Annotated in this window: 113 protein-coding genes, 1 tRNA gene, 1 other RNA gene and 3 pseudogenes (2 of these 118 only partly in view); 35 read left to right on the forward strand and 83 right to left on the reverse strand. The window is 59.6% G+C overall.

What is annotated here, in order from left to right; all coding sequences use genetic code 11:
* Positions 1 to 69, reverse strand: the beginning of a protein-coding gene (locus HBO12_RS00475) for a hypothetical protein (RefSeq protein WP_170041068.1). Its footprint begins 285 nt before the window's first position; 69 of the gene's 354 nt are visible here — the first part of the coding sequence; its start codon is at positions 67 to 69; its stop codon lies beyond the left edge, outside the window.
* Positions 70 to 163: 94 nt separating this feature from the next.
* The gene (locus HBO12_RS00480; RefSeq protein ID WP_170041069.1) at positions 164 to 1,693 is read right to left on the reverse strand and encodes a dermonecrotic toxin domain-containing protein; all 1,530 of its coding nucleotides are present in this window, start codon (positions 1,691 to 1,693) and stop codon (positions 164 to 166) included.
* 584 nt (positions 1,694 to 2,277) lie between these two features.
* Between HBO12_RS00480 and HBO12_RS00485 the strand changes: the two genes are divergently transcribed.
* Positions 2,278 to 7,137: an NAD-glutamate dehydrogenase gene (locus tag HBO12_RS00485; protein WP_170041071.1), complete on the forward strand. Its 4,860-nt coding sequence runs from the start codon at positions 2,278 to 2,280 to the stop codon at positions 7,135 to 7,137.
* Between the two features lie 1,848 nt (positions 7,138 to 8,985).
* Here the strand turns inward: HBO12_RS00485 and HBO12_RS00490 are convergent.
* From HBO12_RS00490 to HBO12_RS00500, 3 genes are all read right to left on the reverse strand, one after another.
* The gene (locus HBO12_RS00490; protein WP_170041073.1) at positions 8,986 to 9,663 is read right to left on the reverse strand and encodes a GntR family transcriptional regulator; all 678 of its coding nucleotides are present in this window, start codon (positions 9,661 to 9,663) and stop codon (positions 8,986 to 8,988) included.
* A gap of 15 nt (positions 9,664 to 9,678) precedes the next feature.
* Positions 9,679 to 10,380 (reverse strand): FCD domain-containing protein, encoded by a 702-nt coding sequence (locus HBO12_RS00495; protein WP_170041075.1) that lies wholly within the window; start codon positions 10,378 to 10,380, stop codon positions 9,679 to 9,681.
* Positions 10,381 to 10,532: 152 nt separating this feature from the next.
* Entirely contained in the window at positions 10,533 to 11,858 is a 1,326-nt protein-coding gene (locus HBO12_RS00500; protein ID WP_170041595.1) for a C4-dicarboxylate transporter DctA, read from the reverse strand.
* Positions 11,859 to 12,075: 217 nt separating this feature from the next.
* On the opposite strand from HBO12_RS00500, the gene HBO12_RS00505 reads away from it, so the two are divergent.
* Positions 12,076 to 12,705, forward strand: coding sequence for a DNA-3-methyladenine glycosylase I (locus HBO12_RS00505; protein WP_169955754.1), 630 nt, complete (start codon positions 12,076 to 12,078; stop codon positions 12,703 to 12,705).
* A gap of 29 nt (positions 12,706 to 12,734) precedes the next feature.
* Here HBO12_RS00505 and HBO12_RS00510 read toward each other — a convergent pair whose 3' ends face one another.
* From HBO12_RS00510 to HBO12_RS00545, 8 genes are all read right to left on the reverse strand, one after another.
* Positions 12,735 to 13,142 (reverse strand): cupin domain-containing protein, encoded by a 408-nt coding sequence (locus HBO12_RS00510; RefSeq protein ID WP_169955753.1) that lies wholly within the window; start codon positions 13,140 to 13,142, stop codon positions 12,735 to 12,737.
* Between the two features lie 84 nt (positions 13,143 to 13,226).
* Positions 13,227 to 14,660: a MocR-like pyridoxine biosynthesis transcription factor PdxR gene (gene pdxR / locus HBO12_RS00515; RefSeq protein WP_169955752.1), complete on the reverse strand. Its 1,434-nt coding sequence runs from the start codon at positions 14,658 to 14,660 to the stop codon at positions 13,227 to 13,229.
* A 72-nt stretch (positions 14,661 to 14,732) separates the two neighbouring features.
* Entirely contained in the window at positions 14,733 to 15,500 is a 768-nt protein-coding gene (locus HBO12_RS00520; RefSeq protein WP_170041077.1) for an SDR family oxidoreductase, read from the reverse strand.
* Between the two features lie 17 nt (positions 15,501 to 15,517).
* Complete coding sequence (locus HBO12_RS00525; protein WP_170041078.1) at positions 15,518 to 16,585, reverse strand: phosphotransferase family protein; 1,068 nt, start codon at positions 16,583 to 16,585, stop codon at positions 15,518 to 15,520.
* 129 nt (positions 16,586 to 16,714) lie between these two features.
* A complete protein-coding gene (locus tag HBO12_RS00530) occupies positions 16,715 to 17,668 on the reverse strand; it encodes a 2-hydroxyacid dehydrogenase (protein WP_170041079.1) in 954 nt (317 codons plus the stop codon).
* A gap of 156 nt (positions 17,669 to 17,824) precedes the next feature.
* Positions 17,825 to 18,244, reverse strand: coding sequence for a hypothetical protein (locus HBO12_RS00535; RefSeq protein ID WP_169955748.1), 420 nt, complete (start codon positions 18,242 to 18,244; stop codon positions 17,825 to 17,827).
* 54 nt (positions 18,245 to 18,298) lie between these two features.
* Positions 18,299 to 18,793, reverse strand: a complete 495-nt coding sequence (locus tag HBO12_RS00540) for a DUF4822 domain-containing protein (protein WP_169955747.1) — start codon at positions 18,791 to 18,793, stop codon at positions 18,299 to 18,301.
* Positions 18,794 to 19,226: 433 nt separating this feature from the next.
* Positions 19,227 to 19,421 carry a hypothetical protein gene (locus tag HBO12_RS00545; RefSeq protein ID WP_169955746.1) on the reverse strand — a complete coding sequence of 65 codons (195 nt, stop codon included), beginning with the start codon at positions 19,419 to 19,421 and terminating at the stop codon, positions 19,227 to 19,229.
* A 237-nt stretch (positions 19,422 to 19,658) separates the two neighbouring features.
* Here HBO12_RS00545 and HBO12_RS00550 point away from each other — a divergent pair, with 237 nt between their 5' ends.
* Positions 19,659 to 20,936 (forward strand): HAAAP family serine/threonine permease, encoded by a 1,278-nt coding sequence (locus HBO12_RS00550; protein ID WP_169955745.1) that lies wholly within the window; start codon positions 19,659 to 19,661, stop codon positions 20,934 to 20,936.
* A 42-nt stretch (positions 20,937 to 20,978) separates the two neighbouring features.
* On the opposite strand, the gene HBO12_RS00555 is transcribed toward HBO12_RS00550, so the two are convergent.
* The 5 genes from HBO12_RS00555 to acnB form a co-directional block, all read right to left on the reverse strand.
* On the reverse strand, positions 20,979 to 21,557 hold the full coding sequence (locus HBO12_RS00555; RefSeq protein ID WP_170041080.1) for an acyl-homoserine-lactone synthase: 579 nt from the start codon (positions 21,555 to 21,557) through the stop codon (positions 20,979 to 20,981).
* Between the two features lie 28 nt (positions 21,558 to 21,585).
* The gene (locus tag HBO12_RS00560) at positions 21,586 to 22,311 is read right to left on the reverse strand and encodes an autoinducer binding domain-containing protein (RefSeq protein WP_169955743.1); all 726 of its coding nucleotides are present in this window, start codon (positions 22,309 to 22,311) and stop codon (positions 21,586 to 21,588) included.
* A 118-nt stretch (positions 22,312 to 22,429) separates the two neighbouring features.
* Entirely contained in the window at positions 22,430 to 23,701 is a 1,272-nt protein-coding gene (locus HBO12_RS00565; RefSeq protein WP_170041596.1) for a glycosyltransferase, read from the reverse strand.
* Positions 23,702 to 23,726: 25 nt separating this feature from the next.
* Entirely contained in the window at positions 23,727 to 24,620 is an 894-nt protein-coding gene (locus HBO12_RS00570) for an alpha/beta fold hydrolase (RefSeq protein ID WP_170041081.1), read from the reverse strand.
* A gap of 315 nt (positions 24,621 to 24,935) precedes the next feature.
* The gene (gene acnB / locus HBO12_RS00575) at positions 24,936 to 27,545 is read right to left on the reverse strand and encodes a bifunctional aconitate hydratase 2/2-methylisocitrate dehydratase (protein ID WP_169955792.1); all 2,610 of its coding nucleotides are present in this window, start codon (positions 27,543 to 27,545) and stop codon (positions 24,936 to 24,938) included.
* 395 nt (positions 27,546 to 27,940) lie between these two features.
* On the opposite strand from acnB, the gene HBO12_RS00580 reads away from it, so the two are divergent.
* A complete protein-coding gene (locus tag HBO12_RS00580; RefSeq protein WP_170041082.1) occupies positions 27,941 to 28,411 on the forward strand; it encodes a DUF1289 domain-containing protein in 471 nt (156 codons plus the stop codon).
* Positions 28,412 to 29,201: 790 nt separating this feature from the next.
* Here HBO12_RS00580 and HBO12_RS00585 read toward each other — a convergent pair.
* On the reverse strand, positions 29,202 to 30,068 hold the full coding sequence (locus HBO12_RS00585; RefSeq protein WP_170041083.1) for a universal stress protein: 867 nt from the start codon (positions 30,066 to 30,068) through the stop codon (positions 29,202 to 29,204).
* 157 nt (positions 30,069 to 30,225) lie between these two features.
* Between HBO12_RS00585 and HBO12_RS00590 the strand changes: the two genes are divergently transcribed.
* The 3 genes from HBO12_RS00590 to HBO12_RS00600 all read left to right on the forward strand — a co-directional run bounded on the left by HBO12_RS00590 (position 30,226) and on the right by HBO12_RS00600 (position 32,982).
* On the forward strand, positions 30,226 to 30,828 hold the full coding sequence (locus tag HBO12_RS00590; RefSeq protein ID WP_170041084.1) for a MiaE family protein: 603 nt from the start codon (positions 30,226 to 30,228) through the stop codon (positions 30,826 to 30,828).
* Positions 30,829 to 30,989: 161 nt separating this feature from the next.
* On the forward strand, positions 30,990 to 31,697 hold the full coding sequence (locus HBO12_RS00595) for a winged helix-turn-helix domain-containing protein (protein WP_169957369.1): 708 nt from the start codon (positions 30,990 to 30,992) through the stop codon (positions 31,695 to 31,697).
* Between the two features lie 4 nt (positions 31,698 to 31,701).
* Complete coding sequence (locus HBO12_RS00600) at positions 31,702 to 32,982, forward strand: ATP-binding protein (protein ID WP_169957368.1); 1,281 nt, start codon at positions 31,702 to 31,704, stop codon at positions 32,980 to 32,982.
* A gap of 563 nt (positions 32,983 to 33,545) precedes the next feature.
* On the opposite strand, the gene HBO12_RS00605 is transcribed toward HBO12_RS00600, so the two are convergent.
* The gene (locus tag HBO12_RS00605; protein ID WP_170041085.1) at positions 33,546 to 34,337 is read right to left on the reverse strand and encodes a MipA/OmpV family protein; all 792 of its coding nucleotides are present in this window, start codon (positions 34,335 to 34,337) and stop codon (positions 33,546 to 33,548) included.
* A gap of 92 nt (positions 34,338 to 34,429) precedes the next feature.
* Complete coding sequence (locus HBO12_RS00610) at positions 34,430 to 35,317, reverse strand: LysR family transcriptional regulator (RefSeq protein ID WP_170041597.1); 888 nt, start codon at positions 35,315 to 35,317, stop codon at positions 34,430 to 34,432.
* Positions 35,318 to 35,448: 131 nt separating this feature from the next.
* Between HBO12_RS00610 and HBO12_RS00615 the strand changes: the two genes are divergently transcribed.
* The 14 genes from HBO12_RS00615 to HBO12_RS00680 all read left to right on the forward strand — a co-directional run bounded on the left by HBO12_RS00615 (position 35,449) and on the right by HBO12_RS00680 (position 51,966).
* The gene (locus tag HBO12_RS00615) at positions 35,449 to 36,267 is read left to right on the forward strand and encodes an HTD2 family dehydratase (protein WP_170041086.1); all 819 of its coding nucleotides are present in this window, start codon (positions 35,449 to 35,451) and stop codon (positions 36,265 to 36,267) included.
* Positions 36,268 to 36,295: 28 nt separating this feature from the next.
* Entirely contained in the window at positions 36,296 to 37,459 is a 1,164-nt protein-coding gene (locus HBO12_RS00620) for an acyl-CoA dehydrogenase family protein (protein WP_169957080.1), read from the forward strand.
* Positions 37,460 to 37,469: 10 nt separating this feature from the next.
* Complete coding sequence (locus tag HBO12_RS00625) at positions 37,470 to 38,819, forward strand: MmgE/PrpD family protein (protein WP_170041087.1); 1,350 nt, start codon at positions 37,470 to 37,472, stop codon at positions 38,817 to 38,819.
* Between the two features lie 9 nt (positions 38,820 to 38,828).
* Complete coding sequence (locus tag HBO12_RS00630; RefSeq protein WP_170041089.1) at positions 38,829 to 40,025, forward strand: CaiB/BaiF CoA transferase family protein; 1,197 nt, start codon at positions 38,829 to 38,831, stop codon at positions 40,023 to 40,025.
* A gap of 14 nt (positions 40,026 to 40,039) precedes the next feature.
* Positions 40,040 to 40,861: an HpcH/HpaI aldolase/citrate lyase family protein gene (locus tag HBO12_RS00635; protein ID WP_170041090.1), complete on the forward strand. Its 822-nt coding sequence runs from the start codon at positions 40,040 to 40,042 to the stop codon at positions 40,859 to 40,861.
* A gap of 123 nt (positions 40,862 to 40,984) precedes the next feature.
* The gene (locus HBO12_RS00640) at positions 40,985 to 41,968 is read left to right on the forward strand and encodes a TRAP transporter substrate-binding protein (protein WP_170041092.1); all 984 of its coding nucleotides are present in this window, start codon (positions 40,985 to 40,987) and stop codon (positions 41,966 to 41,968) included.
* A 145-nt stretch (positions 41,969 to 42,113) separates the two neighbouring features.
* Positions 42,114 to 42,746, forward strand: coding sequence for a TRAP transporter small permease (locus HBO12_RS00645; protein ID WP_169957076.1), 633 nt, complete (start codon positions 42,114 to 42,116; stop codon positions 42,744 to 42,746).
* Positions 42,746 to 44,026, forward strand: a complete 1,281-nt coding sequence (gene dctM / locus HBO12_RS00650) for a C4-dicarboxylate TRAP transporter large permease protein DctM (RefSeq protein ID WP_099169959.1) — start codon at positions 42,746 to 42,748, stop codon at positions 44,024 to 44,026. Before HBO12_RS00645 ends, dctM begins: the two co-directional genes overlap by 1 nt.
* Before the next feature lie 110 nt (positions 44,027 to 44,136).
* Positions 44,137 to 46,317, forward strand: coding sequence for a transcriptional regulator NosR (nosR, locus tag HBO12_RS00655; protein WP_170041094.1), 2,181 nt, complete (start codon positions 44,137 to 44,139; stop codon positions 46,315 to 46,317).
* A 38-nt stretch (positions 46,318 to 46,355) separates the two neighbouring features.
* Positions 46,356 to 48,278: a TAT-dependent nitrous-oxide reductase gene (gene nosZ, locus HBO12_RS00660; RefSeq protein WP_169957073.1), complete on the forward strand. Its 1,923-nt coding sequence runs from the start codon at positions 46,356 to 46,358 to the stop codon at positions 48,276 to 48,278.
* Between the two features lie 172 nt (positions 48,279 to 48,450).
* Positions 48,451 to 49,698 (forward strand): nitrous oxide reductase family maturation protein NosD, encoded by a 1,248-nt coding sequence (locus tag HBO12_RS00665; RefSeq protein ID WP_346343180.1) that lies wholly within the window; start codon positions 48,451 to 48,453, stop codon positions 49,696 to 49,698.
* Positions 49,698 to 50,609 (forward strand): ABC transporter ATP-binding protein, encoded by a 912-nt coding sequence (locus tag HBO12_RS00670; protein WP_169957087.1) that lies wholly within the window; start codon positions 49,698 to 49,700, stop codon positions 50,607 to 50,609. The genes HBO12_RS00665 and HBO12_RS00670 overlap by 1 nt, the downstream gene beginning before the upstream one ends.
* On the forward strand, positions 50,606 to 51,436 hold the full coding sequence (locus HBO12_RS00675) for an ABC transporter permease (RefSeq protein ID WP_170041097.1): 831 nt from the start codon (positions 50,606 to 50,608) through the stop codon (positions 51,434 to 51,436). Before HBO12_RS00670 ends, HBO12_RS00675 begins: the two co-directional genes overlap by 4 nt.
* 26 nt (positions 51,437 to 51,462) lie before the next feature.
* On the forward strand, positions 51,463 to 51,966 hold the full coding sequence (locus HBO12_RS00680) for a nitrous oxide reductase accessory protein NosL (protein ID WP_169957071.1): 504 nt from the start codon (positions 51,463 to 51,465) through the stop codon (positions 51,964 to 51,966).
* 274 nt (positions 51,967 to 52,240) lie between these two features.
* On the opposite strand, the gene HBO12_RS00685 is transcribed toward HBO12_RS00680, so the two are convergent.
* Positions 52,241 to 53,527, reverse strand: a complete 1,287-nt coding sequence (locus HBO12_RS00685) for an MFS transporter (protein ID WP_170041099.1) — start codon at positions 53,525 to 53,527, stop codon at positions 52,241 to 52,243.
* Between the two features lie 144 nt (positions 53,528 to 53,671).
* Here HBO12_RS00685 and ggt point away from each other — a divergent pair, with 144 nt between their 5' ends.
* The gene (ggt, locus tag HBO12_RS00690; protein ID WP_170041101.1) at positions 53,672 to 55,396 is read left to right on the forward strand and encodes a gamma-glutamyltransferase; all 1,725 of its coding nucleotides are present in this window, start codon (positions 53,672 to 53,674) and stop codon (positions 55,394 to 55,396) included.
* Between the two features lie 239 nt (positions 55,397 to 55,635).
* Positions 55,636 to 55,709 (forward strand) — tRNA-Cys (locus tag HBO12_RS00695).
* A gap of 220 nt (positions 55,710 to 55,929) precedes the next feature.
* On the opposite strand, the gene HBO12_RS00700 is transcribed toward HBO12_RS00695, so the two are convergent.
* The 21 genes from HBO12_RS00700 to HBO12_RS00800 form a co-directional block, all read right to left on the reverse strand.
* Entirely contained in the window at positions 55,930 to 56,529 is a 600-nt protein-coding gene (locus HBO12_RS00700; protein WP_178123657.1) for a pre-mRNA-splicing factor CWC21, read from the reverse strand.
* A gap of 1 nt (position 56,530) precedes the next feature.
* Positions 56,531 to 57,892, reverse strand: a complete 1,362-nt coding sequence (locus HBO12_RS00705) for a hypothetical protein (protein WP_170041102.1) — start codon at positions 57,890 to 57,892, stop codon at positions 56,531 to 56,533.
* Complete coding sequence (locus HBO12_RS00710; RefSeq protein ID WP_170041104.1) at positions 57,889 to 58,467, reverse strand: YmfQ family protein; 579 nt, start codon at positions 58,465 to 58,467, stop codon at positions 57,889 to 57,891. Before HBO12_RS00710 ends, HBO12_RS00705 begins: the two co-directional genes overlap by 4 nt.
* Positions 58,464 to 59,534 carry a baseplate J/gp47 family protein gene (locus HBO12_RS00715; protein ID WP_170041106.1) on the reverse strand — a complete coding sequence of 357 codons (1,071 nt, stop codon included), beginning with the start codon at positions 59,532 to 59,534 and terminating at the stop codon, positions 58,464 to 58,466. Before HBO12_RS00715 ends, HBO12_RS00710 begins: the two co-directional genes overlap by 4 nt.
* A gap of 1 nt (position 59,535) precedes the next feature.
* Positions 59,536 to 59,886 carry a phage GP46 family protein gene (locus HBO12_RS00720; RefSeq protein WP_078472673.1) on the reverse strand — a complete coding sequence of 117 codons (351 nt, stop codon included), beginning with the start codon at positions 59,884 to 59,886 and terminating at the stop codon, positions 59,536 to 59,538.
* Between the two features lie 56 nt (positions 59,887 to 59,942).
* The gene (locus HBO12_RS00725) at positions 59,943 to 60,485 is read right to left on the reverse strand and encodes a phage baseplate assembly protein domain-containing protein (protein WP_170041108.1); all 543 of its coding nucleotides are present in this window, start codon (positions 60,483 to 60,485) and stop codon (positions 59,943 to 59,945) included.
* Positions 60,485 to 61,624, reverse strand: coding sequence for a phage baseplate assembly protein (locus HBO12_RS00730; protein ID WP_346343177.1), 1,140 nt, complete (start codon positions 61,622 to 61,624; stop codon positions 60,485 to 60,487). The genes HBO12_RS00725 and HBO12_RS00730 overlap by 1 nt, the downstream gene beginning before the upstream one ends.
* Positions 61,608 to 62,978, reverse strand: coding sequence for a DNA circularization protein (locus HBO12_RS00735; protein ID WP_170041110.1), 1,371 nt, complete (start codon positions 62,976 to 62,978; stop codon positions 61,608 to 61,610). Before HBO12_RS00735 ends, HBO12_RS00730 begins: the two co-directional genes overlap by 17 nt.
* The gene (locus tag HBO12_RS00740; RefSeq protein ID WP_170041112.1) at positions 62,975 to 65,389 is read right to left on the reverse strand and encodes a phage tail tape measure protein; all 2,415 of its coding nucleotides are present in this window, start codon (positions 65,387 to 65,389) and stop codon (positions 62,975 to 62,977) included. Before HBO12_RS00740 ends, HBO12_RS00735 begins: the two co-directional genes overlap by 4 nt.
* A 177-nt stretch (positions 65,390 to 65,566) precedes the next feature.
* Positions 65,567 to 65,953 (reverse strand): hypothetical protein, encoded by a 387-nt coding sequence (locus HBO12_RS00745; RefSeq protein ID WP_099170538.1) that lies wholly within the window; start codon positions 65,951 to 65,953, stop codon positions 65,567 to 65,569.
* A 4-nt stretch (positions 65,954 to 65,957) separates the two neighbouring features.
* Entirely contained in the window at positions 65,958 to 66,329 is a 372-nt protein-coding gene (locus HBO12_RS00750; protein WP_170041113.1) for a phage tail protein, read from the reverse strand.
* A 13-nt stretch (positions 66,330 to 66,342) separates the two neighbouring features.
* The gene (locus tag HBO12_RS00755) at positions 66,343 to 67,443 is read right to left on the reverse strand and encodes a phage tail sheath C-terminal domain-containing protein (protein WP_170041115.1); all 1,101 of its coding nucleotides are present in this window, start codon (positions 67,441 to 67,443) and stop codon (positions 66,343 to 66,345) included.
* Positions 67,440 to 67,631 carry a hypothetical protein gene (locus HBO12_RS00760; protein WP_170041117.1) on the reverse strand — a complete coding sequence of 64 codons (192 nt, stop codon included), beginning with the start codon at positions 67,629 to 67,631 and terminating at the stop codon, positions 67,440 to 67,442. Before HBO12_RS00760 ends, HBO12_RS00755 begins: the two co-directional genes overlap by 4 nt.
* Positions 67,631 to 68,197, reverse strand: a complete 567-nt coding sequence (locus HBO12_RS00765) for a phage protein Gp37 (protein ID WP_170041119.1) — start codon at positions 68,195 to 68,197, stop codon at positions 67,631 to 67,633. The genes HBO12_RS00760 and HBO12_RS00765 overlap by 1 nt, the downstream gene beginning before the upstream one ends.
* The gene (locus HBO12_RS00770; RefSeq protein WP_170041120.1) at positions 68,197 to 68,688 is read right to left on the reverse strand and encodes a phage protein Gp36 family protein; all 492 of its coding nucleotides are present in this window, start codon (positions 68,686 to 68,688) and stop codon (positions 68,197 to 68,199) included. Before HBO12_RS00770 ends, HBO12_RS00765 begins: the two co-directional genes overlap by 1 nt.
* Positions 68,685 to 69,221 carry an HI1506-related protein gene (locus tag HBO12_RS00775; RefSeq protein ID WP_170041122.1) on the reverse strand — a complete coding sequence of 179 codons (537 nt, stop codon included), beginning with the start codon at positions 69,219 to 69,221 and terminating at the stop codon, positions 68,685 to 68,687. Before HBO12_RS00775 ends, HBO12_RS00770 begins: the two co-directional genes overlap by 4 nt.
* Positions 69,222 to 69,230: 9 nt before the next feature.
* On the reverse strand, positions 69,231 to 70,124 hold the full coding sequence (locus tag HBO12_RS00780) for a Mu-like prophage major head subunit gpT family protein (RefSeq protein WP_170041124.1): 894 nt from the start codon (positions 70,122 to 70,124) through the stop codon (positions 69,231 to 69,233).
* Positions 70,125 to 70,150: 26 nt separating this feature from the next.
* Positions 70,151 to 71,119, reverse strand: coding sequence for a phage protease (locus tag HBO12_RS00785; RefSeq protein WP_170041126.1), 969 nt, complete (start codon positions 71,117 to 71,119; stop codon positions 70,151 to 70,153).
* A gap of 37 nt (positions 71,120 to 71,156) precedes the next feature.
* Complete coding sequence (locus HBO12_RS00790) at positions 71,157 to 72,260, reverse strand: hypothetical protein (RefSeq protein ID WP_170041127.1); 1,104 nt, start codon at positions 72,258 to 72,260, stop codon at positions 71,157 to 71,159.
* 152 nt (positions 72,261 to 72,412) lie between these two features.
* Positions 72,413 to 72,883, reverse strand: a complete 471-nt coding sequence (locus HBO12_RS00795) for a phage virion morphogenesis protein (RefSeq protein ID WP_178123658.1) — start codon at positions 72,881 to 72,883, stop codon at positions 72,413 to 72,415.
* A gap of 114 nt (positions 72,884 to 72,997) precedes the next feature.
* Positions 72,998 to 74,266 carry a PBECR2 nuclease fold domain-containing protein gene (locus HBO12_RS00800; RefSeq protein ID WP_170041131.1) on the reverse strand — a complete coding sequence of 423 codons (1,269 nt, stop codon included), beginning with the start codon at positions 74,264 to 74,266 and terminating at the stop codon, positions 72,998 to 73,000.
* A gap of 57 nt (positions 74,267 to 74,323) precedes the next feature.
* Between HBO12_RS00800 and HBO12_RS00805 the strand changes: the two genes are divergently transcribed.
* A complete protein-coding gene (locus HBO12_RS00805; RefSeq protein ID WP_170041133.1) occupies positions 74,324 to 74,605 on the forward strand; it encodes a hypothetical protein in 282 nt (93 codons plus the stop codon).
* Here the strand turns inward: HBO12_RS00805 and HBO12_RS00810 are convergent, their stop codons facing one another.
* From HBO12_RS00810 to HBO12_RS00935, 26 genes are all read right to left on the reverse strand, one after another.
* Complete coding sequence (locus tag HBO12_RS00810; protein ID WP_170041134.1) at positions 74,606 to 76,162, reverse strand: DUF935 domain-containing protein; 1,557 nt, start codon at positions 76,160 to 76,162, stop codon at positions 74,606 to 74,608.
* Positions 76,162 to 77,715 (reverse strand): hypothetical protein, encoded by a 1,554-nt coding sequence (locus HBO12_RS00815; protein ID WP_170041136.1) that lies wholly within the window; start codon positions 77,713 to 77,715, stop codon positions 76,162 to 76,164. The genes HBO12_RS00810 and HBO12_RS00815 overlap by 1 nt, the downstream gene beginning before the upstream one ends.
* Positions 77,712 to 78,257 carry a DUF3486 family protein gene (locus HBO12_RS00820; protein WP_262376861.1) on the reverse strand — a complete coding sequence of 182 codons (546 nt, stop codon included), beginning with the start codon at positions 78,255 to 78,257 and terminating at the stop codon, positions 77,712 to 77,714. The genes HBO12_RS00815 and HBO12_RS00820 overlap by 4 nt, the downstream gene beginning before the upstream one ends.
* Positions 78,229 to 78,540: a hypothetical protein gene (locus HBO12_RS00825; RefSeq protein WP_092235904.1), complete on the reverse strand. Its 312-nt coding sequence runs from the start codon at positions 78,538 to 78,540 to the stop codon at positions 78,229 to 78,231. The genes HBO12_RS00820 and HBO12_RS00825 overlap by 29 nt, the downstream gene beginning before the upstream one ends.
* On the reverse strand, positions 78,537 to 78,848 hold the full coding sequence (locus HBO12_RS00830; protein ID WP_092235906.1) for a hypothetical protein: 312 nt from the start codon (positions 78,846 to 78,848) through the stop codon (positions 78,537 to 78,539). The genes HBO12_RS00825 and HBO12_RS00830 overlap by 4 nt, the downstream gene beginning before the upstream one ends.
* On the reverse strand, positions 78,848 to 79,066 hold the full coding sequence (locus HBO12_RS28650) for a TraR/DksA C4-type zinc finger protein (RefSeq protein ID WP_092235908.1): 219 nt from the start codon (positions 79,064 to 79,066) through the stop codon (positions 78,848 to 78,850). Before HBO12_RS28650 ends, HBO12_RS00830 begins: the two co-directional genes overlap by 1 nt.
* Positions 79,053 to 79,673: a DNA-packaging protein gene (locus tag HBO12_RS00840; protein WP_170041138.1), complete on the reverse strand. Its 621-nt coding sequence runs from the start codon at positions 79,671 to 79,673 to the stop codon at positions 79,053 to 79,055. Before HBO12_RS00840 ends, HBO12_RS28650 begins: the two co-directional genes overlap by 14 nt.
* Entirely contained in the window at positions 79,670 to 80,302 is a 633-nt protein-coding gene (locus tag HBO12_RS00845; protein WP_170041140.1) for a transglycosylase SLT domain-containing protein, read from the reverse strand. Before HBO12_RS00845 ends, HBO12_RS00840 begins: the two co-directional genes overlap by 4 nt.
* Positions 80,303 to 80,304: 2 nt before the next feature.
* On the reverse strand, positions 80,305 to 80,598 hold the full coding sequence (locus HBO12_RS00850; protein WP_338110268.1) for a putative holin: 294 nt from the start codon (positions 80,596 to 80,598) through the stop codon (positions 80,305 to 80,307).
* A complete protein-coding gene (locus HBO12_RS00855) occupies positions 80,595 to 80,930 on the reverse strand; it encodes a hypothetical protein (protein WP_170041142.1) in 336 nt (111 codons plus the stop codon). The genes HBO12_RS00850 and HBO12_RS00855 overlap by 4 nt, the downstream gene beginning before the upstream one ends.
* Before the next feature lie 109 nt (positions 80,931 to 81,039).
* Complete coding sequence (locus HBO12_RS00860; protein WP_170041144.1) at positions 81,040 to 81,582, reverse strand: hypothetical protein; 543 nt, start codon at positions 81,580 to 81,582, stop codon at positions 81,040 to 81,042.
* Positions 81,583 to 81,604: 22 nt separating this feature from the next.
* Positions 81,605 to 82,042, reverse strand: a complete 438-nt coding sequence (locus tag HBO12_RS00865; RefSeq protein ID WP_170041145.1) for a Mor transcription activator family protein — start codon at positions 82,040 to 82,042, stop codon at positions 81,605 to 81,607.
* Positions 82,039 to 82,455 (reverse strand): gp16 family protein, encoded by a 417-nt coding sequence (locus HBO12_RS00870; protein WP_170041147.1) that lies wholly within the window; start codon positions 82,453 to 82,455, stop codon positions 82,039 to 82,041. Before HBO12_RS00870 ends, HBO12_RS00865 begins: the two co-directional genes overlap by 4 nt.
* Complete coding sequence (locus tag HBO12_RS00875) at positions 82,452 to 82,730, reverse strand: hypothetical protein (protein ID WP_104911942.1); 279 nt, start codon at positions 82,728 to 82,730, stop codon at positions 82,452 to 82,454. The genes HBO12_RS00870 and HBO12_RS00875 overlap by 4 nt, the downstream gene beginning before the upstream one ends.
* Positions 82,731 to 82,801: hammerhead ribozyme type II (locus HBO12_RS00880), an RNA gene on the reverse strand.
* Positions 82,800 to 83,021 (reverse strand): hypothetical protein, encoded by a 222-nt coding sequence (locus HBO12_RS00885; protein WP_170041149.1) that lies wholly within the window; start codon positions 83,019 to 83,021, stop codon positions 82,800 to 82,802. The genes HBO12_RS00880 and HBO12_RS00885 overlap by 2 nt, the downstream gene beginning before the upstream one ends.
* 22 nt (positions 83,022 to 83,043) lie before the next feature.
* Positions 83,044 to 83,322, reverse strand: coding sequence for a host nuclease inhibitor protein (locus tag HBO12_RS00890; RefSeq protein ID WP_104911944.1), 279 nt, complete (start codon positions 83,320 to 83,322; stop codon positions 83,044 to 83,046).
* 13 nt (positions 83,323 to 83,335) lie between these two features.
* Entirely contained in the window at positions 83,336 to 83,611 is a 276-nt protein-coding gene (locus HBO12_RS00895) for a hypothetical protein (RefSeq protein WP_222932581.1), read from the reverse strand.
* 1 nt (position 83,612) lies between these two features.
* Positions 83,613 to 84,233: a DUF3164 family protein gene (locus HBO12_RS00900; protein WP_170041151.1), complete on the reverse strand. Its 621-nt coding sequence runs from the start codon at positions 84,231 to 84,233 to the stop codon at positions 83,613 to 83,615.
* Between the two features lie 11 nt (positions 84,234 to 84,244).
* Positions 84,245 to 84,568, reverse strand: a complete 324-nt coding sequence (locus HBO12_RS00905; protein WP_092235950.1) for a hypothetical protein — start codon at positions 84,566 to 84,568, stop codon at positions 84,245 to 84,247.
* Complete coding sequence (locus HBO12_RS00910; protein WP_170041153.1) at positions 84,552 to 84,929, reverse strand: hypothetical protein; 378 nt, start codon at positions 84,927 to 84,929, stop codon at positions 84,552 to 84,554. The genes HBO12_RS00905 and HBO12_RS00910 overlap by 17 nt, the downstream gene beginning before the upstream one ends.
* Positions 84,926 to 85,540: a hypothetical protein gene (locus HBO12_RS00915; protein ID WP_092235956.1), complete on the reverse strand. Its 615-nt coding sequence runs from the start codon at positions 85,538 to 85,540 to the stop codon at positions 84,926 to 84,928. The genes HBO12_RS00910 and HBO12_RS00915 overlap by 4 nt, the downstream gene beginning before the upstream one ends.
* Positions 85,540 to 86,262 (reverse strand): AAA family ATPase, encoded by a 723-nt coding sequence (locus HBO12_RS00920; RefSeq protein ID WP_092235959.1) that lies wholly within the window; start codon positions 86,260 to 86,262, stop codon positions 85,540 to 85,542. The genes HBO12_RS00915 and HBO12_RS00920 overlap by 1 nt, the downstream gene beginning before the upstream one ends.
* A 24-nt stretch (positions 86,263 to 86,286) precedes the next feature.
* A complete protein-coding gene (locus HBO12_RS00925; protein WP_346343178.1) occupies positions 86,287 to 88,338 on the reverse strand; it encodes a Mu transposase C-terminal domain-containing protein in 2,052 nt (683 codons plus the stop codon).
* Positions 88,331 to 88,771, reverse strand: a complete 441-nt coding sequence (locus HBO12_RS00930) for a hypothetical protein (RefSeq protein ID WP_092235964.1) — start codon at positions 88,769 to 88,771, stop codon at positions 88,331 to 88,333. The genes HBO12_RS00925 and HBO12_RS00930 overlap by 8 nt, the downstream gene beginning before the upstream one ends.
* Positions 88,772 to 88,773: 2 nt before the next feature.
* Positions 88,774 to 89,109: a helix-turn-helix domain-containing protein gene (locus HBO12_RS00935; protein ID WP_092235966.1), complete on the reverse strand. Its 336-nt coding sequence runs from the start codon at positions 89,107 to 89,109 to the stop codon at positions 88,774 to 88,776.
* Between the two features lie 159 nt (positions 89,110 to 89,268).
* On the opposite strand from HBO12_RS00935, the gene HBO12_RS00940 reads away from it, so the two are divergent.
* Positions 89,269 to 89,988: a LexA family transcriptional regulator gene (locus tag HBO12_RS00940; RefSeq protein WP_170041157.1), complete on the forward strand. Its 720-nt coding sequence runs from the start codon at positions 89,269 to 89,271 to the stop codon at positions 89,986 to 89,988.
* Positions 89,989 to 90,118: 130 nt separating this feature from the next.
* On the opposite strand, the gene HBO12_RS00945 is transcribed toward HBO12_RS00940, so the two are convergent.
* Together HBO12_RS00945 and HBO12_RS28270 are read right to left on the reverse strand one after the other, a co-directional pair.
* Entirely contained in the window at positions 90,119 to 90,415 is a 297-nt protein-coding gene (locus tag HBO12_RS00945; protein WP_170041159.1) for a phage protein Gp27 family protein, read from the reverse strand.
* Between the two features lie 321 nt (positions 90,416 to 90,736).
* Positions 90,737 to 90,829: pseudogene (locus tag HBO12_RS28270) on the reverse strand (VOC family protein); the annotation flags it as partial.
* A 311-nt stretch (positions 90,830 to 91,140) separates the two neighbouring features.
* On the opposite strand from HBO12_RS28270, the gene HBO12_RS00950 reads away from it, so the two are divergent.
* The 4 genes and pseudogenes from HBO12_RS00950 to HBO12_RS00960 all read left to right on the forward strand — a co-directional run bounded on the left by HBO12_RS00950 (position 91,141) and on the right by HBO12_RS00960 (position 94,623).
* Complete coding sequence (locus HBO12_RS00950) at positions 91,141 to 92,043, forward strand: hypothetical protein (protein ID WP_170041161.1); 903 nt, start codon at positions 91,141 to 91,143, stop codon at positions 92,041 to 92,043.
* A 91-nt stretch (positions 92,044 to 92,134) separates the two neighbouring features.
* Positions 92,135 to 92,854 (forward strand): annotated as a pseudogene (locus HBO12_RS28655) (PAS domain-containing protein); the annotation flags it as partial.
* 183 nt (positions 92,855 to 93,037) lie between these two features.
* A pseudogene (locus HBO12_RS28660) lies at positions 93,038 to 93,403 on the forward strand (methyl-accepting chemotaxis protein); the annotation flags it as partial.
* A 182-nt stretch (positions 93,404 to 93,585) separates the two neighbouring features.
* Complete coding sequence (locus tag HBO12_RS00960) at positions 93,586 to 94,623, forward strand: GGDEF domain-containing protein (RefSeq protein ID WP_169956604.1); 1,038 nt, start codon at positions 93,586 to 93,588, stop codon at positions 94,621 to 94,623.
* Between the two features lie 352 nt (positions 94,624 to 94,975).
* On the opposite strand, the gene HBO12_RS00965 is transcribed toward HBO12_RS00960, so the two are convergent.
* The 3 genes from HBO12_RS00965 to HBO12_RS00975 all read right to left on the reverse strand — a co-directional run bounded on the left by HBO12_RS00965 (position 94,976) and on the right by HBO12_RS00975 (position 97,176).
* On the reverse strand, positions 94,976 to 95,596 hold the full coding sequence (locus HBO12_RS00965; protein ID WP_170041165.1) for a LysE family translocator: 621 nt from the start codon (positions 95,594 to 95,596) through the stop codon (positions 94,976 to 94,978).
* A gap of 63 nt (positions 95,597 to 95,659) precedes the next feature.
* The gene (locus tag HBO12_RS00970; protein WP_170041166.1) at positions 95,660 to 96,160 is read right to left on the reverse strand and encodes an AAA family ATPase; all 501 of its coding nucleotides are present in this window, start codon (positions 96,158 to 96,160) and stop codon (positions 95,660 to 95,662) included.
* A gap of 98 nt (positions 96,161 to 96,258) precedes the next feature.
* Entirely contained in the window at positions 96,259 to 97,176 is a 918-nt protein-coding gene (locus HBO12_RS00975) for a LysR family transcriptional regulator (protein ID WP_170041601.1), read from the reverse strand.
* Between the two features lie 66 nt (positions 97,177 to 97,242).
* Between HBO12_RS00975 and HBO12_RS00980 the strand changes: the two genes are divergently transcribed.
* A complete protein-coding gene (locus tag HBO12_RS00980; RefSeq protein WP_169956596.1) occupies positions 97,243 to 97,848 on the forward strand; it encodes a LysE family translocator in 606 nt (201 codons plus the stop codon).
* Here the strand turns inward: HBO12_RS00980 and HBO12_RS00985 are convergent.
* Positions 97,841 to 99,367 (reverse strand): MFS transporter, encoded by a 1,527-nt coding sequence (locus tag HBO12_RS00985; RefSeq protein ID WP_170041167.1) that lies wholly within the window; start codon positions 99,365 to 99,367, stop codon positions 97,841 to 97,843. The genes HBO12_RS00980 and HBO12_RS00985 overlap by 8 nt on opposite strands.
* A gap of 150 nt (positions 99,368 to 99,517) precedes the next feature.
* Between HBO12_RS00985 and HBO12_RS00990 the strand changes: the two genes are divergently transcribed.
* A complete protein-coding gene (locus HBO12_RS00990; RefSeq protein WP_170041168.1) occupies positions 99,518 to 100,393 on the forward strand; it encodes a LysR family transcriptional regulator in 876 nt (291 codons plus the stop codon).
* A gap of 54 nt (positions 100,394 to 100,447) precedes the next feature.
* Here the strand turns inward: HBO12_RS00990 and dhaL are convergent, their stop codons facing one another.
* From dhaL to HBO12_RS01025, 7 genes are all read right to left on the reverse strand, one after another.
* Positions 100,448 to 101,095: a dihydroxyacetone kinase subunit DhaL gene (gene dhaL, locus HBO12_RS00995; protein ID WP_170041169.1), complete on the reverse strand. Its 648-nt coding sequence runs from the start codon at positions 101,093 to 101,095 to the stop codon at positions 100,448 to 100,450.
* 3 nt (positions 101,096 to 101,098) lie between these two features.
* On the reverse strand, positions 101,099 to 102,100 hold the full coding sequence (locus tag HBO12_RS01000) for a dihydroxyacetone kinase subunit DhaK (RefSeq protein ID WP_170041170.1): 1,002 nt from the start codon (positions 102,098 to 102,100) through the stop codon (positions 101,099 to 101,101).
* A gap of 156 nt (positions 102,101 to 102,256) precedes the next feature.
* Complete coding sequence (locus HBO12_RS01005) at positions 102,257 to 103,372, reverse strand: MDR/zinc-dependent alcohol dehydrogenase-like family protein (protein ID WP_029293713.1); 1,116 nt, start codon at positions 103,370 to 103,372, stop codon at positions 102,257 to 102,259.
* Positions 103,373 to 103,398: 26 nt separating this feature from the next.
* Positions 103,399 to 104,154: an SDR family oxidoreductase gene (locus tag HBO12_RS01010; RefSeq protein WP_169956586.1), complete on the reverse strand. Its 756-nt coding sequence runs from the start codon at positions 104,152 to 104,154 to the stop codon at positions 103,399 to 103,401.
* A 136-nt stretch (positions 104,155 to 104,290) separates the two neighbouring features.
* The gene (locus HBO12_RS01015) at positions 104,291 to 105,298 is read right to left on the reverse strand and encodes a substrate-binding domain-containing protein (protein WP_170041171.1); all 1,008 of its coding nucleotides are present in this window, start codon (positions 105,296 to 105,298) and stop codon (positions 104,291 to 104,293) included.
* A 55-nt stretch (positions 105,299 to 105,353) separates the two neighbouring features.
* A complete protein-coding gene (locus tag HBO12_RS01020) occupies positions 105,354 to 106,331 on the reverse strand; it encodes an ABC transporter permease (RefSeq protein WP_170041172.1) in 978 nt (325 codons plus the stop codon).
* Entirely contained in the window at positions 106,328 to 107,815 is a 1,488-nt protein-coding gene (locus HBO12_RS01025; RefSeq protein WP_170041173.1) for a sugar ABC transporter ATP-binding protein, read from the reverse strand. The genes HBO12_RS01020 and HBO12_RS01025 overlap by 4 nt, the downstream gene beginning before the upstream one ends.
* Before the next feature lie 282 nt (positions 107,816 to 108,097).
* On the opposite strand from HBO12_RS01025, the gene rpiB reads away from it, so the two are divergent.
* From rpiB to HBO12_RS01040, 3 genes are all read left to right on the forward strand, one after another.
* On the forward strand, positions 108,098 to 108,559 hold the full coding sequence (gene rpiB, locus HBO12_RS01030; protein ID WP_029293723.1) for a ribose 5-phosphate isomerase B: 462 nt from the start codon (positions 108,098 to 108,100) through the stop codon (positions 108,557 to 108,559).
* A 63-nt stretch (positions 108,560 to 108,622) separates the two neighbouring features.
* Positions 108,623 to 109,603, forward strand: coding sequence for a sugar-binding transcriptional regulator (locus tag HBO12_RS01035; protein WP_029293725.1), 981 nt, complete (start codon positions 108,623 to 108,625; stop codon positions 109,601 to 109,603).
* A gap of 424 nt (positions 109,604 to 110,027) precedes the next feature.
* Entirely contained in the window at positions 110,028 to 111,590 is a 1,563-nt protein-coding gene (locus tag HBO12_RS01040; protein ID WP_169956578.1) for a TerC family protein, read from the forward strand.
* Here HBO12_RS01040 and HBO12_RS01045 read toward each other — a convergent pair.
* Positions 111,587 to 111,949 (reverse strand): thioredoxin family protein, encoded by a 363-nt coding sequence (locus HBO12_RS01045; protein WP_170041174.1) that lies wholly within the window; start codon positions 111,947 to 111,949, stop codon positions 111,587 to 111,589. The genes HBO12_RS01040 and HBO12_RS01045 overlap by 4 nt on opposite strands.
* Before the next feature lie 306 nt (positions 111,950 to 112,255).
* On the opposite strand from HBO12_RS01045, the gene HBO12_RS01050 reads away from it, so the two are divergent.
* Positions 112,256 to 112,739, forward strand: partial view of a transporter substrate-binding domain-containing protein gene (locus tag HBO12_RS01050; protein WP_169956574.1) — the 5' portion only. Its footprint extends 362 nt past the window's final position; the window shows 484 of its 846 coding nt (coding positions 1-484); it begins with the start codon at positions 112,256 to 112,258; its stop codon lies beyond the right edge, outside the window.

Genomic DNA, 112,739 nt, shown 5'->3' on the forward strand with positions numbered 1-112,739 from the left:
CAGCATGGCCATGTTGTCTTCTTCGTCATCGCAAGGGGTGGCGAGCAGGTGGGCGGTGGTCAGTTGCATGTGGAGTCCTGTGTGGAAAGGCGGCGACAAGGCCGGCAGGCTGTAATTCTGCCATTACCTCGGGCTTTGTGTCGGCTTTTGTGTCAAACGGGCATCAGGGATTGAAGGCCCAGGCGCTGATTGTGCTGCTGATCGGTTTAAAGGCATTGCCCAGGCCACTGGTAAACAGCGGGACAAAGGTTTTCGCCGTGCCTTCGCTGATGAGCTTGTCTGCCTCGGGGCGCTTATTGATATAGCTGTCAATGCCAACGCCGAGCTCTGCTGCACCCACTGAGACGCTCGCTACTGTCAGTGCAGCGCCCAGCGGTGGGAAAGCGATACCTAGCGGAGCTAAAAGCAGCAGCCCATATTTGGCCCAATTCAAATACTTGAAGGCAGTCTTTGCCGTGACGTCGCGATTGAGTACGAATTGAAAGCGAGTGGCGTTTTTCAGGTCTTGCTCGGTGCGTTGCTGCAGTTCCTCAAACGGGTTCCCTTGGACTACCTGGCCATCGAATAGGCCGCCCTCGTCAAAGTACCCGAGCTTTTCTTGCGTAGCGACAGGAAGGTCACTGCTAAGCACATTACGGGTGTTGTCTATGAGCGCATCAATGCCTTTGGACAGGAATTCATCGGGACGGTCCTGGGGGCGGAAGTACAGTTTGAAACTGTCGACTTGTCGCGGGTCCTTCAACTGTTCGGCCAGCCACTTATTCATGTGTTTCTTGGAGTCGAAGCCTTTCAACATGGACCCATGGCCAGGCAGATACAACAAGACCCGGCCTGTGGACTTATCCAAAGTGTAAAAGGCGCGCATGTTAAAACCTTTGAACGTGAGGAATTTGGTTTGCAGATTTGGATCAGCCTTGTAGGGCTGTATCAGGTCATTGTGACTAAGGGACTGGTAACTTTGGTCGGCCGGTAGTCCTGCGGCACCCATGGCGATCTGTCGATCGTTTTCGCTCAGGGACCTGTGCGACGCCTGCAAGAAGGCGCCTCTGGAGGCTTGGGCATAGGCATGGCGGGAATTGCTGTTCCAGTAACTGTTCAGGTACTGGTCATAGGGGGACTTATAACTGTTATCCCATACCATCTGTTTAAAGTCGGTGGCGCTGATATCGACTCTATTGCTTGCATCATAGAGATGGGCAGTCGCTTGCGACGGCTCAGTGTAAATACCTTGAAAGTGGCTGGTGAACCCCGATTCATTTGGGCGCGCGAACCTGCCAAAGCCGTCAGGGTCGTGGGTATGTGTTGAGCTTTGTCTTATTTCAAAGGGCCCGTCTTCTTTTGAACGTAGCGCCCCGTGGAACTCAGGTTCGTCCTGCTGGTTGAGCCTTGCTGCCTGGGTCAGTGATATTTTTTGAACAATGACCCCGCTATAAGGTGGGGCGTTAGTGCGGTGATCATATTGAATGCTCACTAAGTAAGTTTTATCGGGGTCAATATCTTTACCGAACGTTTGCTTGATCTGGCGCCTGACGTGGAGCGAAGTGACTTCGTCCGGTGTCTTGGGGTAGGTGTAGTCGGTGAGGAGTTGTTGCACGGCCTTGTTGGTGGCTACGGGCGCTTTGAAACAGGCCGCCGTAAGGACTTGCCCTGCAGTGGCTGCACTACCCGGACGTGATGGTGCAGGGGGCTGCATGCAAGGGGGCTGGTGCCCTGGCAGCGGGGTGCGGAGGGCGGGGGAATATACGTTCAATAGCGCCTCGTTGAGTGGTAATAGAGCCTTTGTCGAAGGAAATACCTGCTCAAACTAAGTGACTCAATATTGAAATACGGTTCCTGCGCGGAGTTAGGAATTAGATTTTACGGATGTATGAAGTTTTACCGGGCGGCAGGTTGATCATGCCTGCTTGGCGGCTGCGCTTTTAATCCTCAACCTACACCTGAGCGGTAGGAAGGGTTGCTCTTGGTGCAACCGCGCAATGCCGTGTGTTGACCGAATATGTCGCAGTGCAGCAAGCAGCCAGCTTGCCGCACTCGTTAAGCTGCGCAACGGATGTGCCTTTTGCGTGACTCTGACCTGCCCGCCGTACCGTCATGCGCAGGGGGGCATCCAGTGGACGTCGAATGTGACCTCATTGACTTGTCCAGCTTCACCCACCTGTCACCCTGATTCGTTTATGGTGTTTATCATCATCACCTGCGAACAGAAATGACGGTCTCCCCACCAGGGGATCACACGCGACGCTTCCATCAATAACAAGCCCAAGCGGAGTACCACAGATGGCGTTCTTCACCGCAGCCAGCAAAGCCGACTTCCAGCATCAACTGCAAGCGGCACTGGCGCAGCACATCAGTGAACAGGCACTGCCACAAGTGGCGCTGTTCGCTGAACAATTCTTCGGCATTATTTCCCTGGACGAGCTGACCCAGCGTCGCATGTCCGACCTGGCCGGTTGCACCCTGTCTGCCTGGCGCCTGCTTGAGCGCTTTGATCACACCCAGCCGCAAGTGCGAGTGTACAACCCCGATTACGAACGCCACGGCTGGCAGTCGACCCACACGGCGGTCGAGGTCTTGCACCACGACCTACCGTTTCTCGTCGACTCGGTGCGCACCGAACTGAACCGCCGCGGCTACAGCATCCATACCCTGCAAACCACGGTACTGAGCGTGCGCCGTGGCAAGAAGGGCGAGTTGCTGGAAATCCTGCCCAAGGGCACCCAGGGCGAAGACGTCCTGCAAGAATCGCTGATGTACCTGGAGATCGACCGCTGCGCCAATGCCGCCGAGCTGAATGTCCTGAGCACGGAACTTGAGCAGGTGTTGGGCGAGGTGCGCGTGGCCGTGGCTGATTTCGAGCCGATGAAGGCCAAGGTCCAGGAACTGCTGGCCGGTATCGACAACAGCCAGTTCGCCATCGAAGGCGAAGAAAAGGCCGAGATCAAGAGCTTCCTGGAATGGCTGGTGGGCAACCACTTCACCTTCCTGGGCTACGAAGAGTTTGTGGTGCATGACGAGCAGGACGGCGGTCATCTGGAATATGACGCCACTTCCTTCCTCGGCCTGACCAAACTGCTGCGCGCCGGCCTCACCGCTGAAGACCTGCGCATCGAAGATTACGCTGTGGCCTATCTGCGCGAGCCGACTGTATTGTCGTTCGCCAAGGCTGCGCACCCAAGCCGTGTGCACCGTCCGGCTTACCCGGACTACGTGTCGATCCGCCAGATCGATGCCGATGGCAAGGTCATCAAGGAATGCCGCTTCATGGGCCTCTACACCTCCTCGGTGTACGGCGAAAGCGTGCGGGTGATTCCTTATATCCGCCGCAAGGTCGCGGAAATCGAGCGCCGCTCGGGCTTCCAGGCCAAGGCGCACCTGGGCAAGGAACTGGCTCAGGTGGTTGAAGTACTGCCTCGCGACGACCTGTTCCAGACCCCGGTGGACGAGCTGTTCAGCACCGTGATGTCGATCGTGCAGATCCAGGAACGCAACAAGATCCGCGTGTTCCTGCGCAAAGACCCGTACGGTCGTTTCTGCTACTGCCTGGCCTACGTGCCGCGTGATATCTACTCCACCGAAGTGCGCCAGAAGATCCAGCAAGTGCTGATGGATCGCCTCAAGGCCTCGGATTGCGAGTTCTGGACCTTCTTCTCCGAGTCCGTGCTGGCCCGTGTCCAGCTGATTTTGCGGGTTGACCCGAAGAACCGCCTGGATATCGACCCCCTGCTTTTGGAAAAAGAAGTGGTGCAGGCCTGCCGCAGCTGGCAGGACGACTACGCGAGCCTGGTGGTCGAGAGCTTCGGCGAAGCCCACGGCACCAACGTGCTGGCGGACTTCCCCAAAGGCTTCCCCGCAGGCTACCGCGAGCGTTTCGCCGCGCATTCAGCCGTGGTCGACATGCAGCATCTGTTGAACCTGACGGAAGCCAAGCCACTGGTGATGAGCTTCTACCAGCCTTTGGGCCACGTGACCGGCCAGCAGGAATTGCACTGCAAGCTGTATCACGCCGATACCCCGCTGGCGCTGTCCGACGTGTTGCCGATCCTTGAAAACCTCGGCCTGCGCGTGCTCGGTGAGTTCCCGTACCGCCTGCGTCACGCCAATGGCCGCGAGTTCTGGATCCACGACTTTGCGTTCACCGCCGCCGAAGGCCTGAACCTCGACATCCAGCAGCTCAACGACACCCTGCAGGACGCGTTCGTGCATATCGTCAACGGCGACGCCGAGAACGATGCGTTCAACCGCCTGGTACTGACCGCCGGCCTGCCATGGCGTGACGTTGCACTGCTGCGTGCCTACGCCCGTTACCTGAAGCAGATCCGCCTGGGCTTCGACCTGGGTTATATCGCCAGCACCCTGAACAACCACACCGACATCGCCCGCGAGTTGACCCGGCTGTTCAAGACCCGCTTCTACCTGGCGCGCAAGCTCACCGCCGACGACCTGGAAGACAAGCAGCAACGCCTGGAGCAAGCGATCCTCACTGCCCTGGACGACGTGCAGGTGCTCAACGAGGACCGGATCCTGCGACGCTACCTGGACCTGATCAAGGCCACCCTGCGCACCAACTTCTACCAGACTGATGCCAACGGCCAGAACAAGTCGTACTTCAGCTTCAAGTTCAACCCCCACGCCATTCCCGAGCTGCCCAAGCCAGTGCCGAAGTTCGAGATCTTCGTCTACTCGCCGCGCGTCGAAGGCGTGCACCTGCGCTTTGGCAACGTCGCTCGCGGCGGCCTGCGCTGGTCCGACCGTGAAGAAGACTTCCGTACCGAAGTGCTGGGCCTGGTCAAAGCCCAGCAGGTGAAGAACTCGGTGATCGTGCCGGTCGGCGCCAAGGGCGGCTTCCTGCCGCGTCGCCTGCCATTGGGCGGCAGCCGCGACGAGATCGCGGCCGAGGGCATCGCCTGCTATCGCATCTTCATTTCCGGCCTGTTGGACATTACCGACAACCTGAAAGACGGCGCCCTGGTGCCTCCGTTGAACGTGGTGCGCCACGACAACGATGACCCGTACCTGGTAGTGGCGGCCGACAAAGGCACCGCGACCTTCTCCGACATCGCCAACGGTATCGCCATCGACTACGGCTTCTGGCTGGGGGATGCGTTTGCCTCCGGTGGCTCGGCCGGTTATGACCACAAGAAAATGGGCATCACCGCCAAGGGCGCGTGGGTCGGGGTGCAGCGTCACTTCCGTGAGCGCGGCATCAACGTGCAGCAAGACAGCATCACGGTGGTCGGCGTTGGCGACATGGCCGGTGACGTGTTCGGTAACGGCTTGCTCATGTCCGACAAGCTGCAATTGGTCGCCGCCTTCAACCACCTGCATATCTTCATCGATCCAAACCCGAACCCGGCCACCAGCTTCATCGAGCGCCAGCGCATGTTCGAGCTGCCGCGTTCGGCCTGGTCGGACTACGACACCAGCATCATGTCCGAAGGCGGCGGTATCTTCTCGCGTAGCGCCAAAAGCATTGCCATCTCGCCACAGATGAAAGAGCGCTTCGACATCCAGGCCGACAAGCTGACCCCGACCGAGCTGCTGAATGCCTTGCTCAAGGCACCGGTGGACCTGTTGTGGAACGGCGGTATCGGCACCTACGTCAAAGCCAGCACGGAAAGCCACGCCGATGTGGGCGACAAGGCCAACGACGCGCTGCGCGTCAACGGCAACGAGCTGCGCTGCAAGGTAGTGGGTGAGGGCGGTAACCTGGGCATGACCCAGCTGGGTCGTGTGGAATTCGGCCTCAATGGCGGCGGTTCCAACACCGACTTTATCGATAACGCCGGTGGCGTGGACTGCTCCGACCACGAAGTGAACATCAAGATCCTGCTCAACGAAGTGGTGCAGGCTGGCGACATGACCGACAAGCAACGCAACCAGTTGCTGGCGAGTATGACCGACGAAGTCGGCAGCCTGGTGTTGGGCAACAACTACAAGCAGACCCAGGCCCTGTCCCTGGCCGCTCGCAAAGCCTACGAGCGTGCGGCGGAGTACAAGCGCCTGATGAGCGACCTGGAGGGCCGTGGCAAGCTGGACCGCGCCATCGAGTACCTGCCGACCGAGGAGCAGCTCGTCGAGCGCGCCGCGACTGGCAAGGGCCTGACGCGCCCGGAACTGTCGGTGCTGATTTCCTACAGCAAGATCGACCTCAAGGAAGCGCTGCTCAAGTCCCTGGTGCCGGATGACGACTACCTGACCCGCGACATGGAGACCGCGTTCCCACCGAGCCTGGTGGCCAAGTTCTCCGAGGCCATGCGTCGCCACCGCCTCAAGCGCGAGATCGTCAGCACCCAGATCGCCAACGACCTGGTCAACCACATGGGCATCACCTTCGTGCAACGCCTCAAAGAGTCGACCGGCATGAGCCCGGCGAACGTGGCGGGCGCCTATGTGATCGTGCGTGACATCTTCCACCTCCCTCATTGGTTCCGGCAGATCGAGGCCTTGGATCACCAGGTCTCAGCCGAGGTGCAACTGGCGCTGATGGACGAGCTGATGCGCCTGGGCCGTCGGGCTACCCGCTGGTTCCTGCGCAGCCGTCGCAACGAGCAGGACGCCGCGCGCGATGTGGCGCACTTCGGTCCGCACCTGGCAGCGTTGGGCCTCAAGCTCGACGAACTGCTGGAAGGCCCGACCCGCGAAGGCTGGCAGAACCGTTACCAGGCCTATGTCGAAGCCGGTGTGCCGGAGTTGTTGGCGCGCATGGTTGCTGGCACCACGCACCTGTACACCTTGCTGCCGATCATCGAAGCCGCTGACGTTACCGGCCAGAGCGCTGCCGATGTGGCCAAGGCCTACTTCGCCGTGGGCAGCGCCCTGGACTTGCCGTGGTACCTGCAGCAGATCAGCGATCTGCCGGTGGGCAACAACTGGCAGGCCCAGGCCCGCGAAGCCTTCCGCGATGACGTGGACTGGCAGCAACGGGCGATCACCATCAAGGTTCTGCAAATGGCCGATGCGCCAGAAGACATGGAAGCCCGCGTGGCCCTGTGGCTGGAGCAGAACGCGAGCATGGTCGAGCGTTGGCGCGCGATGATGGTGGAAATCCGTGCTGCGGTGGGTACGGACTACGCCATGTACGCGGTGGCCAATCGGGAACTGTTGGACCTGGCAATGAGTGGTCAAGCGGTGCTGTAATCGGCTGCTAGAGCGTTAAAGCAAAGCCCCGTCTCGCGAGAGACGGGGCTTTTTTGTGGGTTCGGAACCAGGTGGGGCGTATGCAAAACTTGCTGCCCCGACCGCCCCCTGTGGGAGCGGGCTTGCCCGCGATAGCGGCAGTCCCGTCACTGTTGCTCGCGGCTGACCCAGCGCCATCGCTGGCAAGCCAGCTCCCACATTTGATCTGTGACGGGGCCAAAACTCTCTGCCCCAGTGAGATCCCTTGTAGGAGCGGGCTTGCCCGCGATAGCGGCAGTCCAGTCACTGTTGCTGGCGGCTGACCCAGCGCCATCGCAGGCAAGCCAGCTTCCACATTTAATCTGTGATGGGGCCAAAATTCTCTGCCTCAGTGAAATCCCTTGTGGGAGCGGGCTTGCCCGCGATAGCGGCAATCCAGTCACTGTCGCTGGCGGCTGACCCAACGCCATCGCGGGCAAGCCAGCTCCCACATTTGATCTGTGGTGGGGCCAAAACTCTCTGCCACAGTGAGATCCCTTGTAGGAGCTGGCTTGCCCGCGATAGCGGCAGTCCCGTCACTGTTGCTGGCGGCTGACCCAGCGCCATCGCAGGCAAGCCAGCTCCCACACTTGATCTGTGATGGGGCCAAAATTCTCTGCCCCAGTGAGATCCCTTGTGGGAGCGGGCTTGCCCGCGATAGCGGCAGTCCAGTCATTGTTGCTGGCGGCTGACCCACCGCCATCGCAGGCAAGCCAGCTCCCACATTTGATCTGTGGTGGGGCCAAAATTCTCTGCCCCAATGAGATCCCTTGTAGGAGCGGGCTTGCCCGCGATAGCGGCAGTCCAGTCATTGTTGCTGGCGGCTGACCCACCTCCATCGCAGGCAAGCCAGCTCCCACATTTAATCTGTGGTGGAGCCAAAATTCTCTGCCCCAGTGAGATCCCCTGTGGGAGCGGGCTTGCCCGCGATAGCGGCAATCCAGTCACTGTCGCTGGCGGCTGACCCAGCGCCATCACTGGCAAGCCAGCTTCCACATTTAATCTGTGGTGGAGCCAAAATTCTCTGCCCCAGTGAGATCCCCTGTGGGAGCGGGCTTGCCCGCGATAGCGGCAGTCCAGTCACTGTCGCTGGCGGCTGACCCACCGCCATCGCAGGCAAGCCAGCTCCCACATTTGATCTGTGGTGGGGCCAAAACTCTCTGCCCCAGTGAGATCCCCTGTGGGAGCGGGCTTGCCCGCGATAGCGGCAATCCCGTCACTGTTGCTCGCGGCTGACCCAGCGCCATCGCAGGCAAGCCAGCTCCCACACTGGATCTGTGGTAGGGCCAAAATTCTCTGCCCCAATGAGATCCCCTGTGGGAGCGGGCTTGCCCGCGATAGCGGCAATCCAGTCACTGTTGCTGGCGGCTGACCCAGCGCCATCGCAGGCAAGCCAGCTTCCACATTTAATCTGTGGTGGGGCCAAAACTCTCTGCCCCAGTGAGATCCCTTGTGGGAGCGGGCTTGCCCGCGATAGCGGCAGGCCCGTCACTGTTGCTGGCGGATGACCCACTGCCATCGCAGGCAAGCCAGCTCCCACATTTGATCTGTGGCGGGGCCAAAATTCTCTGCCCCAATGAGATCCCCTGTGGGAGCGGGCTTGCCCGCGATAGCGGCAGTCCCGTCACTGTTGCTCGCGGCTGACCCAGCGCCATCGCAGGCAAGCCAGCTCCCACATTTGATCTGTGGAGGGGCCACAATTTTCTGCCTCAGTGAGATCTCTTGTGGGAGCGGGCTTGCTCGCGATAGCGGCAGTCCAGGCACTGTTGCTGGCGGCTGACCCACCGCCATCGCAGGCAAGCCAGCTCCCACATTTGAATCTCTATGGGCTTACGCGAGTTTTGCTTGCAGATGATCCAGATGCCGGGTCATCAAGCATGCTGCCATATCCGCATCCCGTCGCTCCACCGCTTCGACAATCTCTGCCTGCTCAAGCCAGGCGCCGGTGAACGCCCCTTGCCGGGCAATGACCAGCGAGGTCAACGGCACCAGGCTGTTGAGAAACTGCGCCAATGGCCGGTTGCCCGCAATGGCCGCCAGCAACAGGTGAAACTCGCCGTACAGGCGGATGGCCGGGCCTTGCTGGCCCTGCTCGACGCACGCCCGCTGGCGGGCCACCAGTTCGCGCAGGCGCCGCACCTGCCCAGGGCTGGCCTGTACGCACGCCAACTGGACCACGGTCACTTCCATCAAGCGCCGCGCCTCAAGCATATGTTGCACCTGCTCGGCATCCGGCGCCGCCACCTGGGCGCGCAGGTTGGGACGCAGGATGATCACTTGCTGCTCGGCCAGACGCGCAAGGACCCGGCGCAGCACGCTGCGGCTGACGCCAAATTGCTGGGCCAGGCCTTCTTCGGTAAAGCGGCTGGTGGGCACGATACGTTGTTCGAGGATGGCATCGAACAGTCGTGGGTAAAGGTCATCCACCGATGGCCGTTTACCGGGCACCAGGCGCATGGCGGGTGGGGCGGTGACAGCAAAAGTGCGTTGCAGGGCGTGAGCGCTCATGGCCAGCCTCCAGAGTCAGTTGCCGAGATGGTCGTCGGGAATATTCAGGGCGGTGCCCATGCGCTGGCCCTCGTTGAGGATATGGCGGCGCATTTCGGCGCTGGCCAGGGCGCTGTTCTTGTTGCGGATCGCGCGCACCACGGCTTCGTTTTCCTGCAGGCGCTCGGCCAGGTGTTCGGGGGAATTGCGCAACACCTGGGCGCTTTGCTTGAGGGCGTTGCTGGTCTGCTGCACCACGTTCTGGAAAATCGGGTTGGAGGTCAGGGCGAACAGTTCTTCATGGAAGGCAATGTAGGCGTTCATCCCGGCTTCACTGTCGTTGGCTTCCAGGGCTTCGCGCATGTCCATCAGGGTCAGGCGCAGTTGGCCGATTTCCTTGCTGGTGATGGACTGGGCCACCAGGCCGACGATAAACGGCTCCAGGGTGTAGCGCAGTTGCAGGATATCGGCGAGGCTGGCGTCGGCCACGGCATCATGGGGGTGTGGCTCGCTGACGCTGGTTTCCAGCACGACCACGCCTTTGCCGGGCATCGAGCGCACCAGGCCGAGGGTTTCCAGGACGATCACCGCTTCACGCAGGCTGGGGCGGCTGATGCCCAGTTGCTCGGCCAGTTCGCGCTGGCCGGGGAGCATTTCGCCACGCCGCCATTGGCCCCGTGCCAGGGCGGCGCGCAGTTTTTCTACGACTGAATTGACGACGGTTGAGGTGCTGATCACGCCGGGCTCCTTATGTTGCAAACACAAACGGTAAAAATGGCGACGATTAACGGTGGGAGCGGGCTTGCTCGCGATAGCAGTGGATCAGTCAGCACATGTAGGGGCTGACACACCGCTATCGCGAGCAAGCCCGCTCCCACATTCGATCTGCGCTAGAACTCCTGGTGCGCCGGCAGTACCGGCTTCTTGGCCTGGAACGCATACCCTTGCTGCCCCTCCAGTACCTTGTTGGCCCGTTGCAGATCAATGTCCTTTTCCCAGCGGGCAATGGCCACGGTCGCGACGCAGTTGCCGATCAGGTTGGTCAGCGCACGACCAATCCCCATGAACCAATCCACCGCCAACACCAGCACCAGGCCGACCACCGGGATGGCAGGAATAGCCGTCAGGGTGGCCGCCAGAATCACCAGGGCCGAGCCCGGTATGCCGTGGGCGCCCTTGGAGGTGATCAGCGACACCAGCAGGATGGTCAGCAGGTCGGTCATCGACAACGGTGTCCCGGTGGCATTGGCGATAAACACAATGGCCAGGGTCAGGTAGATCGAGAAACCATCGAGGTTGAACGAGTAACCAGTGGGGATCACCAGGCCGACGGTGGAACTGCCAATGCCCAGGTGTTCCAGTTTACGCATGATCTGTGGCAACACCGCATCGGACGACGCGGTGCCCATCACGATCAGCAACTCTTCGCGAAGGTATTTGAGCAGCGGCAGCATACGCAGGCCCGACAGGCGCATCACCGTGCCCAGGATCAGCGCGACAAAGGCCATGCAGGTCAGGTAGAACAGGCCCACCAGGCTGCCCAGGTGCTGCAGCGAATCCAGGCCATAGGTGCTGGTGGTAAAGGCGATGGCGCCGAAAACCCCGATGGGCGCCAGGCGCACGATCATGCCCATGATCCGGAAGATCACATGGCTCAGTTCGTTGATCAGCCGTGAGATGCCCGAAGCCGCTTCGCCCACCAGGTTCAGCGCACTGCCAAACAGCACCGAGAACAACAGCACCTGCAACACGTTGTTGTCGGCGAAGGCCCCGATCACGGAGTTGGGGATCAGGTCCATCAAGAATTGGCTGGTGCCCTTGATATGCTGGCCGCGATCCGCCAATTCATTGAGGCCTGCGGAAGACAGCTGTTCAAGGTGGATATTGGCGCCGCTGCCAATTCCTGTACTGAAGGCCAGGACCAGGCCGAGCACCAGGGCGATGGTGGTGAGGATCTCAAAATAGATCACCGACTTGAGGCCGATGCGCCCGACTTTTTTCAGGTCGCCCGCGCCGGAAATACCGCTGACCACCACGCAGAACACGATCAGGCCGATCAGCATCTTGATCAGCTTGATAAAGCCGTCACCCAGGGGTTTGAGTTGTGAGGAGAATTCGGGAAGGACCAAGCCGCACGCGATGCCGAGCATCAGGCCTATGACGACTTGCAGGAAAATCGAACGCGAGCACCATCTGAGCATGGGAGGGATCTCTATTCGGTGCCCTGGTGGGTCCAGGGCTTAATTGTTGTGGTCTTACCGGTAAGTCCAGTGCGCGGCCAGTCTACGCTCGGTTTTTTGCAAACTACAAGGGGATGAAGGGGTGTTTGTGTGCTCCGGTCTTACCAGTTGCTCGGTAACCGTGATGCTTGAGCGGTTGGCGGCCTGGAAAATTTTTCGCTTATCATCCCGGGCTTGGCCGCTGAGGTGATGTATGGATAAGCCGGGACTGACAACCGATGAAGCGGGACTGACCCGCTGTACATGGCGGACGGCCGCCGCCGAATACCCCGATTACCACGATCATGAATGGGGGGTGCCGGTGGCCGAGGATAGGGCGCTGTACGAGAAGATCTGCCTGGAAGGCTTCCAGGCCGGCCTGGCGTGGATCACCATCCTGCGCAAGCGCGAGCATTTTCGGCGGGCCTTCGCCGGTTTTGATTTTCGCCGGGTGGCGCAGTACACCGAGGAGGATGTCCAGCGCCTGATGGCTGATCCTTGCATCGTGCGCAATCGCGCAAAGATCGTCTCGACCATCAACAATGCGCGCCGGGCGTGCGAGCTGGTGGATGAGCACGGCTCGCTGGCGGCGTGGCTGTGGGCGTTTGAACCGACGGCGGCCGAGCGCCCGGCGGTGGTGGACATGGCCTATTGGACGGGCAACCCGACGTCGCCGGCTTCGGTACGTTTGTCCAAGGCCTTGAAGAAACGCGGCTGGACGTTCGTCGGGCCGACGACGATGTATGCGTTTATGCAGGCAATGGGCATGGTCAACGATCACTTGGAGGGCTGCGCCTGTCGGCAACCGATCGAAGACCTGCGGCGTCAGTTCAAGCGTCCCTGAATGGTAGGAGCTGGCAAGCCTCCTACCGTTCAGTTTTGCGGTGGCAGGGGCGTCAGCACCTCGGCCTTGTCATCCAGCACCATCACCACCAGCAGCCTGGCCGGCTGGGTCTGGCTGGCATTGCTTGATTCGAAGTGGCGCGAACCGGCGGGTTCGTAGAACGATTGCCCGGCCTTGTAGGTAATGGCCTGTTCATCATTGACCCTCGAGGTGATTTGCCCCTCAAGTACGTAGGCCACTGCCGTGCCAGTATGGCTATGGGGCACGGTGGCCTGGCCCGGCGCGTAATCCACGGTGAGCATGAGGGTTTTCTTGCCGGGTACGTTGCTCAAGGCGTGCTCTTGCAGGACCTTGATCGATTCCTGGTTGTACACCGGCTCGTGGGCAAAGGCGCTAAGCGAAGCCAGCAGAAGGGTGGTGCCGAGCAGTGTTTTCATGGTGCGGGGTTCCCATCGTTTCAGATCCCCTCACCCTACGCCCGGGCGCGCGGCGTACCTATAACCAATCTGCTGGAAAACCCCTCAGCCAATCTGCTGCAGGATATCGCGCACCTTGTCCAGGGACGGGTCGATGTCCAGGGTCTCGATGGCGCCAAAACCGATGATCAGGCCGCTACGCACCGGCGCCTGATGGAAAAACACATCCAGCGGATACAGCCCGACTTCCACCTGCCGCGCCAGTTCGATCAGCAGGGGGATGTTGATCGGCACTTTGCACAGTGCCGCCAGGTGGAACCCGGCCACGCTGGGCACGGCCTCGAACCAAGGTGACAGGTCGCCGGCCAGGCGGCTGAGAATGCGTTCGCGGCGGCTACTGTAGACGGTGTGACAACGCCGGATGTGCTTGAGCAGGTAGCCTTCGCTGATGAACTTGGCCAGGGCCCATTGCGGCAGGGTCGAGCTGTGCTGGTCGCTCAGTTGCTTGGCCTTGAGCACCGCGCCGCGAATGGCCGGGGGCAGCACCGTATAGCCCAGGCGCAGCTCCGGCAGCAGGGTTTTGGAGAAGGTCCCGACGTAGGCGACGATGCCCCGTGTATCCATACTCTGCAGGGCGTCGGTGGGGCGGCCTTCGTAGCGGAACTCACTGTCGTAGTCGTCCTCGATGACAATCGCGCCCAGGGCCAGCGCCCGCGCCAGCAGCGCTTCGCGGCGTGGCTGGCTCATGGGGATGCCCAATGGAAACTGGTGGGACGGGGTGACGTAGATCAGCCGGGTGCCCTCGGGAATCAACTCGACCTGGATCCCCTGCGCGTCCAGCGGCACGCCGGCCACGGTGGCACCCATGGCTTCGAACAGCAGGCGCGCCGGGGTGTAGCCGGGGTCTTCCATGGCGACAATGCTGCCCGGTTCGAGGACCACGCGGGCGATCAGGTCCAGTGCCTGCTGGGCACCGTTGCACACCACAATGTCGTCATCCCGGCAGTTGACCCCTCGGGAAAACGCGATGTGCCCGGCAATCGCATTGCGCAAGGCCGGTAAGCCCTCGGGCTGGCCGTAGAAACCACTGTTCTGGGCGATGCGCCGCAAGGCGTCCTGGGTGCAGCGCCGCCATTCGTCCTGGGGGAACAGGCTGCGGGTGGTGGCACCGCCGATGAACTCGCAGCGCAACGTGCTCTCGCGCGTCGGGTGGCGCATGGGCGAGGGCAGGGCTTGCCACTTGGCGAGGTTGGCGGCGCAGGCCAGGTCGGCCGCACTTTGCAGGCCCTTCGGCCGCAGCGCATGGGCGCTGACGAAGGTGCCACGGCCGATCTTGCCGATCAGCAGGCCTTCGTAGGTCAGGGTGGTGTAGGTGTCAGACACGGTCTTGCGCGAGATCCCCAACTGCTCGGCCAGCAAGCGGCTGGGGGGCAACTGCGCGCCAGCGGCCAGGCGTCCTGACTCAATGGCGTCGCGCAGTTGCTGGTAAAGCTGTTCGGCCAGGTCCTTGCGGCCCTGGATGACGACGTGCAGTTCCATGTTTCATTCCGAGGCGGTCAATCCTGCCAAGGTTACTCGTATGCAAGGGCAACGCCGATCAAAAATGTGGGATCAGGAGAGGAACCCACCGTCCACATTCAGCGAAACGCCGGTGGTGTAGGTTGACGCATCGCTGGCCAGGTACAGCACCGCGCCGGCCATTTCGCTGGGGTCGGCTACGCGCTTTAGGGGGATCTGGGCCAGGGCCATGTTCAGGATCGATTCGTTTTTCACCAGCGCCAAGGCGAACTTGGTATCGGTCAGGCCTGGCAGCAGGGCGTTGCAGCGGATGCCGAACGGCGCGCATTCCTTGGCAAACACCTTGGTCATATTGATCACGGCGGCCTTGGTCACCGAGTAGATGCCCTGGAAGTGCCCTGGGGAGATGCCGTTGATCGAGGCCACGTTGATGATGCTGCCGCCGCCGTTCTCGCGCATCAGCTTGCCGGCTTCCACCGACATGAAGAAGTAGCCACGGATGTTCACGTCGACGGTTTTCTGGAACGCGCCGAGGTCCGTGTCCAGCACGTTGCAGAACTGCGGGTTGGTCGCGGCGTTGTTGACCAGGATGTCCAGGCGCCCGAACTGCTGGCGAATGCCGGCAAACACCTCGCTGATCTGCTCCATCTCGCCGATATGGCAGGCGATGGCCGTGGCCTTGCCGCCGGCGGCGATGATCGCATCGGCCACATGCTGGCAGCCGTCGATCTTGCGGCTCGAGACAATCACGTGGGCGCCTTGCTGGGCCAGCAGCTTGGCAATGGCTTCACCGATGCCACGGCTGGCGCCGGAGACAAAAGCGATCTTGCCGTCGAGGTCGAACAGGTTGGTCTTGGACATGGTGGTTCCTTGTCGGGTCAGAGCGTGGATTTGTGGATGACGTTCAGGCTCATCTGCTCCAGCAGCTTGTTCATGTGAATGAACTGCGCGAAGCGTTTGTCCTGGGTCTGGCCATGGAAGAAGCGGTAGTAGATCTGCTGCACGATGCCGGCCAGGCGGAACAGGCCGTAGGTGTAGTAGAAGTCGAAATTGTCGATCTGGATGCCTGAGCGCTCGGCGTAGTAGTCGACAAACTGGCGGCGGGTGAGCATACCGGGAGCGTTGCTCGGTTGGCGGCGCATCAGTTGCACGGGCGCGGGGTCAGCGGCTTCGATCCAGTAGGCCAGGCTGTTGCCCAGGTCCATCAGCGGGTCGCCCAGGGTGGTCAGTTCCCAATCCAGCACGCCGATGATTTGCATCGGGTTGTCAGGGTCGAGGATCACGTTGTCGAAGCGATAGTCGTTGTGCACGATGCTCGAGGTGGGGTGGTCGGCGGGCATCTTGTCGTTGAGCCAGGCGCGTACGGCTTCCCATTTCGGGGCGTCGGGGGTCAGGGCTTTTTCGTAGCGATCGCTCCAGCCGCTGATCTGGCGTGCCACGTAACCTTCGGGCTTGCCCAGGTCGGCCAGGCCGCAGGCGTGGTAGTCCACCTGGTGCAGTTCGACGAACTTGTCGATAAAGCTCTTGCACAGGGCTTCGGTGCGTTCCGCGTCCAGGCCCAGCTCCGGCGGCAGGTCCGAGCGCAGGATGATGCCCTTGACCCGCTCCATTACATAGAATTCGGCGCCGATCACCGATTTGTCGGTGCAGTGCACGTAGGCCTTGGGGCAGTAGGGGAAGCCATCCTTGAGCTGGTTGAGAATGCGGAACTCTCGGCCCATGTCGTGGGCTGACTTGGCCTTGTGCCCGAAGGGCGGGCGCCGCAGCACGAATTCCTGTTCGGGGTATTCCAGCAGATAGGTCAGGTTGGAGGCGCCGCCCGGAAACTGGCTGATTCTGGCGCTGCCACTCAGGCCCGGGATATGGGCCTTGAGGTAGGGGTCGATGAGGCTGGCATCCAGTTCTTCGCCGGGGCGAATCTGGGTGGATTGGTCATTGAGCGCCATGCTTATCCCTTCTGCTTATTCTTGAGGCCTTGGACTATTGGCTAATCTAATGCGCACAGCCGACCCGCCACAAGGCGGCGACGGCTTAATAGGCTAGCGTGTTGGACGGCAATCAGCGTGCCTGATCGGTCACTTTTCGGGCGCAGGCAAGGCGACCGGTGTAAGGACCGGGCGCCCGGCGAAGTATTCGAGCAGGTTGTCTGCCACCCGTTGCACGGTGTCGTGGGCCGCTTCAGGCGACAGCCCGGCCACATGCGGGGTGAGTACGGTGTTGCTGAGCCGCTTGAGGGCGTCGGGCACGTTGGGTTCATCATCGAACACGTCCAGCGCTGCCCCGCCGATGCGCCGTTGTTCAAGGGCGCTGATCAGGTCGGCAGTGACGATCACGCTGCCCCGCGCGATGTTCACCACAAAACCGTTGGGGCCCAGGGCATCCAGGGCCTGGCGGTCGATCAGGTGGCGGGTGCCAGGGCCGCCGGGGGTGGCGATGACCAGGAAGTCGGAGTTGCGGGCCAGTTCCACTGGCGTGGCGCAGTAGGTGTAGTCCACATCGTTGCGGGGCTGGCGGCTGTGGTAGCTGACCTGCATGTCAAACCCCAGGGCCGCGCGCCGGGCAATCGCCAGGCCCACCGCGCCCAGGCCGAGGATGCCCAACTGCTTGCCGGCGAGGGACGGGCGCATGACCTTGGGCCATTCGCTGCGGCGTACTGCGGCATCGGCCCGGGGAATATCGCGCACCATCGACAGCAGCAGCGCCATGGCGTGGTCCGCCACCGACGGTGCATTCACGCCGGCACCGTTGGTCACCACGATCCCACGATTGCTGGCGGCCTGCAGGTCCACCTGCTCGTAGCCTGCGCCAATCACGCAGATGATTTGCAGCAAGGGCAGGGCGGCGATTTCTTCGGCATGCAAGCCCAGCGGGCCACGGGTCAGCACGGCCTGGATCTGTGCGCCATGGCTCTTGATGGCCTGGCTGCGTTCGGCCGGTGTCGGGGCCAGGATCACATGAAAGCCATTGCTCTCGATGATGGGCAGGTAGTCATTGATGGTTTCAACCAGGACCAGAACAGTGGCGGGCATGGGGCGGCTCTTGTTGTGGGGTTTGAGTCCTGGATTATGCGGCATTTTTTGCAGTGCGAAATGCTTGCGGGTGAAAGATCTTCCCTGGATGCAAGGCTTTGGCGCGGGGATGCCAGCGTCTGCATAGGCTGAAGACGCTGTGCATCGAGTGGGGTATTACTGGGCCTGGCGTACCTTGTTCTGTTCGGCCTGGGCGATTTCCTTGAAATCATAGGTCGGGAAGAACTCGGTCCTGTAGGTCCCCCATGCGGTGTTTTCCAATGCCAGGTTGACCGCTGACAGGCGAGAGGCGGGCAGGCGTAGGACGATGACCTGTCCGATACCCATGGTGATGTTCCAACTGACGACTTCTACGCCCGCCGGTGGAAACACCTTATAGAACTCCTGTTTGGCCAGTTGTGCCCTTAGTTCGCTTAGTGGGCGTGATTGGTCATGTTTTAGAAATACCGTCAGCATGACTGCATTGTCGGGAGTGGCAACAGGTTCTTTGGCTATCGGTTGTGCATTGGCACCGCTCGAAATAAGGGCGGATAACCAAACGGTAGATATCAGTAAGGACTTGAGTTGGGTTTTCATAGGTAGTGTCTTTTTGTTGGTTTTATGGATATTGCGTGGGGTATTAATATGAAGTTAGTGGGAGGTGGACGTTTTGATCGGCCCTTTGTAAGGTGCGTGAACAACATAGATGCGCACGGTTTCATTAGTTTCGAGCATGTCGCGCGGGACTTCCCGAGAGTAGGTGAACTCCTGGTTGTTCAAGACTTCCAGCCGGCGCACCACGCTTCTGATCGGGCCTTTGTCGGGCACCAGGATGTGGTTTTTCTTGTCGCCCGTGACCAGGAAGTAACCGCCGCCGCCATGCTCATACTTTGACAGCCCCGTGTCGGCGTAGAAGAACTCATAACGATTGCGCTCCGGGTCCCACATGGAGATGCCAACCACCCCCGGGTACTTGTCCTTGACGTCTACGTGCGGTGCGCCCTCGATGTAGACCTTGGTGGTCAGCCACTGAGGCGAGGCGGCCAGTGCGCGAATATCGGACGTTGCCCATTGTGCCTGGCTGGTGAGCGGGGTAAGCAGCCCAGCGAGAAACAGGCCTGCAAAAATAGCATTGTATTTACGCATTAAATAACTCCGGGAGGGAATTTGATAAGTTGTTTTTTTGTTGTTGTCTATATTGGGGCGGGGGAAATATAGGGCTGATAGGGAGCGCTATCAATGCCTGGGTATATGTTTGTAACAATTCCATTGGTAATTAAGTTAAAAGATAATTTGAATGTTAAATATGAAGTGGGATAGGTAAGTAGGCCTATTCCTACAAATAGGTCGGCGTAACTTGCAGGTTTTAAGTATGTATAAACTTTGTGTTTGGGTGGCGCTTATAGGGTTCTTGGCTGATTGAGCGCAGTTGCACTGCTCACCCATTCCTCATCGACACCTGTGCATGTTCAAGCGTGTTCTGGGCCGTTGCATCCCAGCCACGGGGCGACGGCGGGGCGGATAGAGGGCGACGAATCTATTGCGCAATAGATCCGTGCTTTGGGCAGGTCGCGAACGTTTAGCCGATTCGAGGTGTGGGGATCAGGGTGTTGCGAGGCTTGGGCGCGGCGGTGTATTCAACGCCACCAAACGAGAAGGTTTGATTCTGGGGTTGCTTGAGCTTTTCCCGTGCCTCGATGTGATCGGCAACGCAAGACGTTACGCTATCGACCAATTGGCCGGCATTGAACAAATTCAGTCCTAATGTAGTCATGCTTGAGTCTCCAGGGTTTGGTAAAGAGCGCTTTTTGAGTGGCCCGCACTGGCGTAACGTTCCGGGTTCAAACAAATTGTCGTCAATCTGATTTATCTGCTACGCACAACCATTCCTCAGCTAAGTCTTTGCTTATTCAAGCGAATCCCGGACAATCGCGCCCCTGTTGCGGTTGTGGCGCTGCCTGTCAGGTTTTTCTGACTCGTCGCGATCGTATGAAAGCGGAGAACCGAGCGGATGAATGATCAGGCCAATAGCGTCGATGAACGCTACGCAACGACACCTGTAACCCTCACGGGCTGGAGCCGCCAGGACACGACCTGGATGCTTGGCCTGTTCGGCACGGCGATTGGTGCCGGTACTTTGTTTTTGCCCATCAACGCAGGTTTGGGCGGCTTCTGGCCGTTGCTGATCCTCGCGTTGCTGGCGTTCCCCATGACCTACTACGCACACCGTGGCTTGACCCGGTTTGTGCTGTCGGGGCGTGCGGGCTCGGACATCACCGAGGTGGTTGAAGAGCATTTCGGCATCAAGGCCGGTGCGCTGATCACCCTGCTGTACTTCTTTGCCATCTTCCCGATCCTGCTGATCTACAGCGTGGCGCTGACCAACACGGTCGGCAGTTTCATGTCGCACCAGTTGCACATCGAGCCACCGCCACGGGCGCTGCTGTCGTTCGTGCTGATCCTGGGCCTGCTGGCCGTGGTGCGTTGCGGCGAGCAGGTGATCGTCAAGGCCATGAGCCTGATGGTCTATCCGTTTATCGTCGCCTTGCTGTTTCTGGCGGTGTACCTGGTGCCGCACTGGAACGGCGGCATTCTCAGCACTGCCAGCACTGTGCCGGCACCGTCGGCGTTGCTGCACACGCTGTGGTTGGCGATTCCGGTGATGGTGTTCTCGTTCAACCACTCGCCGATCATCTCGGCCTTTGCCGTTGACCAAAAGCGCCAGTACGGCGCCCACGCCGAAGAGCGCAGCTCGCAGATCCTGTCCCGCGCGCACCTGTTGATGGTGGCGATGGTGATGTTCTTCGTGTTCAGCTGCGTGCTGACCCTGTCGCCAGGCCAACTGGCCGAGGCCAAGGCGCAGAACCTGTCGATCCTGTCTTACCTGGCCAACCACTTCGATAACCCGACCATCGCCTTTGCTGCGCCGTTGATTGCGTTCGTGGCGATTGCCAAGTCGTTCCTGGGCCACTACATCGGTGCCAGCGAAGGCCTCAAGGGCCTGATCGTGAAGAGCGGCCGTCGTCCGGGCGCCAAGGCCCTGGACCGCATGACTGCAGGCTTCATGCTGGTGGTGTGCTGGATCGTGGCCACGCTCAACCCGAGCATCCTGGGGATGATCGAGACATTGGGTGGGCCGATCATCGCCTCGATCCTGTTCCTGATGCCGATGTACGCGATCCGCAAGGTGCCGGCCATGGCCAAGTACCGCGGGCAGATGTCCAATGTGTTCGTGACCCTGGTCGGCCTGGTGGCCATCTCCTCGCTGATTTACTCGCTGATCCCTTGATGTGACCAGAGCCGGCTACCTCGGCTTTATTCGTACATTCAGCTAGGCAACGGCCGACTGCGCCTGTAACGCGAGTCGGCCGTTTTTCTGCCAGGCAGGAAAACTCAGCGCTACCACATGGTCTTTGTTCACCCGTTGCGGGGAGCCGAGGCGACTCAGCTGCACGCCATTTTTCAGGAAGTAGCGCTCCAGCGCCGGCGTGGTCACCGCCACCACCCGGTTGGCGCCTTGGCTCCAGGCATGGTGCAGGCTGTTCCACCAGACGCGCATCGGCAGGCGGCCTTTTTCCAGGGCGCGGGCGGCAAAGCGCGACACTTCCCAGGTGTCACTGCTGCGTGGGCTCGGCTGGTCGCACAGAAAGCCGAAGACTTCCGACAGCAGATAAGGTTGTGTGGTTGGCAGCAGCCGCGCGCAACCGCAGACCTTGCCTTTTGGGTCCAGGGCGAGGATGTGGCGCGTGTCGGCCTGGTCGAACTGGTCGAATTCGCGTTGGGGCAGGGCGTAGGTGGAGTCCAGTTGCCAGCCCAGTTGCTGGATGAACACTTCGTGCCGGTAGCGACCCAGATCGTCCTCAAGGGCTGCAGACAGTTCATGGTGATGGCGGGTGATGATGCTGATCATTGGATGTCCTTATCGTGATCGGCGGGCCCTAGATCAGGCCCAGTGCGGCGGCATAGGCTGCCGCCAGTGTCTTGTTGGCCGCCCCGAATTTCTTCTGGATGGCCTTGAGGTGAAAATTCACCGTGTTGATGGAGATGGTCAGGATCAGCGCGATCTCGCCTGAACTCTTGCCATCGGCGGTCCACTGCAAAATCTCCCGCTCCCGCTGGCTGAGGCATACCGACTGATGGCAGCGTTCGCTATGGCCAAGGTCTGTCAGGCGCTGTGTCACCTGTTCGAGGATGCAGCGCAGGCGCAATTGAATCTCGTCGCTTTCGGCCTGGGAAATCTGGTCCTGGCGCCGGGCCACCGACAGTACCCGCAGCGAATGATCGTGGCTGCGAATCGGCAGTGTGGCGCCGATGCACAAGCCCCAATCCCGGGCTTCCAGCCATAGCTTGCGGCTGTTATCAAACAGTGCGTCGTTCCACAGCACCATCTCGGTGGAACGCAAGCCACTGAGAATCGACGGATCGACCGCCGCGTAGTTTTGCTCCTTGTAATGCTCCAGCCATGTTTCGGGGTAGGAGCCGTAAATCTTGGTTTTAGGGCGGGTAAACGGGGTCAGGTGGCGTACGCCATAGGCGTAGTACTCGAACCCCAATTGCAACACTTCCCGCTCCAGCAGTGCGAACACTTGTGCCCCTTCCTGTTGCGTGAGCATCTCTATCCGCAAGCGATTCCACCAGCGGATGAGGTCGTTCTCCTTCTCCATGGACAGTCGCCTCGATTCCTGGAACCTTTGGCAATCTAGCCCACGAGATATTTCTGTCAAACTTTTCCGGCGCTGTGCCGACGGCTCTGGCACGGTACTTTTGCCGTGGAGGCCGTGTTTATGACGCTCGGCACAGGCGAGGCAGGGAGTGGCGCGCGTGGCACTGCTCAATGGCCATGACCGCTGTTTCACAGGACGCAGCATCCGTGGGCATCAGGTTGCTCGCCCGAAGGCACGCCCCTTGCAACCGGGTGTCATGCAAGAGCGCTGAGATCGCACCTTGCAGGTCATGCCTGTCCAATGGCAGGGCAAGACGTATCCCACACCCCATGCGCACCAGTCGTTCGGCGTTATCGAACTGGTCATGGGCAATCGGCAGGACAATCTGTGGAATGCCGGCCGCCAGGGCCAGGCTCATGGCGCCAATGCCGCCGGGGTGGACCAGGCCGGCGGCGCGGGGCAACAGCGAACTCATCGGCAGAAACGGACACTGCAGCACAGTGGGTGGCAGGTCGTTGAGGAGTGGCCGATCACCGGTCAGAAAAATGCCACGTGCGCCGACCCTGTGCAGCGCTTCCAGGGCGAAGCGGTAAAACTGCTGGTCGAAGTGCTCAGTGGAGCCTTGGGTGAAGACAACGGGGGCCGATCCTGCATCCAGAAAGGCCCGGGTCTGTTCATCGAGCCCCAGGGTGCCACCGTCGAACAGCGGGAAACCGGCCATGTGCAAGGGTTGTGGCCAGTCTTGCTGTACGGGGGCGAACCATTCGGGGAACAGGCAAATCACCCCGTGGGGCGCATGCATCCATTGGCTGAAGATGTTCTTCGCCACGCCTGGCAAACCACGCTTGCGACGTAACGCATTGATTTGTGGGGCACAGGTTCGGTCCAGGCTCAGGTATTCGATCCCGCGCCAGAGCAATTTGCGCACCGTCAATGGCAAGCGGGGCGACACATTGAACGTGGGGTGTACGGGCGGCAAGTGGGCCGACAGCAGCGTTGAGGGAGACACCTGGACGGAAAGGTAAGGGAAGCCATATTTTTCATGGGCGATTCGAGCGCCCAGGGCCCACAGCGAGCCCACCACCACCGTATCGTCGGTGTTATGGGCGGTTACATAATCGTAGACCGGCTCTAAAAGGCCGGCGATGGCTTGCCACAGCACGGCGAAGGAGGTTTTCGGATCCCACAGCCGAGGATCGCCCATGGCGGCGTTGTAGGTCGCTTCATCGCACAACGGCACGAACGCCAGGCCCCGTGCCTCGATGGTGCGCTGAAACGCCGGCATGCTGCACAGCGTCACCTGGTGGCCGCGCAGGGTCAGGGCTGCGCCCAGGCCGATGAAGGGAAAAACGTCACCGGCCGATCCGATGGCAATCATGATTACTCGCATCATCTACATCCTTGCTCAAAAGTGTTCAGGCAAAGCTCAACTGCGCTTGCTGAGGGGGCGGCATGCAGAACGCCTCTGGCCGGGCGTCATGCTGCCTCAGTAGATGGCCGAGCAGCGCGCGGTGCACGCCGTTGGCCGCGGCCCTGGACTCCAGATCGAGAAAATGCCCGCTGCACTCGGCCGTGGAGAAGCTGCAGTCGCGGATGTACTGTTTGAAGCGCTGCACGTCCATGGCGCTGGTGTACTCGTCCCAGGCACCGTTCAAGAAGTGCACATGGCTGTCGATGTTCGACAACTGCGGCAGGTAAGCCCCTTCATTGAGCTTGAGGGCCTGGTCGATATGGAATCGCGCTTGATGTTGTTCGGCGTTGATCAATTGCGCCATGTGCTGTTGATTGGCGGTCTTGAGCCGGGGCGGCAGGTGCTTGCCCAGCGTCTGGTTGAGCAAGTGGCCGATACCTGCATTGTCATCCCGGGCCATGAGGGCCTGGGCACCGCTGACGTAGTCGAGCATCGGGCCGTTGAGTCCGGGGGCAAATGACATCACCACGGAGCTTTCGATGTTGTCCGGCTTTTGCGCGAGGGCCAGCAGGGTCGACAGGCCGCCCCAGGAGGCGGAGACCAGATGGTGAATGTTGAAGCCTTCGATCAGCGCCAGCAGGATCTGTACTTCGTCGTCCTTGGTCACCAGGCAGCGGCTCGGGTTGTGAGCCCGGGAGTTTCCGGCGAACGGTAAGTCGAACAGCACCACGTTGAAGTGTTCGGCCAGGCATTTGCTGGTGCGGGCAAAGGCCGATGTGGTGGCCATGGCGCCATTGACCAGCAGTACGTTCTTTTTATCGGGGGCATCGCCGATTTGTTCTACCGACACCGCATAGTCCTTGAAGACGTTCTTGATCACGTATTGGTTGCGCCACATAACACACCTCCATTAATCACTTAAAAACGGGTGAGAGCGCCCCTGCCACCGGGTTCGGGCATCGAGGACAAGGTTTGGCTGTTTTTATTAGAAGTAGTACGGCATACAGCGCGAGTACATCCAAAGCAGGCAGATCCCATGACGCGGGCATCAGGGTGTAGAGAGTTTCGGTCTTCAAGGTGTGGCGGGACAACTACCTGATCTGGTAGGTCGTGGGAGAAAGGTCGTCGACAGCCAGTGCCTGGCAGGTTTTTCCAGGCATAAAAAAACGCCGCGTACCTTGCGATACGCGGCGTTCTTCACATCAACACACCCTTAGGCTTGAACCACCGGGATGTTGGCGCTTGCTGCGATTTTGCGGAACTCGGCGATCTGGTCGAAGTTCAGGTAGCGGTAGACGTCACTGGCCATGGTGTCCAGTTTCGCCGCGTAGCCCATGTACTCTTCGACGGTCGGCAAGCGACCCAGGGTGGAAGCGACTGCCGCCAGCTCGGCCGAAGCCAGGTAGACGTTCGCGCCATCACCCAGACGGTTCGGGAAGTTACGGGTCGAAGTCGACACTACAGTGGAGTTCGGCTCAACACGAGCCTGGTTACCCATGCACAGCGAGCAGCCCGGCATTTCCATGCGCGCGCCAGCCTTGCCGTAGATGCCGTAGTAGCCTTCTTCGGTCAGTTGGTGAGCATCCATCTTGGTCGGCGGCGACAGCCACAGACGGGTTGGCAGCTGACCCTTGACCTGCTCCAGCAACTTACCGGCAGCGCGGAAGTGACCGATGTTGGTCATGCACGAACCGATAAACACTTCGTCGATCTTCTCGCCAGCAACGCTGGACAGCAGACGGGCGTCGTCCGGGTCGTTTGGCGCGCAGAGGATTGGCTCGTTGATTTCAGCCAGGTCGATCTCGATGACTTCGGCGTATTCGGCGTCGGCATCGGCTTCCATCAGCTCAGGGTTGGCAACCCAGGCTTCCATCGCTTGGGCGCGGCGTTCCAGGGTACGTGCATCACCGTAGCCTTCACCGATCATCCAGCGCAGCAGGGTGATGTTGGAGTTCAGGTACTCGGTGACGGAGTCTTTGGACAGCTTGATGGTGCAACCGGCAGCCGAACGTTCGGCCGAGGCGTCGGACAGCTCGAAAGCCTGCTCCAGCGTCAGGTCGTTCAGGCCTTCGATTTCCAGGATGCGGCCGGAGAAGGCGTTTTTCTTGCCTTTCTTCTCAACGGTCAGCAGGCCGGACTGGATCGCGTAGTAAGGGATGGCATGCACCAGGTCACGCAGGGTGATGCCAGGTTTCATTTTGCCTTTGAAGCGCACCAGGATCGATTCCGGCATGTCCAGTGGCATTACGCCAGTGGCTGCGGCGAACGCTACCAGGCCAGAACCGGCCGGGAACGAAATGCCCATCGGGAAACGGGTGTGGGAGTCACCACCGGTACCCACGGTGTCCGGCAGCAGCATGCGGTTCAGCCAGCTGTGGATGATGCCGTCGCCCGGACGCAGCGATACACCGCCACGGGTCATGATGAAGTCAGGCAGGGTGTGGTGGGTGGTCACGTCGATCGGCTTTGGATAGGCCGCGGTGTGGCAGAAGGACTGCATCACCAGATCGGTCGAGAAGCCCAGGCATGCCAGGTCCTTGAGTTCGTCACGGGTCATGGGGCCAGTAGTGTCCTGGGAGCCCACGGTGGTCATCTTCGGTTCGCAGTAGGTGCCTGGACGAACGCCTTTGCCTTCTGGCAGGCCGCAGGCCTTGCCGACCATTTTCTGGGCCAGGGTGAAACCCTTGCCGGTGTCGACAGGGGCTTCAGGCAGCTTGAACAGGTCGGTAGGGCCAAGACCCAGCTCGGCGCGAGCCTTCTCGGTCAGGCCACGGCCGATGATCAGCGGGATACGGCCGCCGGCACGAACTTCGTCCAACAGGACCGGAGTCTTCATTTCGAAGGTGGTCAGGACTTCATCGGTGCCGTGCTTGCAGACTTTGCCAGCATGCGGGTACAGGTCGATCACGTCGCCCATGTGCATGTTGGTGACGTCGAATTCGATTGGCAGTGCGCCAGCATCTTCCATGGTGTTGTAGAAGATGGGAGCGATCTTGCTGCCGAAGCAGAAGCCGCCAGCGCGCTTGTTAGGCACATAAGGTACGTCGTCGCCGAAGAACCACAGTACCGAGTTGGTCGCCGACTTACGGGACGAACCGGTACCGACCACGTCACCGACGTAGGCGATCGGGAAGCCCTGGCCGCGCATTTCTTCGATCTGCTTCATCGGGCCGGTCTTGCCTTGCTCGTCCGGCACGATGCCTTCACGGGCCATTTTCAGCATGGCCAGGGCGTGCAGCGGGATGTCAGGACGGGACCAGGCATCGGGAGCAGGGGACAGGTCGTCGGTGTTGGTTTCGCCGGTGACCTTGAACACGCGCAGGCTGATCTTGTCGGCCAGGGTCGGGCGGTTCTTGAACCACTCGCCGTCGGCCCAGGACTGGATCACTTCCTTGGCGTGCTGGTTGCCGTTCTTGGCTTTTTCCGCGACGTCGTGGAACGCATCGAACATCAGCAGGGTGTGCTTGAGCTGGGCAGCTGCAACGGCCGCCAGTTCGGCGTCGTCCAACAGCTCGACCAGGGTCACGATGTTGTAGCCGCCTTGCATGGTGCCGAGCAGTTCAACAGCGCGTTTTTTGTCGATCAGGGGAGAAGAAACTTCGCCCTTGGCCAGGGCAGACAGGAAACCGGCCTTGACGTAGGCAGCTTCGTCAACGCCTGGTGGAATGCGGTTGGTGATCAGGTCAACGAGGAACTCTTCTTCGCCAGCCGGGGGATTTTTCAGCAGCTCGACCAGGCCTGCGGTTTGTTCGGCGTTTAGCGGCTGGGGAACGATACCCAGGGCTGCACGCTCTTCGATATGTTTGCGGTAGGCTTCAAGCACAGTTATTACCCTCATCAGTGGTCCCACGGGACGCTCATCCAGACATGCACGGCACGCATGCGCTCGAGGGCTTTTTGGGCCGTAGAGCCAGCGCTGCCGGCATTTCTCACAGAAGCTGCTTTCAAAGTTTTACGCCTGCAGAACGGAGCTGATGAGGGTTGGTGCTGGTTATTTGGAGGGTAAATAACCAGCGCCAACACCGTTCTGAAGGAACGACTGTGCTCGTGACGCTTTGAAAACAGCTTCCAACGGATTATTTGGCGCCTTACAAGGCCGGATGATTCTACGGCAAAAAATTTCTAAAGGTAAGTTGCCGCAGCAAGTTTGCAGGGTGATGAACCTTAGACAAAGGGCTAACATGGGCCACTGTTTCGCTGATTTGTGCGCTGCCACCCATGTCCAATCACACCATCAAGACCCCCTGCATCGGCCTGTGCTCCACGGTTTACGGCGATCTCGTGTGCCGGGGCTGCAAGCGTTTCCACCACGAAGTGATCCAGTGGAACGGCTATGGCGAGGAAGAAAAGCGCGCAGTATGGCTGCGGCTTGAGCAACTGCTGGTGCAGGTGATGGCGGGCAAACTGGAGGTGTTCGACCCCAAACGGCTGCGCTGGCAGTTGGAACAGCGCAAAATTCGCTTTGTGCCGCACCAGTCCGAATACTGCTGGGCCTACCAGTTGATCGCCCGGGGCGCCCGGGTGATCAACAATCTGGACGCCTATGGCATGGTGCTGATGCCCGAGTTTCGCGACTGGAACCTGCCGGAACTGCGCGATGCCATTGATCGGGAGTTTTTTATCCTGTCCGAAGCGCATTACCAGCGCTACATCGCGCCAGGCTTCCTCAAGGATGCACTAGGCCACTGACTGTCGCTGATCAACCTGTGGGAGCGGGCTCGCCCGCGATGGCGCCAGTTCAGTCAGGTATATATCAACTGACCCACCGCTATCGCAGGCAAGCCAGCTCCCACAATTGTTCTGTGGTGTGGCCAAAATATCCTGCCCTGCCAAGATCCCCTGTAGGAGCGGGCTCGCCCGCGATGGCGCCAGTTCAGTCAGGGATACATCAACTGACCCACCGCCATCGCAGGCAAGCCAGCTCCTACAATTGTTCTGTGGTGTGGCCAAAATATCTTGCCTTGCCAAGATCCCCTGTAGGAGCCGGCTTGCCCGCGATGGCGCCAGTTCAGTCAGGGATACATCAACTGACCCACCGCAATCGCAGGCAAGCCAGCTCCTACAATTGTTCTGTGGTGTGGCCAAAATATCTTGCCTTGCCAAGATCCCCTGTAGGAGCGGGCTTGTCCGCGATGGCGTCAGTTCAGTCAGGGATACATCAACTGACCCACCGCCATCGCAGGCAAGCCAGCTCCTACAATTGTTCTGTGGTGTGGCCAAAATATCCTGCCCTGCCAAGATCCCCTGTAGGAGCGGGCTTGCCCGCGATGGCGTCAGTTCAGTCAGAGATGTATCAGCTGACCTACCGCCATCGCAGGCAAGCCAGCTCCTACAATTGTTCTGTGGTGTGGCCAAAATATCCTGCCCTGCCAAGATCCCCTGTAGGAGCGGGCTCGCCCGCGATGGCGCCAGTTCAGTCAGGGATGTATCAACTGACCCGCCGCCATCGCGAGCAATCCCGCTCGCACATGTTTGATCTTCATTTTGCCTTGCTGGCCAGTTCCTCCAGGTGATCGATGATGCTCTGGGGCTTGAGCACCAGCACGTCGCTCTCCAGTGCATCGAGCACCACTTCCGCTGTATTGCCGATCAGCGCCCCGGAAATCCCGGTGCGTGCCACGGTGCCTATGATCGTGACCGCCGCGCGCAGTTTATGGGCGGCATGGGGGATCAACACATCGGCCGGACCTTCTTCGATGTGCAGCCGGCTGTCGTCAATGTCGAACTCGGCCTGGAACGCCTTGCACTGCTCGCGATAGCGGGCCTCGATGGTTTCCTTGAGTTGAAACACCGGGTCAGCTGCCGACAGCATGGGCGACGGATGGGCGCTGATCACATGTAACTGGCCCTTGGCCAGGCTGGCGATGTCAAAACCATGATCGACGATGGCGGCGTGCAGGGCTTTATGCTCGTTATCGAGGTTGCCCACGTCGATGGCCGCCAGGATCACCCCGTCGGTCCATGGGGTCGCTGTCTTGACCAGCAGCACGGCGGCCGGGCACAAGCGCAGCAGTTTCCAGTCTTCCGGTGTCAGCAGGGCCTTTTTCAGCGGGCTGTCGGGGTAGTGCTGCTTGATCACCAGCTTGCAGCTCTCGCTCTGCTGCACCCTGATGATGGTTTTATGCATGTTGTCGTGCCAGGCCTGTTCGGTGCTGACGCTATAGCCATCCTCTTGCAAGCCGGCCTTGAGCAAGCTCAACAAGGCCGAATGCTCATGCTTTTCATCGCACACCAGCAAATGCAAGTGAGCGTCGGTCACCCCGGCGATCAGCTTGGCGCGCTTGAGCGCCAGGCTTTCCGAGTGTTCGGGCTCGATGATCACCAGGATTTTGCCAATTTCGTTCATGAGCGGGATCTCCAAGGGTGGGAAGGGCAAGGCTTCGAACAACTATAGTTGTTGCCCGCCGTACGTCATGTTGATGCACATCAAGGCCCGTGACTGGTGGTCTGCGGCGGGGTCGGTATAATCGGCGGCCTTTTGTGATCCTTTGCCCGTGAGCCCGATGAACCTGCCCGAAATCCATGAATTCCTCGGTTGCCGCACCCCTGACGCCTGGGTCCAGGCCGCACTGGCCGACCAGGAAACCCTGCTGATCGACCACAAGAATTGCGAGTTCAAGGCCGCCAGCACCGCCTTGAGCCTGATTGCCAAGTACCACTCCCATGTTGACCTGATCAACATGATGTCGCGCCTGGCCCGGGAAGAACTGGTCCACCACGAGCAAGTCATGCGCTTGATGAAAAAGCGCAAGATCGAACTGCGCCAACTGCACGCCAGCCGCTATGCCTCGGGCTTGCGCAAAGTGGTGCGCAGCCACGAGCCGGTGAAACTGGTGGATACCCTGGTGGTGGGCGCCTTTATCGAAGCGCGCAGTTGCGAGCGTTTCGAAGCACTGGTGCCGCATTTGGACGAAGAACTCGGCAAGTTCTACTTTGGCCTGCTGAAAAGCGAGGCGCGGCACTTTCAGGGCTATCTGAAGCTGGCCTATCAATACGGCGAGGCCAAGGATGTGGCCCAAGTGATCGAGCGGGTCCGCGCCGCCGAGCAGGAACTGATCGAATCACCGGATATCGAGTTCCGTTTCCACAGCGGCGTGCCGGCCTGATCTCAAACGCCCGTGAAAGACTGCGGGCTATTTGTAAAAAACTCTTAAAAACATGAAGTTTGCGTCAAAGCCCTGCTGTATGGGGCCCTGCGTGCGCTTGTGGATCGCTGTTGCCCACTATAATGCGCGCACTTCAATCGGCGCTGGCACAGTGGAAACTTATGGAAAACTTGGGTCTGGGCAAGGTCCTGCTCGTTGAGGACGATGAGAAGCTGGCAGGGCTGATCGCGCATTTTCTGTCACAGCATGGCTTTGAAGTGCGCGTGGTGCACCGGGGCGATGAGGCGTTGGCGGTGTTCCTGGCGTTCAAACCGAAGATCGTCGTGCTCGACCTGATGCTGCCCGGCCAGAGCGGCCTGCATGTGTGCCGTGAGATCCGTAATGTGTCCGACACCCCCATCGTGATCCTCACCGCCAAGGAAGACGACCTGGACCATATCCTCGGCCTGGAGTCCGGCGCCGATGACTATGTGATCAAGCCGATCAAGCCGCCGGTGTTGCTGGCACGCTTGCGGGCCTTGCAGCGCCGCCATCTGCCGGAGCCGACAGTGCGCGGCTCCCTGGCGTTCGGCCAGTTGGCGATTGACCGCAGTTGCCGAGGGGTGAGCCTGGGTGACGAAAAGATCGACCTGACCACCATGGAATTCGAACTGCTGTGGTTACTGGCCAGCAGTGCGGGCAAGATCCTCTCGCGTGACGATATCCTCAACCGCATGCGCGGGATCGCCTTTGACGGGCTCAACCGCAGTGTCGATGTGTATATCAGCAAGCTGCGCAACAAACTCAATGACAACCCCCGTGAGCCGGTGTGCATCAAGACCATCTGGGGCAAGGGCTACCTGTTCAACCCGTTTGCCTGGGAGGTCTAGCCCGATGTTGCGCCTGTTCCTGCGTCTGTACATCATCCTGGCCCTGGGCCTGGCCGGGGCAATCTGGTTGGTGAACTACACCTTCGACGAATTGCTGCCCGAAGCCAACGAAACCTACAACCGCGAAGCCATGCGCGGCCCGGCCTACGGCCTGGTGGAGCAATTACGCCCGTTGCCGGCGGGCGCCGCTCGCGAGGCGCGCCTGGCCGAGCTGCAAAAGCACTATGGATTGCGCCTGGGTTTTATCGACCGCAAGGCGGCGGGATTCGACCCTCGCGAGCAACAAATACTGGCTGACGGCAAGTTGGTGGTGCGCGGCGACTTCATGGAGTTCATCACCGAAATCGACGGCGGCGCGCAGTTGCTTCAGGTCAAACTACCGGTGGAACCGCGCTGGCTGTACCTGTGGGCCTATAGCCTGTTGGGCCTGTGCCTGGCCATCGTCCTGTATTTCTGGGTGCGCCCGCATTGGCGCGACCTGGAGCATATCCGCGTGGCGGCCCAGGGTTTTGGTAACAATGACCTGGGCTCGCGCATCTTGCTGCCACGGCGCTCGAGCGTGCGCGAGCTGGCCGGGCACTTCAACCAGATGGCCGAGCGCATCGAGCACCTGATCGCCAACCAGCGTGAGCTGACCAACGCGGTTTCCCATGAGTTGCGCACCCCGATTGCGCGCTTGTCGTTTGAGCTCGATCAGCTCAAGCAGGAAGCCGACCCGCGCCAGAGCCGCGCGCTGATTGGCGACATGTACGCCGACCTCGGCGAGCTGGAGGATATGGTTTCTGAGCTGTTGACCTACGCCAGCCTTGAGCGTGGCGCGACGCAGGTCACCCGCGAGAATATCGAGGCGCAAAGCTGGCTCGACAGTGTGATCGGCAGCGTGGCCCTGGAAGCCGAGGCCGAAGGCGTGCAGTTGTCGCTGCGCACCTGTGAAGTTGATTTCATCCAGATCGAACCACGGTTTATGGCGCGCGCGGTGATCAACCTGCTGCGCAATGCCATTCGTTACGCGGAGCAGCGGGTAGAGGTATCGCTGGTCAAATTTGGCAGTGGCTACGAGGTACGGGTGTGCGACGACGGCCCCGGCGTACCCGAGGACGGCCGGGAGAAAATCTTCCAGCCGTTTATGCGCCTGGACGCCAGCCGCGACCGCCGCACCGGCGGCTTTGGCCTGGGCCTGGCGCTGGTGCAGCGGGTCAGCCAGTGGCATGGCGGACAGGTGCAGGTGCTGGATTCGCAGTGGGGCGGGGCGTCGTTCCGCATGACCTGGGCCTACGCCGACTAACCTTTTGCAAACTCATGAAGGTTGTAAATGTGGGGCTGGCTAGTCGGGTCGCCGCCTCGCTGCGATGGTCGTAAACGATGACGTTGGGTACCTGACACTCTGTGGCGATCTATTGGGCCGCCATCGCAGGCAAGCCAGCTCCCACAGGCGAATGCAGCTTCGCGCTCTGGCTTTGCTGTTGCTCTGCTTTTGATCTGGCTTTTGATCTTAGGCGCCCCGTTAAACCACGATGGCCGCAGGCAGGTATTGCGCAGTGGGCACCCCGGCATGGATGCCGGGGTAGCCGCGACACGGCCATGGATGGCCGATCGCGGCGGGCCCACGGAGCAATGCCTGACTGCGGGCATGCCGAGCCTAGGCGAGGCACCGAGTGGTGGGGCAAAAGCGCTTTGGTTACTTTCGCGCTCTTCGAAAGTGACCCGCCGTAAGGGCGGAACCCTAAGTGGCCGTAACCGCAGCAACGGATATATACACCCCCCCCAACAACCCAAAAAGAGCGAATGATCATCGCAGCAATGCGGCGACCGGCAAGCCAGCCCCCCCTGTCTGATTGGGTTTGCAAATCAAAAGCTGTAGTTCAACACACCCATCACCGACGTCTGCATCCTGCGTTCCACAATCGGGCTTTTGCCCGCATCACCGGACAAATACTGCACATCCAGCAAGGTCGAGAAGGTTGTGTGGTCGCCCAGCGGCACGCTCCAATCGAGGTTCAAGCCCCGGCTGACCATCCCACCCTTGGCGTCATACGCGCGAAAGCGGCTGCTTTGGGCTTGGCCGGTGGTCACGCCATACCAGGTCTGCACATAGTTGCCATCGCCAAAGCGGCTGTTGAGGCTGGCGTCCACGGTGCCGTAGTCACCGTCATACAGGTTGGTGCCAATGCTCAGTTCCAGGGAGGTAAACGCCTTGCCGCTGTCTTTTTTATCGTCTTGCTCCAGCGCATGTTCCAGGGTCGCGCCCAGCACGGCCGTGCCCAAGGTGTAGCTGGCACTCACACCGAACTGCGGCCGCGACTTGATTTCACCCATGCCCTTGAGCCGGTCAGAGCCCAGGTGGGTGCTTTTTTTCTGGTCTTTGCGCGCAGTGCTAGCGCCGACATAGGCATTGAAACTGAGGTTGTCATCTTCATAACCCCAGCCCAGCCCCTTGTTGGTATCGAGAAAAATCCCCCACGGGCTGACGATGTTTGCGCCGAGCATGGGCGCGGTCATGCGCTCATTGCTGCCGCTGTAGCGCGGCAGGTTGGCTGCCCCGGTTTGCAGGCTGTATTGCCAGTCGGCGGCGGCTGACAGTTGGGTGCAGCTGATCAGGCACACAGAAGTGGCAGCGAGGTAGATCGTTTTTGAACGCATGATGGCCTTCGTCGTTCCAAGGGAGGCTCAAATCCTAGGGACGGCGGGGGCAGGGGTCTTTGACAGCTTTGTCGGGAAACTGTCAAAGACTGTTAAACGGCTGGCCTCAGGGTCGCAATCAGCGCGCGGATCGCGCCCGGCAGGGCATCCAGCTCGCGCACCAGGATGCTGCGTTCGCGCACCGCCCAGCTTTCATCGAGCTTGATGCTCACCAGTTGCATGGTCCGACTGTGCCGCACGGCGGCGGACTCGGGGATGATGCCGATGCCGACTCCGGCCTCGACCATGCGGCAGATGGCTTCGAAACTCGACATCTGGATGCGCAGGGACAGTTGCTTGCCCAGGTGCTCGACGTGTTCACGCAAGAAGCTGAGCAAGGTGCTGCCTTCGTGCAGGCCAATATGCTGATAGGCCAGGGTCTGTTCCAGGGTCACTGACGGCTGGTTGGCCAGGGGATGGCCCACCGGCACCGTCAGCACCAGGTGGTCAGTGCTGAAGTGCAAGACCTGCAAGCCCGGCGCCTGCACGGGGCCGGCGATGATGCCCATGTCACTGGTGCCGTCGAGCACCCCGCGCACGATGTCACGGGACAGGCGCTCCTGCAGGTCGACCGTCACGCCGGGGCGCTGGGAGAGGAAACCAGCGAGGATTTCCGGGAGAAACTCGGTGACTGCCGTGGTATTGGCAAAGATACGGATATGCCCGGCGGAGTCGGCGCCATATTGGGTGAATTCGCTTTTCAGGTAATCGACCTGGCGCATGATCAGCCGCGCGTGGTGCAGCAGCCGTTCACCGGCCGGGGTGACTTCCACGCCGCGACTGTCGCGGTACAGCAGGCGCGTATCCAACTGGCCCTCCAGGGCCTTGATCCGTGCACTGGCGGCTGCCGGCGAGAGGAACGCACGCTTGGCACCCTGGGTCAGGCTGGGGGATTCGGCGATATGGATAAACAGGCGCAGGTCGGCCAGGTCGAAGTGCATGTAAGGCTCCCAGGTGAAGATAGCGGCGTTCAGCATAGCCGAACGCTGGTTTATTGAAATGCAAATTCTCAGAACGGCCAGGCGCTTGCATGATCCGGGGCAGACACTCACTGCCCGAGGACCTGCCCCCGATGAGCGCCACTGATTGGATTGGCCGAAGCGAAACCGCCCACGACCATTTGAGCCGTAACCTACTCAAGCGTATTGCCGCCACCTTCGGCGAGGCGGTGCCGGACGACGGAGCAGATTTACCACCACTATGGCAGTGGTGCTTCTTCCATGACCCGCTGGCGGAAACCGCCCTGGGCGCCGACGGCCACCCGGCCCGTGGCGGCTTCCTGCCGCCGGCCGATAACCGCAACCGCATGTGGGCCGGTGGGCGTATCGAATTCCTGCACGCCTTGCGTGCCGGTGAGGCGGCGACCCGCGTGTCGACCATCACCCAGGTCGAGGAAAAGACCGGGCGCAGCGGTTCGTTGCTGTTTGTCACCGTGCGCCACGACTACTCCCAGGAGGGCCGCCTGGCAATCCGAGAGGAACAGGATATCGTCTACCGCGAGCCCACACCGCCCAAGGCCGGCAGCGGCGATGCCCTGGCCCGGGGCGACTGGTGTGAGGCGATCGAGCCCACGCCGACCTTGCTGTTTCGCTACAGCGCCGTGACCTTCAACGGTCACCGCATTCACTACGACTACCCCTACGTGACCGGCACCGAAGGCTATGCGGGGCTGGTGGTGCATGGGCCGCTGATCGCCACCTTGAGCCTGCGCGCCTTTTGCCGGGCACATCCCGAAGCCACCTTGCGCCGTTTTGCCTATCGCGGCGTGCGTCCGTTGATTGCGCCACAGGCGTTTGAGGTGGGCGGGCGAGTGACGGCGGCCGGTGTCGCCCAGCTGTGGGCCGGTAACGCTGCTGGCCTGGCGCAGCAGGCTGAAGCGCATTTCGAATAATCCAAGAACAACAGGCGGAGAGCCGTTAATGAACCCCCATGACAACGAAGAACTCAACGCTATTCGCGAAGGCGTGCGCGCCTTGTGCGCTGAATTCGACGCCGCTTACTGGCGCAAAATCGATGAAGAAAAGGGTTTCCCCGAAGCCTTCGTCAAGGCCCTGACGGACGCCGGCTGGCTGTCGGCGATGATTCCTGAGCAATACGGCGGCTCCGGCCTGGGCCTGGCCGAAGCCTCGGTGATCCTCGAGGAGGTCAACCGCTGCGGCGGCAACTCCGGCACCGTCCATGGCCAGATGTACAACATGTTCACCCTGTTGCGTCATGGCAGCGAGGCGCAAAAGCGCTTCTACCTGCCCAAGCTGGCCAGCGGTGAATTGCGCCTGCAGTCCATGGGCGTTACCGAGCCCACCACCGGCACCGACACCACCAAGATCAAGACCACCGCGATTCGGCGCGGCGACAACTACGTGATCAACGGGCAAAAGGTGTGGATCTCGCGGGTGCAGCATTCCGACCTGATGATCCTGCTGGCGCGTACCACGCCGCTGGCCGAGGTGAAGAAAAAGTCCGAGGGTATGTCGATCTTCCTGGTGGACCTGCGCGCGGCCATCGGCAACGGCCTGACCGTGCAGCCCATCGCCAATATGGTCAACCACGAGACCAACGAGTTGTTCTTTGACAACCTCGAGCTGCCCCTCGACAGCTTGATCGGCGAGGAGGGCAAGGGCTTCAAATACATCCTTGACGGCCTCAACGCCGAACGCACGCTGATCGCCGCCGAATGCATCGGCGATGGCCGCTGGTTTATCGAAAAGGCCAGTGCCTATGCCCGCGACCGCGTGGTGTTTGGCCGGCCCATCGGGCAGAACCAGGGGGTGCAGTTCCCGATTGCCGAAGCCCATATCGAAATCGAGGCGGCGGACCTGATGCGCTGGCGTGCCTGCGAGGAATACGACCGCGGCGTCAATGCTGGGGCCAGCGCCAATATGGCCAAGTACCTGGCGGCCAAGGCGTCCTGGGAAGCGGCCAACGCCTGCCTGCAAACCCACGGCGGCTTCGGGTTTGCCTGCGAGTACGACGTGGAGCGCAAATTCCGCGAGACGCGCCTGTACCAGGTGGCGCCGATCTCCACCAACCTGATCCTGTCGTACGTGGCCGAGCATCTGCTCGAGCTGCCACGCAGCTTCTGAGGGCCTGAGCATGAGCCATACCCAAGCCTTGTGCCGGTTCCTCGCCGAGTTGAATGACGCGCAATTGCCCGACGCGGTGCTGGCGCGTATCGAAGAACTGTATCTGGATTGGCTGGCCTCGGCGCTGGCCAGCCAAGGTTCGCACCCGATTCCCTTGTTCGAGCGCTATGCACAAAAGATGGGCCCGGCCACCGGGCCTTCGCAGATAATCGTCAACGGTGGCAGCAGCAGCGCGTATTTTGCCGCGCTGGTCAACGCGGCCTCATCGCACCTGGTGGAGCAGGACGACCTGCACAACAGCTCGGTGCTGCACCCGGCGACGGTGGTGTTTCCCGCTGCCCTGGCCGCCGCGCAAGATCTCGGCAAAACCGGTCGCGAGTTGTTGTTGGCCGTGGTGGCCGGTTATGAGGCCGGGATTCGCATCGGCGAGTTCATGGGTCGTTCCCACTACCGGATCTTCCACACCACGGCCACAGTCGGCACCCTGGCGGCGGCGGTGGCCGTGGGCAAGTTGCTGGACTTCAACGAAGAACAATTCATCAACCTGCTCGGCAGCGCCGGCACCCAGGCCGCCGGGCTCTGGGAGTTCCTGCGCGATGCCGCTGACTCCAAGCAGTTGCACACCGCCAAGGCCGCAGCGGATGGCTTGCTGGCCGCGTATCTGACGGCGGATGGCCTGAGCGGTGCGCGCAATATCCTCGAAGGCGAGCAGGGTTTGGCGGCGGGTATGTCCACTGACGCCGAGCCGGGCAAATTGTCCGCGGGTCTCGGTAGCCGCTGGGCGCTGCTGGAAACCTCGTTCAAGTTCCACGCTTCGTGCCGCCATACCCACCCGGCCGCCGATGCGTTGCTGGACTTGATGCAGCGCGAAGGCCTGGCCGCTGCGGATATCGCCAGGGTCGAGACCCGCGTGTACCAAGGCGCTATTGATGTGCTCGGCCGCGTGACCGTACCGGCCACCGTGCACCAGGCCAAGTTCTCCATGGGTACCGTGCTCGGCCTGATTGCTGTGCACGGCAAAGCCGGGCTTACCGAGTTTCATCAGTGGGCCCTGAGCGATCCCGCCGTCGCTGCGTTCCGCGACAAGGTCAGCATGATCTTCGACCGCGCAGTCGACGACGCCTATCCGCAGCGCTGGCTGGGCCGCGTCACCGTGACCTGCGTCGATGGCCGCACGTTGCATGGTGCGATTGACGAGCCCAAGGGCGACCCGGGCAACACCCTGGACCGAGTGCAGTTGGCGGACAAGTTCCAACGCCTCTGCCAGTTCAGCGGCGCCCGCACGCCGGCCCAGGCCAGCGCCTTGATCGAAAAAGTCTGGAACCTGCGCAACGCCGTATCCATGGCCCATTGGCTTTGAGGAATTGTCATGACTGCTAATCAACGACCGCTGGACGGCATCACTGTGGTCAGCCTGGAACACGCGATTGCTGCGCCGTTCTGTACCCGCCAACTGGCCGACCTGGGGGCGCGGGTGATCAAGATCGAACGCCCGGGCAGCGGTGATTTTGCCCGTGGCTACGACGAGCGCGTGCGCGGCCTGGCCTCGCATTTTGTGTGGACCAACCGTTCCAAGGAAAGCCTGACCCTGGACCTCAAGCAGGCGGAGGCCGGCGCTATCCTCGACACCTTGCTGGCCGATGCCGACGTGCTGGTGCAGAACCTTGCACCCGGTGCGGCGGCGCGTATGGGGCTCGCGTTCGAGGCGCTGCAGGCGCGCTTTCCACGGCTGATTGTGTGTGATATTTCCGGCTACGGCGAAGGCGGGCCCTACGAGAAAAAGAAAGCCTATGACCTGCTGATCCAGAGCGAGGGCGGTTTTCTTTCGGTGACCGGTGGCCCCGGTGAAGAGCAGATGGCCAAGGCCGGTTGTTCCATCGCGGATATCTCCGCCGGCATGTACGCCTACAGCGGGATCCTGTCGGCACTGCTATTGCGCGGCAAGACGGGCAAGGGCAGCCGCATTGACGTGAGCATGCTCGAAAGCCTGGTGGAGTGGATGGGCTACCCGATGTACTACGCCTTCGACGGTGCCCCGCAGCCACCGCGGGCCGGCGCGGCGCATTCGACGATCTACCCCTACGGGCCGTTCCCCACCGGTGATGGCGGCACGGTGATGCTCGGTTTGCAGAACGAACGTGAATGGGCGGCGTTCTGCGACAAGGTACTGCTCACCCCTACGCTGGCGACGGATGAACGCTTCTCGGCCAACTTCAAGCGTTCGGCCAACCGCGAAGTGCTGCGCCAGATCATTGTCGACAGCTTTGCCCAACTCGACACCGAGGCCGTGATCCAGCGTCTGGAACACGCGCAGATCGCCAGTGCACGGGTCAACGATATGCAAGGCGTGTGGGACCACCCGCAACTCAAGGCCCGCGACAGCTGGCGTGAAATCGACAGCCCGGCCGGGCCGTTACCGTCGTTATTGCCACCGGTGCGTAACGCCGCGTTTAGCCCGCGTATGGACGGCGTACCGGGACTGGGGCAGCACAGCCAGGCAATTCTCCAGGCGCTGGGCTACTCGGGTGAGGCCATCGACAGCCTGCGCGCGCGCGGCGTTATCTAATCAGGAGTTCTGTGATGCCTTTGATTCGTTCTGCCTTGTTCGTCCCGGGCAGCCGCCCGGAGCGCTTTGCCAAAGCACTGGCCAGTGGTGCCGATGCGGTGATCGTGGATTTTGAAGATGCGGTGGAAGAACCGCTCAAGCGCCAGGCCCGGGACAACCTCGGCGGGTTTTTAACGGCCAACCCCGATGCCTGTGTGTGGGTGCGCATCAATGCCCCAGAACACGCCGAGCACTTTGCCGATGTGGCGTTCTGCAAAGCCCACGGCAACGTGGCCGGGGTGTTGCTGCCCAAGGTGGAAAGTGCCGCCCAGGTGGCGGTGGTCGCCGCTGCCGGCAAAGTCATCTGGCCGATTATCGAAAGTGCACGAGGCCTGCTGGCGGTGGCCGAAATCGCCCATGCGCCGCAAGTGCAGCGCCTGTCGTTCGGTGGCCTGGACCTGGCGCTGGACCTGAACCTGAGCAGCCACTCGGCGGCGGCGAATTTTGCCCTGGATCAGGCGCGCCTGGCGCTGATCGTGCATTCGCGCGCCGCCGGCCTGGTGGCACCGCTGGACGGTGTACACCCGGCGATCGACGACCCGGAGGGCCTGCGCCACTCGATCCGGCATGCCTATGAAATGGGCTTTGCCGGGGCCCTGTGTATCCATCCCAAGCAGGTGCCGGTGATCCATGAGGCCCTGGCGCCGAGTGCGGCGGACCTGGCCTGGGCGCAACGGGTGGTGGAGGCCGGTGCCCATGGGGCAGGGGCCTACCAGATTGATGGGCAGATGGTGGATGCGCCGGTGTTGCTGCGGGCCCAAAGGCTGCTGGCAGCACAGAACTCCCACGCGGGATAGGCATTGCTCCCCAGGTTGGTGTTCGGCTTGGCCGAACGCAGGGTTTAAAAATTTCAAATTCACTACACGCATCACATCAGGCACCTTGCCTGACACCACCACAACAATAAAAAGGTGATACCCATGCTCAAGCTTTCTCGGGCGCTGTTGTGCGCCGCCACGTTGTTTGCCGCAGGCCTGGCCCAGGCGGCTGATCCGATCATCATCAAGTTCGCCCACGTGGTAGCGGAAAACACCCCCAAAGGCCAGGGCGCGCTGCTGTTCAAGAAACTTGCCGAAGAGCGCCTGGCGGGCAAGGTCAAGGTCGAGGTGTACCCCAACTCGTCGCTGTTTGGCGACGGCAAGGAGATGGAAGCGCTGCTGCTGGGCGATGTGCAGATGCTGGCGCCGTCCCTGGCCAAGTTCGAGCAGTACACCAAGCAGGTGCAGATCTACGACCTGCCGTTTTTGTTCAACGACCTGGCCGCCGTCGACCGTTTCCAGGCCGCTGAAGGCAAGCAACTGCTGACGTCGATGCAGGACAAGAACATCCTCGGCCTGGCCTATTGGCACAATGGCCTCAAGCAACTGTCGGCCAACAAGGCCCTGCACGAGCCCAAGGATGCCCGGGGCCTGAAGTTCCGCGTGCAGGCCTCCAGTGTGCTGGAGGAGCAGTTCAAGGCGATCCGTGCCAACCCGCGCAAGATGAGTTTTGCCGAGGTCTACCAAGGCTTGCAGACCGGCACTGTCAACGGCACCGAAAACACCTGGTCGAACTATGAAAGCCAGAAGGTCAACGAGGTGCAGAAGTACTTCACCGAGTCCAACCACGGCCTGATCGACTACATGGTGATCACCAACGCCAAGTTCTGGAACGGCCTGGCGCCGGACATCCGCAGTAGCCTGGAACAGATCATGGTCGAAGTCACCGTCGAGGTGAACAAGCAGGCCGAAGCGCTGAACCAGTCGGCCAAGCAGAAGATTATCGACGCCAAGACCAGCGAAATCATCGAGCTGACCCCCGAGCAACGCCAGCTATGGCGCGAAGCCATGCGTCCGGTGTGGCAGAAGTTCGAGGGGCTGATTGGCGCTGACCTGATCAAGGCCGCAGACGCGTCCAACCACTGATCGCCTGCGCGACCCCAACCCAATGTGGGAGCGGGCTTGCCCGCGATGGCGGCGTCTGAGCCAGCCGAGAGGCCGTTGATGCCCCATCGCGGGCAAGCCCGCTCCCACATGTTGCGACCCCTTTCCCTGTAAGCGAGGTTTTGCCATGCAATCCCTAAGGCGCGTCTGGGAGCACCTGGAGGAAGGTTTTATCGCCTTCCTGCTGGCCGCCATGACCCTGGTGACGTTTGTCTACGTCATGCTCAACAACATCTACACCCTGTTTTTTGCCCTGGCCGACAAATGGGCCTGGAGCAGCAGTTTTTTCAACGCCCTGGGCGACGGCACCATGACCTGGGCCCAGGACATGACCTGGAGCGTCGCGCTGACCAAGGCGATGTTCGGCTGGCTGATTTTCTTCGGGATTTCCTATGGCGTGCGCACCGCCGGCCACCTGGGGGTCGATGCCCTGGTGCGCCTGACGCCACGCCGGGTCCAGCGCCTGCTGGGAATGCTCGCGTGCCTGTGCTGCCTGGCCTACGCCGGGTTGTTCATGGTGGCCAGCTACAAGTGGGTGAGTGCCGTGCTGGCGGCCGGGATCGGGGCCGAGGACCTCGATCATTTCGGCCTGGAAGTGGGGCATATCGCGCTGATCGTGCCGATCGGCTTTGCCCTGGTGTTGATCCGCTACCTGGAAATTTTCTACCGCCTGTTTACCCACCGTCAGGTCGGGTTGGGGCTGGCCGACGAAGCCGGTGAAGCCAGCAAGTTGGCCGGTAGCCATGAGGAGCGTGACTGATGGCCGTTCTCTGTCTGTTTTTACTGCTGTTGGTGTTCATGTTTCTCGGCGTGCCCATCGCGATTTCCCTGGGGTTGTCGGGGGCGATGTCGATCCTGATGTTCAGCCAGGACTCGTTAAGCTCTCTGGCGATCAAGTTGTTCGAAACCAGCGATGCCTACACCTTCCTGGCGATTCCGTTCTTCCTGCTGTCGGGGGCGTTCATGACCACCGGCGGCGTGGCGCAACGCTTGATCGATTTTGCCAACGCCTGTGTCGGCCATATCCGTGGCGGCCTGGCGATTGCGGCGGTGCTGGCGTGCATGCTGTTCGCCGCGCTGTCCGGTTCATCGCCGGCGACGGTGGCGGCGGTGGGGTCGATTGCCGTGGCCGGTATGGTGCGTTCCGGTTACCCCAAGGAGTTTGGTGCCGGGATCATCTGCAATGCCGGGACCCTGGGCATCCTGATTCCGCCTTCCATCGTGATGGTGGTGTATTCGGCGGCGACGGAAACCTCGGTGGGCAAGTTGTTTATGGCGGGGGTGATCCCCGGCTTGCTGCTGGGCCTGATGCTGATGATCGCGATCTACATCGTGGCGCGTATCAAGAAGTTGCCGGCACAACCCCGGGCGACCTTTGCCCAGTGGCTGGGCTGTGCGCGCCGCGCGTTCTGGGGCCTGTTGCTGCTGGTGATCATCCTCGGCGGTATCTACAGCGGCATGTTCACCCCCACTGAAGCTGCAGCCGTGGCGGCGGTGTACTCGGCGTTTGTCGCGCTGTTTGTGTACAAGGACATGCGCTTGAGGGATTGCCCCAAGGTGCTGCTGGAGTCTGGGCGCCTGTCGATCATGCTGATGTTCATCATCGCCAACGCCATGCTGTTTGCCCATGTGCTGACCACCGAACAGATCCCACAGGAAATCACGGCCTGGGTCATCTCCGAAGGGCTGACGCCGATCGGTTTCCTGCTGATGGTCAACGTGGTGCTGTTGATCGCCGGCAGCTTTATGGAGCCCTCGGCCATTGTGCTGATCCTGGCGCCGATCTTCTTCCCGATTGCGATGAAGCTGGGCATCGACCCGATTCACCTGGGGATTGTGATGGTGGTGAACATGGAGATCGGCCTGGTGCATCCGCCCGTTGGGCTGAACCTGTTCGTGACCTCGGCGGTGACCGGCCTGACCCTGGGCCAGACGATCCGCGCAGCGATGCCATGGCTGATGATCCTCCTGGCGTTCCTGGTCCTGGTGACGTACGTGCCGTTTATCTCACTGGCGCTGCCGCAGTGGTTGGGCATGTAGCCAGCGCCCAAACGCCGCACCACCCCCAGACTTGATTTCAATCAAGGGCTCACTGGCCACGTGCCACCTACCATCGGCTGCATATCCCGGCCGTTGAAGTCAGTGAGCCCATGAACCGCCCCAAGCCCTCGACCCTCGCTACCCTGGCTGCAAGTCCCGTTACCTGGCTGGTTGTCCTGGTGCTGCTGTTCAGCCTGGCCGGCCCGGCCCAGGCCAAGTCCTACGGCGCGATTGAACAGCAGCGCATCGACAAGATTTTCCCGCAGGCCGACGCCATTTCCGCCGCCGAAGGCAAGTTCAAGGTGCGCACGCTGTCGGCCAAAGGCGCGGTCATCGGCTATGTGTTCCAGAGCCTGGACGTGGTGGACATCCCGGCGTACTCCGGCAAACCGATCAACACCCAGGTGATTCTCGACCCGGCCGGGGTGATCCGTGATGCCTATGTGCTGGAGCACCACGAGCCGATTCTGTTGATCGGCATTCCCGAGGCCAAGCTGCATGACTTCACCGCCCGCTACAGCGGGATCAACGTCAAGCAGCGGGTGGTGGTGGGGCATTCCAGTGACAGCCAGGCGGTGACCGTGGATGCGGTGGCCGGTGCCACGGTCACGGCGATGGTGGTCAATGAGGTGATCATGCGCGCCGCCCATGAAGTGGCGGTGTCGCTCAAGCTGATCGAGGACAAGGCCAGCACCGCGCAGAAAGTCGCGCTGGTGCGCGCTGACCTGTTCGAGCCGGCCAACTGGGCGCAGTTGACCGGCAATGGCGCGGTGCGCCGCTTGCACCTGACGCGCGGCCAGGTGGATGCCGCCTTCAAGAGCACCGAGGCCGAAGGCGTGGACGTGGCGGGGGCGGGGCAGGTCGACGAGACGTTTATCGACTTGTATGTGGCCGATCTCAACGCGCCGACCATCGGCCGCAACCTGTTGGGTGACGCGCAGTACCGGGTGTTGATGCAGGGCCTCAAGCCCGGCGAGCAGGCCATCGCGGTGCTGGGACGCGGGATTTTTTCGTTCAAGGGCTCGGGCTATGTGCGCGGCGGGATTTTTGATCGGGTGCAGTTGCGCCAGTTCGGCAATGTCATCAGCTTCCGCGATATGGACCACCAGCGCCTGTACGACGTGTTCGCCGAGGGCATGCCCGAGTTCGATGAAATGTCGGTGTTTATCGTGCCCCCCCAGGCTGCGTTCGATCCAGGCTCAGCGTGGACCCTGGAGCTGCTGGTACGGCGCCAGACCGGCCCGGTCAGTGGCACCTTCAGCAGTTTTGAATTGCCCTACCAGATGCCCGAGGCGTATCTGGAGCGCCCGTTGCCCACCGCCGCCGAACAGGCCGCCATCGACGAAGCCAACCGGCCGATGTGGCTGACGATCTGGTACCAGAAACACGTGCAGATCCTGATCCTGGGCGCCGCCCTGGTGCTGCTGACGGTGATTCTGTTTTTGCAGGACAGCCTGGCCCGGCGCCCGCGTCTGCTGCACTGGGTGCGCCGTGGCTACCTGCTGTTTACGGTGGTGTTTATCGGCTGGTACGCCCTGGGCCAACTGTCGGTGGTCAACGTGCTGACCTTTGTGCATGCGCTGTTCCAGCAGTTCCGTTGGGAGCTGTTCCTTACCGACCCGCTGATCTTCATGCTCTGGGTATTCACCGCCGCCAGCATCCTGCTGTGGGGCCGGGGGGTGTTCTGCGGCTGGTTGTGCCCGTTCGGGGCGCTGCAGGAGTTGCTCAACGAGGCGGCGCGCAGGCTCAAGGTGCGCCAGTTCGAGCTGCCGTTTGCCGTGCATGAGCGGCTGTGGGCGATCAAGTATTTGATCCTGCTGGGGCTGTTTGGCCTGTCCCTGGAGTCGATGGCCACCGCCGAGCGGTTTGCCGAAGTGGAACCGTTCAAGACCGCCATCACCCTGCATTTCGACCGCCAATGGTGGTTCGTGCTGTACGCCGTGGCGCTGCTGGTGATCAACCTGTTCACGCGCAAAGTCTACTGCCGCTACCTCTGCCCACTGGGCGCGGCGCTGGCGATCCCCAGCAAATTCAGGTTGTTCGACTGGCTCAAGCGGCGCAAGGAGTGTGGCGATCCGTGCCAGTTGTGCGCCAGGGAATGCGAGATCCAGGCGATCCACCCCGACGGCCATATCAACGCCAATGAATGCCACTACTGCCTCGATTGCCAGATGACCTGGCACAACGACCACAAATGCCCGCCCCTGATCAACAAGCGCAAGAAACGCAACAAGGCCGCACCCGCCACTGGGCAATTGATCCCGGTGGTGCAGGTGGCGGTGCCTGAATGACGGCCTTGGGCACCCACTTTTCATATCTGGAGCACATCATGAACGACAGCGAATCGAACAAAACCGGGACCACCCCGGAACCCGAAGGCATGAGCCGGCGTGGTTTCCTTGGCACTGGCGCCGTCACCGGCGCGGTGCTGGCAGGGGCCTCGGCCCTCGGCGGTACGGTGTTTACCCGCGAGTCCTTTGCGGCGGCGGCCAAGGAAGCCAAGTCGAAAATCCATGTGGGCCCAGGGGAGCTGGATCAGTACTACGGGTTCTGGAGCGGCGGCCACCAGGGCGAAGTGCGGGTGTTGGGCGTGCCGTCAATGCGCGAGCTGATGCGCATCCCGGTGTTCAACGTCGATTCGGCTACCGGTTGGGGCCTGACCAACGAGAGCAAGCGCATCCTGGGGGAGGGCGCCAAGTACCAGAACGGCGATTGCCATCACCCGCACCTGTCCACCACCGATGGCCGCTACGACGGCAAATACCTGTTTATCAACGACAAGGCCAACACCCGCGTGGCGCGGATCCGCCTGGACATCATGAAGTGCGACAAGATCGTCACCGTGCCCAACGCCCAGGCGATCCACGGCCTGCGCCTGCAAAAGGTGCCGTACACCAAGTACGTGTTCTGCAACGCCGAGTTCATCATCCCGCACCCCAATGACGGCCACACCTTCGACCTGCAGGACAAGAACAGCTTCACCCTGTTCAACGCCATCGACGCCGAGAAGATGGAAATGGCCTTCCAGGTCATCGTCGACGGCAACCTCGACAACGCCGACATGGACTACACCGGCAAATACGCGGCGGCCACCTGCTACAACTCGGAAAAGGCCTCCGACCTGGGCGGCATGATGCGCAACGAACGCGACTGGGTGGTGGTATTCAACATCCCGCGCATCGAGGCGGCGATCAAGGCCGGCAAGTTCATCAACCTTGACGGGGTCAAGGTGCCGGTGGTGGACGGGCGCAAGGGCGACGACGGCAAGGACAGCGAATTCACCCGCTATATCCCGGTGCCGAAGAACCCTCACGGCTGCAACACCTCGCCGGACGGCAAGTACTTTATCGCCAACGGCAAGCTGTCGCCGACCTGCACCATCATTGCCATCGACAAGCTCGACGACCTGTTCAGCGACAAGATCAAAGACCCGCGCGGCGTGGTAGTCGGCGAGCCGGAACTGGGCCTGGGCCCGTTGCACACCACCTACGATGGCCGGGGTTTTGCCTACACCACGCTGTTTATCGACAGCCAGGTGGTCAAGTGGAACATCGCCGAAGCCATCCGCGCCTACGGCGGTGAGAAGGTCAACTACATCAAGCAGAAGCTCGATGTGCACTACCAGCCTGGCCACAACCACGCCTCGCTCACCGAAACCCGGGATGCCGACGGCCAATGGCTGGTGGTACTGAGCAAGTTCTCCAAGGACCGCTTCCTGCCCACCGGCCCGTTGCACCCGGAAAACGACCAGTTGATCGATATCTCCGGCGATGAAATGAAACTGGTCCACGACGGCCCGACCTTCGCCGAACCCCACGACTGCGTGATGGCGCGGCGCGACCAGATCAAGACCAAGAAAATCTGGGAGCGCAACGACCCGTTCTTTGCCGAAACCGTGGCCATTGCGGCCAAGGACGGGATCAAGCTGGAGACCGATAACAAGGTGATCCGCGACGGCAAGAAAGTGCGGGTGTACATGACCTCCATGGCGCCGACCTACGGCCTGACGGAATTCACCGTCAAGCACGGCGATGAGGTCACCGTGACCATCACCAACATCGACCAGATCGAGGACGTGACCCATGGCTTTGTCATGACCAACCATGGCGTGAGCATGGAAATCAGCCCGCAGCAAACCTCTTCCATCACCTTCATCGCCGACAAACCGGGGCTGCATTGGTACTACTGCAGCTGGTTCTGCCATGCGCTGCATATGGAGATGGTGGGGCGGATGCTGGTGGAGCGCACTTAACGGCGAGCACCCAATAAATGTAGGAGCTGGCTTGCCTGCGATAGCGGTGCATCAGAAAACTGTCGGTTGCCTGACACACCGCTATCGCAGGCAAGCCAGCTCCCACATGGGATCTGTTTTGATCAAAAAGGAATACTCCGTGGCTCGACCCCGCACGTTATGGACCGGGTGTGTGTGGCTGCTATTTTCGGCCACCGCCAGTGCCGCTGTACTGCCCATCACCGACCTGCCGTTGGTAGCCGCAGGCCCGCACCGCTGGCATTTGCCCGCCGGTGACTACCAGGGCTCCTTCAGCATCGACCAGCCCCTGCAACTGACTTGCGAACCCGGTGCGGTGATCCACAGCCAGGGCCAGGGCAATGGTCTGCTGATCAACGCTGCCGACGTCACCGTCGAGGGCTGCACCTTCCTCGACTGGGGCCATGACCTCACCGCGATGAACGCGGCCATTTTCATCCAGCCCAAGGCCCACGGCGCCTTGATCAAGAACAACCGCCTGCGCGGCCAGGGGTTTGGCGTGTGGGTCGATGGCACGGCGGATGTGAGCGTGATCGACAACCAGATCCAGGGCGACCCGACCATGCGTTCCCAGGACCGGGGCAATGGCATCCATTTGTACGCGGTCAAGGGCGCGCGGGTGATCGGCAACCTGGTGCGCGATGCCCGCGATGGCATCTACATCGACACCTCCAACGGCAACCTGCTGCAAGGCAACACCCTGGAAGACCTGCGCTACGGCATTCACTACATGTTCGCCAACGACAACCAGGTGCTCGGCAACATCACCCGCCGCACCCGCACCGGCTATGCGCTGATGCAAAGCCGCAAGCTGACGGTGATCGGCAATCGCTCCGAGCAGGACCAGAACTACGGGATCCTGATGAACTACATCACCTATTCCACCCTGCGCGACAACGTGGTCAACGACGTGCGCGACGGCACCACCGGCGACACCATGATCACCGGGGCCGAAGGCAAGGCGCTGTTTATCTACAACTCGCTGTTCAACAGCATCGAACACAACCACTTCGGGCGCAGCGCGGTGGGCATCCACCTCACGGCCGGCTCCGAAGACAACCGGATTGCCAACAATGCCTTTGTCGGCAACCAGCGCCAGGTCAAGTACGTGGCCACCCGCTTGCAGGAATGGTCGGCAGATGGTCGCGGCAATTACTGGAGCGATTACCTGGGCTGGGACCGCAATAACGACGGCCTGGGGGATGTGGCCTACGAGCCCAACGATAACGTCGACCGCCTGCTGTGGCTGTATCCCCAGGTGCGCTTGCTGATGAACAGCCCCGGCATCGAGTTGCTGCGCTGGGTGCAACGGGCGTTTCCGGTGATCAAGTCGCCGGGGGTGATAGACAGCCATCCGCTGATGAAAGACCCCACGCTTTCCCTGCTCAAGGAGCCCGCATGATGCCTGTCGTCGAAATCGAAGGCGTGACCCAGCGCTATGGGCCCGCCACTGTGCTGCATGACTTGAGCCTGAGCCTGGCGCCCGGGGAGGTGCTGGGCTTGTTCGGCCATAACGGCGCGGGCAAGACCACCAGCATGAAACTGATCCTCGGTTTATTGCAGGCAAGCAGCGGCCAGGTACGGGTGTTTGGCCGCGCGCCCAGCGATCCCCAGGTGCGCCGGATGCTCGGCTATCTGCCGGAAAACGTCACGTTCTACCCGCAACTCAGCGGCCTGGAGACCTTGCAGCATTTTGCCCGGCTCAAGGGCGCGCCGATGAGCCAGGTCTCGACGTTGCTGGAAGACGTCGGCCTGACAGCGGCGGCGCGGCGGCGGGTCAAGACCTATTCCAAGGGCATGCGCCAGCGCCTCGGCCTGGCCCAGGCCTTGCTTGGCGAGCCGCGCCTGTTGCTGCTCGACGAACCCACCGTGGGCCTGGACCCGATCGCCACCCAGGATTTGTATTGCTTGCTCGACCGCCTGCGCGGGCAGGGCACCAGCATCATCCTCTGCTCCCATGTGCTGCCGGGCGTGGAGGCCCATATCAACCGTGCCGCGATCCTCACCCAGGGCCGCCTGCTGGCCCTCGGCACCCTGGCGGCCTTGCGCGAAGAAGCGGGGCTGCCGACCCTGATCCGCAGCAGCGGCCTGCAACGTGCGGCGCTCTTGCAAAAACGCTGGAGCGAGGCCGGCCACGTGACCCAGCGCTGGGGCGCGCAAGGGCTGCAAGTGGCGGCGTTCAATGGCAACAAGCTGGACCTGCTGCGCCAGTTGCTCGACCAGGACAGCCCCACTGACGTGGAAATTGTCGTGCCGTCCCTGGAAGACCTGTACCGCCATTACATGGACAGCCCTGTGGAGCGTGCCCAATGACGCCGATCTGGAACATGGCCCGCAAAGAATTCAGCGATGGCCTACGCAACCGTTGGTTATTGGCCATCAGCCTGTTGTTCGCGGTGCTGGCCATCGGTATTGGGTGGCTCGGTGCGGCGGCGTCCGGGCAACTGGGTTTTACCTCGATCCCGGCAACCATCGCCAGCCTGGCTAGCCTGGCGACCTTCCTGATGCCATTGATTGCGCTGCTGCTGGCCTATGACGCGATTGTCGGCGAGGACGAAAGCGGCACCTTGCTGCTGTTGCTCACCTATCCCCTGGGGCGCGGGCAGATCCTGCTCGGCAAGTTTGTCGGGCATGGGCTGATCCTGGCGCTGGCGACCTTTATCGGATTCGGCTGCGCCATGCTCGCCATCGCGCTGCTGGTGGATGACGTCGAGTTCAGCCTGCTGCTCTGGGCCTTTGGCCGCTTCATGCTGACCTCGACCTTGCTCGGCTGGGGCTTTTTGGGGATGGCGTATGTGTTGAGCAGCGTCTCGGCGGAAAAGTCCACGGCGGCCGGGTTGGCCCTGGGGGTGTGGTTCTTTTTTGTGCTGGTCTTTGACCTGGCATTGCTGGCGCTGCTGGTGCTCAGCGAGGGGCAGTTCAGCCCGACGCTGCTGCCCTGGCTGTTGCTGTTCAACCCGGCGGATGTGTACCGGCTGATCAACCTGTCTGGTTTCGATGCCGGCCCCGCGTCGGTAGGCGTGATGGCCCTGGGCGGTGACTTGGCAGTGCCGGAGGCGGCGTTGTGGCTGTGCCTGGCGGCGTGGGTCGCCGGGCCGCTGGCCTGGGCCTATTGGATGTTCGGGCGGCGCGCGGCATGAATTTTTTATCGGTGGAGTAGCTGAGCATGAAAATCGGATGGGTGTTGCTGTTGAGCCTGCTGTTGGTGGGGTGTGACAAACCGGTGGCGGCGGGGGCAGGTGATGGGCCGGTGGCGTTCCATCCGGCGGATGAGTGCCATGTGTGTGGCATGGTGATCAGCGAATTCCCGGGGCCCAAGGGCGAGGTGGTGGAGCAGGGCGCGGCGAAGAAGTTCTGCTCGACCGCAGAAATGCTCGGCTGGTGGTTGCAGCCGGAAAATCATCATGCCCAGTCAAAGCTGTATGTGCATGACATGGGGCGCAGCCATTGGAATACCCCGGACGATGCCCACCTGATCGACGCCAAGACCGCCTACTACGTGCTCGGCACCGGGCTCAAGGGCGCCATGGGCGTGGTGCTGGCCTCGTTTGCCGAGCAGGCGGTGGCGCAGAAAGTCGCGGCAGATACCGGCGGGCGGGTGCTGCGTTTCGAGGAGATAGACCTGGCACTGTTGCAGCAGCCGAGTGGCATGGCCCATAGCGGTCATTGAGCCTGCCTCCCCCTGTGGGAGCGGGCTTGCCCGCGATGACGGCAGTTCAGTCAGCATTTCTGGCGGATGACACACCGCTATCGCAGGCAAGCCCCAATGCCGATCAGTTAAGCGAACGAAATGCTCAAAGCAGCGAAGATCAAATGTGGGAGCGGGCTTGTCGGATCGCCGCATCGCCGCGAAGACGTCGGCCCAGCAACCATTGATGTTGACTGACCCACTGCTTTCGCGAGCAAGCCCGCTCCCACAGGGGTATGTAGCTTCGCGCTCGCTCCTAGCGGTTGACCAATTTCGCCGGCAACGCAATCACCAGCAAACAACTGAGCAGCAGGCTGGCGGCAAAGAACCACATGGCCCCAGCGCTGCTGCCGGTGATATCTATCGCCAGGCCCATCAACGAGTTGCTGACCAGCCCGGCGATATTCGCCAGGGAGCACGCCAGGGCAAAACCGGTGGCCGCCGCAGTGCCGGTAAGGAAGGTCGCCGGCAGGCTGAAAAACACCGGCACCGCACCGAGGATCGCCGCCGAAGCCACGGCAAACAGGGCCACGGTGGCGATCACGTTATGGGTGAAGAACGTGCTGCTGGCCATGGCCGCGGCGCCCACCAAAAACGGCACGATAATGTGCCAGCGGCGTTCACGGTATTTGTCGGAACTGGCGCCGATCAGCAGCATGCCCGCCAGCGCGGCGACGCTGGGCAGGGCGGTGAGCAGGCCGATATGGAACGTGTCGCTGACCCCCGCGTTGCGGATCAGGGTCGGCATCCAGAAGCCCATGGCGTAGGCACTGAGCAGGATCGAAAAATCAATCCCGCCAAGCATCCACACCTTGAGGTTGAAGAACCCCTCGCGAAAGCGCCGTGGGCTTTGGCTGGCCTGGCTGTCATCGGCCTGCAACTGCTGTTGCAGCAGGGTCTTTTCGGCGGCTGACAACCATTTGGCCTGGTGATAGGTATTGGGCAGCGCCCAGAACGCCAATACCCCCAACAGCACGCTGGGCAGCGCTTCGAGCAGGAACAGCCATTGCCAGCCACGCAGGCCACCCACCTGGTCGAAGTGGCCCATGATCCAGCCGGACAACGGCCCGCCAATCACACTGGACAGCGGCAGGCCGATCATGAACAGCGCAATCACCCGCCCCCGGCGATGGGTGGGGAACCAGGTGGTCAGGTAATACAACACCCCCGGCAGGAATCCCGCTTCGGCGACGCCGAGCAAAAACCGCAGCACATAGAACTGGGTGGTAGAGGTGACCAGCAACGTGCAGGCCGAGAGCAGGCCCCAGGTGATCATGATGCGCGCGATCCAGATCCGTGCGCCGACGCGCTCGAGGATCAGGTTGCTCGGCACTTCAAACAGGATATAGCCGACAAAAAACAGGCCGGCGCCCAGGCCGAACGCGGTTTCGCTGAACTGCAACTGGTCTTGCATCTGCAACTTGGCAAAACCGATGTTGATCCGGTCCAGGTAGGCCGCCAGGTAGCAGAAGCACAGGAACGGAATCAGCTTCCAGGTGATCTTGTGGTACAGCGTGTGGATTGGGTCGGCGACCGTGGGCATCGGTGTGTCTCATGGGCAATGAGGAGGGCGGGGCGAATATAGCATTCCGTCACCGACAAGCTCTGTCTGAAAAGCGCCACTTGGCTGGGGTTGCTGTGCGAAAGAAGCTACGTTTAACGCTTCTAATAAACAGAGTATCCACGGATGAACTACCAACCCTTTACCCGAACCTTGATCGCGACGGCCCTGGTCCTGACATTCAGCGGTGTGCAGGCGGCCTCCCAGGCCCCGGTGGCCGGTGAAAACGGCATGGTGGTGACGGCCCAGCATTTGGCGACCCATGTGGGCGTCGATGTGTTGAAGGCTGGCGGCAACGCCGTGGATGCGGCAGTGGCCGTGGGATACGCCCTGGCGGTGGTCTACCCGGCAGCGGGCAATCTCGGCGGCGGTGGTTTCATGACCGTGCAGCTGGCGGACGGGCGCAAGACCTTCCTCGACTTCCGCGAAAAAGCCCCCTTGGCGGCCACCGCCGACATGTACCTGGATAAAGACGGCAATGTCGTCCCTGGCCTCAGCGCCAAGGGCCACCTGGCGGTCGGCGTGCCCGGCACCGTCTCCGGCATGGAGCTGGCCCTGAGTAAATACGGGACCCTCAAGCGCGCCCAGGTGATCGCACCGGCGATCAAGCTTGCAGAAAACGGCTTTGCCCTCGACCAGGGCGATATCGACATGCTGCACAGCGCCACCGAAGAATTCAAAAAAGACCAGGACCTGCGTGGCATCTTCCTCAACAAAGGCGAGCCGCTGCAGGTTGGGCAGAAACTGGTGCAAAAAGACCTCGCGCGGACCCTGCGGGAAATCTCCGCCAAGGGCGCCGATGGCTTCTACAAAGGCTGGGTGGCCAAGGCCATCGTCGACTCCAGCCAGGCCGGCAAGGGCATCATCGCCCAGGCCGACCTGGACAAATACCAGACCCGCGAGCTGGCCCCCATCGAATGCGACTACCGCGGCTACCACGTAGTTTCGGCGCCGCCACCGAGCTCGGGCGGCCTGGTGATCTGCCAGATCATGAACATCCTCGAAGGCTACCCCATGGCTGAACTGGGCTACGGCTCGGCCCAGGGCACCCATTACCAGATCGAAGCCATGCGCCACGCCTACGTCGACCGCAACAGCTACCTGGGCGACCCGGACTTCGTGCAGAACCCCGTGGAGCATCTGCTGGACAAGAACTACGCGGCCAAACTGCGCGCCGCCATCGAACCGCAAAAGGCCGGCGACTCCATGGCCATCAAGCCCGGCGTTGCGCCCCATGAAGGCAGCAACACCACCCATTACTCCATCGTCGACAAATGGGGCAACGCAGTCTCGGTGACCTACACCCTCAACGACTGGTTCGGTGCCGGCGTCAAGGCCAGCAAGACCGGGGTGATCCTCAACGACGAAATGGACGACTTCACCGTCAAGGTCGGCGTGCCAAACATGTACGGGCTGGTCCAGGGCGAAGCCAACGCCATCGCCCCGGGCAAGGCGCCCCTGTCGTCCATGAGCCCGACCATCGTGACCAAGGACGGCAAGGCCGTGATGGTCATCGGCACACCGGGGGGCAGCCGCATCATCACCGCCACCTTGCTCACCATCCTCAACGTCATCGACTACAAGATGAACATCCAGGAAGCCGTCAACGCCCCACGTTTCCACCAACAGTGGATGCCCGACACCACCAACCTCGAAACTTTCGCCCTGAGCCCCGACACCCAGAAAATCCTCGAAAGCTGGGGCCACAAATTCGCCGGCCCCCAAGACGCCAACCACCTGGCCGCGATCCTCGTCGGCGCCCCGTCCCTGGACGGCAAGCCCGTGGGCAACAACCGCTTCTACGGCGCCAACGACCCACGGCGCAATACCGGGTTGTCACTGGGCTACTAAGCATAGGCAGGGCAGGGGCGTGTTCTCCCAGACCGCCCCGGCTCTGCCCTACAGAAGAATATTTTTTGAAATCAAGGGGTTGCCAGTCCCAGCAAATGAGTACATAATTGCCGCCATTGAACGCGCTGAGACATAAAAAACTTCAATGTTTTCAATGATATAGAGTAGAGGCAAGCTTCACATAGCCCACTCAAGTTTATATGCGGTGAATGTCAGTGGTTTTGGCATTGATCGTTTGAGGCCGAGTAGCAAAATGGTTATGCAGCGGATTGCAAATCCGCCTACGCCGGTTCGATTCCGACCTCGGCCTCCACTCTTGAAAGCCCCGTAGATCAATGGTCTACGGGGTTTTTTATTGCCTAAGATTTGACGATCACTTCCGCAATTTTTCGGATCGCTTCCGCAACCCTATCTTTTTACTGTAAGCGCGCGTCGGTTTTGGCATCGCTTAGCGATACTTTTGGCACTCCTGTTTCGAGTTGCAATAACAAAAATTAGCGCGGTGATTGGCACTGCTACCTTTTTATCTAGGCCTATAGTCCAGCAAGCCAGCCGGGAGTTGCTGGCCGGTTCTCTTTGGATGGGAAATTTGCATCAGCGGGCCAATCGCGCAGAGCAAAGCGATATGCCTGAAGCTCTTGGTACTGCTCGCGGTTCAAGGTTGTGGTTCTTCCCGCCTCCAACTCGTCCCGGTATAACACGACCATAGAGTCCGTGCCCCTTACTTCACGCTCACACCACAGCCGCTCACGACGCGCCATTTCATCGTTGTTTGGCAGCGGTGGGTCAACAGCAACAGGCTCTCCCTTTGAATTGGCTTGAATGACTTTACCTTGGGACTGTGCGACTAGGAGTTCCAGGTACTTGTCTTGGGGTAAGTCCCGCAGTTCGGCTTTCGGGGGTAGCGAGCATTTCGGGTTCGGCACTTCAATTAGGGGCGGAACCGCGTCAGGGTCGGGGACGCTAATCAGTGGGCCCTCTGCGCCTTCATCTGCGTCACCAGGAGCCCAACCGGGATCAGTAACCTTGATTTCTGGCTGCTTCCACTTGGGATCAACTACCAAGATAGTCCGGGGGCCGTGAACCTCATCGGTATAGAACCCGACACTTTTTGAGTGAAAATAAGCGCTCATATTAATAACCCTCCGCTTCTACGATAAGTGTCAGCCCGTACTGCGGATTTAACCCCCATTCATCTACGCGCAAATTGCATCCTGTGCGGGTCAGGTCGGCATACGCACATGAGACGGTTGCCGGCGAACCATTGGTATGGAGAAACGAAAGTTTCACTGAATCAGCTTGCTCTGGAAAAGCGACAGGCCAAGCAACAGCACCCGCCCATGCGGTAGATACGTCACCAATGTAGATAGAGACCCGTTGCCGTAGCAGGCCGGTATCGGCGCATTTCCACCAGCCTGGAATACCCTTCTGGCAGGTGTTTTTCGGCAGGGTTGCTTGGGTGATGAAGTACACCGGCTGCTCATCGACAGCTCTCCTGAAGTAAGGGAGATTGATGTCTCCACCCCATAATCCAGCCACGCTAATCGCATCACGGGTGAGCTTTTGATTAAACCTCACATCCGACTGAGTTACGGAGTAGACGTCATAAATTCCATGCCCTACAGCGGTAGGCGGAAGCCCATCCAGGTCGGAAAAAGCGTGACGATGCACCCGGCGAGCAAGCTGCAAAATAGCGCCGGTCGAAGTCTGCATGAAGTAAGGAAGGTCCGGGTTATCCGAAATCAACCCTGCGTGAGATATCCAATCGCTGACAACTCGCTGCGATAAACGGACATCTGTTTGCCCAGTGGTGTAGGTATTGGACTTGTCTGCCTTCGTGTCAGGATTGAAGTTCGACGTCAGCCATAACGCACCGAGGTCAGTAACATCAACGGCGGCTTTTAACCCCTCCGCAGCCCAGGAAAGAGTAATGCGGTTTTCCGAACCGGCTGCAACAAAACCGGCTCGTGTTTCGGTCTTTGTAAAAACATCGCTGAGTTTGTAGCCATCGCGCGTTGTTGGCTTGCCACTCAAGCTATCGAAGGTGTGCCCGTGAGAAGACAGTGACAGGTTAACGATATGACCCGCAGAGCCGTCCGGTTCCTTGAACCTAAAATACGGTAAGGCTGGATCTCCGTTCACCACACCCGCCGCCAGTATGCTGTCTGCGGCAACCCGCTGATCGAGCATGTCATTGGTCTGGCCCTTGGTGTAGACGTTTTGGATACCATAACCGTCCACGGTATTCGGCTTGTTTGACAGCTTGTTGAAATCCGCAGCAGCGCTAGCCAAAGCAGCCACAGCCTGTAGCACCTGTGAGTCATCATCGGCGCGCAGGGAGATTCCGGCCCCTAAGACAAGTGCAATCAGTTCCCGCTGAATGGTGTTAAGCCAATCGGCTTTAAGTAACGTGGCAGCCGCACCAGCCGCTGGATTGCCTTCGGTCCATTCGCCGCTCTCCGTTGCGGTATTGGTGCTATCTCCGATTTTCTTCATGGTTGGTCTCCGTAACCGAACAGCAAAATGGACTCGGCGGGCTTCATCTGGCCCAGCCGACATTCCAGGGCTCTGTTGCCCCAGGCGGATAAAGGATCGCCAGCGCCCGTAGCACCCGCCCTGGCGTAGCTGACAGTCACGGCCGGGGCGTTAACTCGCCAGGTGAAGTCCCAGTCACCACCGTTGATGGGATCGCCAGCTCGCGCTATGCCTGCTCGCGCTGGCCGGAATGTGGTGATGGTGATGTCGTAGCCCAGGGACTTAGCCAGGGCTATAAAGAAGGGTTTACTTTGACCCGCTCGGCCAGGCAGCTTGCTAATAACGGCCTGTACACGTTGGCCGACAGTCTGGGCTTGGCCGACCAGGCAGGGGTCTGGCAAAGCCAGCACCCGCTCCCAATCGGCAAGCCCTTCGCCGGAATCGGGAAAAATGGTGTTGTAAACCATGTTTGCCTGGGCGTCGGCCAGATCCATGGCATTGGCTTCGGCCTCGATGGTGGCTGACAGGTAAGGCGCCGACCCGTCGTAGGAAACAGGCGGCAGCAGCAACCGGAGCTGATCGGCGAGCGTGGTCATTCCAGCAGGCCCAAAGTGATGGTGCCGGGGCGAATCCATCCGATAATCGCGGGCTCATCGGATGCTTTGACGTTGCCGACTGGAGTCGTGACAGCACGGTCCAGGACGCCCGCAAGGTTGTTGAGCATGGCCTCGACCTGCGAGCGCTTGAGGGTGTCTCCGGGTTTCAACGCGCCCAACAGGGTGTTGTAGGCCTTTTGTGCTGCTGCCTGCACGTCGGCCATGGTGAAGTCAGGGGCCAGTTCAATTTTGGCGACCGCGTTGACGGTGCGGATAGTTGGCGCGTAGACCCATACGTCAGCGATGACTGAGCACTGGTTTTGTATATGTGCCAGGCATGCCGCGATAACTTCGGCCGAAGGTTTACCGGTGCTGGCCGTGATAACAACGTCAACGGTGCCGCCCCCTCTGCGCCTGGGGATAGGCAGTGCACCGGCTACCCCGTCGACCTCTAGCGCCCAACGACGGTAGTCATAGGCCGCACCACCGGCCGGGGGCGACTGGATGATGTCCAGGTAACGCGCCAGCAGGGATTCGATTGTCTCCCGTTCTTCGCCGCCCGTGGTCTTGCCGACAAAAGTAGCGGCCGCGTCCATGCCCAACGGCGGACTGGTTAGCACCAGGGCGCCTGTCAGATCGTTGAGTGCAACACCAACAGTTTGAGCCTCTACCAGGACGGAGCCAGTGCCATCGGTGCCAATCTTCGCGCTAGCTTTGGCGGTGAACAGTTCGCCCGTGACAACGTGCTTTAAGGTGGCACCGAGCAGCAACGGTACGCCGGGCGCGCCTTTGAGGGCAGCCGTACCGGTGGCCGCTACGGGGTCTTTTTGTAGCACCCCCCTAAGCGCGGCCGCGTGGACCAGTTCCTCTTCGTCGGCAGTGTCCGGGAAAATCTGGCGGTATACCCAGGCCAGCTTCTGATACAGCCCTTCAATAGCCGAGGCCACAGCGGCCGAGCGTACATAGTTGTCGCTGTCGGGGCCGATATCGGCTTCGGCTTGAAGGTTGCGAATGTCGCGCAGGATGCCGCGCAGAATCTCGTCCAGGCCGGGAGCGGTATAAGCCATGTCAATTCACCCTTACAGGTTGGCGAAACACCTGCGGATTGCCGGTGGCGTCGGTGATGTCAATTTGAAGGTTGAGCCAGCCGTTGTGGGGCTGCTCGACGGTGATGGTGATGTCTTGGGCGCGGCCGTCATCGAGCAGCGGCTGGAGCGCTTGCTCGGCGTATTGCTTGGCGAGCTTGCCGACCCGTGGCAGGTCTTTGGAGCGTTTCAGCTCATGCAGGCGGGAGCCCACGGTGGTGTCTTTCCACCAGGTGCCGAGGGGTGTCATGAGGCGGATATAAACGGCGTTGCCCAGCGTATTGATACGCTGGCCCGTCAAGTCGCCAGTGGTTGGGTTTATGCCTGCGTCCATAGGTTGGCATAGTGCTTGCGCGCAGGCGGGTAAGGATATTTCAGGGGCGTTTAAGGTTATTGCTGCTGACCTGGTGCTGGCCCACCGCCGTGGTTGTGGCCGTTGTAGATCAGCCGATCTGCCTGCATGGTCCGCTTATGGTCAGCGATATCTCCCGCAGCCTTAACGTCCTCGCTCATTTCGACCAGGGGCGTTTCAAAGCGCACCTTGGTCTTGGCTTTGACTACCAGGGTGTCTGTTTCCACTTCGATCAACCGGCCGCGCTTCATGTGGATGTAATCACCCTCATCGGTGTACAGCGATACTTCGCCGTCTATGAGGGTGATTCGATAACGCCCGTCCTCACTGGCGACAACGACCGTGTGTTTGCTGTTGCCCCCCACGGGGATGGCAAGAAATTCCGCACCAGGTAACGGCGCCGAGCTGAACCCGTAGTGCTGCATCAGTTCGCCGGAAACCGGCTCGCCCGCCAAGCCTTCCATTTCGATGCCAATTAACGTGCCATGGGTGTTACGCGCCGCCGTACCTCGAAAAGCCTGGCGCACGTTGCTCATCACCCTACTGACCTGATCACGCACCAGGCGCGCCATATTGCTCATTAGAGCCCCTTAATCATTTCGATGAATGCCGCGTCCGGGTCAGCCTTCTTACCTTTGCCCTTGCGTTTCTTGGTTGGATTGCCATCCAGCACCCACAATTTATCTTCGCGCAACCGCAACTCGGTGATGCGCCCTTCACTGCGGGTCAGGCGCAATGTGCGCGACATCAAAAAGTAGGTCGCGTCCAATCCATGGGGCTCGCTACGGACGATGACGCGCTGGCCGGGACTCCAGACCTGGCCGTTATCGGCACGGTGGCCCATCACCACTGCGCGGATCTCGAAACCTTCCAGACGACTGTCGGCCAGCAACTTACGTCCGCGAGTGGTCGCCATATCCTGGTTCTCGCTGGAGCTATCAATGACCACCTTCGGCCGGAAGATCCCACGGCGGGCCAGGGTTTCGTCCTGGATGACCGAACGTAGGTGGGCGCGCTTGCTGTCCAGGCCGTCATTGTCGTACTGCCCATGCTGGCCCAGGACGGTGATCTGGCTGTACCGATTGGCGATGGAACGCCGCACACTAAGGCGCTGCACGTTATTGCCGACACCGTCTTCGCGCATGATCAGTGTTCCTACTGGCGCCGCGTTGTAATCCGGCCCGCCAATGATCAAACGCCCGTCAGGCTCGACCCACGGCCACAGTCCATTGGCCTCGGCAACCTGGAGCAACGCCTCCCACGCACTCTGGCCCGGCTCGATCTGCACACGGCGCCGGGTCTTGGCCTGAGCGGCGCGGATCTCGAACTGGGTAATGCCCAGCGGTTTGACGACCTGGTCCAGGATTTGTGCGAGTGTGGCTTCGCGCATAGAGACGAACGGTGCCGAACAATCGACCAGGGGCGCCGCACGGTCCCGGCCTGTGATACGCATCGAGATACCCTGACGGGAGATGTCGTGTTCAAACTCGTCTACTTGTCCCGTCAGCACGCGATCCTTGCCCAAGGTCAGCGAGCATGGCGCCCCCTCGGCCAACACGCTGGGCAAGCGGGTGGCATCCTTGGTGTACAGCTCCAGCTCGAAACCATCAGACGCGATCAACAGGTCAGATTCAATCGACCAGCCGTCCCATTCTTCATGGGCCAGGCCACCAATTGATAAGCGTATGGATTCTTCCAGGGCTTTATTTGGCGTAGGCACGCAGTACCTCCCCGGCTTCTATGTTGTGGGGCGCTTTCAGGCCGGGATTGAGGCGGATCAACTCGGCGGCACGGGTATGGTCGCCGTACCAGCGGTGGGCCAACAGGCGCAGGCTCGCTGGGGTTTCGACCACACGCTCAATCATGGGCGGGCTTTGCAGGATGACCTGGCGGGCGCGGGCCTGAATCAATGCGGCGACGTTGCGCAACGCCTCAATGATCGGCCGGGCAATCTCCACGTCGTACAGGTGACGTTGCAACAGGATGGACGACTGCACCAGGGACCGCACCAGGTTAACCAATCCCTCCAGCTCTAGTGGGCTCAAGGTCGGTGTTTCGGCTTCGTCCTCGATGACGGAAGCCACCGCCTGCGCATGTGCCAATGCCAGTTCGGTGATGACCAGGACTACCAGGGCGAAACCGCTGGCGATCACCGGATCATCCGGCATGCCATTTGGCAGTAGTACCAAGCCGGTGCCGGTGTTACCTGGCACGCCTTCGACCAGCAACTCGACGGTCGGCGCCACGCCTTGGCGGGCACCGATCAAAAAGCCACTACCGGCACGGGCGGCGTCGGCTGGCAGGCTGGCACTGCCAGGCAATGCCGCGGGCACACCAGATCTGGTAAGCAGCGCCGTCGACGAACTGGGGGTACTGCCTTGGATCGCTGCCCGGATCTCGGAGGGCGTGCGCATCAGGTCCACCAGCGGATCAAAGGCCCCCGACGGCCGTTTAGCCATCGACCCAATGCCAGACACCACACCGAGGATCTGCGAGCGCAATTGTTGCAAACGCAGACCGATGCCCGGCAGGCCCAGGGCCTTTTCGATCAGGCGAACCCAGCCGCCACCGATCCACGATTGAATCTCGCCGACCAGGGAGTCAATGCGCCCGAACAGATCAAAGATGCCATCCTGCCAGGTGTATTCGTCTTCAAGCCCCAGTATGCCGATATCGACGAACTCAAATTGCCGCTCGAAAAACGGTGCATCGGGTGTGTCCTCGACAAACAAGATGCTGATCTCGGCATAGTCGGGACGCTCGGCGTGGTGCTTAACTTCGCCGGTGTTGCTGACGACATTCAGGCTGCCATAGATCGGGTGTATTAGTTCGCCCGTACCTGGAGTGTTTAGGGTGCGGAGGATGTTCTGGAGTTCGATCTCGTAATTGACGCCGAACACCACAACTTGCATGGGAAAGCGTCGAGCGCCACGGCCCAAGTCTTTGACCCGGTCGCCATCCTTGAATGGTGTCCCATGCTCTGACAAAGCGCGCTGCCATTGCATGCTTTCGCTTTCGATCTGGAGCGGGACGCCGCGAAAAGAGGCGTCCAGCAGGTTCTCTGCCCAGCTCATCCGCCGCGCCTCATCTGAACATTGGTTCGGCGCTCGACCTCGGCCTGGAACATGTGTGAGTCAGTACGAACTTCAATGACCAGTGGTTGAGCGAGCAAGGCCCGCAATCGTTCCTCGGCGGCTTGTGCGGCAGGATTGGCACCGGCTGCACCAGGTGCAGCGCCATTGGGACCAAAGCCCGGCATACCAGAAGCATTACCGCCTGACAGTGGAGTAGCCAGGCGCTGGGCTTGGGCAGCCAACCAGGAGGACGGCTGGCTGGTGCCAGATTGCGACATCATGTCCCGCAGTTGCTGTTGTGCGGTGAAGGTTTCGGCACCCGCAGCCAGGGCGCGATTGGCGATACCTTGCGCCCAGGTGTTGGCGCCGTTGACGGGCAAGCCCGATGCAGTCAGGCCAGTTTCATGGTGCGCCAGGCGCTGGGCTTCCGCGGATAGCCAGTCAGATGATTGGTCGGGGTTCTGATCGGCCAGGGCCATACGGTTACGGTAGAAGGACGTTTGGTAGGTGCGCTGTTCATCGTTCAAGAGCTTACTGCGCTGGGCTGCATCCAGTCGGCCCTCATCTGTTGCTGTCGCACTTGCGCCACCGATCTGGGTGGCAGTCGCACCCAACGCCAAAGGGGCAACCCATGGGGCCACAAATCCGCCTGGCTTGCCTTTAGTCTTGCTGGAGTTGGAACCATTCGGCAGATCTGGTCCGCTAATGCCCCCCAGAGAAGCAGCAGGCCAATTGGTAACAAATACAGATGTAACACCCGTGGCTTCTTCCAGCACCTTACCCACGGCAATACCCTTTAAGGTTTCGGGGCCACCCATGAACTTGTTAAGCAACGCACCTGCACCCGCTTTGGCGCCGCGACCGGCGTAGTATCCACCGACGCCCATGGCGGCACCACCGGCAAGCATTTGCTCGCCGGACAGGTTCAAGTCATCGAGCAGGTAACTACCAAAATCGGCAAATCCCTTATTGAGAGGTCGCGCCATACGATCAATAGCTTGGCCGAGAGTCGCTTTCATGCGGGAGCCCACAGCGGTTGAGCTGTTAAGGTTGTCAGCCAGGTCTTTTTCAATAACACCCTTTGCGTTGTTGATGTCGCCGGTACTGGAAGCGAACTGCTCCAAACGATTGCCAGTCATGAAAGCGTTAACACCTTTTTGGGTGTCCTGGTCCATCTTCCCAAAAACAACACCCATGAACTTCGCACGATCACGATCCGTTTTGAGAGCGCCGTACTTCTTTTTAAGGTCTAAGAAAACATCTTGAGTGTTTCGGGTTTCACCTTGTTTCCCGAAAAAATCCACACCTGTTGTTTTAGTGACATTCTGTCGATAACCATCATTGTTAAATGCCCGCAAAGTTGACTGCGCGAGTGTGCCCAAGCGTTCCGGCTCCAATTCAATCAGCGACAGCGTTTCAACAAATGAAAGCGACTGAGCCAAACTCATACCGGCTTTCTTGGAGTCCGCACCAACTTTAGGAAAGATGCTCGAAAGATTTTCAAGTTCGGCGTTACCCAGTCGCCCCGCGACAATCATTTTTTGTAGCAAGTCGAGGGCAGCTTCTGGCTGTGCCAAGTCGATATCGAACGCACTTGCGCCCGTTACCAATGCCTTTGCCAATATCCCGGAATCGGCTCCGGTAACCGCCGTAGACTGAGCAATAGCCTCGGTACTGAGCTTTGCTTTGTCGTAGGAGAGACCGCTCGCAACTAAAGTGTCAAAGCCTGTTTGTACCTGTTCGCGTTCAATGCCGTAGGTCTTGGCAAGGCGCCATTGATCGTCGCGCCACTCCTCCCGCTGCTCGCCGCTCATACCTGCCGTTTGCTGAGTTCGGATCAACTGGCGGTCCAGTCTTGCGCTACCCGTAACACCTGACACTACGCCGATGCCAACCCCCAACCCGGCCAGTTGCCCCTGCATACTGCCGCCCAGTCCCTTGATGCGGTCGAACTCCTGGCGCACGCCCATCGCAATGGTTTTCAACGTGCGCAGGCTACGGCCGCTGTTCTGAGCCATTCGCCGAAAGGACGTTTCTGTCCGATCAACACTCTGGCGCAGTGGCTGCACACCTTGACGATCAGCACCCATAAGCTCGGTTTTGGCATCACGCGCAGCCTTACGGGCGGCGGTGGCCATCTCCTTGAGTTCGGCGGATGTCTTGCTGACCTCGATGCGCGTGCCGGAACCTGCCTTCGCGGTTTCGCGCATGGCACTACGGATGGTTTTATAGCTATTGGCCCCGACCTGGCCCACTTTGGTGATGGCCGAGGATGCCTTCCAGCTTTCATCGGCCAGGGACTTTGCCCCCTCTTTACCGGCTTTGCGTAAGTCACGGTTGATCTGCTCGATCTCACGTCGACTGTTGCCCGCATGGGCCTGGAAACGGAGCGCGACGCGCAGATCGGACATGGGAAACTCCCGGAAAGGGTCTTACAGGAATAGGAAAGGCCCGGTATCGAGCCTATCTTTTTGGTTTCGGCAACGCTTTGCGCTGGCGCTTGCTGACGTAGCGGGTGCCTTTGACCTTGCCGATGATCAGATCAATACGGGCATCAATTTCGGCCCTGGTCATCTGGCGCAGCTCTTCTAGTCGGTAGCCGTGCCGGACGAAGGCGTGTTCGATTCGCCGCCAGTCGGCGTTGCCGCGCTCGGCGGCGCGAGCTTTTTTTCCAGCTCGGCATCGGCGTCGGCGATGATGGCCAAGTCGCTTTCGGTCAACTCGCCCAGGAGCAATTCAGTTGTCAGCGCATCGGCGGGGATCTCGCCCAGGGACAACAACTGACGGCGATAGACCTCCAGGGTTATCAGTTGAAACGGCGCGCCAGGATGCAGCTCCTGCGCGGCGACGAGGTCGCCCGCAACAGGAACGCGCAAGGTAAAGGTCTTGTGACGCAAGCCGGAGTAATAGACACCCATCGTGAGTTCGCGGGTAATGCTCAGACCTTCCCAGCGCTTACTTGATTGCTCAGTCATTGTGTTATTCCGTGTAGTAGTTGAGAGCAGCAATGGTCAGGTCGCGGGTGGCTTCACCTTCTACCTGGTACTTACTGCCGAGTTCGATCAATGAGCAGCCAGTCCAGGTTTCACGCATACCGCCGCCGTCCTGGGGATAAATCGTCAGCTTGGCATCCAACAGGGCGCGCCAGTCCGGCTCACCATTTTTAGGAATAGCCACCGAGACTTTCAGCTCGTGATCTTCAATGCCCTTTGCCGTGCCGGTTGGACGGCCGCTGCGATTCATTGTCTTGACGATCTTGCGCCCGGTCTTGAGGCTCGGCTCGACGCTCACTACCTCATAGTCGGTGCCGTTGATCTCCAGGACGATCTGCCCTACATAGTTATCAGCCATCTAAAATCACCTCTTACAGGAGCAGGTCGATGCGACCGGCGAATACATGCAGGCCGTTGACGACGTCGACAGGAATGGTGCAGTTAAGGCGGTTTACGTCCTGGGAAGATCGCTCGACCACCAGCCCGGCCGCATTGGCCTCGACTTCTTCGACGATCTCCAGCTCCTGCGCCTTTAGCAGCACGTCCAGCAGCTCGCCGCGCACTGCTGCCGGGGTCTTTTTCGACAACTTTGAGCGCGGGAAGCGCAAGCGGATGCGATCACGGCACGCCATACGGATGTAATACAGGGTACGGATGGTTGTCAGATCCAACAGCGACACATCTGTGGCTCCCGCCGCAGACTTGGTGTAAGTGGTCACTGCACGGACGATCTGGATAATCTCACCAGGGCCAACTTCAAGTGGAGTCACACCGTTAGCTAAGGCGGTTTCCTGCTCAGCGCGGCCAAGTCGTTTACCCATAGGCGGAACTTTAATTCCTGCAACCTCCAGGGTATTTAGTGGCCGCGCAGGATCTTCCTCGGAGGCGATCACAGCAGCGTATGCTGCGGCGACCTGACGGGCAGTCGATTCCGTGCCAGGCAACGACGCCAGGCTGATAGCGCCAGAGTTCAAGGACGTAGCCAACGTAGTGGCTGCGGACAAACTGACGGTATTGGCTGCCACACCAATGATGCCTTGCTGCTCCATCGAGCTGGTCCAGGTCTGAATATGCGTTCGCAATGCAGTGAGCGCAGTCTGGCTGTACCAAGCAGGAACCAGAATGGTAAAGCCCCCCATGGCCGTAGCGTCCAGCGCCGCCTTGATATCGGGCTCGGCGTCACCTTCAACTACCACACCCACGGCGGAGATAGAGGCGTAACGGTAGGCTCTGATAAAGGCTTCGGCCATTTCTTCGGCCACAGTTCCACCGAACAAGTCTTTGGCCTCTGGCGAGCTGTAGAACGGCCTCGGGACATTTGCCTCAACTGTCGCCCCATCGCCAAGCGGCACGATTAGGCACACGTTCTGTTTGTTAGTCGGCAGGTTGCGTACAGCCAGGCGGAGGTTGAACTCCATGTAAACGCCCGGCTTGCGAATCGACGCCGGGATTGTTTCAAATTCGATGCTCATTCAGCGGATTCCTTTGCAGGTTGTTTGGCACCAGCACCCAGTTTGTCGGCGAGCATCAATTCGCACGCTGCCAACCGGCGCCGGTAGTAGGAGGTATCCGGGACATCAACAGCCTTGGCGGTTTCGATGTACTTGTACGGATCGTCTTCCAAGGGCACCCGATGACCAGGTGCAGCTTTAACGCGCATCACACGTCCCTCAGTTCGATGTTGTCGGTGGCCACCGGGTTGGGGTTGTCCGATGGGGTGTGGTAGTTCAGATCAACGCCCAGGAAATCGGGCAGGGCCTCTTTTGGTTTTTCCCAGTCCAATTCGATGTTGAATGACTGGCCCAGGACAGAAAGGTGGTCACTGGCAAACTTGCCGTTGACCAGGTTGGAAAGCTCCATCGGTTTGATGGCTGCGCGGCCCTTCCAAGGTTGCCAATCAACCAGTTGGTGCATGCAGGCTTCCCACAGCGCGTAGGTGCCAACATCCTTGTCAGTTGTGCCGCGCCGCGTTTCCTTCTCCCCGCGAGGATGGCGAGCCGCAATCACCAGGCGAAAAGTGATACTTATGCTGTAGCGACCCTGAGCTTTGGGCCTGATCATGGCCTTGGGTACCATCAGCAAAATCGAGGGACAACGCTTGAGCAATTCAGGCAACAGATCAGGGTCGCCCAATTCGCCGCCGTAGCTCGCCACGCGCAAGCGAGGCAGGTTTTTGCTCAACTCATTGAGTCGGCCTTCGATCAAGTCTTCCAGATCGCCCAGCATCACAAGTCCCTCAAAGTCCTGCGAGTCATCAGCCGAGGCTGGTGGCTGATCTGGAAACCAGACTGCCCACCATCCGAAGCCCCACGTTCCTTGTCTTCCCTGGCAAGGGTCTCCAGGCGCTTGATCACGTCCTTGTAAAGCACCCGCACGGTCGACTCTTCCTTGCCTGCGTCGTCGTACAGGTGATAGCGGGCGATCTCGGCCAGGTCATCCGTGACCCATGCAGGGGCATCCTCTCCAGACGCACGGAACCGTAGGTAAAACGACACTTCGCTACGCGCCCGTGTGACGGCGTCGGCGATCCTTGCTAACGTCGCAACAGCAGTAGCTACGTCCTCGGACGGCCATTCGTCCAGGGGCTGACCAGCCGCCGCCGCTACCAACAAATCAGAGGCGATTACGCGATCTGTATCCGGGGTCGCGACCTCTGCGATATCACTGGCGCCAAATCGGACGATGAGTTGGCTGGCGGACGGTAGCGAGAGGTTCATTTACCTTTGTCCTCGGCCTCTGTGTTTTTGGATTTTCGGGTTTTCGCTGGAGGTTTTGCGGCCTCTGCCTTGGCCGCTTCACGCGCCAGCTCTTCCAGGTTGGCCTCTTCCCAGAGAGCATCGAGTTCGATGTCGGCCGCGTTCAGTGTCTCTATGTCCTGCTCGATCACAGGGGAAGTTGCCCCTGGTGCCGGACCGTTGAATACAAGCCGACCTCCGATAACGGGCGCGCTGCCGGATAGAACCACTGCATCACCCAGAGCTGTAGCGTTTGCTTCAGTCGCCTGCGACTGAGCGTTTTGGGCGGCGTTGGACGTTTTCTGTAGGTCGGCTTCCTGGAGGCTTTCATCGCGGCGGTCCTGTACCTGGTCGGATTCATCCTCTACATAAGCGAGGACCAATTGAGGCTCTTTGCTGAGAGCCTTTAATTGTTCTTCCGTGAAGAAGTCGTCCGGGTATGGGGTTGGCTGGCTAGAGTGCGCGATGCCGCAACGGCGAAAACCGTCGCGCTTTGAGGTGATAACGATAGTCATAACGCCCCCTTATCCCAGCCAGCTCGGCGCCAGGATTTCGGCGGTGCCTGCCCATTCGTTTCCGCTGTTGGCATCCTTCACCAGGAGCTTGCGCGCAGCGCCTTCCAGCGGAGACGGCACCACCAACAGACCGGGGTTTACGCCGAGTGGGCGACCACCGTCAGCATGGAAACCCTTCATCGCTGCACGCGCTGCGGCGTAGCTCTCTGCGTTGAGGGGTGCTTTTGAGCAGAACGCGAACTGCCAGAAACCGAAACCGACGTTCGCACGAGCATCGACGCCATAGCGGTATTCATCGCGCATGAAGACATTTTCGTCGTCCATGCTGGTCATGGCTTTGAGGTCGTACTTACGACGCAGTTGGAAGATGATGGGCTTGATCGCCCGGCTGACATCGAGCAGATACCAGGCTGGGCCTTCACCGTCCTGGTAGTTGCTGACGGAGATTGCAGTGCCGGTGCCGTCAGTATTCGGGTAGACCGGGTGATCGGTGTCGAAGAAGTTCTGGCCGTCATAGCACAGGGTGGTCAAGCCAGCTTTCAACAGACTGAACACCAACTCGTCCGGGTGCGCAGTAGACGCCCGGCCCATCTCGGCAAACAACGGCTTATAGACGCCGATCTGGTCATCTTCGATGGCGTCACGCGGCACGCCCACGGACGACTCATACTTCTTGTTGGTGATCGAATAGCTGTGCGCCGCCATGTTTTTGAGAACACGGTCGCCGATCCACTCGCGAAAGTTCGGGAACTGCCCCAACCAACCATAGGTGTTGCTGGCCGACGTCGACGGCACGGTCGTGGCAATGCGCGCCCAATCGGTCGGCGTGGCTGCCTGGGCATTTTGAAACTCGGCCCGGTACGCGGTGAACAACGCGGCCAAGGTGCCAGAAGTAATGATCATGAATCGCTTCCTTTATATAGAGGGCGTTACGCCTTGCCCTTGATGAAGTCCGCTTCGCTCATGTCCAGCAGCTTGGCGACGTGTTGCTCTTCGGAGTTGAGCGCAGTGGTGGTTTTATCGTGCTTGCGCTCGTCCAGGTTGGAGGGGGCAGCAACGACCGGCGCCGCGTCGACGAATGCCTTAAAACGCGCCAAACCGGTTTCGTCCTGGCAAGCGGCGCGGTGATAGTCGGCCGTAGCCGGGGTTATTTTCCCGGCCTGGGTGGCCGAGGTGATCAGCGCATCAACTTGCTTGTTGTGTGCGGTTTTCTTCTGATCGGCCAAGGCTTGCTCGGCATTGGTGGCTCGTAGCAAAACGCCGTCGTAGTCCGCCCGTGGCATGAACTGCTCAAGGTTGGGTTTTTCGGTGTTCGTCGCTTGCGCGGTTGCTTTGAGTTGAGCCGTGGCCGCAAGGGCCTGTTCTTCGGTCGCCGTTGCAGGCAGGCCGAGTGCAGTCAGAAGCGCAGGTGAAAGCGTCACAGGCGTGACCTCCGTGTTTTCTTGATTGAGGGCGGTCAGCAGGAAGTTGGGTTTATTCGTCAGGCCCGCGCTGACCAGGCGAGCAATACGGGTGGTATCTGGGTCGAAGTCGAAGACAGGAGAAAGGAAGCGGTATTCTCGATTGATAACCTGCTCGGAGGCCCGAGGAGTCCAGTCAACCAGGCCCCACAGGGCGCCGTTACGCAGCTCCAATTGCTTGATCCAGCCAGCCGCTGGCGCGGATTCGCCCTTGCTCGCGCGGTGCTGGGTGGCGTGTTCCCAGTCAATGGGCAGGTCGATAGCACGACCGTGGAAACTGGATTGCACCAATATCCCGGCTTGTTCGTCGAACAGCCATTGCCGACCATCGCGGCCGGTGACGTTGGGACCTGGAGGGATTAGCTCGACCCACTCCGGGGCCTTGCCGTCAGAGACGGTGGCGGAAAGGTCGGTGTTGAGGGCGAGTTGAGTTTTCATGCCGCCATTGTTGGCGGCATCTTAGATAGGGGATATTTCAGGAAGGTTTAAGGTTTTCTCTAGCTTGGTGTCGCGCGTTGACTTCAGCTATCAGTTTGCCGATCGCTTCTAGTACTCCTCCGAGTGCATCGGCGCTATTTATCACCACCGATTCCCCCGGCAGTAAGGTCTCTACAACACCGAGGTTGTCATCATCCATTATTACTTGCACAACGGGCTTATTGCCTAGCTGATGCTTCAAATTTTCGAGCTTGGGCGAATCTAAGACTTTTCCATTCCTATACAAAACAACCGCGCATGTTGAGTACATGTTTTTATCACCACGAGTCAACACGCCTTCACCGGGGGCTGCACCACACTTAATTAATTTGGCATGCAATTGTTTTTGGATCAACTCAAGCACGCTATAGGCGTGACCACTCTGATCGAGAAAATATGTGTCGCACACATGTCCACTCCATGTTCTGTAACCGTACACCCCTGGCGTGAGATCATCATCCGACGAACAAGCCTTAACAAATATAGAACCTACACCGCTGATTTCTTTTTCAGTTACAAAGCCTTTAGCTAAAAGAGTGGTCACAGAAAGACGGTGCGCACTTCCTTCAGAGTACTTTAATAAATAGTCCTCGGAGCTTAAAGTCCCGTTGCCAGCGCTTGCAATGATCGGGTTGTTATTTATCACATAGAGCCGCTTAAGAAGATCCAAATCCTCCCAAGCTAAGTCTTTTAGCGCTAGAGTGAAATATCTTCTTAGCTCAGTACTGACTTTTTTTGACGCTATCGCCCTTGTTAGGTTCGCGTACGCTGTGGTTTTCTCGTCCTCGATATCAGCCAAGCAAGCATTGAGAAGCGCATGATAATTGGCTTCCTCAATCTCTCCAGCTAGAAGTTCCTCATCTACCATATCGTCGCGACAGAGAAGTTTCTTATGAAACTCATAAATACGTCTGTCATCCCGCGCATGTATGTAACCTCGAAGCTTTCCTAGGCTGAGCTTTGAAAACTCATACGCAGCTCCTGGAAGGACGGCTCCAGCTGCGCCTATCCCCGCTGAGATTGCAATATCCGCAATTTTTAATACTGAGGAAGTCGCTTGGCTTTTTGAGATGCCTCCAATGCCTTTAGTGATTCTGTCCACATTCAGTCCTTTGCGATAATGGTTCATGGGCGGGATGCGCCCAGATTATCACTCAGAGGCGATCTAACGCGGGTCTAACGCTATCTTGTGACCCGACAAGCGGCGGATGCACCCTTAGAAGCCTATCGCCTCACCTGTGAGATTCTGCGGAGTCATCCAGTTACCGGTTCCATAAGGTATTGCTGAATGATATGTAGCACCTCTGATTCGTCGTCAGCCGAAAGACCCAGATACTCGCGTGCAGGGATATCACCCCAGGGAATAGACCGGCCTTTACCTGTCTTCCCTGACGCTCCTTTCTTCTGTCCAAACTGGTGGACCGCGCCATAGGGGCGGTCTGTACCGAAGGCCAGCTCCGTGCTGGTGACTTGTTTGCGCAGCGTGTCCTGGAGCGTGCCTTTCTCTCGCAGAATTCCGGGGCCTTTCTTTCTGGCGAGAGTGACGGGCGAGAGTGGCGCCCAGGGCGAGCCATCCGGGGCCACCTTTTGTCTAAACCTCTCATCGGTGGATATCTGAAGGTATTCACCTATGTCATTGAGCGGGGTTGTCAGGTCGCCCAAGCGGTCGGCCAAGTCGTCCAGTGCCTTGCCGACCTGGCTGGTATCTAAGGTGACATCGAGCATTGCACCTGCCACGGTTCTCTCCTACTATCAGTACATCCCATCGGATGAGCAGCCCCTGTCAGGGCCTCCATGCCTACATCCGGGGCGGCCCCGGCGTGACAGCGTCGGGGCTTTTTATTGGGGGCGGCGATACAACCTAACGCCGAGGCGCAGGTCATCCAGGTAGTCTTCGCTGTCAGCAACAAAGCCCGTTACACCATCCCAGCCATCATCGCCTACTTCAAACACAGCCAGCGCAGGTGCTGGGCTGCCCTCGACTTCAAAGCGCGCAAGGTAACGGCGGCGAACTACCGCTTTTTGCTGTGCATAGAGCCATTCCAAGCGAACCCAAATTTCATCAGGCTCACGCAACGCCTGAGCAACAAGGAGTAGCGTGCGCTCGCGGCCACGCTTTTGTACCTTCAAGGCACCTGTGCGCTTGACTGTGAACATATCGCGACCAATCACCACAGAGTCACCGGTCACATCCTTGAACAAAGCTGGCGCGCTTTGTTTGGCACCGAACTCGGCCAGGAAGCGATCCACGTATACATCGTCGGTCAAACCCGATGGCAGCAACTGACTGGCAGGAACGGAACGCGGTGCTGGCAGTGCATCGCTGGCGCGGCGATTAGGCAGGCCTGCCGCGTGAGCGCTGGCGGGCTTGCCCTCAATTTCAGGCAGTGGATCATGCGCCCGCAAAGGAGGGACCGCGCCGGAAAGTTTCGACTGACCAGGTGCATATTCGAAGCCTGGGTCAATTCCCTTTGGCACACGAACAGTTCGCGGTCCTTCAGGGCTGTTCTTGCCAATGACCCTGTCTTCCCACTCGATGGCGGGCGCCGAGCCAACTGTAAGCCCCATCCGCTCTACGTCTCTGGCTGAGACCATGAACTTTTTGCACTTGCAGCCCCAACCATTTTGCGGGGTATGGGTTGCCCACCATGGGTCATCGAGCGGCAAGGTAATACCGTTCCAGGACAAGTGCATCGGCCGAGGGTGAGCGCTGTCACCGTGGCGATAAACTGCATATGGACGACGCTTGCGCAGTTCAGGGTCAGCCATCTGCGCTTCGCGCCCGGCGTTATAGGACTGCCGCAAGTTGGTTTCCCAGATGACATTAGTCCGCCATCCACGGCCGCCTTTGTACTGCCAGCCATTTTTGTTCACGACCAGATCAAAGTCCTTTCGGAACTGTTCCAGGGTGGTGCCACTTGCAATGGATTTCTCTACCGCACCGCGTAGATCTGCAAGTAGATCCCGTTTAACAGCCCCCGCGATGACAAAGGCATAGTCATGTTCAGAGCCGTATACATCCGTCCAGGAACGCGTCGGTAGATTGGTCTTGCCATTGAAATAGTCGATCTGTTCTTTGAAGGGGAGTGAACCCTGGGAAGCGGCCATGTCTCAAACCTCTGCTAACAGGATATGATGGCGGCTCACCCAAGCAAGGAAGTTCATGTGATCACCAAAGAAGAAGTTAAAACTGCCAAAGACCAATGGGAGCAAGCCAAGCTGAGCCATTCTTTGGCTATAGCCGCATGGGGGTTACTGCGAAAGCACAAAGATTCAATCATCCAAAGCCTTCTACTGACCGGTTCTACACAGGGCGCTTGCTTTGAGGCATACGAGCAATACGACGAGGACAAAAGGAAAACCACCGAAGAGTTGAATTCATTTATGAATCGGGCGGAACAGCTCTATTCGGAACTGGACGCTAAGTTCAAGTTGCAAAACGTTTAACTAGAGTCCGCGCAAAATATCATCGCGCCCAGCCAAGCTGGCGGCGGTGAGGCCATCAGCAATAGCGTCCGCCAACTGGCTGGTGGTCATCGCTGGATAGGTTTCAATCAACCGATCCCGAAACTCTTCTAAGCTATGGACAGAGTCGAGCAGCTCTTTGATCTGCTCGACCATGTCATCCAGGAACACTCCCACCGTCCGCTCCATAGTCCGCACCTGGTTATCTACGATGTCAGGTATTACCACTGGTTTCGCTGACCGTTGCTCGCTGTTGGTCGCCTGTGCCAGTGCTGGTGCAGTAACTGGTGCGGGGGTACCGAGCAGCTCGGCACCTGCGGCTGGAGCCGGGATATTGAGCTTGTCGCGGATAACCGACTGCTCGACCTTCAACCCCAGCGGCACCAGCTCCTTGAGCGCCTCGATCAGAATTTTGGTGTTCTCGGGCTTCGGTACGTCGATGATCAACCGCGGATATGGCCGACCAGGTGTAAAGTTCAAATCGCACCAGGGCCGCACAAAGTACCGGTTCAACGTGTTCGATTCGGCCTTGGCATCAGCTTGCAACAGATCCAGGCGCACTTCGTTGTGGATCGTGGCCTGGGCCTGGCTAGAGCCATCATCGGTAGACATAGTCTGACCGACTACCGCTTTGCTGATCTGCTTGTCCCACCACTCGGCCAGGCCTTTAAAGAAGTCACCTGCGCCGGTCACGTTCGCCGCCTGGGTGAAGTCGATACGCATGCTGTCCGGGATCACCGCCGCTGCATCGCTGCCCAGGTTGGCTACCGCCGACATTAGGGTATTGATATCGTCCTTGCTTGCGCCTGGACCATAGCGGCCCACACGCATAGGCATACCGAAGATATCCGCGAAACCCATCCAGTCCTTCCAGGTCCAGGCTTTGCACATGTAGCCAACGGCTGCCAAACGCGCCAGACCTCCCCGGATCGGCAAGCCCGAACGGATGCGCGGCAGATGAACGATGAACTTATACGGGGCTAAAGGAATGCCATCGACCATGTCGGTTTCATCCAGGAGCCGCAGCTCCCGGCCGGTGTCGCGGTCGAACTGGAAAAACCGCTGGTCCCGTGGCTCAAAGCGGGATGGGTTCCAGGTCTTGCCGCTGCGGTCCCACATGATTTCGGAGACGGCATAGCCCTTGCCCATGGCATCGGTGAGGTCGGCTTGCAGTTCCCCGAACTCTGGAGACTCCACAATTTCCTTGAGTTGGTCGGCGCGCCGTACGTCCTCGGCGTCGTCGCTGGCAGCTTCTACCCGGATAGCAAGGCCAGACACCGCCAACTTACGTGTGCCTAACACCGAGGCGTAATGCAGATCCCGTTCTTCCATCTCCTCGGCAAGGGTCAGGTAGTCATGGGCCGACCCTTCGGCGGCGGCTTGCAGGATGGCGGCAAGACGACCAGGCGTCAGACCGCTGGCTACCGACTGGTGCCAAACTTGACGAATGCCGGTGGTGCGGGCTGCGGCCAGTTCTTCGGTGAGCTTGTCGTATTGGATCGGGCGACCGTATTGGTCCACGATTTTGGATTGAGCCATTACCAAATGCCTTTAGTGGAGCGCCAGCCGGCGCCGATCTGGATCTCGCGATCATGCTGGGACGCGGGCAGGACTCGGTGATATTCGATGATCTCGACTTCCTGGCGAGAGGCGTAGTCGGCCAACACAGCAGCGATACCCGCGTCGCCATGGCGCTTGGGGCCGGACTTTTCGCCTTTCTCGTTGGTGCGCTTTTCTGGAATACGGGCCACGCCCTTGACCATGCGAAAGGCGCGCACGTCGCTTACCACGTCCTTGTCGGCCGGGATGTCATAGAAGGTGTCGTCTTCAAGGGCAGCCTTGAACGGCGGCATGTTGTCCCGATACCAACCTTCGGTGAGCATCACCCGTTCAATACGGTTAAAGCCGAACTCGATGGCGGTGGCTTCCGACAATTGCGAGCCATTGCCCCTTGCGTCATCAGCACCTTTAAGAAGGTTGGGCAAGCGCCGAAGGATGTAGAACTTGATCTGCTCTTGTTGCTTGAACGGGACATTGCGCAGCTCGACCACAAAGGGCGTGCGCTTGCGTAGATTCTGTTCCTTGAGCAGCGGCCAGATGACAGAGAGGTCGCCAGTACGACCAAAGTCCATACCGTAGAAACTTTGCACGTCCAGTGGAATGGCCGACAGAAGCGGGAGTAAATGCTCTTCGCACCATTCCAGGGACTCGGCCAGGCGCAGGTGTTCGGCGATGGTTTCGTAACCCTGCGGGTAGGCCAGACGCAATACCGGTACGTCACGGTTACTGCGCTGTTCGACCAGGGCCATACTGAGAAAGGCACCGCCGCCCTGGGATGGAACACAGTCCAGTTCCTCGTCGGCTGCATCGCCGTAGAATCCGTATACATCCTTCACCCAGGCGAGTTCGTCCTCAAGCCTGTACTCAATTCCCTTACGCAAGCAGACACGTTTGTACAGCCCGTCAGCTACCGCTTCACCGAACGTGCAGCGGAACACTTCGCCATTGCGCTTGCCTGCCCGAATCTCGTTGACCAGGTCATTAAAGGGATTTTCGGTTCCATCGTGGGTGCTGATCACATGGACTTCACCACCCCAAATCAGAAGAGCCATGGCCGCTTTCAGCAACTCGGCCAAGTCCGCATGGAATGCAGCTTCGTCGATCACCACAACACCCTGGCGGCCGCGCAGGTTGGATGGTCGGCTGGTCAGCGCCACGATGCGGTGGCCGCTGGGAAACGCGATGGTGTAGGTCTTGATGTGTTTGTCGGGGTCGCTATCGGGCCAAATGCCTTCTTCTATTTGCTCGGCCGCGTAGTTGTAGGCCCGCGCCCACATGGCGCAGGCCTGGATATATTCGACTGTCATGTCCTGGTTGTAGCCCAGGTAGTAGACCGTCTGGCCGCCCGCCGATTTTTCTGAGGCTGCCACCAGGACGTTATCTGCTGCTTCGGCCCAGGTGAGGCCAATACGCCGGGACTTCTCGCCCACCTTGAGCGGGGCGCGGATACCGATCCATTCCTTCTGATAGTCGAGTAGCACGGCCGGTGCGAGCAAGGTGGCGGTGCTGTCCAGGATAAGGGGGAGGCTCACGATGCCATCCCCAGAATCTCGCGGCGGATTTCGTCGGCCGTTGCCTGAGTCATTCCACCTTTCTTGGCAATTTTATCAACGCGAGCCGCTGCTGTTTCGACCTTCTCCCGCCACTCGGCTTGCCATTTCTTCTGCACCACCGAAGCCTTGCCCAGCTCGGCCACAGCTTTGGCTACCTTCGGCAAGTCCATCTGATCACCATCAGTCATCAGCAATTTGAATAGGTGCTCCTGGACCAGGCGCATCAACGCTTCGTTGACCGCGCCTTCTTCATCCGGCGCAGCGGCCACCACGGCGCGAGCCTGTTCGCTTGCCATTTTCAAGGCCGAGAGTTTGGACTCGAAGTCCTGACCATAACGATGCAGCGCAGACTTGCTGATTGAAAAACCCTGGGTCGACAGCTCGTTAGCCAGGGCTTCGTAATCGCTGAAGTTGTTTTCGGCCAAGGCTTTGTCGAGCCAGTTTTTAACTGACTTGGGCAGACTGGCGACTTTGCTACGCGGGGGCATGGCGTCAGCTCCAGTATTTTTCTGGGCGGGCAATACCAGGATTGCAGTCGATGGTGTACTCGGCCACGTCGACACCGTAGTGGGTCAATCCGCAGATCCACGCACCGCTAGACTGTTTCTTCAGGGTTGTCAGGCTGCGGTCGGCCAGGTAGTCCAGTTCGCGCCGTAGCTCCAGGCTGGTGGCATCGGGGAAGATGCCCTGGATGGTCGACAGCACCACCGCTTCGTGGGGGTCAACAGGACGCGACGTGTTGAGGGTAAGGATGATGTACCAACGCAGGGATTCCCGGCGGGCCTTGGCTGGATCAATGTTCATGGGCGTAGTCCTTTGAGCTGAACGTTTTCTAACTTGAGTGCCAGGCCGTCGAGCTTGGCTTCGATAATGGATTGATTGCGTGCCCAGTCTTCTCGGCGGACGTAGTGCAAAGGCATCTCGCCACGCAGGCGCTCCATGCCGATCTCCATCTCGCGCAGGCGCTCACTGTCCTTGTCCACCACGGCAAAGCGTTGATCCAGGCGCCGTTCCATTTGCACCAGGAGCATTTTCATAACGCCGACAAATGCGCCGAGGATGGTCACGGCGATACTGATCATTTGCCACACCGGCATTTCGAGTGTCGCCATTAGTGCTTGCTCCTTTCGCGACGGGTTTGGCACTGCGCGCAACGCTGCACACCGGGGATGGCTTGGCGCCGTTCTTCGGGTATCGGCATGTCGCAATCAGCCACCTGGCAGAACTCGGCCGAGGGGCCGATCAAAATTTCTTGCTGTGCCAAATGAGTCGCTAAAGCGCTTTCGTTGTGCAGGGCTTCCAGGACGCTGGCGTAGTCACTTGCTTTCATTGCGGGTCCAATTGATCAGGTCTTTGAGCTGCGCCCGGCAAATTCCATACAGCTCGCCATTGCGTACCTGGTTGGTCAGGAGTTGTTCCTGGGTAACGCCTGAGTCGAGGTCGTCAGCGTTTCCGGTTCCGCTGGCTGGCGCAGGAGTTCGGCCGGAGCCGTTCGGGGTTGGCATTGCGGAACTGGGGGTAATACCGTTTGCGGCGTTCCACACGCGGACAAAGCCAGTAGTGAACACAGCAACAGGCAGTGGCTCAGGCTTCGCATCCAAGGCGCGGCGATAGAGTTTGGTAACACGGGCAACATCTCCTGTGAGTCGGTCAGTGGTCTGACGCAGGGTTTCTTTGGTGTCTGCAAGCTGGCTAACCAGTTGATTATTTTTGCCTTGCTCGATGCGTAGCCGCGCCAGATCTGCATCGGCGGCGAGCTGCTTTTCCACGGCGTGTTCTTTACGCAGAACCTCTACAGCGGTTTCCCCTTCGGACTTAGCCAGGCTGTAGCCTTCGTCGTAGCCGTCCTGGCGGTTCAAGTGAAAGCCGTACACCACGACGCCGATAACAGCCACGTACCAGAGCAGCGGCTTGACCAGGTCAAACAGGCTTTTCATTGGCAGACCCCCTGGCCCCAGCCATCAGCGACATACAGGGCTTCCCAGCGCAGGAGGATCAGACGTGGGTATTGGCGGTTTTCCTTGAATGCAGCGGCCGAGCGGCCGTTGTTGAACCGCTCGACAGAGTTGAACCAGGTCAGCGGATCGGCCCCTTTAGCCGATGCCAACTTGCGATCTTTGATGACCCAGCCCAAGCCGCCGTTGTAGGCAGAAAGGATCAGCGCCCCTTGCTCGCAGGGGCCACGCGCCTGGATGCGGTTCGCCAGCCAACGGTCATAGCTGACCAGCGCTTGCATGGACCAAACCGGGTTATACGGCTCGACCTTGCCAAGGGCTTTGGGGAACAGCCCGGCGAGCCAGATGGCGGTCGAGGGCATCACTTGGCCCAAGCCTTGCGCACCGACGGGCGACCTGGCGTCGAACTTCCAGCGGCTTTCCTGGTGGATCTGGGCGGCGAAGGTGGACACCGGGGCGTCCAAGCCCCATTCGGCTTGGGCAATACGGGTTAGGTCGCGGCGGTAGCGTTCGGCCTGGTCTGGGATTTCGGCTCTGGCTGTTGAGCAAGCGCTCACAACTACGAGCAATACCAGGCAAGCCGCCGCAAGGTTGAGTAGATGTTGTCGCATCGTTAAAGCCCCAGCGTCAGGCCAAGGACGCAGCCCAGTACGACCAGGGCGCGGCGGATGCCCGCCATGGGGCGGTCGCAAGCGGGGACCGTATCTGGTCGTGCATAGGGGAACAGAGCCCGGTCGAGCCAATAGCCCAACACACAACCCAGTGTGACCAGGCCACATTTATAGAGGACAACGGGCAATTTGGTTGGGGCGACAATTGCCAGACAGAACAGCAAGGCGATGGTGATCAACGCCCAAAAGGTCATGCGAGGCGTGCGGGGTTTCCGTTTCGATACGGTGCTAGTCATTGGGATACTCGCGGTGAATGCATGGTGGCACGCAGTGCGGCCAGTTGTTGAGCGGCCACAGAGGCATTGCCGCGCACGTAGGTGGGGGCTTGGTATTCGGCAAAGGTTGGTGTGATGGTTCTTACAGGGGGGCGTAACTTTTCCTGTTCGCGGACGTGTTGCTCGGTGCGGGCTTCGGCTTGTGAGATATGCGACTGCACCAACTCCCGCCAGTCGGCCGGAACCTTGGCCCACAGCACCGCACGCGCAGCGTCATCACCTGCGGCTTGAATAAGTTGGGCGAACTGGCGCGGCCGTTGGGGCCGGGTGACTTTGGGGGGAGCGGAATGCATAGTGCGAACCTGCCGTTTGAATGAACGGGTGTAGGTTCGCGCACGGGGGGAGAAGTTGTAATTTCAGGGGGGTTTAAGGTTTAGCCCCGCTCGATGGCGGGGCTTGGGTTTACAGTAACTTCATTGAATAGATTGCCATCATGCCCTTGGGCGTGCTCACAAGTTCAAGGCTAACTTGCGATGTACCCTTACCAATCTTCTTAATACCAGCTTTAGGCTTTCCGCCAGCTCTGATAATTGGCTGCTGACGGTCTAGCTCCTGCACAAAAAAATCGTTCACCAGGTCGAAAGCAGCGCCCCGACCAACAAGACTCTGGAAAAGTACGTCTCTGAGGGCTTCTGCATTTCGATAGTCGCTCACAGAGGTTGAATCATTTGAAAGAAGCATCACTGTTAGGCCAGTAATGGCGTCTTTCCCTTTGCCACTTATTTGCACAATTGATGCGGCGCTACCTACGGGAACTGTTCCTCCCCAGCGCTTCAGTCCGTCTGTGTCAGTTTCAGTTAATTGACTGCGGACATTTGGAAGCTCTTCCAGCATCTGGTCATATGATTTTTTGAAGGCGTGTTTGGGGCTGTCGATGGCTGCGTGGGCAGATAAAGAAACAGCCAAGCAGAGAAACAAACTGATTAAACCATTCGCTAATTTCATACCCACTCTCCTTTGAGCAACTCTAATGAACTGTCCCATCATCAAAGCCGAATAAGTCGGGCTCGCTCTTACGGTGGAGCGCCCGTTGACGGGCAATGATGTCATAAATCGTTTGGCTCGACAGGTCGTACTTGCTGACCATATCGGCGGGTTTGACCCCTCTGTCTCGCCAATCCTGATAGATCGCCGCGTCGCGCATGGCTCGCTTTAGGATTGTGCCCCGTGGCAGATACATCACTGTACCGCCCTGGTGTTCACAGATCGAATAGACCACGCGGCGGGCCAATTCAGGGGCGCCGTCCGGGTTATTAAGCGCCTTACGCAGCTCGACTTCTGCAACCCTGACCATCTCTCCCAGTGTGCCCTCCCAGCGTGCAAGGACGGTAGGTGACTCCATGTGAGCTAGAACCTTATCAGGGTCGAGTTTATCCCTGTCGTCGGGGAATAGCTCTTCGTTCATCGCTCAGGCCTCCCATGTCGGCGGGCATCGTAGGTCAATGCCGCAACCAGTTTTTGCAGTTGTCCAGGGTCGAGCCATTCAACGCGCTCAACCTTGAACATGCGCAAGGCCATACCATCGGCATACGCCCAGGAGCGTTTCGCCTCGGCGAGAAAGGCCTTAATTTTACCCACCAGCTTCTCCCGGTCTGGCGCAGGTTTCGGCGTTTTGCGGCCATGCTTTTTAGCCGGTGCTGACGCCCAGCCCAACCGGGCGAACTCGGCTAGTACTGCGCCGGTCTGGCGTGGAGTCAGGTCTTTGGCCGAACGCACACCAGCCACACGGACCAGTAAGGCGCGGTAGGTTTCGTCATCCAGTCCCAGATCTTTTTTGGCGATATGGATTTTGCTCAGTTGCAGGTTTCGCGTGCTCATTGTCTTCCTCCTTTGATCAGGGCCTGGAACGCGGCCGGGTCGTTTCGGGACAGTGCGGCCACACCATGAATAGCCATGGTGAGCGCATGTTCTGTTTCATCGAACGCCCCGGCGCTGCGGATCTGTTCCACTTCGCTCCTGGTGCCGCTATAGATTTCCATCTTGAGTTTGCTAGCGCCCATAGCCAGGCGCTTGTCTTTATCGCGCTTGCGCTGGGCGCGTTTACGCTCGCGAGCCAGGCGGGTTTTGCGCTGTGCGGGTGATTCGTCTGTCATGGGTGGCTGCTCATCAGTACCGGACAACCACGTCCGGCAGACCACCCCAGCAAGCCGGGGCGGTTTCACTTATTGAAGGGTCATGGTGGTGGGTTGCCAGCGGCAGGCAGGAATAGCCCCCAACATCTTTTCGCTGGCGATCAGGTCGAAAAGTTTGTTGGACAGGCGTGTTGCCTCCGTCTGCCGAGGGGCGCCCAGGGGGCTGGCGGGTACGCCTGTCATGTCAACGGTGACGGAAGGTTTTCCGTTGCTTTCGTGACGGTCTTCCAGGGTGATAGTGATCTTGGCCATAACAACTCCTATGACTAATGACTTAGACGCCCAGGGCGCGAAAGCCGGGTTGATTGCTTTTGCCAAGCCACTGGATAAATCGCGCTACAGCCGTGATGCCTTCGCGCTGGTTCGCAGCCTCTGGCACACCGGGAACAAAGATCGTTTCGTTGTCTAGCCGAGACAGTCGAGCGCTTACGGTAACGATGTCGCGCACAATCTTTTCTTCGCCCACAGCGAGAGCAATGGCTCCCTCAGGAACACTGACTCCAAAGTCGATATGGCCGGATGCGAAGCAATAGGCGGTGATAGTTTTTTTCATTTCAATGTCCCCTCTAATTCAACAAAAGCGGTTTGCGCGCTCTGCTCGATGCAGGCGCCAACTCAGATTTAGGCAAGTCCAACTGGTCGCTTTTGACCACGACAAGCGAGACCTCTGGCGCTTCACCAACCCGATAACGCTGCTTGCGGCTTGAAAAGTCTGAGTCGACTTCCAGCGCCTGGCTCATCAAATCAAGCACCTTGAGGGCAGATGCTTGGGGTAATAGGTAGTCCCGATAACCCAGGGTGACTACGGCCATTTGTTGCGGTTTGCTGGTACGAACGGCCATATCAAACCCCCGCGATATCAAGGCTGATTGGTTCGTATTGGTCGGTGTCACCAACACGCTGATACACACGGATGTAGGACTTGGAACCAACCACCTGGCAGGCATCGCCAATAGCCTGCATGGCGCGCTGCCAGCGTTCATCGGTGATTTCCATACGGCGCAATGCCAGGACGCGGGCTGTGCGGATGTCGCCTTTTTGGTCGGTACGAAACGCGTCATTGACCAGCGTGACCACTTCGGGACGTGCCCCGGTGGTCCAGTCGCGTAGGCATTCATCAATCAATGCCCGCGCTGCCTGGAGGCGTTCGTCGAAGGCGATGCTTTCCTGGACGGCGCGCATGATCTTGTAGCGACCATCAAAACTAATCAGGCTGACATTGCCCTTCTTACCGCCGATCTGAGCCCCGTACTGCTCGGCGCTCAACTCGACGAAGGCTTCGATATCGCCAAATGCCGCCGCTTTGAACTTCGACAGTACGGCGCTGGCTGCTCGGGCTTTTTCAACCAGTGCGAGAACCAGGGCGTCACGTTCCAGGTCGATAGGTTTGATCAGAATTTCGGGAATCAGCCGCTTTTGAGCGTCAACCCGGTAGCCTTCGGGAATGGTTTGTTGTTGTGTCATTGCAAGGTTCCTCAGTGGAGAGTCGGGCGCGACCAGTCAGCAGGACGGGCGGCGCTAATGGGTTCGCGCCATTCCAGGGTCACGCCCTGAAACTGCACGTTGTAACGAGTGCTGCCGGCCGTGCCGTGGCGTTGGTAGCCGTCGGTATGGCCGAGGTTGATCAGGCGCTGACCTGATTCGGGAGTGATCACCAGGAGATTGTTTGCAGGGTGAAACGCCTGCACGCGGATGCCATGCGCCTGCAAATTGCGGGCGGCGGCGTTAAACACCCGCAGACGGTCTGCCAGGGTCGGGGTCAGAACTTTCAATGGCGTACGGTTAGTGGAGGCGAGCATGGGCGTTCTCCTGGTTGCAGCAGTCGGGGTTGATTGGGCAGTGTTGGCAGGCGCGCCAGTGCTGCATCGCCTGGGGGTTGTGAGTCGGTGCCGGTTTTTCGCGGTAGCTTTGGCACTGGTCAGAGGTGATGGTCTCGTCCAGAGCGACGCATTCAATACGGCCCAGGGTTTCCATCACACGCCGCTCCACGCCCGCAGTGCTGGGGGATGCGTAGCGGTTGGATAGAATCAGGCTGACGGCCGTGCGGCTCATACCAATGCGCTGGCTGGCCTTGGTTTTGTTTGTGGCGGCGACTTCGGCGGCGAGCAGACGAACGAACAGCGGCGCGTCGCTACCCCAAGCGGACAGGTTGACGTTCATAGGTCAGCCTCCGCAGGTGCAGGCTGACGGAACACGACCTTGCCCAGGTTCGGGTCAAACACCTGGCCGATTTTCTGAATCATCGGCGGACGGGGTCCGGTGTATTTGCCAGGGGCCAAGCGATAGCGAGCCTTTTGTTTCTGGCTGCCGGGCTGAACCTCAATCACATAGCCCGCACGCTTGAGCCAAACCAGATAAGAGCCAGCGGTTGAGACAGTTGTCGGCGTTACGGTTGAGGCCTGGGCCGCTAACTCGTTGGCGTCCAGTTCCCCAAGAATGCGCAGCGTGCGCCACATTGCTTCGGTGCCTTTGCCCGAATTGCTTGGTTTGCCTTCCTTGGTGAGGGAAGGGGCTTCAGCACCTACGTCCTTGATCAACCGCAGTGTTTGCGCTTTAAACAGCTCACCGGAAACTACCTCGACAAAGTCACCACGTATCAGCGACTGCACGTAGGTATTGACGACAGTTCGGTCTGTTTTGGAACGCTGGGTAATTTCGGCAATTTTGAAGCCGTCACGGCCTGCACGGATGGCTTCCCAGATGCGCTGGCGATTGCTTTTGCTGCCGCGCATTTCCAGGTCAATGGATTTACGACCACGACCGCCAGCCATCACGCACCCCTCCGTACAGGAGCCTCGCCGGTAAACCAGCCACGTGAGCCCCAGCCAGCGAGGTCGATGCTGTCGATGCACATGGCTTGGGTTTCGCTATAAACCTTGTAGAGATTGACAGCGACACGACGCAGGCAGCCGCGCACCTTGACGCGCAGATCTTCCAGCAGGTCATCGGCAAAACTCAGTTTCGGATAGCTGGCCTGGGCCAGGGCGCGCAGATCGTCGAGGGTCGCGGGTTGAGCGGGCACCCACTCCAACACCCGGTTATGCAGGCGCTCCAGTTTGGCCAGGCTACCCGGCACACGTTCTTCCCCGATCAGCACAATGGTGCCCTGACTGGCGTTATAGATGTCGGTCAACACGTTGGCGACGGCCTTTTCCAGCAGGTATTGCACGTCGTCTATTAGCAGGGGGCGACCACTGCGGGACAGTTGCTCGGCGACCTGATCAACCATCACCGACAGAGTCAGACCAGGTGCGATACCCATCTCGCGCAGGATGGCTTGCAGAAAGGCTTTTTTACTCCAGGTGTCGCGACACTCGACGTAATAGGCGCGGTGCTGGTTGGCGGCGAAGGCCGCACCAACGCTTTTACCTAGCCCGCTCGCGCCATACATCACCACTAGCCCAGGCAACCCCGCAGGGCGTGCATGGGCACGGGCGATGGCGGCGGACAAGAGGCCGACATTGGTTAGGGGAACAATCTTGGTAACACTCATAATTCGACTCCTAAAGGTCTTGGTTTAAGCGCGGGCCTGGTCGGCGAACGCGAACATTTGCTGAATGGATTTGAAGTCCGGGTGTTGCGGGTAGCGGGCATGCCACTGCATTTCCTCGGCCGTCGGCGATTCGCCGCTAGTGATGCGGCCATCGATCAGGAGCCAGAGGCGGTATCGGGCGGTTGGATCGGCTGGCAATTCGAAAGTCGAGGTCTGCGGTGCAGCCAATTGGGCGAAGCGCTGGGCCTCGGCGAGCTGTTCAGGCGACAGGTCGTACTGGCTCGACTGCGAAGCAATGACGCGCATTTCCACGTCTTGCCCGGTAATGGTTTTGGCTTTTTTGACCAAGCGGGACAACTGGCCGCGCTCGCGCTTCTCGCTGGCTTTTTCCAACATTGTTTTCGGCATGGCAGGGCTGGCGTTGCCGTCGAGCATCGCCTCGCCGATCAGATCGCCCTCCAGGGAGTGGACCCAAACACGGCTGGCGTCACGGAAGTCATAGGCCACGCGGACCTGTTCCCCGTGGAAACCGTCCAGGTCTTTAAGAAAGTAGGTGCCGCTGTTCCATTGCACCTGGCAACGGTGGACGGTGCGCTCGACCTGCGGCCGGGTCAGGCTTTCGACGATGTTGCTGTCAGCCAACAATGGTTCCCAGCCCTCGGCCTCGGCCGATTTCCAAGACTCCATTGGGCTTTGGTGGCGCTTGCGCATGGTGGCAAAGTCGCGAAACTTCGGAAGGCCACGATGTGGGCGGCGGTTGTAGTCATCGAGCGCTTGTTGCAGTGCCGCGAAGAACACCGAAAATTCAGGCACAACTGTCGGCGCGATACCCAGGGCGAGCTGTTTACGGGACAGCTTGTGGGTCTTGGTAGCGGCCTCTTTATCCATGTCGGCGCCGATGTAACTGTCGAACGTCTTGGCGAGCCGAACCAGGATGGTTTTATGGGGGCGCTCAATTACGCCGCGAGCCTGAGAGTTGTAGGGCAGCGAGTGCGTGATAGTGCCGCCCAGGCGGTCGTTGACCTCATAAACAACGGCGTTGTCAAAGCCGCTGCCGTTGTCCACGTAAAACACCTTGTACATGCCGCAACGACTTACGCCGTCACGTAAGGTGTCCAATGTGGCTAGGGTCGACTCGGCCAGGTTGACGGAGAAACCGACGATACGGCGGGTGCCCCAATCAATGACCATGGTGATTTCCGGGCGGAAAATCTGCCCCGTTAATGGATTGATCACTTCGGCGTCAAAGGTATGGCCGTCGGCCACCCACACGTCATTCGGCCAGAGCATGTCGGCCTGACGGCGGTTATAGGCTTTTAAGGCGTTCAGTTCGTGTGGCCCCATGCGCCCCTGCTCACGCACCGACGGGCTGAGTTTTTTCAGCCAGCGGCGTACCGCGTGAATGCTGGGGCAAACGCTGGCATTGATGTCCTGGTGCAACTGCTTGAACTGCTCATACGCAGCTTCAACGCTCGGTTTCTGCGGGCGCTGGTAGTGCTTGAGGAATGCTTGCGCCCAGGTCGGGACGCTCATGTCTTTTTGACGACGGGCCGGAGCTAGGCCTATTTCGCCGTGGGCACGGTAGTCCGCCAGCCAACGCTTGAGGGTGCGCTCAGACAGGGTGCGGTCTTCGGTCTTGCGGTCGTTGGCGCGGATTACTCGGTCATTCAGATACGGACTGAGGTCGCCGGTTTTCGCCAATCCAACCAGGGTAAAGATGGCGCGGTTTTGGCTGACTACCTTGCTCATGCGTTCGATTTCACGCACGAACGCAAGGCGCGCAGTCATTACGGAAGACTGTGAATCGTTCAAGCGTGACGCTTTTTCTGAGTCACGCCCGGCTATTACTATGTGTGAATCAACTACTGGCTCAGGTGTATTACTGACGACAGCCGCTGTTATGAGCGCAGCTTGGGTTTCCTTCGGCAAGACAGCAAATGCATATTCAGTGGCCTTGCTGCCAAGACGTCGCTGACCTTCCCAACACTCACGCAAGGCAAGCTTACGGATACCCTGCACCGTGCCTGGCATGCTGGGCAGCCCAGCCAGCTCTTGGGGCGAGTACCAGCTACGCATGGTCGTCACCGAGCATTTTTTTCAGGTCACGGACTTTTCGCGTTGCATCGTGCGCCACGCGCGATAGCCGTCCGATTTCCGCGTCCAAAGCCTCGCGTCCGTATGCAACACGGCCACCGCGCAGGTGTACCTGCCAATTAGTCAGGACATGGCTTGCACAAACTTCTTCCAGCAACGCTGCTCTATATAGAGGAAGGTTGTGATCTGTACGGGCAGGACTCGACCAAGCGTCTAACATATTCTTACTTACGTCGTCGCCAGAGAGGCGGGACATGCGAGCCGCAATCTCATAGCGGTCTAGATCAGACTCTTTGAGGACTTCGCTCACAAGCTCGCTGACCTGGGCGCCGTAGTTGCCAAGACCTGGTATAGAAAGCACAGGCTGCGGAACAGAGAAGATGTCTAAGGTTCTGTCGTCTTTTTGGTTACGCATGTTCAGGCACTCCTTGCCGCTTTACAGTGTCCAACCGGCTGTAGTCCGGTATCCTTGCTGTAGGAAGTGTTTACTTCTGCACGGCTAGGTCGCTGCCGGTGCGGAGTGCCATCAGCGTTCCAGCGCTCCGGCCAAATGTCCGCAGGCTCTAGGCTCAGGACGATGGCAAGTGAGCGTTCAATGCGCGGGTATGGGGTGTTTTTGGCGTTGCGGATTGCGCGGTCGGTTACGTCTAGCTGGCGCGCAAGCTCAGCCATGGACGTGCCACGAACACGAAGTTGATATTTGATCCACTCCCATCTGCTGGCAGGGTCGGTGGGCATGACGATATCGCTCATAGTTTTGAACCATCTTCACGGGTGGTTTTTTTGGGACGTCTAACGTCCTGTTGCGGATAAACATATCTCGAAAACGGGATTCGGTAAACTGTTTTCGAGAGTTTCTATTCCCTTTTTCGGTTTCCGATCCCGAAAAATAGATTTAGAGCATAGGATTCAATGCCTTACGACGAAAAGAAACAAAAGAAACTCGCTGGAAAAGATGTTTCTTTTCCATATTCGGGATTGGAAACTCGAATTGCGGCTGTTGCCGACCTTTACGAGTCTCGAAAACAGGCTGCGCTGACAGCCGATGCAGCGCTGTCCTCACTACAGCGCTGGATCGCAGGCGAAGGCATGCCCGCGTTTGACTCCGTAGCGTTACTGGCTACCGCCAAGGGCGTCTCTCTAGACTGGATTGCTACGGGCAAGGGGGAGATGTTTGTGGGGGCGGCCAAAAAGGAGGCCGTGGTAGATACCGAGGGTGTCTATTCTCACGTACCGCTTTACGACGCCCGCTGTAGTGCGGGCCATGGCTCTTGGACCGAGGGGACTAAGGTACTCACACACCTGGCTTTCACGACGTACTCACTGCGTAAGAAGGGCCTTGAGCCATCTAAGCTGTCAGCTATCCGTGTGGATGGTGATTCAATGGAAGGGCTGTTAAGCGATGGTGACACCGTCATGATTGACCATGGCCGCAATTCGCTTGAGGGTGAGGCGGTATACGTGATTCGTCTTGATGACCACCTCTATGCAAAGCGCCTGCAACGGCAGTTTGACGGCTCGGTTAGCATCATCAGTCAGAACAAGGAATACCAGCCAATGGTTGTCCCCAAGGAGCGCTTGGGAGACCTGGAAATAATTGGCCGTGTGGTTTGGGCTGGTGGCTGGATTTAGACAATGCTCTATCTATGCCAAAGAGCCCGCTAAATACGGGCTCTTTGTCTAAATCTGACTGTTTAATAGTTTTCGGCTCTTTGGCACTGGTTTGAAACGATAGGCTATCTGCCGACTCGGGATCATCCCGTCACATGAAGCCAATTTCTTCAAGTCTTTTGAGTATTCGATGCTCCTTTACTCGTAATGCTCCCAACTCGACCATCAGATCTACTGCTTCACGGTTAGTAAGGTCGTCACGCATATCTCTAGCGATCATTGATGTGGCACGATCCTTGGTCTTAAGATCAAGCGCATAGCGGCCTAGAGCTGACTTTGAAGACTTCACACCTAACGTTGTCTCCAGCCAGGTCGCAAGCTCAATCAAATCACCGTACCCGCTGGCCCGTAGCTTTCTATCAAGCTCTCCACGGTTTTCATCGGACAATTGACTGGTAAATCCTCTGGGCGGCATAGCGGCATTCCATGTATTGGGATGAGCAACACTCTAATCGGGATTATCCCGTATCGGCAAGTCCCATGTTGCCCGCACTCATCCCACTACGCTTCCCTCCCTCGGTGCCAAAGCTGCCACTAACTCACATTTACGGGAAATTTAAGACGCCGTTATCGGTATGGCTCTGCTCGATTGGGCGTGGGATTGTGCTCGAGACTCAGGAGCCTGAGCGTTCACTAACGGCCATTAGCGGACGTTGAACTGCGTCCGCTGAACCCAAAACCTGAACATCGGCTTGGCTCAGATTCAAATTCAGATTGAGTAAGTCGGCCTCTCACCCAACCGCGCTACCAACCTGACGAGACAACCGTCAGGATCCTGGCCGATGAATTCGCGCTGGCCCACTCCAAGATGGGTTAGATCCTACAACTATAGTTCGGTGGCACGAGGGGAACGTGGCGAGGATCATGATGCAAGAATGGGCGGGAATTATCGTGATGCGTTGTTGGCTGCAATTGGTCGAACGGATTCATGCACGCAGCGCGTCTTTAAGCCGGAGGGCATCGATCAGACACGCTTGCGGATGACCGGTAATCGAAGCGAGTCAGGTCATAAAACATTTTTGGGGTGAACCTGCCAGCGGTTCGAATACACATATACTGTGCGTATTGTGAATGGTAGCCGTTTGATATTACCGATTAAGGGTTGTGTACTCGATGAACAAGACTGATCTGCTTGAGAATTTGAAAGAGACCAGTTACGAAATGACCCGAGGCAATATAGACGAAGCTGTTCTCCTGCATTTCGATTTGGTTATGGAGAGCTATCGACAAAAGCCTTCATTCTATAAAAACCTGTTGAAATATGACCGGTTCATGGTAGCCCTGTCTTTGTTGAGCTTTAGTTATAAAGATGAGCAAGTTCCCTTATCCAAAGTGAAAGCATTTTGCCAAGAACGTGGCTATATGTCTCGCAACAGCCTGGACTCATATTGCTCGTTCTTATCTATCGCCGGATATCTGGATGTCCGGTTACATGTCCAGGACGGACGCCAACGTAGCTTCCGACCCACGGATAAAGCGCTGTGCAATACCGCGCAGCTAATCAAATCGTATCTACTGCCTTCGCAGATGATTTCTCCATACGACAGTTGGTTGTCGGGCATGGGGAAAAGTGCGGATCTATTGCGCGTTTTTTTTCGAGGTTTTGCCAGAATACTTGAAGGCGACTTCCTGCTCCACAAGCTTTTGCCTGAAGCGAAATGGATTCTCAACCGGGATGGCGGTCACCTGCCGATGCTCGCACTCTATGCTGATGCCTTGCGCAACGGCTCGTTAGAGACTGGCTACAAAGTATCCTCTTATGTTGAGCTTTCATCGCGTCTGGGCGTATCCAAAACACACATGCAGCGCATGATCAAGGAAGGCCAGTTACACGGCTATTTCAAATGCGATAAACGCTTGGTGGAGTTGAGCCCGGCCTTTCTCGAACTGATGCGGCGGGCCATGTCAATTTACTTCGCAGTTGCACGGGTCAGCATGGAACTGGGAGTTGATGAAAGCGAAGTGGAAAATAAGTCTGGCTGTATTTGCATTGTTTGTGGACGCTGGCCCCAATGAGTTCGTTTGTTATTTAACCTTCCCTCTCGGGATCGACTTAAACACTGAGCAATGTCTTTTTCTGTTGTAATTTTTTATACCGGAGTTCAGCGTGTTTAATCGCCAGATAAAGAATGCTCTTTTTGCCTGCCAAGAGGAACTGTCCCTGTCGCTCGGTACAGTTGCCGGTATCGAAGCGGTTTTTCTTTCAATACGTGTCGATGGTGCTGGTCGGATTATCTCGGCCAACCAGCGGTTTGCGCAAACGCTGGGATACTCGCTCGAACAGCTTTCAAATATGGCAATGAGTAACATCAACGCGGAGCCGCAGAATGATTTTGCACCCAACCTGTACGCCATCCAACGGCAACGCTATCGTGCCTCCGACGGCCGGGCTGTGACACTCAATGTAGGTTGGATCGCTGCAGCGAACCGGACGTTTCAAGGCTACGGCATGGTTGCACCACCTCTGGCGCAAGACGAACAGGAGGTCATCGAAATGTTCAACGCACTGAACCGCTCGATGGCGATGATTCAGTTCAGTCTCGCGGGTGAGGTCATTTACGCCAACGAATCGTTCGTCCAGGCCATGGGTTATAGCCTTGCGGAGATACAGGGCAAGCATCACCGCCTGTTCTGCCTCGCGGAGGACGTGGCGTCGGCGCATTACGCCGAGTTCTGGAAGAGTCTGAACAAGGGCGTGTTTAACGCTGGTCGCTTTCGCCGGGTAGATAAAAGCGGAAAAGTGGTGTGGCTAGAGGCCACTTACAATCCCATCAGAGACGCTTCCGGTCGGGTTTATAAAATTGCCAAATTCGCCAGTGTAGTGACCGAGCAAGTTGAAAAAGCCGACCAAATCAAACAAGCAGCGACCATGGCTTACGACGTGTCGCTAGATACCGATGTAAAAGCTAACCGAGGTATGGAATTGGTCGCCGACTCCGTACTTGGAACACAGAATATCGCCCAACAGATGGCCTTGGTGACCGACAGCATGACCGCCCTTGAATCGCAGTCGCAGTTGATCGGTTCCATCGTCGACACGATTGGCGCCATTGCCACCCAGACCAATCTTTTGGCGCTTAACGCCGCTATCGAAGCTGCACGCGCTGGAGTGCATGGGCGAGGATTCGCTGTGGTGGCGGATGAAGTGCGCAAGCTCGCTGGCCGTACCAGTGCAGCCACGCGGGAGATTAACGGCGTGGTCAGGCAAAACCGAGAATTGGCCGGCGCAGCAGCGTTGCATGTCCAGTGCAGCAGAGACCAAGCCGACGTTTTATTGGAACTGTCCGAACAGGCAGGTATGGCGATGGTGGCTATCCAGTCAGGCGCAAAGCAAGTCGTGAAAGCCATTGGCAGAGTCACCAGCGACCTGCATTGAATGCTCTATCTGCGTCGCGGTAACGCCTCTTCGTTGATGGTGAAAGCAATATGAAAGTTTTGCGTGCAGTCTTTTCCGATTGATAACAGGAGTATAGATGCCGAAATACACTTAAGTCATTGGTCAGGTATTGCTCACACGTTCACGTCACATTCAGGCCGTTTCGGAAAAGGAGTTTAGGGATGCCGGCGATTTTCAAAATCCGACCAAGAATGCGAACGCTGCTGTCACCAGCGGTTACCAAGATTGAAATGGCAGGAATTGTTTCCTGGCTTTGCGTTTTGCTGATTGAGCCTGCGACAACGTTAAATCTACCGAACCTATTGGTCACAACATTGTTGTTTGTTATTTGGTACGTCCATCGCGTAGTTGCTGATTTCCGCATATGGAGAATGCTCGGCGGCGTCTATATATTGATTTTGTCACTCGGCTTTGCATATGTGATTGACACCAATGTGCAGTTACGCGTCTTTACGCTGCCCCTTGCTGTGATCATCGTGGTAAGCAGTGCTATCTTATTCGTCACAGTTCAGGACTATCTTTTTTCTACATTACTGGTCTGGATGCTGATGTGGCCCACTTTGGATGTTGGCTTTTACCGGGGACTGGAAGTTTATGTGGTAATTTTTTGCGTTGCCTCCATGTCCATTGGTTTTACTCTTAGCTTTACCTTTTTAAGAAGCATGCGGTCGGTATTGTTGGTCGAAAGTGAGTTCAGGACATTGGCGGAGACAGACTTTCTCACCTCCTTACTTAACCGGCGGGCCTTTATAGAGACCTTAAAAAAGGCATTGGCTGAAGGTCCCAGCGGCTACTTCATAATGTTGGACATTGACGACTTTAAATTAAAAAACGATCAGTACGGTCACGATGTCGGTGACAAGATTTTGTGTGCCATGGCCGGGTGCCTGAAAACCACCGCTGGCAGCCACTGTGTCGGACGGATTGGAGGTGAGGAGTTCGGTGTCTTGTTGTTGGGCGAAGATGATGCGGTTGCTAATGAATATGCGTTGCGCCTGCTGGCCAACATCCGTAGCAGCGTATTGCCTCCGCATCAATTCACTTGCAGCGCGGGCGTCGCGCCGTTCCGAGCGACATCGGACATGTCAACGGTGCTCAAATGCGCCGACAGCAATATGTATAAAGCCAAGCATGATGGTAAGGATCGGGTGTTTCAGGATGGAAGGCAGGTCAAACCGCTACTTCCTGTAACTACGTAATTAAGGTTTGACTGGAGGACGTCTGTGAAAATCGTTTTCGAAGAAATCGAATCTCCCCCTTGCTGCTTGCTTACGCTGGGCACCTTCACTTTGATGTTCCATAACCGTTCTGAGGCTGAAAGCTTTCTGAAGCTTATTATGGGATGAAATACATCGCTTAGCCCCCATCGCTGAGCGTCTGCTTTTGGCCGTTTTCAGTCGGTTGTCACCGGCAGAAATCGGCCAAAAGCGGACAGTTATGCAGGGTTAGCAACCCTTCCTTGTAGCTTGATGGCGTCTACGAAACTAGGGGCGATTCAGCTTGCGTCCGCTTGAAGATCAATCTGTCCCGTTTTTGTTTTGTTGATGAGACTCACCCACGCCGCGCTATCAATAACATCGAGGCAGCTGCGGACAACAAACCCGCGCAGCAACGATTAAAAATCTTCTTGCCTCGAGGCTGGGTAAACCAGCGGCGCATGTGCAGTCCGATGTATGCGTAGATGCCAATGGCAATCCATTCCAATACCAGGAACAGCAATCCCAGCAGCGTGAACTGGGAGCCCACGTCTACCGCTGGGTCAACGAATTGAGGTAAGAACGCGGTAAAGATCAGAATGGCTTTGGGGTTGCCGGCGGCCACGAGGAATTCCTGTCTTGCCAACCCCCACAGTCCCACCTGAGGGGTTTCGGATTCGGCTGCTACTTGCGGTGCGGCGTTCCACAGTTGATACGCCAGGTAGAAAAGATAAGCCGCGCCAATTATTTTGATCCCGTAAAAGACTAGCTCTGAAGTTTGCAACACCACGGCCAAGCCCGCCGAGGCAAGTGCGATCATGATTGCGAACGCCAGCAAGCGACCTACGCCGGCCATGCAGGATGTGCGATAGCCATAGCGGGTTGCATTGCTGATAGACAACAGATTGTTGGGCCCTGGCGCCATATTCAGCGCAAAGCATGCGGGCAGGAATAACGCGAGTGTTGCCAAGTCCATATGCATCTCCAGAATCGCTGTGCATCAATCCTAAGTTTGAAGCTTTATAGACGCCATTACCCGCTAAGACAGTAATCGGTCGGTGATCATCGAGAGCGCTTGCGCCGGTGAAACCAGCCCAGTGTCTATGCAAAACGGAGCTTCTTCCCAGGCTTCGTATTCATGATCCAGCACAGACTGCCAGGTGGGTGGGATCAGCCCCGCAATATCACTCTTCCTGGTTTCCACCCGCTGCTGGTGTTCATTTTTATCAGAGCAAATCACTTGAATATTGAATAACTCGATACCCGCCTTTACGGCGATTTCGCTCCAGGCTATTCGGCTTTCGCTTACAGGGTTTACGCAGTCAACGATGACCGTGTGGCCAAGGCGAAGATTACTCAGGGCAAGTTCATTCGCGACCCTATAGCCGCTGGACCCCACGTCTTGTGCAAGAACTGCGCAGTTGCGGATCGCTTGCTCAATCGTATCGATCCGCAGGTAAACGGCGCCGGTTTTAGCCGCAAGCTCCTTGGCGATTGTGGTTTTGCCGGTGCCGGGAAGGCCGCTGAATACGATAAGCACGGTATGTCCTTTTCTATCGCCTGTTATTTAGGGGCTTCGCGTTCGGCAAGTTGGCTAGTTGGCTAGTTCGCCGGGGTATGACTGAACACCCAGACATCTCACCCCACAGTTTGCAACCATTCAAGTAGCGCCATCTCCACGCTACCGGGCCTTGGCGCTGTAGGCGATAGCAGGCAGTACCGCGAGCCATCTTCAACAAAGCCCAATGGCGCGGCTAACACACCGCTTTGGATATCGTCGCGCACCAGGTGCCATGGGCCGATGGCTACCCCAAGGCCTGCAACGGCGGCCTGGATGCTGAAATAGAAGTGCTCGAAAGATTGCATTTCCACTTCTGGAACAGGCAGTTGCTTTGCGTAAGCCCATTCGTGCCAAGCCGTGGGCCGGCTAGCTGTTTGCAGTAGCGGGGCAGAGGGGAGCAGGGATTTGCGATTTTTGCCAAACCACTGATCTGCCTTTTCTGGCCGGCATACGGGGCCGACCTGCTCTGGGAATAGCGTCTCGGTATGGTAGCCGGGAGGACAGGGAAAATCGTCGCGCCGGATGGCCAGGTCGATACCCTGGTTGAATGAAAAGGGGCCGCCGCCAGCAACCAGGTGAATGTCCAGGCCTGGGTGAAGGGTCTGGAAGTCGCTCCAGCGAGGGATCAACCAGCGCATCAACAGCGTGGGCTCGCAGGACAGGACGAGCTGGCGAGCTCGACGGGCGTCGGTGCGTATCTCGCGAACGGCCTGGGTCATCAACCCCAGCCCTTCACTGGTGGCTTTTGCCAGGCGTCTTCCGGCATCGGTTAAAAACACCCTTCGGCCACGCCGCTCGAACAGGTCAACGCCCAAATCCTCTTCAAGCAGGCGCACTGCGCGGCTGATGGCCCCCGGTGTCAGGTGCAACTCGTCAGCTGCGCGGGCGAAGTTTTCCAGGCGTGCGGCTGCTTCGAAGCAGCGCAATGCCAGCAGAGACGGCATGCGAGTCTCAGAAGTCGGTGAGTTGTAGTCACCATTTGCTTCAGAAATCATCGTTTTTACCAAGGCATAGGATCTGTAAATATTGCCCTACACCACCAAGAATTCAAAGGGTACAGCATGGGCGAATGGATAGCGGTAATCACCATCACACTACTGGCGTGCATCAGTCCAGGGCCGGATTTCGCCATGGTGTCTCGCAACGGATTGCTCCTGTCTCGAAGGGCGGGCGTGCTCACCGCTGTCGGAATTGGCCTGGGGGTGCTTGTTCACGTGTGCTACACGCTGCTCGGATTGGGCTTGGTGCTGCAACAAACGCCTTGGTTGTTCAATGTGTTGAAGCTGGCTGGAGCGGCCTATCTCGTCTACTTGGGCATCAAGATGCTTCGTTCCGGGCCGGCCACTGAACCGTCGGATGCGCCACCGCCCGCCATGTCTGATCTGGGAGCGCTGCGTACGGGATTTCTCACAAATGCGTTGAATCCTAAGACATCGATCTTCATCGTCAGTCTGTTCATGGGAGTCGTACGGCCGGACACCGCTGTGACGGCACAAATCGGGTACGGGCTATTTATCGCTGGAGCACATGTGGTGTGGTTCAGCCTCGTCGCACTGTGCTTCTCCGCCGGGGCGGTGCGCGCCAGGTTATTGGCCGCGCGACAGTGGATCGACCGGATTTTTGGCGCATTGCTGGTGAGCTTCGGGATCTTGCTGACGCTCACTTGACTGGGGCTACGGGCTGCAGCAGCGGAATCGGATGCCTCATCAACAGGCCTACTACCAGCGCTCCCAGCAGGCTCAATAGCCCCGCCACCCACAACACCCTGCCAAACCCACCGACAAATGCCTGCCATGCCAAGGGTTGCACCGGCCCCTGCGCCGATTCCGGCAGCAGCGCCATGGCCGCTGGCATATCCCCGGCCACCACCCGCGAGGCAATCCCCGGTACCTGGGCCTGCCATTGCGCGCCGAGGCTGGCGTGCAGCAGATGCTCGCTATGGCTGGCCAGCAGCGCGCCATACACCCCAATCGCCAACATGATCGCGCTGAAACGCATGGTGGTACTCATGCCCGAGGCCATGCCCGCACGGTCCCTCGGTACGCAGGCCATGATGTTTTTCTGGGTGTCGCCATTGAGCAGGCCGGCACCGGCGCCGGTCACGGCTATCGCCAGGGCGAACGGCAGGTAACCGCCGACACTGACCGCCCAGGCGCTGAACAGGTTGCCGCAGCCCACCAGGGCCAGCCCGGTTGCCATCATGGTCGCGGGGGCGAAGCGGTTGGCCAGGCGTGCGCTGATACGCGGGCAGATCAGCATGGTCAGGGCAAACGGCAGCATTCCCAGGCCCGAGGCAATCGCAGAAAACTCCAGGCCGTTTTGCAGGTAGAACGGCAGCAGCGTCATCATCACCTGGGCGCACCCGGCGTAGGCAAACATCCCCAGCAGCGCGCCGATAAATCGCGGGTACTGGAACAGTTGCAGGTCCACCATTGGCCGGCGCTGCACACGTTCCACCAGCACAAACAGGCCCAGCAGGAACGCGCCGCCGAGCAGCCGCGTATAGGTCAGTGGGTTGTCCCAGCCGATCCGGTTGGCTTCAATCAGGCCCCAGATCAGGCACAGCAGGCTGGCGCTGAAGGTCAGGCTGCCCCAAGGGTCGAGGCGCGCCGATTGACTGTCGCGCGATTCCGGGATGGCATGCAGGACCAGCGCCAGCAACGCCAGGCCCACCGGCAGGTTGAGGTAGAAAATCCAGCGCCAGCCCATGTAATGGGTAATCAGGCCGCCGAGGGTTGGGGCGGCGGTCATCGCCACGCCCATGCAGGCCCCCCAGAACGCCCAGGCCTTGGCCCGTTCCAGCTCATCGTGAAAGGCATGGCCGATGGAAGCCAGGGCCGAGGTCAGCAGCAGTGCGGCACCGACACCCTTCACGGCGCGGGCAATATCCAGCAGCAGCACGCTGGGCGCAGCGCCACAGCCCAGGGAGGCGAGGATAAAAATACCCAGGCCCCACACCAGGGTCTTCTTGCGGCCGAAGCGGTCGGCAATGCTCCCGGCCGGCAACAGCAGGGCGGCGAAGGCCAGCATATAGGCGCTGACCACCCATTCGATATCGGCGAAATTGGCGCCCAGGTCGCGGGCGATGGTCGGCAGGGTCACCGCGACGATGTTGGTGTCGAGGACAATCAGCGAACAGACCCCGGAGGCGGTCAACAGGGTAAGGCGTGGGCTGACCCGACTCATGACGTGATTACCTGGCAGGCAACAGGCAAGCTGGATTTGACGGGCATCATGAGGGTTCTCTACTGTGGGCGTCCCCTGAGCTTAACGTCAACTTCCGGTGGTTCTGTTAGCCGAAGCCAAGCACATCATTACCTTTGAGCTAATCCTTATATGGAAATACGTCATTTCCGCTACTTCCTGGCCGTTGCCCGGCACCGCAATTTCACGCGTGCCGCCGAGCAACTGGATATTGCCCCGCCGACGTTGAGCCGGCAGATCCAGGATATGGAACGTGCCCTGGGCACGCGCCTGTTTATCCGGCGCCAGCGTGACGTGAGCCTGACCGAGGCGGGCAGCGCGTTGCTGGGTGAAGCCGAAAGCACCGTGCGCCAGTTCGAGTTCGCCCAGCGCAATGCCCAACGCGCCGGGCGTGGCGAGATCGGTCATATCGAATTGGGCTATGTCGCGTCGGCGGTGTATTCCGGCGTGTTGCAACGCCAGGTGCAGGGGTTTTGCGCGCAGTTTGCCGATGTCAGCCTCAGCGTGCGGGAAAGCCCCATGGCTCTGTTGCCGGGGCTGGTTGCCGAAGGGCGCTACGACATTGGCTACATTCGCTCACCCTTGACCTTGCCCGACGGTGTGGAGGCGCTGCGCCTGGGCAGTGAGGGTTTTGTCCTGGCGCTGCCCCAGGGCTCGTGGCTGCTGGGGTTGAAGGCGATCACCTGCGCGCACTTGCAGAACGAGACCTTCATCCTGCCCGAGCAAATCAGCGGCACCTTGCAGGTGGCCGCACAAGGCGGCTATGCCCCGCGCCTGGGACCGCAGCCGGGCGGCCTGGTAGCGGTGATTGCCCTGGTGTCGCTGGGGCAGGGCGTGGCGGTGGTGCCGGAGTCGGTGGTGGGGCATGTCAGCCTGCCGGGTGTGCACTACCGCACCCTCCAGGGCAGCGATGCATCGTCGTGGCTGTCGCTGATTTACCGGCGCTTTGAAAAAGCCCCGGCGGTGGCGCGCTACATCCAGCACATCAAGCAAAATCCCACCCCGTAGGCGCCGGCTTGCCGGCGACGGCAATCTTAAAATCGCCTGCCGGCAAGCCGGTTCCTACCGGGCCAGGCGCGGCTGGATCGAGTCTGCCAGTTGCGTGAGGATCAGACAGCAGGACACCGCCCCGGCATCCAGCACCCCCAGCGAGCGTTCGCCCAGGCGGCTGGCCCGGCCGATCCTGGCCACCAGGTCCTTGGTCGAATCGCGGCCCTGGGAGGCGGCGCTTTTCATCGCGTCGAGGGCGTCGCTGAAGGACGCACCCGCCGCTTGCGCCCGCTCAAATGCCTCCACGGCCGGGATCAGGGTGTCCATCAGGCACTTATCGCCGACGCCGGCTTCGGTGATGTCCTGCAATGAAGTCAGGCCACCGCGCAGCAGATGGGCGAAGGTGGCGGCGTCGATGTTACCGCTGCCACGCACCTCGTCGGCCATGCCGATAAACAGGCTGCCATACAGCGGGCCCATGGAGCCGCCGATGCCTTCCATCAGGCTCAGGGTCAGTTCATCCAGGGCCTCGGCCAGGGTCAGTTGCCGGCCTTCGATCGTACGGCCGCAATGGGCAAAGCCCTTGGCCATGTTGATGCCGTGGTCGCCATCGCCAATCGCGCCGTCAACTTCGCTGAGGTATTCACGGTTGGCGACGATCACGCTGACCAGGTCGGTGACAATCGCGCTGCCGTCGTGGGTGGAAAAATGCTGGCTCATGGTTTATTCCGCCTGGGTCATGCCGATGGAGCGGCAAGGTTGGTCGATCAGGGTTTTCAGCTCGGCATCCAGGCCCAGCAGGGTCAGGGTCACGCCCATCATTTCCAGGGAGGTGAAGTAGTTGCCGACGTAGCAGCGATGGATCTTCAGGCCCTTGGCCTTGAGCTGGCTTTCGACTTCGGCGTAGAAGATGTACAGCTCCATCACCGGCGTCGCGCCCAGGCCCGAGACCAGCACCACCACGCTGTCATCCTGGCTGAAATCGCGGTCGGCGAGGATCGGTGCCAGCATGCGTTGAGCCATGGCCGCCGCGGATTCGATCGGGATCACCTCGATCCCGGGTTCGCCGTGGTGGCCGATACCCAGTTCCATCTGGCCGTCCGGGATCTGGAAGTTCGGCTTGCCCACCGCTGCAATGGTGCAGGGCGTCAGGCCGATGCCGATGGAGCGGCAGTGATCGACCGCCTTCTGCGCGACGCGGATCACCCCGTCCAGGTCATAGTGCTGCGCGGCGGCGGCCCCGCCGATTTTCCACATGAAGATTTCCCCGGCCACCCCGCGCCGCTTGGCGATATCGGCCTTGGGCGCCGACGCCACGTCATCGTTGGCGACCACGGTGCGGATCCGCATGTCTTTGCTGGCGGCCATTTTCATTGCCAGCTTCACGTTCATGTTGTCGCCGGCATAGTTGCCGTACAGGCAGGCCACGCCGGCACCGTGATCAGCGACGCGAAACGCATCGAAAAAACTCTTGGCGGTGGGTGAGGAGAAGATTTCGCCGACGGCCACCGTGTCCACCAGGCCGGGGCCGACATAGCCTAGAAACGCCGGTTCATGGCCGGAACCGCCGCCGGTGACGATACCTACGCGGCCCTGGCCGGAGGGCTTGGCCTTGCTGATCACACGGGGGTTGCTGTCGCTTTGGCGCAGCTCCGGGTGGGCGACCAGAATGCCGCGCAGCATGTCTTCGACCACTTGGTCCGGATCGTTGATGACTCGATTCATAACGCGGGTTCCTGTTCTTGTTGTGAGCAACTAACTGTAGGAGCGAGCTTGCTCGCGAAAAACGTTAACGCTAACGCGGGCTACCTGGATGAGTGCGTCGCCCTCAGGTTTTTCGCGAGCAAGCTCGCTCCTACAGTAAAAAGCGGTTGGGGTGTTTTAGGGTTCGAGCACAACCTTCAAGGACTTGTCCCCACGCTCCATCACCGCAAACGCCTCCTTGAAATCCGCCAGCGCAAACTTGTGGGTGACCACGTCGCGCATGTCGATCTTGCGCTTGCCGATAAAGTCGATGGCCCGTGGGTACATGTAAGGGCCCAGGTGCGAGCCGAGTACGTCCAGTTCCTTGCGGTCGCCAATGATCGACCAATCTACCGTGGCCTCGTCGTTGAATACGCTGAATTCGACGAAGCGCCCCAACTTGCGCAGCATCGCCAGGCCCTGGTTCACCGCCTTGTGGTGCCCGGTGGCTTCGATATAGATATCGCAGCCATAACCGTCGGTGATTTCGCGGATTTTCGCCAGTACATCGACCTCGGCCGGGTTCCAGACTTCGTCGGCGCCCATGCGCAGGGCCAGTTCGGCGCGTTCGGGTTTCATGTCGAGCACGATCAGGCGTTTGGGGTTGCGCATGCGCACCGCGCCGATGATCCCCAGGCCCAGGGTGCCGGCGCCGGCGACTACCACCACGTCGTCGAAATCCACATTGGCCCGTTCCGCCGCGTGCAGCGAGCAGGCCAGGGGTTCGATAAGGATCGCTTCGTCTGGCGCGATGGAGTCGGGCACCTGGTGGATGATGCCTTCCTTGGTGAAAATCATGTACTGGGCCATGGCGCCCTGCACGTTGTTCTGGAAGCCGTAGAGATCGTGTTTCTGGCACATCCAGTACTGGCCGTGGTTGCAGAAACGGCAGCCCCAGCACGGCACGATCTGCTCGGAAATCACTCGGTCGCCGACCTTCACCCCACGCTTCTCGGCGCCGGGGCCCAGGGCGACCACGCGGCACACAAACTCATGCCCGGGAATCATCGGCGGCTTGACGTAGCGCGGCTGCTCGGCGTCGCCCCAGAACGACGGTGCGCCGCGATAGGTCTTGATATCGCCCATGCAGATGCCGCACAGCTCGACCTTGGTCAGGATCTCGTCGGGGCCTGGCGTCGGTACATCGACGGTTTCCAGGCGATAGTCTTCCGGGCCATGGCAAACCACGGCCTGCATGGTCTTGGGGATTACCGGATGGAGTTGTTCGGCGGTACGTTCGGTAGCGGTGGACATGACAGACCTCACGACGAATAGATGGATTACTGAATGCTGTAGCCGCCGTCGATCACCATATTGGCGCCGGTGATCATCTGGGCTGCGTCGCTGAGCAGGTACAACGCCAGCCCGGCGATTTCATCCGGCTGGGCAAAACGGCCCGCCGGGATCTGCAATTTGGCCCGTTCGCCTACTTCGCCGGCCCAGGCTTTCTTGCCCAGGGCGGTTTCGACGATGGTGGGGGAGATGGCATTTACAGTGATGTGCGGCGCCCATTCCATGGCCAGGACCTTGGTCATGCCGACAATCGCGGCCTTGCTCGCGCAATAGGCCACATGCCGATCCAGGCCGATCACCGCCGCCTGGGATGCCAGGTTGACGATGCGCCCGCTGCCCTGGGCGAGCATGTGCCGGGCGCAGGCCTGGGCCACGAAAAAGCTGGCCTTGAGGTTGATATCCAGGGTGATGTCCCAGGCGTTTTCGCTGACATCGATGGCCTTGTCGAGCATCACCACGCCTGCGCTGTTGACCAAATAATCCAGGCGCTTGAAGTGCGCGAACACGTAATCGATGCTGCTCTGCACCTGGTCGAGCTGGCGCAGGTCGACGGCCAGGCCCAGATGCCCGCTGCCCAGGCTGGCGGCCACTTCAACCACGGCTGGGTCACGGTCGAGCAGGGCCACGCGCGCGCCACGCTCTGCCAGCAGGCTGGCACACGCCAGGCCAATCCCGGCGGCCCCGCCGGTGATCACGGCGCAACGGCCGGTGAGGTCGAAGGCTTGGTTCCAGAATCCAGACATTGGTTTAACTCCATTCTCAAAAACAGTGGAGATCGGATGTGGGAGCTGGCTTGCCTGCGATGCGGGCACCTGGGTCTGCCAGGGATACCGAGGTGATGCAATCGCAGGCAAGCCAGCTCCCACATTGACCGCGTTGCTATTTAGTACCGCTGACCTGCTGGTACAGCGTATCCGCATTGGCATTGGTCACCGGCACCCACGGCAGGATGTAGTTCTTCGCGGTGCCGTCGCCCCAGGTCACGTCCTTGGCATAACGCTCCCAGATCACCGACTTGGGTTTGTAGTCCTTGCCCGCCAGTTGCCGCAGGGCCACGTCCAGTGCGCCCTGGGACTGGGCCTGGGCGTCTTGCAGGAAGGTGGTGACTTCGTCTCTTTTGGCCGCCTGGATGGCGTCGGGCATGCCGTCGATGGAGGTGACGGGCACCTCCTTGGAGGTCAGGCCATGGGATTTGAGGGCCTGCACGGCGCCCAGGGCCATGTCGTCGTTTTGCGCGATCACCCCGTTGATGTCCTTGGGGTGGGCGTTCAGCCAGTCTTCAGTCAGGGTCAGGGCCTGGGCGCGGTCCCAGTTGGCGGTCTTTTTCTCGATGATCTTGATTCCGGGGTGCTTGCCCAGCACTTCCAACTCGCCCTTTTCGCGGTCGATCTGCGCCGACTGGCCGATCGGGCCCTGGATGATCACCACATTGCCCTTGCCCTGGAGCTTGTCGACCATGGCCTGGGCCTGCAGGCGACCGCCCTCGACATCGTCGTTGCCCACGTACGGCACGCTGGCATCGGCGACCTTGGTGTTGGAGGCGATCACCACCACATCATTGGACATCGCCTGCTTCACCGTGCCGACGCCGGCCTTGGTGTCGATAGGTACAAACAGGATCGCGTCATAGCGCTGGGTGACCATGTTTTCGATCTGGTTGTTTTGGGTCAGTGCGTCATAGTTACCGTCGAACACGGTCAACTGCACGGTGCCGTCCTTGACTGCCGGATGTTCCTTGAGCTCGCGCACCCAGTTCTGCATGAACTGGCCCTTGAGGCCGTACACGGCGGCGCCGACTTTGTAGGTCTTGCCATCGGCGGCCAGGGTGATGCTGCTGGCGAGCAGGGAGAGGGCCGCCACGGCGGCAAACGATGTAGCGAATTTCATGATGAGAACCCCGTTTATTGTTGTGGTCGTTCAGTTCGGTTCAGAGCAAAAGCGACTAGCGTTTTTTCTTGCGCCACACGTCGATCAACACCGCGAGCACGATGATCAGGCCCTTGGCGACCTGTTGGTAATAGGAGGACACGCCGAGCAGGTTCAGGCCGTTGTTGATCACCCCGATCAGCAGCGCGCCGAACAGCGTGCCGACAATGGTGCCGACGCCGCCGGACAAGCTGGTGCCGCCGATCACCACGGCGGCAATCGCATCCAGCTCATAAGACATACCCGCCTGGGGCAGGGCGGAGGTGGTGCGCGCGGACAGCACCACGCCTGCCAGGCCGGCCAGCAAACCCGAAACCACATACACCGAGAACGTCACCTTGCGCACGCCGATCCCTGAGGTGCGCGCGCTTTTTTCATTGCCGCCCACCGCGTACACATAGCGCCCGTAGGTGGTGTAGCGCAGCACCATCCAGAAAATCAGCGCGACCACGGCAAAGATGATGATCGGTATGCCAATCGGCCCCAGCTTGCCGATGCCCAGCGCCAGGTAGGCGTCCGGCAGGTCGGTGACCGGGCTGCCGTCGTTGAGGATAAAGGTCATGCCCCGGGCAATACTCAGCATGCCGAGGGTGGCGACAAAGGGCGGGATTGACAGGTTGGCCACCATGAACCCGTTGACCACCCCCAGCATCGCCCCGGCAAACATCCCGGCGCTGACGGCAGCGAGCAGGCCGTAGCCCTGGGTCGCGACCAGGGCGCTGCACAGGCCGGCGAAGGCGAGGATCGAGCCTACCGAGAGGTCGATGCCCTTGGTCAGGATCACATAGGTCATGCCCACCGCCAGGATGCCGTTGATGGATGTCTGGCGCAGGATGTCCATCCAGTTGCGCCAGGTCATGAAGTATTCGCTGGCAAACGCCATGACCACGCACAGCAGGATAAACACCAGCGGCAGGCCAAAGCGGTCGAGGGAAAGCCGCAGGCGGCTGCGCGCGGGGGTGGTCAGTGGCGTGGCAAGGGTTTTGGCGTTCATGAGGCAAGACTCAACAAGGCTTCCTGGGAAAGGGCGGTGTCGCTGCTGATAGTCACCAGGCGGCCGCCCTTGAAGACCGCGATACGGTCACTCAGGTGCAGCAGTTCCGGGGCCTCGGACGACACCACGATGGCCGCGCCACCGGCGCGCACGAACTGGTCGAGCAAGTGATAGATCTCCTGCTTGGCGCCTTCATCGATGCCCCGGGTCGGCTCGTCGCACAGCAGGCACACCGGTTGGGTCGACAGGCATTTGGCGAGCACCACCTTTTGCTGGTTGCCACCGCTCATGGACGCCACCGGCAGGTCCAGGGAGGTGGTCTTGATTTGCAGGCGCTTGACCATGTCCTCGGCCAGTTGGTTTTCCTTGCGCGCGTTGATCAGCGACCAGCTCGACAGCTGCTTGTACGCCGACAACGCGATGTTCGAGAGGATGCTGGAGCTGAGCACCAGGCCGCTTTCCTTGCGGTCTTCGGTGACCAGGGACATGCCGGCGCGGATGGTCGCCTTGGGCAGGCCGATGGGCATCGGCTTGCCTTGCAGGGTGACGCTGCCGGCGTCCGGGGTGGTCAGGCCGTAGATGCAGTTGAGGAACTCGCTGCGCCCCGAACCCATCAGGCCGTAGATGCCGAGGATTTCACCCTGGCGCAATTGCAGGCTGATGTCCTGGAACTCGCCGCTGCGGCTCAGGCCCTGGACGTCCAGGCAACACTCGGCGGCGCTTTCGCGTCCAACCTTGTGGTCGATGCGTGTCAGTTCCTGGCCGACGATGCCGCGCACCAGGTGGGCGCGGTCGATATCGGCCATGCGCCCGCTTTCGACGAAGGCGCCATCGCGAAAGATGCTGTAGTCGTCGGCAATCTGCGCAAGCTCGCTGAGGCGATGGGACACATAGACAATCCCGGCGCCACGGGCGGTGAGGCGGCGGATGGCCTTGAACAGGGTTTCGGCTTCGCGCTCGCCGATGGCGGACGTGGGTTCGTCCATGATCATCACCTGGCAGTCATGGCTGAACGCCTTGGCGATCTCCACCAGCTGGATCTGCGCCACGCTCAAGCGATGCATGGGCGCGCTGGCGTCGACCTCGAACTCCAGGCTTTCCAGGAGTTCGCGGGTACGCCGGTGCAGTTCCTTGCTGTCGACGATGCAGCCGGCGCGCCGTGGTTCGCGGCCCAGCCAGATGTTTTCGGCGACGCTCATGTAGGGGATTGGCTCCAGCTCCTGGGTGATCATCGCGACCCCCGCCGCCAATGCTTCGCTGGGGCGATGGAAATGCACGGGGGCGCCATTGAGCAGGATGCTGCCGGCGTCACGCTGGGTGATGCCCATCAAGATACTGAGGAACGTGGATTTGCCGGCGCCATTGCCGCCGCACAGGGCATGCACACTGCCGGCCCGCAGCGAGAGGCGGCCGTCACGCAGGGCAGGGATGCCGGCGTAGGCCTTGGCGACGTGTTCAGCCTGGAGCAGTAATGGCGTGGCCATCGGCGTGTCCTCGTGCTGTGAGTTCTTATTAGGTACACAGTCGTGTTGCTGCGTGAGCATATGTGTATCAAATGAAATTCTGATCAGTCAATCTCTTTCATTGAAAACTTGTAATCGCCAAGGTTTTCTTGATGTATGGCGTTTTAGAGGGGTTTGACTGGAGGGTCAGTTAAAACGTGCTTGACAGTTGCGAGGGAATATCCGAGAAATGACTGATCGAAATTTCATCGAGTGATCATATGATCAGTCTTAAGCTTCACCACGGCAGCGGAGCCTAATGCCATGAACACACCTTTTCCGGTGGCTATCGGATGTGACGAAGCGGGTTTTGAGCTCAAGGAGCTGTTGAAGCGCCATATCGAGGCGCTGGGGTATCCGGTGACCGACTTTGGCACCCATTCCACAGCGCCGGTGCTCTACCCGGATATTGCGCTGGCGGTGGCCACGGCCATCAATGCCGGGCAACAGCGCCTGGGGGTGCTGGTGTGTGGCACGGGCATCGGCATGGCGATATCGGCCAATAAAGTCTTGGGTATTCGCGCGGCCCAGGCCCATGACACCTATTCGGCGGAGCGCGCGCGCAAGAGCAACGATGCGCAGATCCTGTCCATCGGTGCGCGGGTGGTGGGGGCGGAGCTGGCCAAGAGCATCGTCACCGCGTTTCTGGCCTCGGAGTTCGAGGCGGCGCGGTCCGGGGCCAAGGTCGAGCGCATCAATGCCATTGAGCGTGATGGGCATCAGTAGTGGACGGAGCAGGGCAAGAGTCGGGAGAATGCGCCTTTGACGCCGAAACGGAAGCCCGTCCCCATGAGTGACAGTACCCTGCGCACCGCCAGCGATATCGATCTGATGACCGAAGTGGCGATGCTCTATTACCTTGAGAACGTCACTCAGGAAGCCATCGCCAAGCGCTTTGACCTGTCCCGGGCGAAAGTCAGCCGGCTGCTCAAGCGTGCGCGCGATGAAGGGATTGTCGAGGTGCGGGTGCTGCAGCATCCGGCGATGAACAACGAACTGGAACAGGCGCTGGTGGAGCGTTTCCAGTTGGATCGCGCGTTGATCGCGGTCGACCACAGCGACGCCGACACCCAGCGTTCCGCCGTGGCCAGCCTGGTGGCCAACTACCTGAACAAGACCCTGGGCGACGGCATGATTGTCGCCGTGGGCATGGGGCGCAATGTGGGGGCGGTGGCCGATAACGTGTTTTTGCCGGTGACGCGCAACTGCACGTTTGTCTGCGCCATTGGCGGTTCGCTCAAGGCCGGCGAATACATGAACCCCGACCATATCTGCCGCCGCCTGGCCCTGCGTTTTGGCGGCGAGAGCGAAAGCCTGTACGCCCCGGCGCTGGTGGCCAACCCGGAACTGCGCAGCGTGCTGATCAGCAACGACACCGTACGCTCGACCCTCGACCGCGCACGGCGTGCCGATATGGCGCTGATCGGTATTGGCGACATGAGCGAAAACAGCAACATGGTGCGCATGGGCTGGTTCTCACCCCAGGAAATCGCCCAGGCGCGCTTGTCCGGCACGGTGGGTGACATGATGGGTTACGACTTTATCGACATTCATGGCCAGCCGGCGGTCAACGCCATCCAGGGGCGGGTGATCGGCTTGACGGTGCAGGAGTTGTTCCGCATTCCCGATGTGGTGGCGATTGCCAGTGAAAACACCAAGGCCGCCGCGACCCTGGGGGCGTTGCGCTCGGGGGTGATCAATACCCTGGCGACCACGGTAACCAATGCCCACACCATCCTGGCGCTGGACGACGCTACCCGTAAAACCTGACCTGTCTCCTCTCAAAATATGGGCTCTGGTGTGTGTGGGGGGGGGCTGGCTTGTGTAGGAGCTGGCTTGCCAGCGATAGCATCGCCTCGATCTACCTGATACACCGAGGTGTCTGCATCGCTGGCAAGCCAGCTCCTACACAAGCCCACAGCACAGGCTTCTGGGGGCGGCTTTTACAGATCTTGTAATAGTTTTAAATTGTAGGAGATTTGTATTTCCGCTGTAGGATTAAAGTCCTTTTCTCACTGCAGGACTTGCATGAACACCCTCTCGGAGCCCCCCAGTCGTCTTTCCCCAAGACCGCTACTGCCGACGTTCCCGCTGAAACATCCTCTATTCAGACTGCTAACCTTTTCCCGGTCATCGGACCGCGTCTTGTTGTGCCCGGCATTCTGAAAATCAATAAAGAGACAGAGACTTCTATATGGAATGGTTAGCGGATCCAACGGCCTGGCTCGGCCTGTTGACCTTGATTGTGTTGGAACTGGTGCTGGGTATCGACAACCTGGTGTTTATCGCGATCCTCGCGGACAAGCTGCCGCCGGAGCAGCGTGACCGTGCGCGGTTGATCGGTTTGTCCCTGGCGCTGATCATGCGCCTGGGCTTGCTGGCGAGTATTTCCTGGTTGGTGACCTTGACCCAGCCGTTGTTCGAGGTGTTCGACAAGAGCTTCTCCGGACGCGACCTGATCATGCTGTTTGGTGGTGTGTTCCTGTTGTTCAAGGCCACCATGGAGTTGCATGAGCGGCTCGAAGGGCATGTCACCGAACGCACCGGCAATGCGGCCTACGCGATGTTCTGGCCGATCGTGGCGCAGATCGTGGTGCTGGACGCCGTGTTCTCCCTCGACGCGGTGATTACTGCGGTCGGCATGGTGGACGAGCTGGCGGTGATGATGATCGCGGTGATCGTGTCTATCGGCGTGATGATCGTGGCCAGCAAGCCGCTGACCCGCTTCGTCAACGCGCACCCGACGGTGATCATGCTGTGTCTGGGCTTCTTGATGATGATTGGTTTCGCCCTGACCGCCGAAGGCCTGGGCTTCCATATCCCGAAAGGCTACCTGTACGCGGCCATCGGTTTCTCGATCCTGATCGAGGTGTTCAACCAGATCGCCCGGGCGCGCCGCAAGAAGTCGGCGCAAGGCGTGCGACCGATCCGTGAGCGCACTGCCCATGCGGTGATGCGCTTGCTGGGTGGTCGCAGCCTGGCGGTGGAAGAGGTGGGTGAGGACGTTACGGACCTGCTGGGCGACTCCCAGGGCAGTCAAGGTCCGCTGTTCGACCGCCGTGAGCGCGTGATGATCAGCGGTGTATTGCAGCTGGCCGAGCGGCCGATCCGCACCTTGATGACCCCGCGGGCGAATGTCGACTACATCGACTTGGCCGACGACCCGGAGACGATTCGCCTGAAATTGATGCACTCGTCCTACTCGCGCTTGCCGCTGATCCGTAATGGCGCGGTGGATGAGCCCCTGGGCTTCGTGCATAAGAAGGAGTTGCTCAAGGAGTACCTGGCCGGCAACGAGCCGAACCTGGAACACCTGGCGCGGCGGGCGATCAACCTGCTCGACAGCTTCTCGATCCTCAACGCCCTGGAGCAGATGCGCCAGGAGTCGACGCACATCGCCTTTGTGATCAACGAATTCGGCGATTTCATGGGGGTGTTGAGCATGACTGACATCCTCGAATCCATCGCCGGTGAGTTGCCCGATGCCAGTGAAGTCGAAGGCCCGGACATCGTCCAGGAGCAGGGCGGTTACCGTGCCAACGGTGCGTTGAACCTGAACCTGATTCGCCAGCGCACGGGTTTCCAGGCGGTGGCCACCGAGGATTACCAGACCTTGGCTGGCCTGGTCATGAGCCTGTTGGATCGCCTGCCGGTGGTGGGTGACAGCCTGGAATACGAAGGCTGGCGCTTGACGGTGGCGGCGGTGGAGGAGCGCCGGGTGACGCAGGTGTTGCTGATGCCTGTCACGGCGGGTTAACGGGGTTTTGCCCTTTTGGTTGGCACACCACGGGTGTGCCGCTCGAAGGTTCTCTTCAGGGTCTGCTCCTGGGTCTCCCAGGGGCCGAACCCCTTGAGCTTTTCGACCAGCCTGCCGTTTTTCAATATCAGCAGCGTCGGTGTGCCGGTCACTTCGGGATGCCGTGGGGTCTGGCTCGTATCGAGTACATAAAGCGCTGCCTGACGGCGATAGCGGCCGGCCACTTTGCGAAACAGTGGCTTGGCCGCGCCGCACGCCGGGCACTGGGGCGATACAAAGAGCATGAACACCGTGCGTTGTGTCTGCAGCGCCCGTCTATACGCATCTGCGTTGTCGATCAGCGTGTTGATCAGTCCCATGACAATCTCCTTATAGGCCGGTGGCCAAACCCTAAGCCGGGCGGGCCGGACGGTCTACTGTGAGAATTCACAGGTAACGCACCCAAATGTGACGGATCGCAACGGATTGGGGCGCACGGTAGCAGTGTGCCTGGTGTGACTGGCGCGGCGCTGGTTCGTCGATGCGTCCTTATCTGGCTGATTTAAAACACCTTTAACTCTTCAATATTTTTCTGTTACTGGCTGTGGCACACTTTCTGCTGTCTATTCCGTTGTTACATACCATGTTCCGGTATAGCGGAACACACAACTCCTGGAGTGCTTGTCATGCATCGCCGACCTTCCGTGTTTAAAGCCTGTGTTTTTCTGTTCGCCGCCTCGGCTTCCCTCGCCAGCCAAGTGCAGGCCGACAGCAAGCTCGATGAAGTGCTCAAACGTGGGCATCTGCTCGTCGGTACAGGCAGTACCAATGCGCCGTGGCACTTCCAGGGAGCGGATGGCAAGTTGCAGGGTTTTGATATCGATATCGGACGTATTGTCGCCAAGGGCCTGTTCAACGACCCGAGCAAGGTCGAGTTTGTGGTGCAATCCTCCGATGCGCGGATTCCCAACCTGTTGACCAACAAAGTCGACATGAGCTGCCAGTTCATCACCGTCACCGCCAGCCGCGCGCAACAGGTGGCGTTCACCCTGCCGTACTACCGCGAAGGCGTGGGCCTGCTGTTGCCGGCCAACAGCAAATACCAGCAACTCGAAGACCTGCAGGCAGCGGGTGACGACGTCACCGTGGCGGTGCTGCAAAACGTCTACG

Source organism: Pseudomonas sp. WS 5059 (assembly GCF_012985525.1).
Taxonomy (GTDB): domain Bacteria; phylum Pseudomonadota; class Gammaproteobacteria; order Pseudomonadales; family Pseudomonadaceae; genus Aquipseudomonas.

Coding starts and splice junctions, on each gene's coding strand:
- HBO12_RS00480 (WP_170041069.1), bottom strand. CDS start 1,693: ATGCAGCCCCCTGCACCATCACGTCCGGGTAGTGCAGCCACTGCAGGG.
- HBO12_RS00770 (WP_170041120.1), bottom strand. CDS start 68,688: ATGAACCTCTCGCTACCGTCCGCCAGCCAACTCATCGTCCGATTTGGC.
- pdxR (WP_169955752.1), bottom strand. CDS start 14,660: ATGGAACTGCACGTCGTCATCCAGGGCCGCAAGGACCTGGCCGAACAG.
- HBO12_RS00590 (WP_170041084.1), top strand. CDS start 30,226: ATGAACCTGCCCGAAATCCATGAATTCCTCGGTTGCCGCACCCCTGAC.
- HBO12_RS00505 (WP_169955754.1), top strand. CDS start 12,076: ATGGATAAGCCGGGACTGACAACCGATGAAGCGGGACTGACCCGCTGT.
- HBO12_RS00775 (WP_170041122.1), bottom strand. CDS start 69,221: ATGACTATCGTTATCACCTCAAAGCGCGACGGTTTTCGCCGTTGCGGC.
- HBO12_RS00725 (WP_170041108.1), bottom strand. CDS start 60,485: ATGAGCAATATGGCGCGCCTGGTGCGTGATCAGGTCAGTAGGGTGATG.
- HBO12_RS00990 (WP_170041168.1), top strand. CDS start 99,518: ATGGAAATACGTCATTTCCGCTACTTCCTGGCCGTTGCCCGGCACCGC.
- HBO12_RS00550 (WP_169955745.1), top strand. CDS start 19,659: ATGAATGATCAGGCCAATAGCGTCGATGAACGCTACGCAACGACACCT.
- HBO12_RS00900 (WP_170041151.1), bottom strand. CDS start 84,233: ATGACACAACAACAAACCATTCCCGAAGGCTACCGGGTTGACGCTCAA.
- HBO12_RS00830 (WP_092235906.1), bottom strand. CDS start 78,848: ATGGCGACACTCGAAATGCCGGTGTGGCAAATGATCAGTATCGCCGTG.
- HBO12_RS00680 (WP_169957071.1), top strand. CDS start 51,463: ATGAAAATCGGATGGGTGTTGCTGTTGAGCCTGCTGTTGGTGGGGTGT.
- HBO12_RS00710 (WP_170041104.1), bottom strand. CDS start 58,467: ATGACCACGCTCGCCGATCAGCTCCGGTTGCTGCTGCCGCCTGTTTCC.
- HBO12_RS00485 (WP_170041071.1), top strand. CDS start 2,278: ATGGCGTTCTTCACCGCAGCCAGCAAAGCCGACTTCCAGCATCAACTG.
- HBO12_RS00625 (WP_170041087.1), top strand. CDS start 37,470: ATGAGCCATACCCAAGCCTTGTGCCGGTTCCTCGCCGAGTTGAATGAC.
- HBO12_RS00510 (WP_169955753.1), bottom strand. CDS start 13,142: ATGAAAACACTGCTCGGCACCACCCTTCTGCTGGCTTCGCTTAGCGCC.
- HBO12_RS00605 (WP_170041085.1), bottom strand. CDS start 34,337: ATGCGTTCAAAAACGATCTACCTCGCTGCCACTTCTGTGTGCCTGATC.
- HBO12_RS00530 (WP_170041079.1), bottom strand. CDS start 17,668: ATGCCCGCCACTGTTCTGGTCCTGGTTGAAACCATCAATGACTACCTG.
- HBO12_RS00570 (WP_170041081.1), bottom strand. CDS start 24,620: ATGTGGCGCAACCAATACGTGATCAAGAACGTCTTCAAGGACTATGCG.
- rpiB (WP_029293723.1), top strand. CDS start 108,098: ATGAACACACCTTTTCCGGTGGCTATCGGATGTGACGAAGCGGGTTTT.
- HBO12_RS00850 (WP_338110268.1), bottom strand. CDS start 80,598: ATGACTAGCACCGTATCGAAACGGAAACCCCGCACGCCTCGCATGACC.
- HBO12_RS28650 (WP_092235908.1), bottom strand. CDS start 79,066: ATGAAAGCAAGTGACTACGCCAGCGTCCTGGAAGCCCTGCACAACGAA.
- HBO12_RS00870 (WP_170041147.1), bottom strand. CDS start 82,455: ATGAGCACGCGAAACCTGCAACTGAGCAAAATCCATATCGCCAAAAAA.
- HBO12_RS00595 (WP_169957369.1), top strand. CDS start 30,990: ATGGAAAACTTGGGTCTGGGCAAGGTCCTGCTCGTTGAGGACGATGAG.
- HBO12_RS01000 (WP_170041170.1), bottom strand. CDS start 102,100: ATGAATCGAGTCATCAACGATCCGGACCAAGTGGTCGAAGACATGCTG.
- HBO12_RS00980 (WP_169956596.1), top strand. CDS start 97,243: ATGGGCGAATGGATAGCGGTAATCACCATCACACTACTGGCGTGCATC.
- HBO12_RS00520 (WP_170041077.1), bottom strand. CDS start 15,500: ATGTCCAAGACCAACCTGTTCGACCTCGACGGCAAGATCGCTTTTGTC.
- HBO12_RS00705 (WP_170041102.1), bottom strand. CDS start 57,892: ATGAAGAAAATCGGAGATAGCACCAATACCGCAACGGAGAGCGGCGAA.
- HBO12_RS00875 (WP_104911942.1), bottom strand. CDS start 82,730: ATGACAGACGAATCACCCGCACAGCGCAAAACCCGCCTGGCTCGCGAG.
- HBO12_RS01045 (WP_170041174.1), bottom strand. CDS start 111,949: ATGGGACTGATCAACACGCTGATCGACAACGCAGATGCGTATAGACGG.
- HBO12_RS00975 (WP_170041601.1), bottom strand. CDS start 97,176: ATGATTTCTGAAGCAAATGGTGACTACAACTCACCGACTTCTGAGACT.
- HBO12_RS00985 (WP_170041167.1), bottom strand. CDS start 99,367: ATGAGTCGGGTCAGCCCACGCCTTACCCTGTTGACCGCCTCCGGGGTC.
- HBO12_RS00760 (WP_170041117.1), bottom strand. CDS start 67,631: ATGCGCGTTAAAGCTGCACCTGGTCATCGGGTGCCCTTGGAAGACGAT.
- HBO12_RS01005 (WP_029293713.1), bottom strand. CDS start 103,372: ATGTCCACCGCTACCGAACGTACCGCCGAACAACTCCATCCGGTAATC.
- HBO12_RS00720 (WP_078472673.1), bottom strand. CDS start 59,886: ATGGACGCAGGCATAAACCCAACCACTGGCGACTTGACGGGCCAGCGT.
- HBO12_RS00670 (WP_169957087.1), top strand. CDS start 49,698: ATGCCTGTCGTCGAAATCGAAGGCGTGACCCAGCGCTATGGGCCCGCC.
- HBO12_RS00565 (WP_170041596.1), bottom strand. CDS start 23,701: ATGCGAGTAATCATGATTGCCATCGGATCGGCCGGTGACGTTTTTCCC.
- HBO12_RS00755 (WP_170041115.1), bottom strand. CDS start 67,443: ATGAGCATCGAATTTGAAACAATCCCGGCGTCGATTCGCAAGCCGGGC.
- HBO12_RS00930 (WP_092235964.1), bottom strand. CDS start 88,771: ATGCGTAACCAAAAAGACGACAGAACCTTAGACATCTTCTCTGTTCCG.
- HBO12_RS00910 (WP_170041153.1), bottom strand. CDS start 84,929: ATGAACGTCAACCTGTCCGCTTGGGGTAGCGACGCGCCGCTGTTCGTT.
- HBO12_RS00615 (WP_170041086.1), top strand. CDS start 35,449: ATGAGCGCCACTGATTGGATTGGCCGAAGCGAAACCGCCCACGACCAT.
- HBO12_RS00745 (WP_099170538.1), bottom strand. CDS start 65,953: ATGACTGAGCAATCAAGTAAGCGCTGGGAAGGTCTGAGCATTACCCGC.
- HBO12_RS00940 (WP_170041157.1), top strand. CDS start 89,269: ATGCCTTACGACGAAAAGAAACAAAAGAAACTCGCTGGAAAAGATGTT.
- HBO12_RS00860 (WP_170041144.1), bottom strand. CDS start 81,582: ATGAAATTAGCGAATGGTTTAATCAGTTTGTTTCTCTGCTTGGCTGTT.
- nosZ (WP_169957073.1), top strand. CDS start 46,356: ATGAACGACAGCGAATCGAACAAAACCGGGACCACCCCGGAACCCGAA.
- HBO12_RS00635 (WP_170041090.1), top strand. CDS start 40,040: ATGCCTTTGATTCGTTCTGCCTTGTTCGTCCCGGGCAGCCGCCCGGAG.
- HBO12_RS00750 (WP_170041113.1), bottom strand. CDS start 66,329: ATGGCTGATAACTATGTAGGGCAGATCGTCCTGGAGATCAACGGCACC.
- HBO12_RS00620 (WP_169957080.1), top strand. CDS start 36,296: ATGAACCCCCATGACAACGAAGAACTCAACGCTATTCGCGAAGGCGTG.
- HBO12_RS00645 (WP_169957076.1), top strand. CDS start 42,114: ATGCAATCCCTAAGGCGCGTCTGGGAGCACCTGGAGGAAGGTTTTATC.
- HBO12_RS01020 (WP_170041172.1), bottom strand. CDS start 106,331: ATGAACGCCAAAACCCTTGCCACGCCACTGACCACCCCCGCGCGCAGC.
- HBO12_RS00855 (WP_170041142.1), bottom strand. CDS start 80,930: ATGCATTCCGCTCCCCCCAAAGTCACCCGGCCCCAACGGCCGCGCCAG.
- HBO12_RS00735 (WP_170041110.1), bottom strand. CDS start 62,978: ATGAGCTGGGCAGAGAACCTGCTGGACGCCTCTTTTCGCGGCGTCCCG.
- ggt (WP_170041101.1), top strand. CDS start 53,672: ATGAACTACCAACCCTTTACCCGAACCTTGATCGCGACGGCCCTGGTC.
- HBO12_RS00795 (WP_178123658.1), bottom strand. CDS start 72,883: ATGCTCGATGTCACCTTAGATACCAGCCAGGTCGGCAAGGCACTGGAC.
- HBO12_RS00600 (WP_169957368.1), top strand. CDS start 31,702: ATGTTGCGCCTGTTCCTGCGTCTGTACATCATCCTGGCCCTGGGCCTG.
- HBO12_RS00865 (WP_170041145.1), bottom strand. CDS start 82,042: ATGAACGAAGAGCTATTCCCCGACGACAGGGATAAACTCGACCCTGAT.
- HBO12_RS00905 (WP_092235950.1), bottom strand. CDS start 84,568: ATGCTCGCCTCCACTAACCGTACGCCATTGAAAGTTCTGACCCCGACC.
- HBO12_RS00585 (WP_170041083.1), bottom strand. CDS start 30,068: ATGAACGAAATTGGCAAAATCCTGGTGATCATCGAGCCCGAACACTCG.
- HBO12_RS00915 (WP_092235956.1), bottom strand. CDS start 85,540: ATGGCTGGCGGTCGTGGTCGTAAATCCATTGACCTGGAAATGCGCGGC.
- HBO12_RS00580 (WP_170041082.1), top strand. CDS start 27,941: ATGTCCAATCACACCATCAAGACCCCCTGCATCGGCCTGTGCTCCACG.
- HBO12_RS00800 (WP_170041131.1), bottom strand. CDS start 74,266: ATGGCCGCTTCCCAGGGTTCACTCCCCTTCAAAGAACAGATCGACTAT.
- HBO12_RS00845 (WP_170041140.1), bottom strand. CDS start 80,302: ATGCGACAACATCTACTCAACCTTGCGGCGGCTTGCCTGGTATTGCTC.
- HBO12_RS01035 (WP_029293725.1), top strand. CDS start 108,623: ATGAGTGACAGTACCCTGCGCACCGCCAGCGATATCGATCTGATGACC.
- HBO12_RS00765 (WP_170041119.1), bottom strand. CDS start 68,197: ATGCTGGGCGATCTGGAAGACTTGATCGAAGGCCGACTCAATGAGTTG.
- HBO12_RS01040 (WP_169956578.1), top strand. CDS start 110,028: ATGGAATGGTTAGCGGATCCAACGGCCTGGCTCGGCCTGTTGACCTTG.
- HBO12_RS00935 (WP_092235966.1), bottom strand. CDS start 89,109: ATGAGCGATATCGTCATGCCCACCGACCCTGCCAGCAGATGGGAGTGG.
- HBO12_RS00890 (WP_104911944.1), bottom strand. CDS start 83,322: ATGAAAAAAACTATCACCGCCTATTGCTTCGCATCCGGCCATATCGAC.
- HBO12_RS00630 (WP_170041089.1), top strand. CDS start 38,829: ATGACTGCTAATCAACGACCGCTGGACGGCATCACTGTGGTCAGCCTG.
- HBO12_RS00540 (WP_169955747.1), bottom strand. CDS start 18,793: ATGCGTAAATACAATGCTATTTTTGCAGGCCTGTTTCTCGCTGGGCTG.
- HBO12_RS00885 (WP_170041149.1), bottom strand. CDS start 83,021: ATGGCCAAGATCACTATCACCCTGGAAGACCGTCACGAAAGCAACGGA.
- HBO12_RS00640 (WP_170041092.1), top strand. CDS start 40,985: ATGCTCAAGCTTTCTCGGGCGCTGTTGTGCGCCGCCACGTTGTTTGCC.
- nosR (WP_170041094.1), top strand. CDS start 44,137: ATGAACCGCCCCAAGCCCTCGACCCTCGCTACCCTGGCTGCAAGTCCC.
- HBO12_RS00825 (WP_092235904.1), bottom strand. CDS start 78,540: ATGAACATTGATCCAGCCAAGGCCCGCCGGGAATCCCTGCGTTGGTAC.
- HBO12_RS00610 (WP_170041597.1), bottom strand. CDS start 35,317: ATGCACTTCGACCTGGCCGACCTGCGCCTGTTTATCCATATCGCCGAA.
- HBO12_RS00780 (WP_170041124.1), bottom strand. CDS start 70,124: ATGATCATTACTTCTGGCACCTTGGCCGCGTTGTTCACCGCGTACCGG.
- HBO12_RS00925 (WP_346343178.1), bottom strand. CDS start 88,338: ATGCGTAGCTGGTACTCGCCCCAAGAGCTGGCTGGGCTGCCCAGCATG.
- HBO12_RS00715 (WP_170041106.1), bottom strand. CDS start 59,534: ATGGCTTATACCGCTCCCGGCCTGGACGAGATTCTGCGCGGCATCCTG.
- HBO12_RS00965 (WP_170041165.1), bottom strand. CDS start 95,596: ATGGACTTGGCAACACTCGCGTTATTCCTGCCCGCATGCTTTGCGCTG.
- HBO12_RS00840 (WP_170041138.1), bottom strand. CDS start 79,673: ATGAAAAGCCTGTTTGACCTGGTCAAGCCGCTGCTCTGGTACGTGGCT.
- HBO12_RS01015 (WP_170041171.1), bottom strand. CDS start 105,298: ATGAAATTCGCTACATCGTTTGCCGCCGTGGCGGCCCTCTCCCTGCTC.
- HBO12_RS00895 (WP_222932581.1), bottom strand. CDS start 83,611: ATGGCCGTTCGTACCAGCAAACCGCAACAAATGGCCGTAGTCACCCTG.
- HBO12_RS00560 (WP_169955743.1), bottom strand. CDS start 22,311: ATGGAGAAGGAGAACGACCTCATCCGCTGGTGGAATCGCTTGCGGATA.
- HBO12_RS01010 (WP_169956586.1), bottom strand. CDS start 104,154: ATGTCTGGATTCTGGAACCAAGCCTTCGACCTCACCGGCCGTTGCGCC.
- HBO12_RS00525 (WP_170041078.1), bottom strand. CDS start 16,585: ATGGCGCTCAATGACCAATCCACCCAGATTCGCCCCGGCGAAGAACTG.
- HBO12_RS00785 (WP_170041126.1), bottom strand. CDS start 71,119: ATGAAAACTCAACTCGCCCTCAACACCGACCTTTCCGCCACCGTCTCT.
- HBO12_RS00920 (WP_092235959.1), bottom strand. CDS start 86,262: ATGAGTGTTACCAAGATTGTTCCCCTAACCAATGTCGGCCTCTTGTCC.
- HBO12_RS00535 (WP_169955748.1), bottom strand. CDS start 18,244: ATGAAAACCCAACTCAAGTCCTTACTGATATCTACCGTTTGGTTATCC.
- HBO12_RS00490 (WP_170041073.1), bottom strand. CDS start 9,663: ATGAGCGCTCACGCCCTGCAACGCACTTTTGCTGTCACCGCCCCACCC.
- HBO12_RS00555 (WP_170041080.1), bottom strand. CDS start 21,557: ATGATCAGCATCATCACCCGCCATCACCATGAACTGTCTGCAGCCCTT.
- HBO12_RS00675 (WP_170041097.1), top strand. CDS start 50,606: ATGACGCCGATCTGGAACATGGCCCGCAAAGAATTCAGCGATGGCCTA.
- HBO12_RS00545 (WP_169955746.1), bottom strand. CDS start 19,421: ATGACTACATTAGGACTGAATTTGTTCAATGCCGGCCAATTGGTCGAT.
- dhaL (WP_170041169.1), bottom strand. CDS start 101,095: ATGAGCCAGCATTTTTCCACCCACGACGGCAGCGCGATTGTCACCGAC.
- HBO12_RS00810 (WP_170041134.1), bottom strand. CDS start 76,162: ATGGCTCAATCCAAAATCGTGGACCAATACGGTCGCCCGATCCAATAC.
- HBO12_RS00960 (WP_169956604.1), top strand. CDS start 93,586: ATGCCGGCGATTTTCAAAATCCGACCAAGAATGCGAACGCTGCTGTCA.
- HBO12_RS00950 (WP_170041161.1), top strand. CDS start 91,141: ATGAACAAGACTGATCTGCTTGAGAATTTGAAAGAGACCAGTTACGAA.
- HBO12_RS00685 (WP_170041099.1), bottom strand. CDS start 53,527: ATGCCCACGGTCGCCGACCCAATCCACACGCTGTACCACAAGATCACC.
- HBO12_RS00700 (WP_178123657.1), bottom strand. CDS start 56,529: ATGAGCGCTTATTTTCACTCAAAAAGTGTCGGGTTCTATACCGATGAG.
- HBO12_RS00740 (WP_170041112.1), bottom strand. CDS start 65,389: ATGTCCGATCTGCGCGTCGCGCTCCGTTTCCAGGCCCATGCGGGCAAC.
- HBO12_RS01025 (WP_170041173.1), bottom strand. CDS start 107,815: ATGGCCACGCCATTACTGCTCCAGGCTGAACACGTCGCCAAGGCCTAC.
- dctM (WP_099169959.1), top strand. CDS start 42,746: ATGGCCGTTCTCTGTCTGTTTTTACTGCTGTTGGTGTTCATGTTTCTC.